The 111,666-nt window shown below is 59.8% G+C and carries 109 protein-coding genes, 1 tRNA gene, 1 pseudogene, 1 riboswitch and 1 other annotated feature (1 of these 113 running past the window's edge); of the genes and pseudogenes, 61 read left to right on the plus strand and 50 right to left on the minus strand.

Features of this window, described 5'->3' with window-relative positions:
• The 13 genes from leuS to lipA all read left to right on the plus strand — a co-directional run.
• A protein-coding gene (gene leuS, locus ACMGF7_RS02250) for a leucine--tRNA ligase (protein ID WP_031299996.1) crosses the window boundary here: on the plus strand, positions 1-1,065 show its final stretch. It extends 1,518 nt beyond the left edge of the window; 1,065 of the gene's 2,583 nt are visible here — the last part of the coding sequence; its start codon lies beyond the left edge, outside the window; it ends in the stop codon at positions 1,063-1,065.
• 14 nt (positions 1,066-1,079) lie between these two features.
• On the plus strand, positions 1,080-1,640 hold the full coding sequence (gene lptE / locus ACMGF7_RS02255) for an LPS assembly lipoprotein LptE (RefSeq protein ID WP_049242706.1): 561 nt from the start codon (positions 1,080-1,082) through the stop codon (positions 1,638-1,640).
• A complete protein-coding gene (gene holA / locus ACMGF7_RS02260; RefSeq protein WP_033633934.1) occupies positions 1,637-2,671 on the plus strand; it encodes a DNA polymerase III subunit delta in 1,035 nt (344 codons plus the stop codon). The genes lptE and holA overlap by 4 nt, the downstream gene beginning before the upstream one ends.
• Positions 2,661-3,323 (plus strand): nicotinate-nucleotide adenylyltransferase, encoded by a 663-nt coding sequence (nadD, locus tag ACMGF7_RS02265; protein WP_015376938.1) that lies wholly within the window; start codon positions 2,661-2,663, stop codon positions 3,321-3,323. Before holA ends, nadD begins: the two co-directional genes overlap by 11 nt.
• Positions 3,324-3,517: 194 nt before the next feature.
• A complete protein-coding gene (gene rsfS, locus ACMGF7_RS02270; protein WP_015376937.1) occupies positions 3,518-3,835 on the plus strand; it encodes a ribosome silencing factor in 318 nt (105 codons plus the stop codon).
• A gap of 3 nt (positions 3,836-3,838) precedes the next feature.
• A complete protein-coding gene (rlmH, locus tag ACMGF7_RS02275; RefSeq protein WP_004940002.1) occupies positions 3,839-4,309 on the plus strand; it encodes a 23S rRNA (pseudouridine(1915)-N(3))-methyltransferase RlmH in 471 nt (156 codons plus the stop codon).
• Positions 4,310-4,347: 38 nt separating this feature from the next.
• Positions 4,348-6,243: a peptidoglycan DD-transpeptidase MrdA gene (mrdA, locus tag ACMGF7_RS02280; protein ID WP_015376936.1), complete on the plus strand. Its 1,896-nt coding sequence runs from the start codon at positions 4,348-4,350 to the stop codon at positions 6,241-6,243.
• An 8-nt stretch (positions 6,244-6,251) separates the two neighbouring features.
• The gene (mrdB, locus tag ACMGF7_RS02285; protein WP_004940006.1) at positions 6,252-7,364 is read left to right on the plus strand and encodes a peptidoglycan glycosyltransferase MrdB; all 1,113 of its coding nucleotides are present in this window, start codon (positions 6,252-6,254) and stop codon (positions 7,362-7,364) included.
• 10 nt (positions 7,365-7,374) lie between these two features.
• Positions 7,375-8,457: an endolytic peptidoglycan transglycosylase RlpA gene (rlpA, locus tag ACMGF7_RS02290; protein ID WP_021504623.1), complete on the plus strand. Its 1,083-nt coding sequence runs from the start codon at positions 7,375-7,377 to the stop codon at positions 8,455-8,457.
• Positions 8,458-8,637: 180 nt separating this feature from the next.
• A complete protein-coding gene (dacA, locus tag ACMGF7_RS02295; RefSeq protein WP_004940010.1) occupies positions 8,638-9,849 on the plus strand; it encodes a D-alanyl-D-alanine carboxypeptidase DacA in 1,212 nt (403 codons plus the stop codon).
• 104 nt (positions 9,850-9,953) lie between these two features.
• The gene (gene ybeD, locus ACMGF7_RS02300; protein ID WP_004940012.1) at positions 9,954-10,220 is read left to right on the plus strand and encodes a DUF493 family protein YbeD; all 267 of its coding nucleotides are present in this window, start codon (positions 9,954-9,956) and stop codon (positions 10,218-10,220) included.
• 134 nt (positions 10,221-10,354) lie between these two features.
• Positions 10,355-11,023, plus strand: a complete 669-nt coding sequence (lipB, locus tag ACMGF7_RS02305; protein WP_049242710.1) for a lipoyl(octanoyl) transferase LipB — start codon at positions 10,355-10,357, stop codon at positions 11,021-11,023.
• Positions 11,016-11,981: a lipoyl synthase gene (gene lipA / locus ACMGF7_RS02310; RefSeq protein WP_004940018.1), complete on the plus strand. Its 966-nt coding sequence runs from the start codon at positions 11,016-11,018 to the stop codon at positions 11,979-11,981. The genes lipB and lipA overlap by 8 nt, the downstream gene beginning before the upstream one ends.
• 93 nt (positions 11,982-12,074) lie before the next feature.
• Here lipA and tatA read toward each other — a convergent pair whose 3' ends face one another.
• Positions 12,075-12,290, minus strand: coding sequence for a Sec-independent protein translocase subunit TatA (gene tatA / locus ACMGF7_RS02315; RefSeq protein ID WP_004940019.1), 216 nt, complete (start codon positions 12,288-12,290; stop codon positions 12,075-12,077).
• A gap of 152 nt (positions 12,291-12,442) precedes the next feature.
• Between tatA and ACMGF7_RS02320 the strand changes: the two are divergent.
• A pseudogene (locus ACMGF7_RS02320) lies at positions 12,443-13,060 on the plus strand (diguanylate cyclase); the annotation flags it as partial.
• 1 nt (position 13,061) lies between these two features.
• On the opposite strand, the gene ACMGF7_RS02325 reads toward ACMGF7_RS02320, so the two are convergent.
• Positions 13,062-13,490 carry a GNAT family N-acetyltransferase gene (locus tag ACMGF7_RS02325; RefSeq protein WP_164095843.1) on the minus strand — a complete coding sequence of 143 codons (429 nt, stop codon included), beginning with the start codon at positions 13,488-13,490 and terminating at the stop codon, positions 13,062-13,064.
• Between the two features lie 83 nt (positions 13,491-13,573).
• A riboswitch (Fluoride riboswitch) is annotated at positions 13,574-13,636 on the plus strand.
• Between the two features lie 79 nt (positions 13,637-13,715).
• On the opposite strand from ACMGF7_RS02325, the gene crcB reads away from it, so the two are divergent.
• The 3 genes from crcB (at position 13,716) to ACMGF7_RS02340 (ending at position 16,181) form a co-directional block, all read left to right on the plus strand.
• Positions 13,716-14,099 carry a fluoride efflux transporter CrcB gene (gene crcB, locus ACMGF7_RS02330; RefSeq protein ID WP_004940022.1) on the plus strand — a complete coding sequence of 128 codons (384 nt, stop codon included), beginning with the start codon at positions 13,716-13,718 and terminating at the stop codon, positions 14,097-14,099.
• Positions 14,100-14,387: 288 nt separating this feature from the next.
• Positions 14,388-14,984, plus strand: coding sequence for a TetR/AcrR family transcriptional regulator (locus tag ACMGF7_RS02335; RefSeq protein ID WP_004940026.1), 597 nt, complete (start codon positions 14,388-14,390; stop codon positions 14,982-14,984).
• Between the two features lie 6 nt (positions 14,985-14,990).
• On the plus strand, positions 14,991-16,181 hold the full coding sequence (locus tag ACMGF7_RS02340; RefSeq protein WP_021504628.1) for a multidrug effflux MFS transporter: 1,191 nt from the start codon (positions 14,991-14,993) through the stop codon (positions 16,179-16,181).
• A gap of 57 nt (positions 16,182-16,238) precedes the next feature.
• Here the strand turns inward: ACMGF7_RS02340 and cspE are convergent, their stop codons facing one another.
• Entirely contained in the window at positions 16,239-16,448 is a 210-nt protein-coding gene (gene cspE / locus ACMGF7_RS02345) for a transcription antiterminator/RNA stability regulator CspE (RefSeq protein WP_004940030.1), read from the minus strand.
• Between the two features lie 345 nt (positions 16,449-16,793).
• On the opposite strand from cspE, the gene ACMGF7_RS02350 reads away from it, so the two are divergent.
• The 6 genes from ACMGF7_RS02350 (at position 16,794) to ACMGF7_RS02375 (ending at position 22,712) form a co-directional block, all read left to right on the plus strand.
• Positions 16,794-17,957: a M20 peptidase aminoacylase family protein gene (locus ACMGF7_RS02350; RefSeq protein WP_197798648.1), complete on the plus strand. Its 1,164-nt coding sequence runs from the start codon at positions 16,794-16,796 to the stop codon at positions 17,955-17,957.
• Positions 17,958-18,146: 189 nt separating this feature from the next.
• Positions 18,147-19,472, plus strand: coding sequence for an LLM class flavin-dependent oxidoreductase (locus ACMGF7_RS02355; protein WP_197798649.1), 1,326 nt, complete (start codon positions 18,147-18,149; stop codon positions 19,470-19,472).
• A gap of 26 nt (positions 19,473-19,498) precedes the next feature.
• Positions 19,499-20,419, plus strand: coding sequence for an ABC transporter substrate-binding protein (locus tag ACMGF7_RS02360; protein WP_004940036.1), 921 nt, complete (start codon positions 19,499-19,501; stop codon positions 20,417-20,419).
• 9 nt (positions 20,420-20,428) lie between these two features.
• Positions 20,429-20,956 (plus strand): GNAT family N-acetyltransferase, encoded by a 528-nt coding sequence (locus ACMGF7_RS02365; RefSeq protein ID WP_004940037.1) that lies wholly within the window; start codon positions 20,429-20,431, stop codon positions 20,954-20,956.
• Positions 20,957-20,987: 31 nt separating this feature from the next.
• Complete coding sequence (locus ACMGF7_RS02370; RefSeq protein WP_004940038.1) at positions 20,988-21,875, plus strand: amino acid ABC transporter permease; 888 nt, start codon at positions 20,988-20,990, stop codon at positions 21,873-21,875.
• A gap of 9 nt (positions 21,876-21,884) precedes the next feature.
• Positions 21,885-22,712, plus strand: a complete 828-nt coding sequence (locus tag ACMGF7_RS02375; protein WP_015376924.1) for an amino acid ABC transporter ATP-binding protein — start codon at positions 21,885-21,887, stop codon at positions 22,710-22,712.
• A 36-nt stretch (positions 22,713-22,748) separates the two neighbouring features.
• Here the strand turns inward: ACMGF7_RS02375 and ACMGF7_RS02380 are convergent, their stop codons facing one another.
• On the minus strand, positions 22,749-23,258 hold the full coding sequence (locus ACMGF7_RS02380) for a VOC family protein (RefSeq protein WP_004940041.1): 510 nt from the start codon (positions 23,256-23,258) through the stop codon (positions 22,749-22,751).
• A gap of 166 nt (positions 23,259-23,424) precedes the next feature.
• On the opposite strand from ACMGF7_RS02380, the gene ACMGF7_RS02385 reads away from it, so the two are divergent.
• Both ACMGF7_RS02385 and ACMGF7_RS02390 read left to right on the plus strand, forming a co-directional pair.
• Positions 23,425-23,904 carry a cold-shock protein gene (locus tag ACMGF7_RS02385; protein WP_015376922.1) on the plus strand — a complete coding sequence of 160 codons (480 nt, stop codon included), beginning with the start codon at positions 23,425-23,427 and terminating at the stop codon, positions 23,902-23,904.
• An 81-nt stretch (positions 23,905-23,985) separates the two neighbouring features.
• On the plus strand, positions 23,986-24,147 hold the full coding sequence (locus tag ACMGF7_RS02390) for a YnfU family zinc-binding protein (RefSeq protein ID WP_015376921.1): 162 nt from the start codon (positions 23,986-23,988) through the stop codon (positions 24,145-24,147).
• A gap of 6 nt (positions 24,148-24,153) precedes the next feature.
• Here ACMGF7_RS02390 and ACMGF7_RS02395 read toward each other — a convergent pair whose 3' ends face one another.
• From ACMGF7_RS02395 to ACMGF7_RS02420, 6 genes are all read right to left on the minus strand, one after another.
• Positions 24,154-25,602, minus strand: a complete 1,449-nt coding sequence (locus ACMGF7_RS02395; protein WP_273875057.1) for a sensor domain-containing diguanylate cyclase — start codon at positions 25,600-25,602, stop codon at positions 24,154-24,156.
• A 629-nt stretch (positions 25,603-26,231) separates the two neighbouring features.
• Positions 26,232-26,783 carry a flavodoxin family protein gene (locus tag ACMGF7_RS02400; protein WP_004940045.1) on the minus strand — a complete coding sequence of 184 codons (552 nt, stop codon included), beginning with the start codon at positions 26,781-26,783 and terminating at the stop codon, positions 26,232-26,234.
• Positions 26,784-27,106: 323 nt separating this feature from the next.
• Positions 27,107-28,639 (minus strand): glycosyltransferase family 39 protein, encoded by a 1,533-nt coding sequence (locus ACMGF7_RS02405; protein ID WP_049242718.1) that lies wholly within the window; start codon positions 28,637-28,639, stop codon positions 27,107-27,109.
• Positions 28,640-28,764: 125 nt separating this feature from the next.
• Positions 28,765-28,908 carry a hypothetical protein gene (locus ACMGF7_RS02410; protein ID WP_015376917.1) on the minus strand — a complete coding sequence of 48 codons (144 nt, stop codon included), beginning with the start codon at positions 28,906-28,908 and terminating at the stop codon, positions 28,765-28,767.
• Between the two features lie 159 nt (positions 28,909-29,067).
• Positions 29,068-29,985 carry a LysR family transcriptional regulator gene (locus ACMGF7_RS02415; RefSeq protein WP_049242720.1) on the minus strand — a complete coding sequence of 306 codons (918 nt, stop codon included), beginning with the start codon at positions 29,983-29,985 and terminating at the stop codon, positions 29,068-29,070.
• A gap of 178 nt (positions 29,986-30,163) precedes the next feature.
• On the minus strand, positions 30,164-30,733 hold the full coding sequence (locus tag ACMGF7_RS02420) for an NADPH-dependent FMN reductase (RefSeq protein ID WP_033633947.1): 570 nt from the start codon (positions 30,731-30,733) through the stop codon (positions 30,164-30,166).
• Positions 30,734-31,153: 420 nt separating this feature from the next.
• On the opposite strand from ACMGF7_RS02420, the gene ACMGF7_RS02425 reads away from it, so the two are divergent.
• The 4 genes from ACMGF7_RS02425 (at position 31,154) to ACMGF7_RS02440 (ending at position 33,699) form a co-directional block, all read left to right on the plus strand.
• Positions 31,154-31,786 (plus strand): hydrolase, encoded by a 633-nt coding sequence (locus ACMGF7_RS02425; protein WP_033634142.1) that lies wholly within the window; start codon positions 31,154-31,156, stop codon positions 31,784-31,786.
• A 187-nt stretch (positions 31,787-31,973) separates the two neighbouring features.
• Positions 31,974-32,504 (plus strand): nuclear transport factor 2 family protein, encoded by a 531-nt coding sequence (locus ACMGF7_RS02430; protein ID WP_197763890.1) that lies wholly within the window; start codon positions 31,974-31,976, stop codon positions 32,502-32,504.
• 291 nt (positions 32,505-32,795) lie between these two features.
• Positions 32,796-33,206 carry a hypothetical protein gene (locus tag ACMGF7_RS02435; protein WP_144330238.1) on the plus strand — a complete coding sequence of 137 codons (411 nt, stop codon included), beginning with the start codon at positions 32,796-32,798 and terminating at the stop codon, positions 33,204-33,206.
• Positions 33,207-33,348: 142 nt separating this feature from the next.
• The gene (locus tag ACMGF7_RS02440; RefSeq protein WP_075201918.1) at positions 33,349-33,699 is read left to right on the plus strand and encodes a helix-turn-helix domain-containing protein; all 351 of its coding nucleotides are present in this window, start codon (positions 33,349-33,351) and stop codon (positions 33,697-33,699) included.
• Between the two features lie 337 nt (positions 33,700-34,036).
• Here the strand turns inward: ACMGF7_RS02440 and ACMGF7_RS02445 are convergent.
• The 3 genes from ACMGF7_RS02445 to ACMGF7_RS02455 form a co-directional block, all read right to left on the minus strand.
• A tRNA-Arg gene (locus tag ACMGF7_RS02445) sits at positions 34,037-34,113 on the minus strand.
• Positions 34,114-34,253: 140 nt separating this feature from the next.
• Entirely contained in the window at positions 34,254-34,529 is a 276-nt protein-coding gene (locus ACMGF7_RS02450) for a hypothetical protein (protein WP_273875055.1), read from the minus strand.
• Positions 34,526-34,735, minus strand: coding sequence for a hypothetical protein (locus ACMGF7_RS02455; protein ID WP_273875054.1), 210 nt, complete (start codon positions 34,733-34,735; stop codon positions 34,526-34,528). The genes ACMGF7_RS02450 and ACMGF7_RS02455 overlap by 4 nt, the downstream gene beginning before the upstream one ends.
• A gap of 205 nt (positions 34,736-34,940) precedes the next feature.
• Here ACMGF7_RS02455 and folD point away from each other — a divergent pair, with 205 nt between their 5' ends.
• Positions 34,941-35,807, plus strand: a complete 867-nt coding sequence (gene folD, locus ACMGF7_RS02460; protein WP_004940177.1) for a bifunctional methylenetetrahydrofolate dehydrogenase/methenyltetrahydrofolate cyclohydrolase FolD — start codon at positions 34,941-34,943, stop codon at positions 35,805-35,807.
• A gap of 10 nt (positions 35,808-35,817) precedes the next feature.
• Positions 35,818-36,030 (plus strand): ribosome-associated protein YbcJ, encoded by a 213-nt coding sequence (ybcJ, locus tag ACMGF7_RS02465; protein WP_015376914.1) that lies wholly within the window; start codon positions 35,818-35,820, stop codon positions 36,028-36,030.
• Between the two features lie 60 nt (positions 36,031-36,090).
• Here ybcJ and cysS read toward each other — a convergent pair whose 3' ends face one another.
• Positions 36,091-37,476 carry a cysteine--tRNA ligase gene (gene cysS / locus ACMGF7_RS02470; RefSeq protein ID WP_015376913.1) on the minus strand — a complete coding sequence of 462 codons (1,386 nt, stop codon included), beginning with the start codon at positions 37,474-37,476 and terminating at the stop codon, positions 36,091-36,093.
• A gap of 309 nt (positions 37,477-37,785) precedes the next feature.
• On the opposite strand from cysS, the gene ppiB reads away from it, so the two are divergent.
• The 5 genes from ppiB to ACMGF7_RS02495 all read left to right on the plus strand — a co-directional run bounded on the left by ppiB (position 37,786) and on the right by ACMGF7_RS02495 (position 42,573).
• The gene (gene ppiB / locus ACMGF7_RS02475; RefSeq protein ID WP_164095483.1) at positions 37,786-38,280 is read left to right on the plus strand and encodes a peptidylprolyl isomerase B; all 495 of its coding nucleotides are present in this window, start codon (positions 37,786-37,788) and stop codon (positions 38,278-38,280) included.
• A gap of 10 nt (positions 38,281-38,290) precedes the next feature.
• The gene (locus ACMGF7_RS02480; protein WP_015376912.1) at positions 38,291-39,013 is read left to right on the plus strand and encodes a UDP-2,3-diacylglucosamine diphosphatase; all 723 of its coding nucleotides are present in this window, start codon (positions 38,291-38,293) and stop codon (positions 39,011-39,013) included.
• Positions 39,014-39,162: 149 nt separating this feature from the next.
• Positions 39,163-39,687 carry a 5-(carboxyamino)imidazole ribonucleotide mutase gene (purE, locus tag ACMGF7_RS02485; protein ID WP_004940188.1) on the plus strand — a complete coding sequence of 175 codons (525 nt, stop codon included), beginning with the start codon at positions 39,163-39,165 and terminating at the stop codon, positions 39,685-39,687.
• Positions 39,684-40,751, plus strand: coding sequence for a 5-(carboxyamino)imidazole ribonucleotide synthase (gene purK / locus ACMGF7_RS02490; protein WP_049242728.1), 1,068 nt, complete (start codon positions 39,684-39,686; stop codon positions 40,749-40,751). Before purE ends, purK begins: the two co-directional genes overlap by 4 nt.
• A 427-nt stretch (positions 40,752-41,178) precedes the next feature.
• On the plus strand, positions 41,179-42,573 hold the full coding sequence (locus ACMGF7_RS02495) for a hypothetical protein (protein WP_197800141.1): 1,395 nt from the start codon (positions 41,179-41,181) through the stop codon (positions 42,571-42,573).
• Between the two features lie 94 nt (positions 42,574-42,667).
• Here the strand turns inward: ACMGF7_RS02495 and ybbP are convergent, their stop codons facing one another.
• Positions 42,668-45,100: a putative ABC transporter permease subunit YbbP gene (ybbP, locus tag ACMGF7_RS02500; RefSeq protein WP_420286348.1), complete on the minus strand. Its 2,433-nt coding sequence runs from the start codon at positions 45,098-45,100 to the stop codon at positions 42,668-42,670.
• Complete coding sequence (gene ybbA / locus ACMGF7_RS02505; protein ID WP_004940192.1) at positions 45,097-45,783, minus strand: putative ABC transporter ATP-binding protein YbbA; 687 nt, start codon at positions 45,781-45,783, stop codon at positions 45,097-45,099. Before ybbA ends, ybbP begins: the two co-directional genes overlap by 4 nt.
• On the opposite strand from ybbA, the gene tesA reads away from it, so the two are divergent.
• The 3 genes from tesA to ACMGF7_RS02520 all read left to right on the plus strand — a co-directional run bounded on the left by tesA (position 45,754) and on the right by ACMGF7_RS02520 (position 48,127).
• A complete protein-coding gene (gene tesA / locus ACMGF7_RS02510) occupies positions 45,754-46,392 on the plus strand; it encodes a multifunctional acyl-CoA thioesterase I/protease I/lysophospholipase L1 (protein WP_197800179.1) in 639 nt (212 codons plus the stop codon). The two genes, ybbA and tesA, sit on opposite strands and share 30 nt — an antisense overlap.
• Positions 46,393-46,418: 26 nt before the next feature.
• Positions 46,419-47,195, plus strand: a complete 777-nt coding sequence (locus ACMGF7_RS02515) for an SDR family oxidoreductase (protein WP_004940195.1) — start codon at positions 46,419-46,421, stop codon at positions 47,193-47,195.
• 77 nt (positions 47,196-47,272) lie between these two features.
• Positions 47,273-48,127: a co-chaperone YbbN gene (locus tag ACMGF7_RS02520; protein WP_076740492.1), complete on the plus strand. Its 855-nt coding sequence runs from the start codon at positions 47,273-47,275 to the stop codon at positions 48,125-48,127.
• Positions 48,128-48,252: 125 nt separating this feature from the next.
• On the opposite strand, the gene cfa is transcribed toward ACMGF7_RS02520, so the two are convergent.
• From cfa to ACMGF7_RS02545, 5 genes are all read right to left on the minus strand, one after another.
• Positions 48,253-49,404, minus strand: coding sequence for a cyclopropane fatty acyl phospholipid synthase (gene cfa, locus ACMGF7_RS02525; protein WP_015376906.1), 1,152 nt, complete (start codon positions 49,402-49,404; stop codon positions 48,253-48,255).
• A gap of 194 nt (positions 49,405-49,598) precedes the next feature.
• Positions 49,599-50,501 carry a carbamate kinase gene (locus ACMGF7_RS02530; protein WP_015376905.1) on the minus strand — a complete coding sequence of 301 codons (903 nt, stop codon included), beginning with the start codon at positions 50,499-50,501 and terminating at the stop codon, positions 49,599-49,601.
• 21 nt (positions 50,502-50,522) lie between these two features.
• Complete coding sequence (locus ACMGF7_RS02535) at positions 50,523-51,392, minus strand: DUF2877 domain-containing protein (RefSeq protein ID WP_060420323.1); 870 nt, start codon at positions 51,390-51,392, stop codon at positions 50,523-50,525.
• A gap of 16 nt (positions 51,393-51,408) precedes the next feature.
• Positions 51,409-52,674 carry a DUF1116 domain-containing protein gene (locus tag ACMGF7_RS02540; RefSeq protein WP_049242741.1) on the minus strand — a complete coding sequence of 422 codons (1,266 nt, stop codon included), beginning with the start codon at positions 52,672-52,674 and terminating at the stop codon, positions 51,409-51,411.
• A gap of 9 nt (positions 52,675-52,683) precedes the next feature.
• Complete coding sequence (locus ACMGF7_RS02545; protein ID WP_049242743.1) at positions 52,684-54,351, minus strand: acyl-CoA synthetase FdrA; 1,668 nt, start codon at positions 54,349-54,351, stop codon at positions 52,684-52,686.
• 358 nt (positions 54,352-54,709) lie between these two features.
• Between ACMGF7_RS02545 and allD the strand changes: the two genes are divergently transcribed.
• The 4 genes from allD (at position 54,710) to allE (ending at position 59,278) form a co-directional block, all read left to right on the plus strand.
• The gene (gene allD, locus ACMGF7_RS02550) at positions 54,710-55,759 is read left to right on the plus strand and encodes an ureidoglycolate dehydrogenase (RefSeq protein ID WP_015376901.1); all 1,050 of its coding nucleotides are present in this window, start codon (positions 54,710-54,712) and stop codon (positions 55,757-55,759) included.
• Positions 55,760-55,931: 172 nt separating this feature from the next.
• Positions 55,932-57,179 carry an allantoate deiminase gene (allC, locus tag ACMGF7_RS02555; RefSeq protein WP_019454127.1) on the plus strand — a complete coding sequence of 416 codons (1,248 nt, stop codon included), beginning with the start codon at positions 55,932-55,934 and terminating at the stop codon, positions 57,177-57,179.
• Positions 57,176-58,435 (plus strand): MFS transporter, encoded by a 1,260-nt coding sequence (locus tag ACMGF7_RS02560; protein ID WP_015376899.1) that lies wholly within the window; start codon positions 57,176-57,178, stop codon positions 58,433-58,435. The genes allC and ACMGF7_RS02560 overlap by 4 nt, the downstream gene beginning before the upstream one ends.
• 57 nt (positions 58,436-58,492) lie before the next feature.
• Complete coding sequence (gene allE / locus ACMGF7_RS02565) at positions 58,493-59,278, plus strand: (S)-ureidoglycine aminohydrolase (RefSeq protein ID WP_015376898.1); 786 nt, start codon at positions 58,493-58,495, stop codon at positions 59,276-59,278.
• 53 nt (positions 59,279-59,331) lie between these two features.
• Here allE and ACMGF7_RS02570 read toward each other — a convergent pair whose 3' ends face one another.
• The 7 genes from ACMGF7_RS02570 to ACMGF7_RS02600 all read right to left on the minus strand — a co-directional run bounded on the left by ACMGF7_RS02570 (position 59,332) and on the right by ACMGF7_RS02600 (position 67,067).
• The gene (locus tag ACMGF7_RS02570) at positions 59,332-60,474 is read right to left on the minus strand and encodes a glycerate kinase (protein ID WP_164095477.1); all 1,143 of its coding nucleotides are present in this window, start codon (positions 60,472-60,474) and stop codon (positions 59,332-59,334) included.
• Positions 60,475-60,602: 128 nt separating this feature from the next.
• On the minus strand, positions 60,603-61,856 hold the full coding sequence (locus ACMGF7_RS02575; RefSeq protein ID WP_226882941.1) for an MFS transporter: 1,254 nt from the start codon (positions 61,854-61,856) through the stop codon (positions 60,603-60,605).
• Positions 61,857-62,111: 255 nt separating this feature from the next.
• Positions 62,112-62,993, minus strand: a complete 882-nt coding sequence (glxR, locus tag ACMGF7_RS02580; RefSeq protein ID WP_049242749.1) for a 2-hydroxy-3-oxopropionate reductase — start codon at positions 62,991-62,993, stop codon at positions 62,112-62,114.
• A gap of 10 nt (positions 62,994-63,003) precedes the next feature.
• A complete protein-coding gene (hyi, locus tag ACMGF7_RS02585) occupies positions 63,004-63,783 on the minus strand; it encodes a hydroxypyruvate isomerase (protein WP_049242750.1) in 780 nt (259 codons plus the stop codon).
• 11 nt (positions 63,784-63,794) lie between these two features.
• A complete protein-coding gene (gcl, locus tag ACMGF7_RS02590) occupies positions 63,795-65,576 on the minus strand; it encodes a glyoxylate carboligase (RefSeq protein ID WP_197800136.1) in 1,782 nt (593 codons plus the stop codon).
• A 119-nt stretch (positions 65,577-65,695) separates the two neighbouring features.
• Complete coding sequence (allR, locus tag ACMGF7_RS02595; protein ID WP_015376892.1) at positions 65,696-66,511, minus strand: HTH-type transcriptional repressor AllR; 816 nt, start codon at positions 66,509-66,511, stop codon at positions 65,696-65,698.
• Between the two features lie 70 nt (positions 66,512-66,581).
• The gene (locus tag ACMGF7_RS02600) at positions 66,582-67,067 is read right to left on the minus strand and encodes an ureidoglycolate lyase (protein WP_015376891.1); all 486 of its coding nucleotides are present in this window, start codon (positions 67,065-67,067) and stop codon (positions 66,582-66,584) included.
• A 353-nt stretch (positions 67,068-67,420) separates the two neighbouring features.
• On the opposite strand from ACMGF7_RS02600, the gene allS reads away from it, so the two are divergent.
• From allS to ACMGF7_RS02615, 3 genes are all read left to right on the plus strand, one after another.
• On the plus strand, positions 67,421-68,335 hold the full coding sequence (allS, locus tag ACMGF7_RS02605) for an HTH-type transcriptional activator AllS (RefSeq protein ID WP_049242754.1): 915 nt from the start codon (positions 67,421-67,423) through the stop codon (positions 68,333-68,335).
• Positions 68,336-68,407: 72 nt separating this feature from the next.
• Entirely contained in the window at positions 68,408-69,313 is a 906-nt protein-coding gene (locus ACMGF7_RS02610; protein ID WP_004940203.1) for an SPFH domain-containing protein, read from the plus strand.
• A gap of 2 nt (positions 69,314-69,315) precedes the next feature.
• Positions 69,316-69,777 carry an NfeD family protein gene (locus tag ACMGF7_RS02615; protein WP_049242756.1) on the plus strand — a complete coding sequence of 154 codons (462 nt, stop codon included), beginning with the start codon at positions 69,316-69,318 and terminating at the stop codon, positions 69,775-69,777.
• Here ACMGF7_RS02615 and cueR read toward each other — a convergent pair.
• On the minus strand, positions 69,774-70,175 hold the full coding sequence (gene cueR, locus ACMGF7_RS02620) for a Cu(I)-responsive transcriptional regulator (protein WP_015376888.1): 402 nt from the start codon (positions 70,173-70,175) through the stop codon (positions 69,774-69,776). The two genes, ACMGF7_RS02615 and cueR, sit on opposite strands and share 4 nt — an antisense overlap.
• 107 nt (positions 70,176-70,282) lie before the next feature.
• Between cueR and copA the strand changes: the two genes are divergently transcribed.
• The 3 genes from copA to ybaK all read left to right on the plus strand — a co-directional run bounded on the left by copA (position 70,283) and on the right by ybaK (position 74,642).
• Complete coding sequence (gene copA, locus ACMGF7_RS02625) at positions 70,283-72,994, plus strand: copper-exporting P-type ATPase CopA (RefSeq protein ID WP_164095472.1); 2,712 nt, start codon at positions 70,283-70,285, stop codon at positions 72,992-72,994.
• A gap of 133 nt (positions 72,995-73,127) precedes the next feature.
• Entirely contained in the window at positions 73,128-73,934 is an 807-nt protein-coding gene (locus ACMGF7_RS02630) for a TraB/GumN family protein (RefSeq protein ID WP_049242761.1), read from the plus strand.
• Positions 73,935-74,162: 228 nt separating this feature from the next.
• A complete protein-coding gene (gene ybaK / locus ACMGF7_RS02635; RefSeq protein WP_004940240.1) occupies positions 74,163-74,642 on the plus strand; it encodes a Cys-tRNA(Pro)/Cys-tRNA(Cys) deacylase YbaK in 480 nt (159 codons plus the stop codon).
• A gap of 10 nt (positions 74,643-74,652) precedes the next feature.
• Here ybaK and dacB read toward each other — a convergent pair whose 3' ends face one another.
• Together dacB and ACMGF7_RS02645 are read right to left on the minus strand one after the other, a co-directional pair.
• The gene (gene dacB / locus ACMGF7_RS02640) at positions 74,653-76,119 is read right to left on the minus strand and encodes a D-alanyl-D-alanine carboxypeptidase/D-alanyl-D-alanine-endopeptidase (RefSeq protein ID WP_049242764.1); all 1,467 of its coding nucleotides are present in this window, start codon (positions 76,117-76,119) and stop codon (positions 74,653-74,655) included.
• 92 nt (positions 76,120-76,211) lie between these two features.
• Entirely contained in the window at positions 76,212-77,375 is a 1,164-nt protein-coding gene (locus ACMGF7_RS02645) for an MFS transporter (protein ID WP_197800131.1), read from the minus strand.
• Positions 77,376-77,474: 99 nt separating this feature from the next.
• On the opposite strand from ACMGF7_RS02645, the gene ACMGF7_RS02650 reads away from it, so the two are divergent.
• Positions 77,475-78,242: an AraC family transcriptional regulator gene (locus ACMGF7_RS02650; RefSeq protein WP_197798662.1), complete on the plus strand. Its 768-nt coding sequence runs from the start codon at positions 77,475-77,477 to the stop codon at positions 78,240-78,242.
• A gap of 107 nt (positions 78,243-78,349) precedes the next feature.
• Here ACMGF7_RS02650 and ushA read toward each other — a convergent pair whose 3' ends face one another.
• Entirely contained in the window at positions 78,350-80,002 is a 1,653-nt protein-coding gene (ushA, locus tag ACMGF7_RS02655) for a bifunctional UDP-sugar hydrolase/5'-nucleotidase UshA (RefSeq protein ID WP_049242769.1), read from the minus strand.
• 178 nt (positions 80,003-80,180) lie between these two features.
• On the opposite strand from ushA, the gene ACMGF7_RS02660 reads away from it, so the two are divergent.
• Both ACMGF7_RS02660 and ybaL read left to right on the plus strand, forming a co-directional pair.
• Positions 80,181-81,401 carry an MFS transporter gene (locus tag ACMGF7_RS02660; protein WP_049242770.1) on the plus strand — a complete coding sequence of 407 codons (1,221 nt, stop codon included), beginning with the start codon at positions 80,181-80,183 and terminating at the stop codon, positions 81,399-81,401.
• Between the two features lie 245 nt (positions 81,402-81,646).
• Entirely contained in the window at positions 81,647-83,338 is a 1,692-nt protein-coding gene (gene ybaL, locus ACMGF7_RS02665; protein ID WP_033633981.1) for a YbaL family putative K(+) efflux transporter, read from the plus strand.
• A gap of 52 nt (positions 83,339-83,390) precedes the next feature.
• Here the strand turns inward: ybaL and ACMGF7_RS02670 are convergent, their stop codons facing one another.
• The 12 genes from ACMGF7_RS02670 to ACMGF7_RS02725 all read right to left on the minus strand — a co-directional run bounded on the left by ACMGF7_RS02670 (position 83,391) and on the right by ACMGF7_RS02725 (position 96,694).
• On the minus strand, positions 83,391-84,695 hold the full coding sequence (locus tag ACMGF7_RS02670) for an inosine/guanosine kinase (protein WP_004940249.1): 1,305 nt from the start codon (positions 84,693-84,695) through the stop codon (positions 83,391-83,393).
• A gap of 90 nt (positions 84,696-84,785) precedes the next feature.
• Complete coding sequence (gene hemH / locus ACMGF7_RS02675; RefSeq protein WP_004940253.1) at positions 84,786-85,748, minus strand: ferrochelatase; 963 nt, start codon at positions 85,746-85,748, stop codon at positions 84,786-84,788.
• Between the two features lie 119 nt (positions 85,749-85,867).
• Entirely contained in the window at positions 85,868-87,031 is a 1,164-nt protein-coding gene (locus tag ACMGF7_RS02680) for a glycerate kinase (protein ID WP_197800125.1), read from the minus strand.
• A 9-nt stretch (positions 87,032-87,040) separates the two neighbouring features.
• Positions 87,041-88,306: a GntP family permease gene (locus ACMGF7_RS02685; RefSeq protein ID WP_016928831.1), complete on the minus strand. Its 1,266-nt coding sequence runs from the start codon at positions 88,304-88,306 to the stop codon at positions 87,041-87,043.
• 119 nt (positions 88,307-88,425) lie between these two features.
• Positions 88,426-89,559: a sugar diacid recognition domain-containing protein gene (locus ACMGF7_RS02690; protein ID WP_021504663.1), complete on the minus strand. Its 1,134-nt coding sequence runs from the start codon at positions 89,557-89,559 to the stop codon at positions 88,426-88,428.
• A 166-nt stretch (positions 89,560-89,725) separates the two neighbouring features.
• Positions 89,726-90,370 carry an adenylate kinase gene (gene adk / locus ACMGF7_RS02695; protein WP_004940261.1) on the minus strand — a complete coding sequence of 215 codons (645 nt, stop codon included), beginning with the start codon at positions 90,368-90,370 and terminating at the stop codon, positions 89,726-89,728.
• 202 nt (positions 90,371-90,572) lie between these two features.
• On the minus strand, positions 90,573-92,438 hold the full coding sequence (htpG, locus tag ACMGF7_RS02700; RefSeq protein WP_420286349.1) for a molecular chaperone HtpG: 1,866 nt from the start codon (positions 92,436-92,438) through the stop codon (positions 90,573-90,575).
• A 143-nt stretch (positions 92,439-92,581) separates the two neighbouring features.
• Positions 92,582-93,187 carry a recombination mediator RecR gene (gene recR / locus ACMGF7_RS02705; RefSeq protein ID WP_004940263.1) on the minus strand — a complete coding sequence of 202 codons (606 nt, stop codon included), beginning with the start codon at positions 93,185-93,187 and terminating at the stop codon, positions 92,582-92,584.
• Positions 93,187-93,516: a YbaB/EbfC family nucleoid-associated protein gene (locus ACMGF7_RS02710; RefSeq protein WP_004940264.1), complete on the minus strand. Its 330-nt coding sequence runs from the start codon at positions 93,514-93,516 to the stop codon at positions 93,187-93,189. The genes recR and ACMGF7_RS02710 overlap by 1 nt, the downstream gene beginning before the upstream one ends.
• A gap of 41 nt (positions 93,517-93,557) precedes the next feature.
• The gene (gene dnaX, locus ACMGF7_RS02715; RefSeq protein WP_164095467.1) at positions 93,558-95,516 is read right to left on the minus strand and encodes a DNA polymerase III subunit gamma/tau; all 1,959 of its coding nucleotides are present in this window, start codon (positions 95,514-95,516) and stop codon (positions 93,558-93,560) included.
• Positions 94,161-94,225, minus strand: a sequence feature (DnaX frameshifting element). It overlaps the preceding gene by 65 nt.
• A 92-nt stretch (positions 95,517-95,608) precedes the next feature.
• Entirely contained in the window at positions 95,609-96,160 is a 552-nt protein-coding gene (apt, locus tag ACMGF7_RS02720) for an adenine phosphoribosyltransferase (RefSeq protein WP_015376864.1), read from the minus strand.
• A 153-nt stretch (positions 96,161-96,313) separates the two neighbouring features.
• Positions 96,314-96,694 carry a DUF454 family protein gene (locus ACMGF7_RS02725; protein WP_004940275.1) on the minus strand — a complete coding sequence of 127 codons (381 nt, stop codon included), beginning with the start codon at positions 96,692-96,694 and terminating at the stop codon, positions 96,314-96,316.
• Positions 96,695-96,828: 134 nt separating this feature from the next.
• Here ACMGF7_RS02725 and priC point away from each other — a divergent pair, with 134 nt between their 5' ends.
• The gene (gene priC / locus ACMGF7_RS02730) at positions 96,829-97,365 is read left to right on the plus strand and encodes a primosomal replication protein PriC (protein ID WP_004940276.1); all 537 of its coding nucleotides are present in this window, start codon (positions 96,829-96,831) and stop codon (positions 97,363-97,365) included.
• A 106-nt stretch (positions 97,366-97,471) separates the two neighbouring features.
• Positions 97,472-97,651 (plus strand): pleiotropic regulatory protein RsmS, encoded by a 180-nt coding sequence (gene rsmS / locus ACMGF7_RS02735; RefSeq protein ID WP_004940278.1) that lies wholly within the window; start codon positions 97,472-97,474, stop codon positions 97,649-97,651.
• A gap of 41 nt (positions 97,652-97,692) precedes the next feature.
• Here the strand turns inward: rsmS and mscK are convergent, their stop codons facing one another.
• From mscK to acrR, 3 genes are all read right to left on the minus strand, one after another.
• Positions 97,693-101,076, minus strand: coding sequence for a mechanosensitive channel MscK (gene mscK / locus ACMGF7_RS02740; protein WP_164095466.1), 3,384 nt, complete (start codon positions 101,074-101,076; stop codon positions 97,693-97,695).
• Between the two features lie 101 nt (positions 101,077-101,177).
• Positions 101,178-101,531, minus strand: coding sequence for a DsrE/DsrF/TusD sulfur relay family protein (locus tag ACMGF7_RS02745; protein WP_004940282.1), 354 nt, complete (start codon positions 101,529-101,531; stop codon positions 101,178-101,180).
• 11 nt (positions 101,532-101,542) lie between these two features.
• Complete coding sequence (acrR, locus tag ACMGF7_RS02750; RefSeq protein ID WP_049188633.1) at positions 101,543-102,226, minus strand: multidrug efflux transporter transcriptional repressor AcrR; 684 nt, start codon at positions 102,224-102,226, stop codon at positions 101,543-101,545.
• A 142-nt stretch (positions 102,227-102,368) separates the two neighbouring features.
• Between acrR and sdeX the strand changes: the two genes are divergently transcribed.
• The 4 genes from sdeX to ykgO all read left to right on the plus strand — a co-directional run bounded on the left by sdeX (position 102,369) and on the right by ykgO (position 107,314).
• Positions 102,369-103,556 (plus strand): multidrug efflux RND transporter periplasmic adaptor subunit SdeX, encoded by a 1,188-nt coding sequence (gene sdeX / locus ACMGF7_RS02755; protein WP_015376861.1) that lies wholly within the window; start codon positions 102,369-102,371, stop codon positions 103,554-103,556.
• A gap of 17 nt (positions 103,557-103,573) precedes the next feature.
• The gene (gene sdeY, locus ACMGF7_RS02760) at positions 103,574-106,720 is read left to right on the plus strand and encodes a multidrug efflux RND transporter permease subunit SdeY (RefSeq protein WP_049242784.1); all 3,147 of its coding nucleotides are present in this window, start codon (positions 103,574-103,576) and stop codon (positions 106,718-106,720) included.
• A gap of 186 nt (positions 106,721-106,906) precedes the next feature.
• Positions 106,907-107,161 (plus strand): type B 50S ribosomal protein L31, encoded by a 255-nt coding sequence (locus ACMGF7_RS02765; RefSeq protein ID WP_004940303.1) that lies wholly within the window; start codon positions 106,907-106,909, stop codon positions 107,159-107,161.
• 12 nt (positions 107,162-107,173) lie between these two features.
• A complete protein-coding gene (ykgO, locus tag ACMGF7_RS02770; RefSeq protein WP_004940304.1) occupies positions 107,174-107,314 on the plus strand; it encodes a type B 50S ribosomal protein L36 in 141 nt (46 codons plus the stop codon).
• Positions 107,315-107,421: 107 nt separating this feature from the next.
• Here ykgO and ACMGF7_RS02775 read toward each other — a convergent pair whose 3' ends face one another.
• The 3 genes from ACMGF7_RS02775 to ACMGF7_RS02785 are packed head-to-tail and all read right to left on the minus strand — an operon-like array spanning position 107,422 to position 109,893.
• Positions 107,422-108,300, minus strand: a complete 879-nt coding sequence (locus ACMGF7_RS02775; RefSeq protein WP_049242786.1) for a metal ABC transporter substrate-binding protein — start codon at positions 108,298-108,300, stop codon at positions 107,422-107,424.
• 25 nt (positions 108,301-108,325) lie between these two features.
• Positions 108,326-109,183 carry a metal ABC transporter permease gene (locus ACMGF7_RS02780; protein ID WP_273890174.1) on the minus strand — a complete coding sequence of 286 codons (858 nt, stop codon included), beginning with the start codon at positions 109,181-109,183 and terminating at the stop codon, positions 108,326-108,328.
• Positions 109,180-109,893, minus strand: a complete 714-nt coding sequence (locus ACMGF7_RS02785) for a metal ABC transporter ATP-binding protein (protein ID WP_049242873.1) — start codon at positions 109,891-109,893, stop codon at positions 109,180-109,182. The genes ACMGF7_RS02780 and ACMGF7_RS02785 overlap by 4 nt, the downstream gene beginning before the upstream one ends.
• Before the next feature lie 408 nt (positions 109,894-110,301).
• Between ACMGF7_RS02785 and ACMGF7_RS02790 the strand changes: the two genes are divergently transcribed.
• The 3 genes from ACMGF7_RS02790 to ACMGF7_RS02800 all read left to right on the plus strand — a co-directional run bounded on the left by ACMGF7_RS02790 (position 110,302) and on the right by ACMGF7_RS02800 (position 111,435).
• Entirely contained in the window at positions 110,302-110,655 is a 354-nt protein-coding gene (locus ACMGF7_RS02790; protein ID WP_004940311.1) for a hypothetical protein, read from the plus strand.
• Positions 110,656-110,813: 158 nt separating this feature from the next.
• Positions 110,814-111,182, plus strand: coding sequence for an Hha toxicity modulator TomB (gene tomB / locus ACMGF7_RS02795; protein ID WP_004940312.1), 369 nt, complete (start codon positions 110,814-110,816; stop codon positions 111,180-111,182).
• A 49-nt stretch (positions 111,183-111,231) separates the two neighbouring features.
• The gene (locus ACMGF7_RS02800) at positions 111,232-111,435 is read left to right on the plus strand and encodes an HHA domain-containing protein (RefSeq protein WP_004940313.1); all 204 of its coding nucleotides are present in this window, start codon (positions 111,232-111,234) and stop codon (positions 111,433-111,435) included.
• Positions 111,436-111,666 lie beyond the last annotated feature (231 nt).

A 111,666-nucleotide genomic window follows, 5' to 3' on the forward strand; every position in this document is an offset into this window, starting at 1 on the left:
CAGTATGACCAGGGCATGCTGGATCCGGCCGCCGCCAACTACTGGCTGCCGGTCGATCAATATATCGGCGGCATCGAGCACGCCATCATGCACCTGATGTACTTCCGCTTCTTCCACAAGCTGATGCGCGATGCGGGCCTGGTGGATTCCGATGAGCCGGCCAAGCGCCTGCTGTGTCAGGGCATGGTGCTGGCCGACGCCTTCTACTACACCGGCAACAGCGGCGAGCGCGTCTGGGTATCCCCGGTTGACGCCACCGTCGAGCGCGACGACAAGGGCCGCATCATCAAGGCTACGGATCCGCAAGGCCGTGAACTGGTCTATGCTGGCATGAGCAAAATGTCGAAGTCGAAGAACAACGGCATCGACCCGCAGGAGATGGTGGAAAAATACGGCGCGGACACCGTGCGTCTGTTCATGATGTTCGCTTCACCGGCAGAAATGACGCTGGAGTGGCAGGAATCCGGCGTGGAAGGGGCTAACCGCTTCCTGAAACGCGTGTGGAAACTGGCCTATGATCACGTGGAAAAAGGCGCGGTGCAGCCGCTGAACGTGGCGTCGCTGAACGAAGATCAGAAAGCGCTGCGCCGCGATCTGCACAAAACCATCGCCAAGGTGACCGACGATATCGGCCGCCGTCAGACCTTCAACACCGCAATCGCCGCCGTGATGGAGCTGATGAACAAGCTGGCCCGCGCGCCGCAGGAGAGCGAGCAGGATCGCGCGCTGCTGCAAGAAGCGCTGCTGGCCGTGGTGCGCATGCTGTATCCGTTCACCCCTCACGTGTGCTTCACCCTGTGGCAGGCGCTGGGTGGCGAAGGCGACGTGGACACCGCGCCATGGCCGGTTGCCGACGAACAGGCGATGGTCGAGGACTCCAAGCTGGTGGTGGTGCAAGTGAACGGCAAGGTTCGCGCTAAAATCACCGTATCTGCCGATGCGACCGAAGAGCAAGTGCGCGCGCGCGCTGCCGAAGAGCATCTGGTGGCTAAATATCTGGACGGCGTCACGATTCGCAAAGTGATTTACGTTCCGGGCAAACTGCTTAACCTGGTTGTGGGTTAACACAAGGAGGAGTTGTGCGACAACGTATTCTGACGCTGTTGCTGGGGTTGGCGGTGTTGGTCACCGCCGGCTGCGGTTTTCACCTGCGTGGCACCACGCAGGTGCCTAATGAAATGAAAACGCTGATCCTGGACAGTTCGGATCCTTACGGGCCATTGACGCGCGCGGTGCGTGAGCAGCTGCGTTTGAACGCCGTGACCATCGTCAGCGATCCGAAGCGTAAAGACGTGCCTTCCCTGCGCATCGTCGGCGCGACGGAAAGCCAGGATACCGCCTCGATCTTCCAGGACGGTAAAACCGCCGAGTACCAGCTGGTGCTGACCGTGCAGGCGCAGGTGCTGCTCCCGGGCCACGACCTGTATCCGCTGTCGGTGAAAGTGTTCCGTTCGTTCTTCGACAACCCGCTGACCGCGCTGGCCAAGGACTCCGAGCAGGAGATCATTCGCCAGGAAATGCGTGAGCAGGCGGCGCAGCAACTGGTGCGTAAACTGCTGACCGTGCATGCGGCGGAAGAAGAGAACCGGCAGAAAGCCGCTGCCGTCGGCGAACGAGCGGCAAGCCAAACCGCACAATGATCCGCATTTATCCGGAACAACTTGCCGCGCAGCTCCGAGAGGGGCTGCGCGCTTGTTATTTATTGAGCGGCAATGAACCGCTGCTGCTGCAGGAAAGCCAGGATTTACTCCGGCAGGCCGCGCAACAGCAGCAGTTCAGCGAGCACTACAGCATTTCCCTCGACGCCCATACTGACTGGGACGCCATCTTCGGCATCTGCCAGGCGATGAGCCTGTTCGCCAGCCGCCAGACGCTGCTGCTGATCTTCCCGGAAAACGGCCCGACGGCGCCGATCGGCGAACAGCTGACCAAGCTCGCCACGCTGCTGCACGAGGATATTCTGCTGATCCTGCGCGGCCCGCGCCTCACCAAAGCGCAGGAAAACAGCGCCTGGTTCAAGGCGCTCAGCCCGCACGGCGCTCTCGTCAGTTGCCAGACGCCTGAACAGGCGCAGCTGCCGCGCTGGGTCGCCGCGCGCGCCAAGTCGATGAAACTGGAGTTGGACGACGCGGCCAATCAGCTGCTGTGCTACTGCTACGAAGGCAACCTGCTGGCGCTGTCGCAGGCGCTGGAGCGGCTGTCGCTGCTGCACCCGGACGGCAAGCTCACCCTGCCGCGCGTCGAGCAGGCGGTGAACGACGCCGCCCACTTCACGCCGTTCCACTGGCTGGATGCCCTGCTGGCCGGCAAGAGCAAGCGCGCCTGGCATATCTTGCAGCAGTTGCAGCAAGAGGACGTGGAGCCGGTGATCCTGCTGCGTACCCTGCAGCGCGAACTGCTGCTGCTGCTGACGCTGCAGCGCCGCATGGCGTCTGCGCCGCTGCGCTCGCTGTTCGATCAGCACAAGGTCTGGCAGAACCGCCGCCCGCTGGTGACCCAGGCGTTGCAACGCCTGTCCGGCCCCCAGCTTCAGCAGGCGGTACAGCTGCTGACGCAAATCGAGCTGACCCTCAAGCAGGACTATGGCCAGTCGGTCTGGCCGGAACTGGAAACCCTGTCGATGCTGCTGTGCGGCAAACCCCTGGCCACGAGTTTTAGCGATGCCCACTAACCCGGAACACCCCACCGTTTTGCACGCGCTGTTCGGCGGCACCTTTGATCCGATCCACTATGGCCACCTGCGGCCGGTGGAGGCGCTGGCCGCCGAAGTGGGTCTGAATCGCGTCACGCTGCTGCCTAACCATGTGCCGCCGCACCGCCCGCAGCCGGAGGCCAATGCGCAACAGCGCCTGAAGATGGTCGAGTTGGCGATCGCCGGCAACCCGCTGTTTGCGGTCGACGATCGCGAACTGCACCGCACCACGCCCTCCTACACCATCGAGACGTTGGAAACGATTCGTAAAGAGCGTGGCGCCGCCCAGCCGCTGGCGTTTATTATTGGCCAGGACTCGCTGCTGACGCTGCATAAGTGGCACCGCTGGCAGGCGCTGTTGGACGTCTGCCACCTGCTGGTGCTGGCGCGCCCGGGCTATAACGATCGCATGGACACGCCGGAACTGCAGCAGTGGCTGGAACGCCATCGCACCGCCGACCCGGCGCTGCTCAGCCGTCGCCCGCACGGCCATATCTATCTGGCCGATACGCCGGAGCTGGAAATTTCCGCCACCGAGATCCGCCAGCGCCGCCATCAGGGCCTCAACTGCGACGACCTGCTGCCGCGCCCGGTGCAGCGCTATATCGAGTTGCAGGGTTTATATCGCTAGTGAAAGGTGCGTGATATACTGCGCCGCTATTTTTCAGGTATCCGCTGAAAACCCCGGAAACCTTAGCTGGCCGGGCAGTCACCAGTTAGCTGGCTTTCAGCGGCAGCCTGCCGAAACCATTATCCGGTTACGCCGCGGCGCGCGCATTTTGCCCGCCGCAGCCGACTGAACAGAACACACCCGAGGGGGAACCTTTGCAAGGTAAAGCGCTCCAAGATTTCGTCATCGATAAAATCGATGATCTGAAAGGCCAAGACATTGTCGCTCTGGACGTCCAGGGCAAATCCAGCATCACCGATTGCATGATCATCTGCACCGGCACCTCAACGCGCCACGTGATGTCGATCGCCAGCCACGTGGTGCAGGAATCCCGCGCCGCGGGCATGGAGCTGTACGGCATGAAAGGCCAGGAAGCCTCCGACTGGATCGTGGTCGATCTGGGCGAAGTGATCGTGCACGTGATGCAGGAAGAGAGCCGTCGCCTGTACGAGCTGGAAAAACTCTGGAGCTAAGCGGTGAAACTGCAATTGGTGGCGGTCGGCACCAAAATGCCAGACTGGGTGCAAACCGGCTTTATGGATTACCTGCACCGCTTTCCCAAAGACATGCCGTTTGAGTTGACCGAGATCCCGGCCGGCAAACGCGGCAAAAACGCCGACATCAAGCGCATTCTGGACAAGGAAGGCGAACAGATGCTGGCGGCGGTGGGCAAAGGCAACCGCATCGTTACGCTGGATATCCCAGGCACGCCGTGGGAAACGCCGCAGCTGGCGCAGCAGCTTGAGCGCTGGAAGCAGGATGGCCGCAATGTCAGCTTGCTGATCGGCGGCCCGGAAGGGCTGGCGCCCGCCTGCAAAGCCGCTGCCGAGCAGAGCTGGTCGCTTTCTCCGTTGACGCTGCCGCATCCTTTGGTGCGCGTCCTGGTGGCCGAAAGCCTCTACCGCGCCTGGAGTATTACAACAAATCATCCTTACCACCGGGAATAGCCGGTGGTGACCGTGACAGAGTGAAATAAAGCAGCGGGATGAAAATAGAACGTAACCCTTTTCGCGACTATACGGCTGAATCCGCCCTGTTTGTACGCCGCGCCCTGGTGGCGTTCCTGGTCATCCTGGTGCTGTCCGGCATCCTGATCGCCAACCTGTATAATCTGCAAGTGGTCCGCGTCGAGGATTACCGCACCCGTTCCAACGAAAACCGCATCAAGCTGGTGCCCATCGCGCCCAGCCGCGGCATTATCTACGATCGCAACGGCACCCCGCTGGCGCTCAACCGCACCATTTATCAGCTGGAGCTGATGCCGGAGAAGGTCGACGATCTCAAGGCCACGCTGCAGGCGCTGCGCACGGTGGTCGATCTGACTGACGACGACATCGCCAATTTCGAAAAAGAGCGCAAGCGCTCGCGCCGTTTCGTCTCCATTCCGGTGAAAACCGCGCTGACCGAGGTGCAGGTCGCCCGCTTTGCGGTCAATCAGTTCCGCTTCCCCGGCGTGGAAGTGAAAGGCTACCAGCGCCGCTACTATCCTTACGGATCCGCCCTCACCCATGTCACCGGCTATGTGTCGAAGATCAACGATCGCGACGTTGAACGTCTGGATAAAGACGGCAAGCTGGCCAACTACGCCGCCACCCACGATATCGGCAAGCTGGGCATCGAACGCTATTACGAAGACACGCTGCACGGTAAAACCGGTTACGAAGAGGTTGAAGTCAACAACCGCGGCCGGGTGATCCGCCAATTGCACGAGCAGCCGCCTTCCGCCGGCCAGGACGTCTATCTGACGCTCGATCTTGATCTGCAGCGCTATATCGAACAGCTGCTGGTTGGCAGCCGCGCCGCGGTGGTGGTGAGCGATCCGCGCACCGGCGCCATCCTGGCGATGGTGTCCAATCCGAGCTACGATCCGAACCTGTTCGTGGACGGCATTTCCAGCAAGGACTATCAGGGTCTGCTGAACGATCCGAATCGCCCGCTGATCAACCGCGCCACGCAGGGGGTTTATCCGCCCGCGTCGACGGTGAAACCTTATATCGCCGTGTCGGCACTCAGCGCCGGCGTGATCACCAAGAACACCGTAGTGTTCGATCCCGGCTGGTGGCAACTGCCCGGCTCGGAAAAACGCTTTCGCGACTGGAAAAAATGGGGTCACGGCCGCCTGAACGTCACCAAAGCGCTGGAAGAATCCGCGGATACCTACTTCTATCAGGTCGCCTATGATATGGGGATCGATCGGCTGTCGAGCTGGCTGACCAAATTCGGTTACGGCCAGTACACCGGCATCGATCTGGCCGAAGAGCGCTCCGGCCTGATGCCGACGCGTGAATGGAAGCTGAAACGCTATAAAAAACCGTGGTATCAGGGCGACACCATTCCGGTGGGCATCGGCCAGGGTTACTGGACCGCCACGCCGATCCAGATGGCCAAGGCGCTGAACACCCTGATCAACGACGGTACCGTCAAAACGCCGCACCTGCTGCAGAGCACCCGCGTCAACGGCGCGCTGGTGCCGTTCAAACAGGAAGAGAACACGCAGATCGGCGATATTCACTCCGGCTTCTGGGAAATCGCCAAAGACGGCATGTACGGTGTGGCCAACCGTCCGAACGGGACGGCGCGCAAGTACTTTGCGGACGCATCTTACAAAGCCGCGGCGAAATCGGGCACCGCACAGGTCTTCGGTTACGAAACCTACAACGCCCATAAACTGGCGGAGCACCTGCGCGATCACAAGCTGATGACCGCCTTTGCGCCGTTCAATAACCCGACGGTGTCGGTCGCCATCATTCTGGAAAACGGCGGCTCCGGTCCGGCGGTGGGCACCATCACCCGCCAGATCCTCGACCATATTCTGCTGGGCGACAACAATACGCAATTGCCAAGCGAGGCCCCGCTGCCGCCTGGCGTAGAAGGTGACTAAGGTAGAACATGACTGAAAGCCAACAAAAAGGCTCGATCTGGACCAAAATCCACATTGATCCGACGTTCCTGCTGCTGATCCTGGCTCTGCTGGTCTACAGCGCCTTCGTGATGTGGAGCGCCAGCGGCCAGGACATCGGCATGATGGAGCGCAAGATCGGGCAGATCGTCATGGGGCTGATCGTGATGGCCGTCATGGCGCAGATCCCGCCGCGCGTGTACGAAAGCTGGGCGCCCTATCTGTATATTTTCTGCGTGATTTTGCTGATCCTGGTGGACGCCTTCGGGCAGATCAGTAAAGGCGCGCAGCGCTGGCTGGATCTCGGCGTGGTGCGCTTCCAGCCGTCGGAAATCGCCAAGATCGCCGTGCCGCTGATGGTGGCGCGCTTTATGAACCGCGATGTCTGCCCGCCTTCGCTGAAAAACACCGCCATCGCGCTGGTGCTGATCTTCCTGCCGACGCTGCTGGTGGCCGCGCAGCCGGATCTCGGCACGTCGATCCTGATCGCCGCCTCCGGCCTGTTCGTGCTGTTTCTGTCGGGCATGAGCTGGAAACTGATCGCCGTCGCCGCCGTCGCGCTGGCGGCCTTCATCCCGGTGCTGTGGTTCTTCCTGATGCACGGCTATCAGCGCGACCGCGTGATGATGTTGCTCGATCCGGAAAGCGACCCGCTCGGCGCCGGTTATCACATCATTCAATCCAAGATCGCCATCGGCTCCGGCGGCCTGTCCGGCAAGGGCTGGCTGCACGGCACCCAGTCGCAGCTGGAGTTCCTGCCGGAGCGCCATACCGACTTTATCTTCGCCGTGTTGGCCGAAGAGCTGGGGCTGATCGGGGTGTTGGTGCTGCTGGCGCTCTACCTGCTGGTGATCATTCGCGGGCTGATGATCGCCGCCAAGGCGCAAACCACCTTCGGCCGCGTGATGGTCGGCGGCTTGATGCTGATTTTGTTCGTTTATGTCTTTGTTAACATCGGTATGGTCAGTGGCATTTTGCCGGTAGTTGGCGTACCTTTGCCTCTGGTCAGTTACGGGGGTTCGGCGCTGATAGTGTTGATGGCCGGTTTCGGCATCATCATGTCGATCCACACGCATCGGAAAATGCTGTCTAAAAGTTTATAAGAGGTGAGTAATGCGTAAGGAATGGCTTTGGATCGGCGTCGCGGCGGTGTTGCTCTCCGCCTGTACCGCCCCGACCACGGAACAGCAAGCCCCTCCGCAGCCGTACAACGGCCCGGTGGTGGAAATCGGCGGCGTCGAGCCTCAATATGAACCCTATAACCCTAATAACATGCAGGATTATAAGGTTAATGGCGATACTTACCGCATCGTAAAAGATCCGCAGAACTTCTCGCAGACCGGCCTGGCGGCCTGGTATGGCGAAGAAGCCAACGGCAACACCACCGCGCTGGGCGAGCAGTTCGATCCTAATGGCCTGACTGCGGCCCACCCAACGCTGCCGATCCCAAGCTACGTGCGCGTCACCAACCTGGCCAACGGCCGTCAGTTGGTGGTGCGCGTCAACGATCGCGGGCCTTACACCAAGGGCCGTATCATCGATCTGTCGAAAGCCGCCGCCGATCGCCTCAACCTGTCCAACAACACCAAGGTCAAAGTCGATTTCATCAACGTGGCGCCGGACGGCACGCTGAGCGGCCCTGGCACCATCGGCACCATCGTGGCGAAACAGAGCTACGCATTGCCGGCGCGCCCGGATCTTGGCTCCAGCGGCATGGGCACCCCGATCCAACAGGAGGCGCCGATCGCCAGCGGCGCGGCGGTGCGCCCTATTGATAACAGCACCCTGCGCACCGATGACGACGCGCCTGCGAACGCCGGCAACGCCGCCAACGGCCGCAGTGGTTTCCTCGGCGCGCCAAGCGCATTACCGGCCGGCGTGCTGGAAAGTGCCGAGCCTGAAGCCGCCGCAGTAGCCGCACCGGTCGCGGCCGGCGCTGCCGCTGCCGGCATGGCTGCCGCTTCCTCCTCCGGCGGCTACGTGGTGCAGGTCGGTGCGTTGAGCAGCGCCGAGCGCGCCCAGAGCTGGCAGCAAAGCCTGAGCCAACAGTTTGGCGTACCGGGCAAAGTAGCGGCCAACGGCAACGTTTACCGCGTCCAGCTCGGCCCGTTCAGCAGCCGTCAACAGGCGGCCCAGCTGCAACAACGTCTGGCCAGCGAAGCGCAACAACAGTCTTTCGTTACTGCTGCACCCTGAGCGTTAAACCCGGCGGGCATTCACGGCTGTTAAGCGGTTATTTAGCTGAAACATTTTCTTGCAGCTAAAAGGGCACTAACCGCAATTAGTCAGATGAATGGATAATGCCTGCCGGGATCGCATCTGCTATAGTGTGGCTCGTTTTTTAACTTTACTTTCACGGATGTTGTAGTCCCGATCATGAAACAAGTAACTTCTTTTCGCTTAATCAAAAGCATCGCACTCGGCACCGTTATCGCAATGAGCGCAGCCTCCGTTGCACATGCCGATGACGTTAACATCAAAACCATGATCCCAGGTGTCCCGCAGATCGATGCGGAAGCGTACATCCTGATTGATTACAACTCCGGCAAGGTGCTGGCCGAGATGAACGCCGATGCGCGTCGCGATCCGGCCAGCCTGACCAAAATGATGACCAGCTACGTCATCGGCCAGGCGCTGAAAGCGGGTAAAATCGGCCAGGACGATCTGGTGACCGTCGGCCAGGACGCCTGGGCGACCGGCAACCCGGTGTTCAAAGGTTCCTCGCTGATGTTCCTGAAGCCGGGCGATCGCGTGCCGGTCTCCAAACTGACCCGCGGCATCAACCTGCAGTCCGGTAACGACGCCTGCGTGGCGATGGCCGACTACGTCGCCGGCAGCCAGGACGCGTTCGTCAACCTGATGAACACCTACGTCAGCAAGCTGGGTCTGCAGAATACCCACTTCCAGACGGTACACGGCCTGGATGCCCAGGGCCAGTACAGCTCGGCGCGCGACATGGCGCTGATCGGCCAGGCGCTGATCCGCGACGTGCCGGAAGAGTACGCGATTTACAAAGAAAAAGAGTTCACTTTCAACAATATCCGCCAGATGAACCGCAACGGTCTGCTGTGGGATAACAGCCTGAACGTCGACGGCATCAAAACCGGCCACACCGACGCGGCGGGTTACAACCTGGTGGCTTCGGCGACCGAAGGCCAGATGCGTCTGATCTCCGCCGTGATGGGCGGCCGCACCTACAAAGGCCGCGAAGCCGAGAGCAAGAAACTGCTGACCTGGGGCTTCCGCTTCTTCGAAACCGTGGCGCCGCTGAAAGTCGGTAAAGAGTTCGCCTCCGAGCCGGTCTGGTTCGGCGATGCCGATCGCGTTGAGCTGGGCGTGGATAAAGACGTCTACCTGACCATCCCGCGCGGCCGCATGAAAGATCTGAAGGCCAGCTATGTGCTGAACACGCCGGAAATTCACGCGCCGCTGGCGAAAAACCAGGTGGTGGGCAGCATCAACTTCCAGCTGGACGGCAAAACCATCGACCAGCGTCCGCTGGTGGTGATGAACGAAGTGAAAGAAGGTGGTTTCTTCAGCCGCATCGTGGACTACATCAAACTGATGTTCCACCACTGGTTCGGTTAACGGTTGAAACGGGCGAAATTGCCCCCATATACTGAATAACATTAACTCCCGCCCCGGCGGGAGTTATAATTTATAGATTAGCTAGCACTCTGGAGCGCACGCACATGCAAAAAACTAAACTGAACGAACTGCTCGAATTCCCTTGCTCGTTTACCTACAAGGTGATGGGCCTGGCGCAGCCTGAGCTGGTTGACCAGGTAGTTGAAGTGGTGCAGCGCCATGCGCCGGGCGATTACAACCCGCAGGTTAAGCCAAGCAGCAAAGGCAACTACCACTCGGTCTCCATCACCATCAACGCCACTCACATCGAGCAGGTCGAAACCCTGTACGAGGAGTTGGGCAACATTGAAATTGTTCGCATGGTGCTGTAATTCCAGCATAAAACCCTGCTGATCAACCCGGGATGGCGCAGTGTCTTCCCGGGTTGCGCATTTTTGGTCAGCGAAAGGCTGGCCGCCAGCCGGAGCGCCCGGTATAATGGCTTTACCACTTCTGTAACCTGACGATGACTCTTTTGCAACCAGACAAGATCATTTTGCGTCAGCTGGGGTTGCAGCCCTACGCGCCTGTATCCCAAGCCATGCATAACTTCACCGACAGTCGTACCGAGACTACGCCGGACGAGCTGTGGCTGGTGCAGCATCACCCGGTATTCACCCAGGGCCAGGCCGGCAAAGCCGAACACGTGCTGATGCCCGGCGATATCCCGGTTGTCCAGAGCGATCGCGGCGGCCAGGTGACCTACCACGGGCCGGGCCAGCAGGTGATGTACGTGATGGTCGATCTGAAGCGCAATAAGGTCGGCGTACGCCAATTGGTCACGGCGATAGAAGATACGGTTATCAACACCCTCGCCCACTTCCGCCTCGCATCGCGCGCTCGTCCGGATGCGCCCGGCGTGTACGTGGGGGAGCAGAAAATCTGTTCGTTGGGTTTGCGGATCCGCAAAGGCAGCTCATTCCACGGCCTGGCCCTGAATGTGGCGATGGATCTCAGCCCCTTCCAACGCATCAACCCTTGCGGTTACGCCGGCATGCAGATGACGCAGGTCAGCGCGCTGGCGCCCGCCGTTGGCATTGAAGACATACACCCAATCCTGGTACAGGAATTTGTTCATTTACTCGGCTACCAGACGGTCGAGCTTCGTAACTGGAACCTGCACGATTATGAGTAAACCAATTCAGATGGAACGCGGCGTCAAATACCGCGATGCTGACAAAATGGCGCTGATCCCGGTCAAAACGGTGGTCACCGAACGGCAGGAGCTGTTGCGTAAACCCGAGTGGATGAAGATCAAACTGCCTGCCGACTCTACGCGCATTCAGGGCATCAAGGCCGCCATGCGTAAAAACGGCCTGCACTCCGTCTGTGAGGAAGCCTCGTGCCCTAACCTGTCCGAGTGTTTCAACCACGGTACCGCCACCTTTATGATCCTCGGCGCCATCTGTACCCGTCGCTGCCCGTTCTGCGACGTGGCCCACGGCCGCCCGATCGCGCCGGACGCCAACGAGCCGGAAAAGCTGGCGCAAACCATCGCCGACATGGCGCTGCGTTATGTAGTGATCACCTCGGTTGACCGCGACGATCTGCGCGACGGCGGCGCCCAGCACTTTGCCGACTGCATCTCGGCCATCCGCGCCAAGAGCCCGAACATCAAAATTGAAACGCTGGTGCCGGACTTCCGCGGCCGTATGGATCGCGCGCTGGAGATCCTCACCGCCACGCCGCCGGACGTGTTCAACCACAACCTGGAAAACGTGCCGCGCGTCTACCGCCAGGTGCGCCCGGGCGCCAACTACGAGTGGTCGTTGAAGCTGCTGGAGCGCTTTAAAGAAGCGCACCCGGATATCCCGACCAAATCCGGCCTGATGGTTGGCCTGGGAGAAACCAACGCGGAAATCATTGAAGTGATGCGCGATCTGCGTCGCCACGGCGTGACCATGCTGACGCTGGGCCAGTACCTGCAGCCGAGCCGTCATCACCTGCCGGTGCAGCGCTACGTCAGCCCGGCCGAGTTTGACGAGATGAAAGAAGAAGCGATGGCGATGGGCTTCACCCATGCCGCCTGTGGCCCGTTCGTGCGTTCGTCTTACCATGCCGATCTGCAGGCCAAAGGGATGGAAGTGAAATAACGCGTAATAGTTTGTTACGCTAAAGACGGCGAAAACGCCAAAAAACGGATGTCCGCAAGGCATCCGTTTTTTATTGTGCGCCATCAGACGGGATTAAACGTCTTTCTTCTCGACGCTCTGCTGCGCGGACTGGCTTTCGGCGGCATTGTTGCCGGCGGCCGGCGGCGTACTGTCGTCGCCTACGGCTTTTTTAAAGCCTTTCAGCGCCGCGCCAAGATCGGCGCCGAGCGTGCGCAGTTTGCTGGTGCCGAACAGTAAAATCACCAACACCGCAATCACCAGAAGTTTGGTAATGCTGATACCTTCCATACTCACCTTCTTATCATAGAGCGCTGCGTGAACAGCGAGAAAAACTGACCTTGCCTGCGAATATTTAGCGACTTTCCTTCAGCTCGCACAACCGCAACATGTAACAGAGTGAGATCCGTCGCAGGAATGCCACGCGCCCCTGAGGCGTGAATCCCAGACTATTCTTACTGTGCCTGCCGATGATCTACCTTTATCCGACGCTGCTCGGGCTGGTGACCTACCGCACCGCCAAACGGTTGGCGGAAAAGAAACAGGAGTTGCAGCGCATCAGCACCCGCGATGGGCTGACCGGCTTATATAACCGCCGCCACTGGGAGCACCTGCTGCATCGCCAGTTCGACAGCTGCCGCCGCTACCAGGACAACGCCACGCTGATCCTGATGGATATCGATCGCTTCAAAACCATCAACGATACTTTCGGCCATGCGCTGGGGGATGAGGCCCTGGCGGCGCTGGCGGAAGAGCTGCTGATTGGCTTGCGCAACGTGGATATCGTTGGGCGCTACGGCGGCGACGAGTTTGGCGCAGTGCTGCCGAACACCAGTGCTGAGCAGGCGGAAATCGTTCTGCGCCGCATCCAGCAGCGGCTGGACGCGGTCAGCTTCAAGGAGGCGCCGCAGCTGCGGCTGCAGATCAGCGCCGGCATCGCTAACTACCACCCCGCGCTGGGCGGTTATCTGGACTGGCTGAAAGCGGCCGACGGCGCGCTCTATCGGGCGAAGCAGAATGGCCGCAACCGGCTGGAAACGGCGGCGCCGCCAGGGGAGTAACTTACTGACTTAATAACTTGGCAAAATACTTCGGCGCTTCGACAAAGCCTTCACGCCGGTAAAACGCATGCGCCCGCTCGCGGCGGCTGTGGCAATGGACTTCCAGCCGATCGCAGCCGCGACGGTGCGCCAGCGCCTCGCCTGCCGCCAGCAACCGCCGCCCTACGCCCGCGCCGCGCGCCCGATCGTCGACGCAAAAATAGCTGATGCGGCCAATGTCGCCGGCCAACGCCAACTGCGGCAGAAAATGCAACGACAACACGCCCAGCACCTGCGCCCCATCCACCGCCACCAGCAGCGCCTCGTCCGGGTGCGCCAACAGTTGCTGCATGCGCTGCGTCAGAAACGCCTCGGTGCCGGGATAACCCAACGCCGTCATCAATTCGGCGATAGCGTGCCGGTCGCCCAGACGTGCCGCTCTGATTTCCATCGGTTTTACCTCGCAGGGGGTCGATACTACAAAATAGACGGCGTTAGGTGTAACATCCATCGGGTACGGTGAAAAAGGCCGTGCGGCACGCTGGAGATGACATTCCTCCCTAACCGCCTTCACAGGCTGATGATGTCTACGTAACCTCTCGGAGAGAGGCGCGTAGCGTTACGCCTGTCCCTTTCCGAGCCTCGTGAATTTCTCTGATTGAAAGGGAGTTGCCCCATGTTGAGCTCTTTACTGGCCGTATTTATCGGCGGCGGCGTCGGCAGCGTTTTGCGCTGGGCGGTAAGTATGAAAATGAATCCGCTGAACGCCCACATTCCGCTCGGTACGCTGATGGTCAATCTGATCGGCGGTTTTATCATCGGCCTGGCGATGGCGATTTTCACCCGCATGACGCATCTGGATCCCACCTGGAAATTACTGATCACCACCGGATTCTGCGGCGGCCTGACCACCTTCTCCACCTTTTCGCTGGAGGTGGTGTATCTGATGCAGGATGGCCGCTTCGGCTGGGCGCTGGCCAACATGCTGCTCAACCTGGCCGGCTCGCTGGCGATGACGCTGCTGGCCTTTATGCTGGTGATGTGGGTCAACGGGCGATAAGGCCTTAATGTTTCCTTAATCTTGCATGCGCATAATCTCATCCAGTACCCCTGACTGGATGAGAAATCGCTATGTTTAGCCTGCCGAAAACCGCCGCCGAAGCGATCGCCGTTGCGCTGTGCGTGCTGATCGTCGCCGCCTTTATCAAATCCTACCTGTTCGCTTAAACGCCTTTTATCGCAGCGCGCGTTCATCTTGCGTCTTTCCGGTCGGTTACACTACAATTGAGAATGAACGTTCACACCCAAAAATGTGAACCCGGCTCACGCGTAGCAAAGGATCGGGCAGATGCTCCCCCCCAACGACAGTAAACAGGCCAAGGTGCAGGCGCGCCGCGATCAGATCGTCGAAGCGGCGAAAACCAGCTTTCGCCGCCACGGCTTCCACGCCGCCAGCATGGCGGAGATCGCCCAAGGCTCGCAGCTTAGCGTCGGGCAAATCTATCGCTATTTCGCCAATAAAGACGCGATCATCGAAGAGATCGTCAACCGCATCATCACCAACAAGATGCAGCGCCTGGAAAACCTTGGCGATCACATCAACCTGATCGCCGGCACGTTGGCGGCGCGCACGCTGTTTCAGCAGCCGGGCGAGAGCGAAACCGATCACATGCTGATGCTGGAAGTGACCGCCGAGGCCACGCGCAACCCGGTGGTGGCCAAAATGCTCAGCGATGCGGAAGCGCGGCTGTTTCGCCACGTCTGCCACAATCTGCAGCGGCTGTACCCCCATTTCAGCGCGGAAGAGATCGCCGCCCGGGTGGAGTTTATCGCCGTCATGAGCGAAGGCACCGGTTACCGTATCCTTACCACGCAAAAAGCCGATGCGTCCCTGCTGCGCGATCTGTATCAGCAGGCCATTTCTCACCTGTTCAGGAAACTCTAATCTCCCATGACCAAACACTTAGCCAGACAACGTCTGGTGTACGCCGTCGTGCTTGGCCTGCTGGCCGCGCTGGGGCCGCTGTGCACCGATCTCTATCTGCCCGCCCTGCCGGAAATGGCGGGCGAGCTGAATACCTCCACCGCCGCCGCGCAGCTCAGCCTGACCGCCGGGCTGCTCGGTCTGGGCGTCGGCCAGCTGATTTTCGGCCCTTACAGCGACAAGCTGGGCCGCATGCGCCCGCTGCTGCTGTCGCTGATCCTGCTGCTGGGCGCTTCGCTGTGGTGCGCGCTGGCGCCCACCATCGACCAGTTGCTGATCGCTCGCCTGCTGCAGGGCATCGCCGGCGCCGGCGGCGCGGTGATTTCCCGCGCCATTGCCCGCGATCTGTACGCCGGCCATGAGCTGACCCGTTTCTTCGCCTTGCTGATGCTGGTCAACGGCCTGGCGCCGATCGTCGCGCCGGTGCTGGGCGGCGTGATGCTGCAGGTGATGAACTGGCGCGGCATCTTCGGCGTGCTGGCGGCCATCGCCGTGCTGCTGTTCAGCCTGTCGGCGCTGAAGCTGCGCGAATCCCTGCCGGTAGAGCGCCGCAGCCAGGGCGGTATCCTGGCGATGCTGATGTCGCTCGGCGGGTTGCTGACCCAGCGCTATTTTATGGGGCTGTGCCTGACGCAGGGCTTCGTAATGGCCGGCATGTTCGCCTATATCGGCGCTTCGCCTTTCGTCTTGCAGCAGATCTACGGCCTCAGCCCGCAGATGTTCAGCCTGTGCTTCGCCATTAACGGCGTCGGGCTGATCATTGCGGCGCAGCTGGCCAGCCGTCTCAGTTCACGTTGGGGGGAACGCCGGGTGTTGAGGGGCGGGTTAACGCTGGCGGCCGTCGCGTCGCTGCTGCTGCTGTTGGCCGCCGCGCTACATGCGCCGTTGGTCGTGTTGCTGGTGCCGCTGTTCTTCTCGGTGGCGGTGATCGGCATCGTCGGCCCGACCGCCTCGTCGCTGGCGATGCAAAGCCAGGGGGACAAAGCCGGCAGCGCGTCGGCCTTGATCGGCGTGTGCATGTTCGCGCTCGGCGCCTGCGCCGTGCCGCTCACCGGGCTGGGCGGCACCTCAGGCCTGTCGATGGCGCTGACCATCGTCGGCTGCTACGCCGTCGCCATCCTGCTGTTCAGCCTGTTGGCCCGCCGCAGCGAAGCATAGCGCGCCCAATAAAAAACCCGCTCAATGAGCGGGTTTTAAGAAATTCAGCTACGCAGCTTAGATAGCAGTAACGTTAGCGGCAGATGGGCCTTTGGCACCGTTCGTGATTTCAAATTCTACACGCTGGCCTTCAGCAAGCGTTTTGAAACCGTTGCTAACGATGGCAGAGAAGTGAACGAAAACGTCCTTGCTACCATCTTCCGGAGTAATGAAACCGAAGCCCTTGGATTCATTAAACCACTTAACGCTACCTTTAATCTTAGACATCAAACTTACCTTTAACGTGAATGAAAGACACAAAACCTGTGTCGATTACAGTACAGCAAGCAGGCAGGATTTTGTCCACCACCGCGATCACAGAAATCCGATAAAGAGTGAAAAAATCCGTGTTGCCCGGTGTAAATGCATTGCACCGGTTGCGATACGTTACCGTTCCAGGCCAATCCTCTCCCTGCGCCGGCGAACAACGCGCGAACGCCTAAACCTGCCCCTTCCCCCCATCGTTGACGCGTCGTGCAGACACAATCGCTATGAAATATAACCAGATGGTCTTTTTGCTTCGGCGGCCCCTGCACTAGGGTTAGGGTTTATTTCCCACTGTGAGCCAAGCCTATGACCAGCCAGTTGGCAGACAAGATCATCGCCTATCGGCGTGAACTGCACCAAAACCCGGAGCTTTCCAATCACGAATTCGCCACCACCGCTCGGCTGACCCGCTGGCTGCAAGAGGCGGGCATTCGTATTCTGCCGTTGGCGCTGAAAACCGGCGTCGTGGCGGAGATCGGCAGTGGCAAGGGACCGATCATCGCCCTGCGCGGCGACATCGACGCCCTGCCAATCGACGAAATCGCCGACGTGCCCTTCAGCTCGCAAAACAGCGGCGTAATGCACGCCTGCGGCCACGACTTTCACACCTCGGTGATGCTCGGCGCCGCGCACCTGCTCAAAGCGCGTGAAGCCGAGCTGCCCGGCACGGTGCGCATCTTCTTCCAGCCGGCGGAAGAGACCTTCAACGGCGCCCGGCACCTGATCGACGCCGGCGCGCTGGATAACGTCGCGGCAGTATTTGGTCTGCATAACGCGCCGGAGCTGCCCACCGGCACCTTCGCTACCCGCGCCGGGCCGTTCTACGCCAACGTCGATCGCTTCCAGATCCGCATCACCGGCAAAGGCGCCCACGCCGCCAAACCGGAACAGGGCGTCGATACCATCGTCACCGCCAGCCAGATCGTCGGCGCGCTGCAGACGCTGCCCAGCCGCAGCTTCAGCTCGCTGGAATCGCTGGTGGTGAGCGTGACGCGCATCGAAGGCGGCAATACCTGGAACGTGCTGCCGCAAACCGTGGAGCTGGAAGGCACGGTGCGCACCCACAGCGACGCGGTGCGCCGCCAGGTGCCGGACAAGATTCGTCAGGTGATCGACGGCGTCGCCGCCGCGCTGGGCGCCCAGGCTAAACTGCACTGGCAGCCGGGGCCGCCGGCGGTGATCAACGACGCCCATTGGGCGGCATTCAGCAAAACCGTCGCCGCCGAGGCCGGCTACCGGGTCGAAGAGGCGGAGCTGCAGATGGGCGGCGAAGATTTCGCACTGTATCTGCATCACGTGCCGGGCGCGTTCGTCAGCATCGGCTCCGCCAGCGAATTCGGCCTGCACCATCCGCGTTTCAATCCCGATGAGCGCGCCCTCTTCCCTGCCGCCCACTATTTTTCGCTGCTGGCGGAGCGCACGCTGCAACAATTAACCACCGCAGCGAAAAAAGCCCTCAGCAACGCCTGAATAACGTGAAGTAGTATTTCCCCGACGCCGCTGATGCCGCGTCGGGGATTATTATTTTCGCTCGCCGTGATATTTGCAGTTTTCAACATTTGAATATGCTGTTTTGTTGTTTTACATCCCGTTGCCGCTCATCAATAGTGGACGCATCAGACACCGCGCGCCTTTGCGGCGCATGACAGGATAATCACGATGAGCGACAACGCGAATAATCAACGGCAATTACGGCTGGGCGCCATTCTGCATGGCGCATCGGGAAATATGTCCGCCTGGCGCCACCCGGATGCCACCGCCGACGCCAGCATTAACCTCGAATTTAATATCGCCTCGGCGAAAAAAGCCGAACAGGGGAAATTCGATTTCGTGTTTGTCGCCGATGGGTTATATATCAACGAAAAGTCCATTCCGCATTTTCTTAATCGTTTCGAACCGCTCACCCTGCTGGCCGCGCTGTCCGCCGCCACCGACAAAATAGGCCTGGTGGGCACGCTCTCCACCTCCTACAGCGATCCGTTCACCGTCGCCCGCCAGTTCGCCAGTCTCGATCACCTGAGCGGCGGGCGCGCGGGCTGGAACGTGGTGACATCGCCGCTGGAAGGTTCGGCAAAAAACTTCTCGCGCAAAGAACACCCGGAGCACAGCCTGCGTTACCGCATTGCCGGCGAGTTTCTCGACGTCGCCAAAGGGCTGTGGGACTCCTGGGAAGACGATGCCTTCGTGCGCAATAAGGCCAGCGGCGAATTTTTCAGGGCCGGGAAACTGCACCCCCTCAATCACCAGGGGGAGTTCTTCTCGGTGCAGGGGCCGTTGAACATCGGCCGCACGCCGCAGGGCCGCCCGATCCTGTTCCAGGCCGGCGCCTCTGAAGACGGCAAACGGCTGGCGGCCAAGCACGCCGATGCGATCTTCACCCATCACGACACGCTGGAGCAGGCGCAGGATTTCTACCAGGACGTGAAGCGGCAACTGGTGGAACAGGGGCGCGAGCCGGACGGTCTGCGCATCTTCCAGGGCGTCAGCGTGATCGTCGGCGACGACGATGCGGACGTCGAGCGTCAGTACCAGGAGACCGCCCGTCTGGTCAGCATCGAGAACGCCCTCAACTACCTTGGCCGCTACTTCGAACATTACGACTTTTCCCGCCATCCGTTGGACGCCCCCTTCCCGGACATCGGCGATCTGGGGCAAAACAGCTTCCGCAGCACCACCGACGCCATCAAGCGCAACGCCCGCGAGCGGAACCTCACGCTGCGCCAGGTGGCGCTGGAAGCCGCCTCGCCGCGCCCGGTGTTCAGCGGCACGCCGGAAGCGGTGGCGGACGGCCTGCAACGCTGGTTCGACGGCGAAGCCGCCGACGGCTTCATCATCAGCGGCGGTACGCCCAACGCCTTCGGGCACTTCGTCGATCGGGTGGTGCCCATCCTGCAACAACGTGGCCTGTTCCGCCGGGCGTACCACGGCGATACGCTGCGCGAACACCTGGGCCTCACGCGCCCGTTGAACAGATTCACCCAATAATAAGATCGTTTTCAGGGATACCCGCTATGCAGAAAACCGTTACCGCCGCTCTCGTGGCGGCCTTGCTGAGCCTGACCGGCGCCGCGCAGGCGGGCACCGGCATCGATTTACAGGCCAATGAAACCCCGATCCACGCGCCGAAAAACCCGCAGGCGATCGCCAAACTGCCGGCCGATTTCCACTTCGTGAAGCCGGGCCAATTCACCGTTGCAATCGCCGCGCTCAACACGCCGCCGCTGGCGCTGTTCGCTGCCGACAACCGGCGGCTTATCGGCAGCGAAGTGGATATCGCGCAGCTGGTGGCCGACAGCCTGGGCCTGGAGCTGAACGTAGTGCAAACGTCGTGGGAAGACTGGCCGCTGGGGGTGGTTTCCGGCAAGTATGACGCGGCCATCACCAACGTCACCGTGACCAAAGAGCGCAAAACCCGCTTCGACTTCGCCACCTACCGCATCGACTCGCTCGGCTTTTACGTCAAAACCGGCGGCAAGATCGCAACGATCAAACAGCCTGCCGATATCGCCGGATTAAAGATCATCGTCGGCTCCGGCACCAATCAGGAAGCCATCTTGCTGGCGTGGGACAAACAGAACCGGCAGCAGGGGCTCAAACCCTTCCAGCCGATCTACGTGACCGACGATGCGGCCGCCACGCTGGCGATCCAGTCCGGCCGGGCCGACGCCTATTTCGGGCCGAACGTGCTGGGCGCCTATAAAGCGGCGCTGAACGGCCGTACCCGGCTGGCGGGCACGGTGGAAGGCGGTTGGCCCAAGGCGGCGCACATCGCCGTCACCACCCGTAAAGGCAACGGACTGGTGCAGGCGGTGAATGAAGCGCTGAACGGCGCGATCCGCGGCGGACAGTACGATCAGGTGCTCAATCGCTGGGGCGAGAGCGTCGAACGCCTTGCGCAGTCGGAAATCAACCCGCCCGGCCTGGGCGATTAGGAGCGCGCAATGACGCAAGACACCTTCATTCAGACGTTGCCGACCGACCCGCTGATCGCCCCGGTGATCGAGGGGTTGTTCGGTGAATATCGCCAGCGTTACGGCGACTATTTTGGTGACCAGGAACCGGAACCGCTGGACCTGTATGCACCGCCGCAAGGGGCCTTCATCGTGCTGTTGCGCGCCGGTGCGCCGATCGCCATGGGCGCCTTCAAACGCTATGACGCGCAAACCGCCGAGCTGAAGCGCATCTGGACCCGGGGCGATCTGCGCCGCCAGGGCCTGGCGCAGCGGGTGTTGCAGCAGTTGGAAACGCTGGCGCTGGCGCAGGGGTATCGCCGGCTCTACCTGACCACCGGCTTTCGCCAGCCCGAAGCGGTAGGCCTGTACCTGAGCAACGGTTATCAGCCGCAGTTCGATCCCACCGTTGACAGCGAGGTTTACAGCCACCCGCCCTACGATGGCCGCCTGCCGTTCCGCAAAAGCCTGATTGCAGAGGACGCGTGTTGTTGCGCGTCGGAAAGGAAAATCGCCTAACCCCCCTTTATCTGTAGTCAGGAGACATGACATGTCCAAACAAGAAGTCTTGAAAGTGGTGCCCGCCCGCTATCCGCTGCGGCTGATCGGCGCCCTGTTCTCGCTGTTTATTCTGGCCGCCATCGTGCAATCGGTGGCGGGCAACGCGCGCTGGGAATGGGGCGTGTTCGCCGAGTGGTTCTTCGCCCCGGCGGTGCTGGCGGGTCTGGGGCAGACCCTGCTGCTGACGCTGCTCGGCACGTTGTTCAGCATCCTGTTCGGCACCCTGCTGGCGCTGGCGCGGCTGTCGCGCTCTTACCTGCTGGCGTCGCTGGCCTGGGGGTATATCTGGCTGTTTCGCTCGCTGCCGCTGATCCTGGTGCTGATCATCCTGTATAACTTTTCCTATCTGTACGACGCCATCTCGCTGGGCATTCCCTTTACCTCGGTGGTGTTCGCCAGCTACCCGACCATCGATATCCTCGGCCAGTTCGCCGTGGCGGTGCTGGGCCTGACGCTGGTGCAGTCAGCCTACACCGCCGAGATCATCCGCGGCGGCATTCTGGGCGTGGATTACGGCCAGCATGAGGCGGCGGCGGCGCTGGGCCTGCCGGGCTATCGCCGCACCTTCCGCATCATTCTGCCGCAGGCGCTGCGCTCCATTATTCCGACCGGCTTCAACGAGATCATCAGCCTGGCGAAAGGCACCTCGATCGTGTACGTGCTGGCGCTGCCGGAGCTGTTTTACACCATCCAGGTGATCTATAACCGCACCCAGCAGGTGATACCGCTGCTGATGGTGGCCACCGTCTGGTATCTGTTCATCACCACCGCCCTGTCGGTGATCCAATACTACATCGAGCGCTATTTCGCCCGGGGCGCGGTGCGCGAACTGCCGCCGACGCCCTGGCAGAAACTGGCCGGCTGGCTAAAACGTTAGGAGACCCGCATGTCTGAAGCCATTGATTATTACGCCTTGCCCGAACAGCCGGCACGCAACCTCACCCCGGTGCCGGCGCGCGGCCTGATCGAAATCAGCAACGTCAGCAAGTTTTTCGGTAAACACAAGGCGCTGGACGACGTCAGCCTGACGCTGCAGCCGGGCACCGTAACCGTGATCCTCGGCCCTTCCGGCTCGGGCAAATCGACGCTGCTGCGGGCGATCAACCACCTGGAGCGCGTGGACGAGGGCTTTATCCGCATCGACGGCGACTACGTCGGTTACCGCCGCAAGGGCAACCGGCTGTACGAGCTGAAGGAAAAGGCCATTCTCCGGCAGCGCATCAACGTCGGCTACGTGTTCCAAAACTTCAACCTGTTCCCGCACCTGACGGTGCTGGAAAACATCATCGAAGCGCCGGTGGTGCACAAAATTCACTCCCGCGAACGGGCGAAGGCGGTGGCTTATGAGCTGCTGGATACCGTCGGGCTGCGCCACAAGGCGGATGCCTATCCGCGCCACCTCTCCGGTGGCCAGCAGCAGCGCATCGCCATCGCGCGCGCGCTGGCGCTGAACCCCAAGGTGATCCTGTTCGATGAGCCGACCTCCGCGCTCGATCCCGAGCTGGTCGGCGAAGTGCTGGACGTGATTAAGGGATTGGCGGATCTGGGCGTCACGCTGGTGGTCGTCACGCATGAAATCGGCTTTGCGCGCGAAGCGGCGGATCGGGTGGTGTTTATGGTCGACGGGCAGATCGTCGAACAGGGCGACGCCAGGCAGGTACTGGCTCAGCCGCAGCACCCTCGCACCGTTAACTTCCTCAACAAAGTGCTGTGATCGTCGGGGCGCCGCGGCGCCCCACACCTGATCAGCTTACAGGCCGGCGAAACGCCGCTTCTCGGCGGCGAAATCCAGCGGACGGATCCCCTGCTGGTTTTTATCCTCTTCGGTCAGCAGCGCCGGCGGAATAAACCAGGTCACCTCAAACAGCAGCCCGTCCGGATCGTGGCCATAAATGCTTTTGTGCACACCGTGATCCTCTTCCAGCCCGAGAATGCCGCGTTCGGCCAGCTGGTGACGAATGCGCTCCAGCTCTTCCAGGCTGTCCACTTCCCAGGCCAGATGGTACAGCCCGGCCGGTGGCTCATGCTCTGCCGGCGGCTCGTTGTTGGCGCGAAACACCCCGGCGCGCTGCTGGCCCAGATTCTTGCTGAACAGCGCCAAATCGTGATCGTTGTCCGAATCGGCGGCCTGGGTAAATACCGCCCGGTCGGGGCTGTCGGACGGCTTCAGCTTGAAGCCCAATACCTGATGATAAAAGTCGGCGCTCTGCCGCACGTCGCTGACATACAGCACGGCGTGATTGAGACGTTTGATGCCCATCGATATTCCTTTTTCGCATTGAATGAAGTCAGCATGAACATAGCATGTGGGGGGAAAGCCGCTAAATGCCGTTATCGCATGACTAAATGCCGCCCGCGCAATCTGTCGCTGCAAGGCATTCCGCGCTATCATAAGCGCTGTATTGATCCCTTTTGTGAGAATAACGATGAACGGCAAGATAACGACTTTTTTTGAAGACAAAGGCTTCGGCTTTATTACCGACGAGAACGGAGAAAATCGTTATTTTCACGTGATTAAAGTGCAGAATCCGGAGCTGATTAAGAAAAACGCGGCGGTGACCTTCGAACCGACCAACAACACCAAAGGCCCGTCGGCTTATGCAGTCAAAGTGTTGGCGCCTAGCAAATACATCATCATCGCCAATGAAAGAATCAAGATCGCCAGCATCAAGTCTTTCAATACCTTCACCAAGGAAGTGCCGGTCAAAGCCGACGTGGATAAAGAGAACACCGTGCTGTCGGTCGGCCTGCTGATGAACCGCATTCGCCCGCAGTCCGAAGACCAGGCGCAGGCCATGCAAACGCTGCGCATGCTGACCATCACCACCTTCCAGAACACCACCCATACCTTCTCCGAGCACGAGATCGACATGGATGAAACCATCAAGGCGTTGAAAAGCCTGTAAGCCTCTGCGTACAGAAAATAACCAACGAAATTTGTCGTCGCCTGTGTTAGCGTGAGTTTTCACCTGACACAGGCTATTGATATGTCCGATTCCAGCAGCGTCAAAGGTTTTATCAACCGCTCCACCCAAATCGTCTGCCCTAAATGCGGCTATGTTACCCGGCAAAAATGCGCGGCAATGCTGCAAGACGTGATACTGATTTGCCCTAATTGCGAAACCCGCTTCGAGCCCAGGCAAGGCTGAAAGCGGTTAGCGAAACAGAATATGCTCGACGCTGTTGCCGTTCACCACGTTGAACGACTCCACCCGATTCCGCCCCTGCGATTTGGCGCGATACAGCGCGATATCCGCCATATTCATCAGCTGCTCCAGCGATTTCACTTCGTTCATCGCCAGGCTGGCGACGCCGACGCTGATGGTGATTTTCAGCGTCTGTTTGCCTTCCGCCTGCAGTTCCGCCTGCTCCACCAACCGGCGCAGATGCTCCCCCAGCGCCACGCCCTGCGCCGCCAGCGCGCGCGGCAGCATGATGGCGAACTCTTCCCCGCCCAGGCGGCCGAACAGCTGATCGTGCCGCAGCTCGCGCCGCACGATATGCGCGAACGACGCCAACACCTGATCGCCGGCGCTGTGGCCGTGCGTATCGTTGATCTGCTTGAAATGATCGATGTCGATCAGCAGTAGCGACACCGCCTCTTTCGAGCGGTGCTTGTGCTCAAGCAGCTCGCCCGCTTTGCGCGTCATCGCGCTGCGCGCCAGCACCCCGGTCAGGAAATCGTGGTTGGCGCTGTGCTCCAGACGCCGCATCAGCTTGCGATTGGCGGCGATAGAGCTGGCGAGGATCAGCGGCCCCATCACCAGCATGGCGATGCCCAAGCGGGCAGACATCAGGGTGTCGAGGAAGGCGTTGTGATTGTTCGGCGTTTCATACAGCACCAAGTTGGCTGAAATGTTGCTGATCTCGGTCATGCCGGTCAACAGCGTCAACAGCGTCACGGGGAACAACTGGTAGCGCACCGCGCACCACAGCAGCGCCGGGATCGGGAAGGCGATGGCGCCCGGCCCGCCGATATAGACGCTGAACGCCAGCGACAGCAGTAGCGCCAATAGCGGCAGGCAGCCTTTCAGGCGCCAACGCACCTGCATGCGAAACAGCTGTTTCAACCGCGGCGCCGCCATCAGCACCGGCAACAACAGCAAGGTCGTCGAGAACTGCTCACTGAACCAGGCCAACCAGGCGACCACCACCGTATTGTTGTACAGGCTGTCGTTACGCAGCACCGACAGCGTCGACGCCACCGCCGCACCGGCCAGGCTGGCGCTGAACATATAGAGTATCGCCTGGGGTTTGCCCATGCGCCGTTGAGATTGCGGCAACATCAGCATGATGCTGTAACCGACGACGATCAGCGACATGTTGCAGGCGTTCAGCCACAGCGCCAGGGACCAGCCCTCGCCGGTACCGAGATCGGCGGCAACCATGCCCAGGTAGGTCGTGAGCCAGCCGAGCGGCGTGGCGTAAGCGGGTTTGCGCAGCAGCAGGCCGAGCAAAATCGCATTCACCGGCCAAAATAAAGAAAGCGAGCCAATCGGCCGGCTAAGAATACCCACCAGGGAGAGTAAAAAGGCCAGCATGAAAAGATTGATCAGCTGCACCGTTAGCGGCAGGCCATGCCTGGCGTTTATTCTGGCGCTCATCGCCTCGCCCATATTTTGCTAATAACCAGAATAATAATATGCATACTCTCTCGCCCGGCCAGTGAGGGATAGTCAATCCGAATTTCAACCAAAAAAGCCAGACAAATCAATAATAAAAATCATTAACATTTAATTAACAGACTTTTCTTAGCCTGATGCGGCCGCGCCGTAATTCCCCGCACAGCGTCAGCAAATAATGCCCGCTCTGCTGTCAGCATAGCGCATAGCGTAATAGGCCGCCGAGAGCGTTAATTACATTAATAAACTTGTGGTTATTGGTCATTAAATGATGTTTGAATCACTGTGCGATTATTTTCCTGCAACTGGGCCGCCTGTGCAATAACAACCCAAAAAAAGCCCGCATGAAGCGGGCTTGCTTGAACAACAGCAAATCGACAGTTACGACACGGCCATGCATTGCATGACCGTGCTGACGCGCAGTATAGCGGTGAAAGCTTAAGCAGACCTTAGCAACAAAAAACCCGGCCTAGGAACCGGGAATATTTGTACGAAATGCAGTGTTAGCCCAAGCAGGCTAATAACATTTCGCAGATTACACGCCAATTGTGCAGAGAAAATGAACGCGGCATCCGTTCAACCGCACCGCCGTCCCATCTACACGATAGGTCTTACGCCAGTTTGGCGGCAAAGCCCGCTACGCGCTGACCATAGAGCTTGGCGGTCGCCAGATCGCCCGACAACATCTCATCCACGCCGGCATCCGCCGGGGTCTGCACCAGCAGCCCCACCGAACCGCCCAGGTTATTGACGTCGGTGCGCTGCGCCGATTTGGTGTTGGCCGGCAGCAGCCCCAGGCTGACCCACAGGCCGCCATGTTGCGAAGCCAGCGTCTGCAGCGCGATCAGCGTCACCTGTTTGTCGCCGTTCAGGCTGGCGCTGTTGGTAAAGCCGCCGAACACTTTATCCTGCCACTTGCGGCCGAACCAGGCTTTGGAGCTGGCGTCGGCGAATTTCTTGAACTGCCAGGATGGGCCGCCCATATAGGTCGGCGAACCAAAGATGATGGCGTCCGCCTCATCCAGCGTCTGCCAGGCTTCGTCGCTGATATCGCCGTTCTGATCGATAGCGATCAGTTCCGCCCCGGCGCCTTCCGCCACCACTTTCGCCAAACGCTCGGTATGGCCGTAGCCGGAATGAAACACCACTACTGTCTTCGCCATAGAAATTCTCCACTCATTGCACAAAGGCGCCGACGGCGCCCCTCTCGCGTTCAATCTAATCAAGCGCACAGCGACTGAATACCGAATAAAACTGACGGTGTTATTCAAAAAAATCGCGTTGCGCGCCAGGCATGCACAGATAAAAAAAATCCCGCACAAGGCGGGATAAACTTAACAGGGATGGGGTAATACACTACAGGGAATGGATAACACACAACATCATCGGGTAGAGCTACAGTACCAATCTCAATGTATAGAACTGTCATCCCCGCGTAAGTTTGCTCGGCCAGATGTAACGCCGAATGGGAAATATGACATTTTGCTCAACGCACCACGAACAGGCGCGACTCAAAGCCGCCGCTCTTGAAGGTGCCGGTATTGACCCACCCCGGCGGCGAACGGCCGAAGTCCTGATTGAAATCGCCGCCGCTGACCAGCCAGACCCGGCGATGGCCTTTCGATAAAACGCTGAGCTTATCGACGTAAGTCTGCGCCGCCCGATCGTGGAAAAAGGTGCCGAAGCCATAGGCGTTGGGCTTGCCTGAAATGCCGTTGGGCCTGGCCGGGGTATACAGCAAGGCGCGGTAGCCCTGCTTGTTGTAATACACATAGCTCAGGTAGTTGAACATGTTGCTGACCACCACCGCATCGTTAGGCTGATAGTGGCTGTTGATATAGTGCACCATCACCTTGAACTCATCTTTTTCGACCGGGTAGTCGTTACGTACGCCGTAGCCGAACAGCAGGCTGAAGAACAGTAGCAAAGAGATCCCGCGCACCCGGTTTTTCGTTCCGGCGATCAGCACGCCCAACACCAGCGGAATGCCGAGCGCGGCGGAATAAAGATAGCGATCGACAAACAGCGGCGAGCGCCAGGAAATGGCGAATACCAACGTTACCGGGATCAGAATGCCGCAGAGCAGCAGCAGAGAGAATTTTCTCGGCATCTGGCGCCGCCACAGCAGCAGTGAACATAAAGCGACAAACATCGCCGGCAACAGCCAGAGAATGATCGTGGGATAGTTGCTGCCATCATGGCCGGTGAGAAAACGCCAGAACATCGCCGGCAGATCGCTCCAGGAAACCTGAGGGATCCAACCGACGTCGCCGCCGACCCTCAGCTCGGCGATATGCGCCAGCAGATTGAACAACACCAGCAGCCAGGGAATGTAGGCCACCCCGATCGCCGCATTGGCCAGCCACCATGCCGGTTGCTTGATATAACACTCGCCTTCGCGGCGGCACGACAGCGCCAACACCACCAGCCAATGCGCGATCAGCGTGAAAATCGTGAAGTAATGGGTATAAAAGCTCAGCGTCATCAACAGCGCATACAGCGCCAGATAACGGCGGTTATCCGGCGTTTTCAGCCACTTCGCCAACGCCATCGCGCCGGCGATCGCCAGCAGCCCCATCAGCGCATACATGCGCGCCTCCTGGCTGTAGCGCACCGCCATCGGCATGATCGCCATCAGCCAGCCCGCGATCAGCGCCGCCCGTTCATTGGCCAGCCAACGGATAAAGCGCATCGCCAGCGCCACCGTCACCACACCGAACACCAGGCTCAACGAGCGGGCCGCCAGAATGCCGTCGCCGAACAGCGCCATCCAGCCATGCAGCAGCAGGTAATAAAGCGGCGGGTGAACATCGAAGGAAGCGTGATAGAGCAACGCGCCCACATCGTAACGGCTGGTCAGCACGCTGGAGGCTTCATCGCACCAAAAATACCTGTCGGTTAAGGATATAGACCGTACGAGCGCCGAAAACGCCACGATCGCCAACGCATAATGTTTGTAACCGATGCCCTTTAAGCCGTTGTTGCTCAAAGAAACATTCGATACCTGCTGCAGTGACATAACCGCATTCCGCCCAAGAGAACCACACAATGTGGAGACGCAGCGTCATCATTGCCGACGGCGGGTAAATGGCGGGTAAATCAGTGCGAAAAAGTCGGCGCAGTCCCCTTCAGGCCGCACGGCTCTCAGCGAATTTCAACGCTGATATCCGGGTAGGCCTTCTCGCCGTCACTGAGGTAATGCCCCAGCGCCCGATATGCCATCACGTACAGCACGGCAGCGGCGCACAGGCACAGCAAGGTCACGAGAAAGAATCTGGATTTGCGCACGATAGGCTCCATGGGGAAATTTTCACCTATTGTAACGCGACAAACTAAACGAAGGTTCAATTGGCGGCGGGTCGAGAGCCTCGCGCTCATTCAGAGAGACGGCAGCATAACGGCTAAAGTAATTCGACTTTCAAGCAAACGCCTTCTTTTCAAAGCGATTCATCTCTCATTGGTCAATATATCGCGATCCCAAAAAGGCTCATCACTGAAATTAGCAAGTAAAAAATCAATGAATGCGCGCATTTTCGCAGGCATGTTTTGTGATGAAGGAAAAACCGCATACATACCAATGGGAGGACGCATATACTCACGTAATACAACTTCGAGCTCACCTTTTCTGATCGCCTCATGCGCGATGAAAGTGGGCAACATAGCGATCCCCAAACCCGCGATGGCGGCCTCACGAACAGCATCACCGTTGGAAAAACAGAGCCGCGATTTCACCATTGGCGTATGACCGCCAGCAAAGCGCCAATAATAACTTTCTTCAACGTTGCTATAGCGAATGCCCGGCAATGCCGCCAAGTCTTCCACTCTATTTGGACGACCGTACCGATCTAGCAAAGACGGGCTCGCGCAACAGACATGGCGAATGGTTGTGATCCGCCTGGCTACCAAGGAAGAGTCGCGCAATTTAGAAATCCTGATGGCGAGATCAAATCCATCACGAATGATGTCAACCATCTTGTCGTCGGCATCAAACTCCAGTGCCAGATTCGGATTCGCCTCGATAAATTGACCAACCACCCGGCTAAGGCAATGTACGGTCAGCGAAACGGGAGCGGCGATTCGCAACCGCCCTTGTAAATCGTTATGTCGCCCTCCAACGGCATTTTCAGCCTCATTCAACTCAGTCAGTATGCGTTTGGCTTGCTCATAAAACTTCAGCCCTGTGTCCGTCAGATGGATCTGTCGGGTGCTCCGGTTCAGCAACGGGGCACCAAGCCGAATTTCCAAATCTCGTATGCGGCGACTGATCGCAGATTTAGCCAAGGCCAAGCGCTTTGAAGCCGCCGCAAAACCGCCAGCCTCAACAACAGCAATATAAGTTTTCAGTTCCTCAAAGCGATCGGCCATGCTTCCGCAACCTTTTCAATTCCAAATATGTCAATCACAATGATACGGCATCACTTAGCGACCGCTATTCCTCTCGAGGAACGGCATCGAGACGCACGCTTTCCGCCCCCCACGTCAGACGATGCCGAAAAATGTATTATGCGCAGGCGCTGCTGGATCCAGGGTAGCGCGATACTCTCTAACGGATGGAAGGCTCGTTCGAACGAATAAACTCCACGAACCCACTCAAGAATCCCTCCAAGCGAAGACGCGTCGACTCGTCGGTCAGATTGCCATCGACGTCGAATTGTTGGTTGGCGTGGGAAACGAGAAGCCGTCCGCCGAACCAAGGTCGGGTTCCAAGTGCTCGCAACACGGGTAGCCAAGCTTCCTGAGATAGGATTGTGCCAAATCCCCCCGGCGATGCACCAATCAAGGCGAAAGGTTTTCCGCCGAAAACGCGTCGTATATCGCTGTCTGGACGCGAAACCCAATCAATGGCGTTTTTGAATACCCCTGGAATACCATTATTGTACTCAGGGGTGGCAAGGAGCACGCCATCGGCTACCGCGATCGCCTCCTTCAATTCGACAACAGAAGCGGGAATGCCAGATTTAACTTCAACATCAGCATCATAAAGCGGTATCCCATTGATTCGACGAACATCCAGAGTCACGCTCTCGGGTGCCAATTGCACAGCAGCCTGAAGAAGTGAATGGTTAAAGGAAGCGCTGCGAAGACTTCCTGAAATTCCAATGATATGGGTCATGATCTACTCGCTTTTTGCAATGGAATGACTGTCGTTACTGCAGATGACAATGTTCGTTTGTGCTGACGGTTCTTTCTCCCCACAAAGGACAAACATTACCTCCTCTACAAAAATTAGAAAGCCTCAATAAAAGAACACTGTGTTCTCTTATTTAAGTACAGCGATAGGACTGGGTGAATGACGAGGACTTAAACCCACCCAACTAAAGTTACGATCTACTCTCACAGCCCAAAAATGAGAACAATATGTTCTCCGGAATTGGGATTGTCGGGTCCGCTGTATCGACTTAGCATGATATCTCACAATTACATGACCCCAATTAAGATTGCTTTCATTGAAGGCGATGTTGAGATCCCTTCTTTGGCCTATCGCGATTGCGATGAGTCTAACCTAATCTGTAACGTGAAAGAGAGTTATCTAATGACCAGTGAATCTATCCGTGATCCTAAGGCTGACCACCTCCTGACCCCTGAGAACTGCGTGTTCATCGTGATCGACTATCAACCCATTCAGGTGAGTTCGATCCGTTCGATGGACCAAAAGGAATTGGTTTTCAACATCACCCATAGCATTAAAGCTGTGAAGAATTATAACGTACCTATTATTCATTCGGCGGTAAATATTGCGACGGGCTTAAACAAACCGCCAATTAAAGAGATCATGGCGCTACTCCCTAATGACCCCGTTATTGATCGTACGACGGTTAATGCCTGGGAAGACGTCGAATTCAAGCAGGCAGTGCAGGCAACTGGACGGCGGAAGTTGATCATGACGGCACTCTGGACCGAAGTCTGCCTGGCCTTCCCCGCTCTGGATGCACTCAGGGAAGGGTACGAGGTCTATGTCGTCGCCGACGCCATCGGCGGAACTTCAGTAGCGGCTCATGAGTTGGCTCTACGCCGCGTCGAACAAGCGGGTGGCAAACTGATTTCCAAGACACAGCTCTGGTGCGAGCTGCAGCGAGACTGGGCTCGCCAAGAGACCGTTCCTGGTTTCATGGACGTATTCGAGAACTGGGACGGCTTTAATCCAGAGAAAGATTTCAAAGGCTAAAATGCGGTTGGCAAATTGCTGGTTGAAGAATCCTCTGGCCGTCGTGTCAACACTGTCCGGCCTGCCAACCATACTCGGCGATTCAGCGCACCATATTGGAAAAGACAAGAGAATTGTCTTAGCAGAAGATTGATTATTGAAGGGAACGGCACACTTCAGCGTGCCGTTCCCGGAATAAGGGGAGACCATGTCAAACGTCTACAAGAAAATCGCTAACATAAAAGAAGCGCAGGCTGCTAGCCTCGCGAAACCGGCCACGTTCAGCAGCCCTTTGTCTCTCCTGCTGGACCTTCTGAAAAAACCCGCGGATCTCGAGCATGTCCGCCAATTTACGGCGGACAATTTCATCTATGTTTCACTCAATTATGAACATCCGGAACTAAAAGCCATCATGCCTTGGGCAGGGACGACAGCAGGAACCGAAGGCTTGGTCCAGACCTTCAAGGATGTGAACGCCTACTGGTCTACACTGGCATTCGAATTACAGGACACTTTTGAGAATGCCGACGGTGCTGCCGTCTTCGGTTATTTTACTTATCGCTCTACTGTTTTGGGTAAGACTGTCACCTCCCCCCTCTCGATTTTGGCTCGCGCCAAGGGCGGTAAGTTAACTTTCGTACAGTTCATGGAAGATACCTTCGCCACAGTACGAAGTTTTCGCGAGAGTGGAACCTACCATATCAAAGCCGATCCCAGTGGTTCGACAGTGGAAATTTGATACAGGGAGAGCGATATAACGATTGAGGATATAACCTGATTAAAAACTATATCCTCAGTCACATCATTGCATCATCAAAAACAACCAGCGAACACAGGACGTTTTTCAATCGGATTGTTTTTGTCAGAAATAATTAGCCATACTTCCAGACTCATATAATACATTTAAAACACTAGCAACAAAAGAAAATATATTTATTACACTACCCAGCCAGAGTTTTAAAAAGCAGTGAGTGGTAAATAGGAATGCCGTCAACAGTTGATGATCGATAATTAACAAACTTGAGGTATCATGACAATGCAGAAAAAAGACTTATCTTCCTGGTTCGCCAAAGGGGGGGCTATTGCTTATTTCATCTGGGCTCTTCTACATTTTCAAGCTGCCTGGGGAGTTTATAAATTAGGCGATAGCATGCCACCAGGAATGGCAAGTGGGCGAGTAGAACAAGATGCATGGAATTTATTTTGCTTTGCACTTTGCGCTGCCTTGACGTCTATTTTCTTGAATTGGCGCAATGACATAAGAGGATGGTGGATAAATTTAGCCGTTGTCAGCGCCACTGATATTGGCTTTATTATTTACATTCTAATTCCTGGTTACACGCCTATTTGGCCAGGGATTTTAGGGCCTCTTTTTTGGGCGGTTGGATTTATTTTTTCAACCTGCGCACTTGTTTTATCATATAAAGAAACAATGCGCTAAGCATGATGACATCACAAAGGGCAGCATATGCTAAGCCCTTTAATCCAACTTCCTTAAAAAAAACTCAATTGCAATAATTAGATTTAAAATAAATTAATTAAAAAAAACGCATAATCAATTGAAAATATGACTCAGGCATATCATGAAAGAAAACACTTGCTTTCAAAAAAAAATCACCACAGAGATCATGAGTTGGATAGAAAACAACCTTGAACATCGCATCAGTCTTGCAGACATTTCCAAGGTATCAGGCTATTCAAACTGGCACTTTCAAAGGTTATTCAAGAAACATACGGGAAAAAACCTTGGTGACTATATTCTTGAAAGAAAATTAAAAAAATCTTATAACTTGCTTTCTACAACAAAATTATCCGTATTTGCTGTTTCTTGTGCTGTAGGATTCAAGACTCAACAATCCTTTATTAGGAGCTTCAAAAAATGCTATGGCATCTCTCCCGGAAAAATAAAAATGAAGCACAATGACAAAAAATAATATAACAAGTTAATCATCATGGAAAAATTCTTCCCATTCATATCGTGTACTGAGTTAATCCTTCTCTCGTCTAAATGATCGGGTGTCTAAGTAGAGTCAGGTCGAAAAATCACGAAATAAAATACTGACATTATTCTTGTCATATTTGAGATAAGAGTTAGGCCTCTCTACGCGTCGATTATTTAGGACATCTGTACGTCATATACCTGATAACAATATCCCAATACAATAAAATAAGAAGTGCTATCAATAAATGCGAGCAGACATAGGAATAATCGAGAACTTGCAGAAATACGGGGGATTTATGGACTGTAGTAGACATCAGGAGAAGTGTTAATGGCACGCCCTATAGGATTCGAACCTATGACCTACGGCTTAGAAGGCCGTTGCTCTATCCAACTGAGCTAAGGGCGCATTGAGATGCGGCAACCTGCGGCTGCGGGTTGCGATTATACGGTCAGAGGTTAGCGAGTCAATGCCTTTTCATGACGTTACGGCGGCGGCCGTGCTTTATGGCGTTTTTTCCACCAGCGCCCGCGCGGCGAGGGTTCTCGTCAACGGGCGCCGTTACGCTGAGCCAGCCCGGCGCCTACGTAAATCGGCGCGTGCTCACGCCCTTGCCGCCCGTTGTCCCGCCGCTGGCAGAGGCGAGCAGACATCACCACTGCGGCAATGTCCCCCCAATCGGCATGCTCAATCACCCGTGTGTTGCAAGTCGCCGCCACGTTTTCAACCCATGCGGCGTCAGCGCGTGCGCTGTTTAAAGAAGCCTGGCTCCACGGCGCCCAAGCCAGCAATAGCGCGCACCCTACCCATGCGCTGCCGTTCATGCGCACAGCTTCCGCCACAGGGCGCTCAGGCGCGCCCGCCACGACGGCGTCGCCTGGTGCTGACAAAGCTGATGCAGCGCGGTGAGTTGCTCACTGTCCACCGGATGCAGCGAAGAATCGAACACCGTCTCGCCCACATGTTTAGGCTGCGCCGGTTGCTCGCCAGGCTGGTGATGCAACGGATAAAGCCGGGTTATCGCTCTCATGATCCTGCCCTCTTTCGCCCTGTGTATGGCCCCAGCGTATGCAAATGCCGGTAAAAATGGCGTAGAGGTTCCTGAAGCCGGCATAAAAAAAGCGTAAATCGGCCTCGCCAACGGCGGCGAGGGTGATTCTGCGCCTGACAGCGCGCTCAGCTTCTGCCAGAATAGCGGCATCCCCGCTTTTCTTAATTGATGGATTTCCACACTGATGTCAGCAAAGATTATTGATGGTAAAACGATTGCGCAGCAGGTTAGAAACGAAGTGGCTGAGCAAGTGAAACAACGTCTGGCGGCCGGCAAACGCGCCCCAGGCCTGGCGGTTGTGCTGGTCGGCGAGAACCCGGCTTCGCAAATTTACGTCGCCAGCAAGCGCCGCGCCTGCGATGAAGTCGGCTTCCTTTCCCGCTCCTACGATCTGCCCGCTGCCACCAGTGAGGCCGAACTGCTGGCGCTGATCGACCAGCTGAACGCCGATGAGGAAATCGACGGCATTCTGGTGCAGCTGCCGCTGCCGGCCGGCATCGATAACGTCAAGGTGCTGGAACGCATCCATCCGGACAAAGACGTCGACGGCTTCCACCCGTACAACGTCGGCCGCCTGTGCCAGCGCGCGCCCAAGCTGCGCCCATGCACGCCGCGCGGCATCGTCACCCTGCTGGAGCGTTATAACATCGATACCTACGGCCTGAACGCCGTGGTGGTCGGCGCCTCCAACATCGTCGGCCGCCCGATGAGCATGGAGCTGCTGCTGGCCGGCTGCACCACCACCGTCACCCACCGTTTCACCAAAAATCTGCGTCACCACGTCGAGAACGCCGATCTGCTGGTGGTGGCGGTCGGTAAACCGGGCTTCATCCCGGGCGACTGGATCAAACCGGGCGCCATCGTGGTAGACGTCGGCATCAACCGTCTGGAAAGCGGTAAAGTGGTGGGCGATGTCGATTTCGACGCCGCCAGCGAGCGCGCCGCCTACATCACCCCGGTGCCGGGTGGCGTTGGCCCGATGACCGTGGCTACACTGATCCAAAATACCTTGCAGGCCTGCGAGGAATATCACGACGTTCAACCTAAATAAGTAAGGCAGTATGGAAATTTTCAATCTGGACAATCATCCCCACGTCGAACTGTGCGATCTGCTGAAGTTCCAGGGCTGGTGTGAAAGCGGCGGCGCCGCCAAAGAAGTCATCGCCGAAGGGCTGGTGAAAGTCGACGGCAAGGTCGAAACCCGCAAGCGCTGCAAGATCGTCGCCGATCAGGTGGTGGAGTTCAACGGCGGCAAGGTCATGGTTAAACCCTAACCTGCAGCCATAGAAAAAGGCGCTGAATTCAGCGCCTTTTTTGTTTTCACTTCGGCCGGCTTACTTACGGCGCCAGGTGGTGCCCTGCGGCCCGTCTTCCAGCACGATGTTCATCTCGTTCAAGCGATCGCGAGCGGCGTCCGCCAGCGCCCAGTCCTTGGCGGCACGCGCTTCGTTACGCTGTTTGATCAGCGCTTCGATCTCCGCCACTTCACCGTCGTCAACCTGTGCGCCCCCTTGCAGGAACTGCTCCGGCTCCTGCTGCAGCAGGCCGAGCACTTTCGCCAGCTTGCGCAGCTCCGCCGCCATGCCGTTGGCCGCCGCCATGTCTTCGCTCTTCAGGCGGTTAACTTCGCGCGCCAGATCGAACAGCGCCGAGTAGGCTTCCGGAGTGTTGAAGTCGTCGTCCATCGCTTCGCGGAAGCGGGCTTCGAACGCTTCACCGCCGGCCGGCGCGGCATCGGCGTCGGTGCCACGCAGCGCGGTATAGAGGCGCTCCAGCGCGGTGCGCGCCTGCTTAAGGTTCTCTTCGCTGTAGTTCAGCTGGCTGCGATAGTGCCCGGACATCAGGAAGTAACGCACCGTCTCCGCATCGTAATGGCCGAGCACATCGCGGATGGTGAAGAAGTTATCCAGCGATTTGGACATCTTCTCTTTGTCGATCATCACCATGCCGGAGTGCATCCAGTAATTGACGTACGGGCCGTCGTGGGCGCAGCTCGACTGCGCGATCTCGTTCTCGTGGTGCGGGAACATCAGATCGGAACCGCCGCCGTGGATGTCGAAGTGGGTGCCCAGCTGTTTGCAGTTCATGGCGGAGCATTCGATATGCCAGCCCGGACGACCCGGCCCCCACGGCGACTGCCAGCTCGGCTCGCCCGGCTTGGACATTTTCCACAGCACGAAGTCCATCGGGTTACGCTTCACGTCGTCGATCTCCACGCGCGCGCCGGCCTGCAGCTGATCCAGATCCTGACGCGACAGCAGGCCGTATTGCGGATCGCTGTCGATGGAGAACATCACGTCGCCGTTGCTGGCCACGTAAGCGTGATCGCGATCGATAAGACGCTGCGTGATCTCGATGATCTCGGCGATGTGCTGGGTTGCGCGCGGCTCTTGATCCGGGCGATCGATCAGCAGCGCGTCGAAGTCGGCATGCATTTCCGCCAGCATGCGTTCGGTCAGCTGGTCGCAGGTCTCATGATTTTCCGCCGCGCGGCGAATGATTTTGTCGTCTACGTCGGTGACGTTGCGCACGTAGTTCAGCGAATAGCCGAGATAGCGCAGATAACGCGCCACCACGTCGAAAGCGACAAAGGTACGACCGTGGCCGATGTGACACAGGTCATAGATGGTTACCCCGCACACGTACATGCCCACTTTCCCGGCATGAATGGGTTTGAATTCCTCTTTTTGACGACTCAGGGTATTAAAAATCTTTAGCATCGGGAGATTCCGTGGTGTGCGTGATAACAAAAAAGATAACCGGGCTTCAGGTTTTACGCCCGGTAGCGTATTGAAACCTGAAGCCTGATCTATTGCAAGGTTAAGGCCAAGCTTTGCTGACTTCACGCGAATAAAATGCGCGAAATTCGCCGGTTGGCACAATTGTTATAATATAACACAAATGCAATTACCACAGACAGTGCGCGGTTGAGCCGCTGCTGACTCGCTGGGGCGGATATGTTATAAGGGCGGTCTGAATGTTCACTCGCTTTACGTGACGTCTCACTTCACCTTGTTAGGATTAAAACTATGGTTACTTTCCACACCAATCACGGCGATATCGTTATCAGGACCTTTGCTGACAAAGCGCCGGTTACCGTTGAAAACTTCCTGAACTACTGCCGCGCCGGTTTCTACGACAACACCATCTTCCACCGTGTGATCAACGGCTTCATGATCCAGGGCGGCGGTTTCGAACCGGGCATGAACCAGAAAGCGACTAACGCGACCATCAAGAACGAAGCCAACAACGGTCTGAAAAACACCATCGGCACCCTGGCAATGGCGCGCACCAACGATCCGCACTCCGCCACCGCACAGTTCTTCATCAACGTGGCTGACAACGACTTCCTGAACTTCCGCGGCGAAAACGTGCAGGGCTGGGGCTACTGCGTGTTCGCTGAAGTGGTTGAAGGAATGGACGTGGTCAACAAGATCAAAGGCGTGAAAACCGGCCGCAGCGGCATGCACCAGGACGTACCGGTAGAAGACGTCGTCATCAACAGCGTGACCGTCAGCGAGTAATCGCGGCTGCATGAGTACGCTGTTCATCGCAGATCTGCACTTGTGCGCACAGGAACCGGCAATCACTGCCGGTTTTCTGCGTTTTTTACGGCGCGAAGCGGTGCACGCCGACGCGCTGTACATCCTCGGCGACCTGTTTGAAGCCTGGATCGGCGACGACGATCCCGAGCCGCTGCACGCGGAGATCGCCGCGGCGCTCAAAGCGCTGCAACAGGCCGGCGTGCCCTGCTATTTCATCCACGGCAACCGCGATTTTCTGCTCGGCAAGCGCTTCGCCCGCGCCAGCGGCATGCAGCTGCTGCCGGAAGAAAAAGTGCTGGAGCTGTACGGCCGCAGGATCCTGATCCTGCACGGCGACACCCTGTGCACCGACGATCAAGCCTATCAGCAATTCCGCCGTAAAGTGCACAACCCGCTGATTCAAAAATTGTTCCTCGCGCTGCCGCTGCGCTGGCGACTGAAGATCGCCGCCAACATGCGCGCCCGCAGCCAGCAATCCAACCAGTACAAGTCGGAAGCCATCATGGACGTCAACCCGCAGGCGGTCGAGCAAACGATGCTGCGCCACGACGTGCACTGGATGATCCACGGCCATACCCATCGCCCAGCGGTGCACCGGCTGGCGCTGAGCAACGGCGAAGCCCATCGCGCGGTGCTGGGCGCCTGGCACGTCGAAGGATCGATGATCAAAGTCAGCGCCGACGCCGTCGAGCTGATCCAATTCCCATTCTGAGTTCCGCGCAGGCGCGCGAGTGAAAATTCGCGCTTTCGCCGGTGAAAACCGGCGACGCAACCGTTTTCCTCGCCGTGCGCTCATGGTATGCTCTACGCCCTCATTCGGCCCTCAGCCGACGCCAGACAAATCACAGGAGCCTTACACCCATGGGAGCCAACGCCGCTTCAGCCGCCAATGCCGGGGCTAAAATCGCAATTGTAATGGGATCGAAAAGTGACTGGGCCACCATGCAGTTCGCCGCCGAAGTCCTGACCCAACTCGATGTCCCCTTCCATGTCGAAGTCGTTTCCGCTCACCGCACGCCGGACAAGCTGTTCAGCTTCGCCGAGCAGGCTGCCGCCAACGGCTTTGACGTGATCATCGCCGGCGCCGGCGGTGCGGCGCATCTGCCGGGCATGCTGGCGGCGAAAACCCTGGTGCCGGTGCTGGGTGTGCCGGTGCAAAGTGCCGCGCTGAGCGGCGTAGACAGCCTCTACTCCATCGTGCAGATGCCGCGCGGCATTCCGGTGGGGACGCTGGCGATCGGCAAAGCCGGCGCCGCCAACGCCGGGCTGCTGGCGATGCAGATCCTGGCGCTGCACGACGCCGCGCTGGCGCAGCGTTTGGCAGACTGGCGTCAGGCGCAGACTGAAGACGTTTTGAACCACCCCGATCCGCGGGAGGACGCATGAAGCCGGTTTGCGTACTGGGCAACGGCCAGCTGGGGCGCATGCTGCGCCAGGCCGGCGAACCACTGGGCATCGCCGTCTATCCTGTCGGCATCGATGCCGAACCCGAGGCAGTGCCGTATCAGAACAGCGTCATTACCGCCGAGATCGAACGCTGGCCGGAAACCGCGCTGACGCGCGAACTGGCGACCCACAGCGCCTTCGTCAACCGCGACATTTTCCCGCGTCTGGCCGATCGCCTGACGCAAAAACAGCTGCTCGATCAGCTCGGCCTGGCGACCTCGCCGTGGCAATTGCTGGCGGGCGCCGCCGAATGGCCGCAAGTGTTCGCTTCGCTGGGCGAACTGGCGATCGTCAAACGCCGGGTCGGTGGCTATGACGGCCGCGGCCAGTGGCGCTTGCGCCCGGGCCAGGAAGCCGAACTGCCGGCCGACGCCTATGGCGAGTGCATCGTCGAGCAAGGCATCAATTTCTCCGGCGAAGTGTCGCTGGTGGGCGCGCGCGGCCACGACGGCCGTTCGGTATTCTACCCGCTGACCCACAACCTGCATGAAGACGGCATCCTGCGCACCAGCGTGGCGCTGCCGCAGCCCAACCCGGCGCTGCAGCAACAGGCCGAGCAGATGCTGGCGGCGATCCTGAACGAGCTGAACTACGTCGGCGTGATGGCGATGGAGTGCTTTATCGTCGGCGATCGGCTGCTGATCAACGAACTGGCGCCGCGCGTGCACAACAGCGGCCACTGGACGCAAAACGGCGCGTCCATCAGCCAGTTCGAGCTGCACCTGCGCGCCATCCTCGGCCTGCCGCTGCCGCAGCCGGTAGTGAGCACGCCGTCGGTGATGGTCAACCTGATCGGCACCGCCGTCAACGAACAGTGGCTGTCGCTGCCGCTGGTGCACCTGCACTGGTATGAGAAAGAGGTGCGCCCGGGCCGCAAGGTCGGCCACCTCAATCTGAACGACCCGAACGCCGCCGATCTGCGCCAGGCGCTGCAGGCGCTGGCACCGCTGCTGCCGGGCGAATACCAAAGCGGGCTGGCCTGGGCACAGCAGAAGCTGGCCTAAGGCGCCGCCGCCGAAAGTAAAAGGGTTCAGCTTTGGCTGAACCCTTTTTTAGGCCTGGTACAATCAAAAAAACCGCCCGATAGCATCATTTATCAACAGCATAATATATATAAACAATGAGCAATATCGGCATGAGATATTGAATAAAACATCAAAAATAAGACGAACACCAACATTTAGTCATTGCACTATCAATCTGCATCATTCTAATTTGAAAAAATAAAATCAAGAGCTAAATTTACACTACACATGATAATTAAATAAAAGTATGAGGGGTCTGTAAACCTAAAATAATTAATGACATGAAATTATAAAAAATTGTCATTACTATATGCATTAAAATAGATACTGACCTATTCATTCTAAAAACAACCATCCAAAAGGTCTGAGCTACAACTGAAGCACTGATATCTTCCGGAGTGACAAAATGAAGCTTATATTTCTCACCCTCATTTTAATGCTAAGTGGATGTGTGGCCAATGCACCATTTCGTACTTCCGATGGGAAAAACTGCGACCACTGGAGAGGGTGTGGCAGTAACTATGAGACACACACCGGCTATGATTTGGGGTTTATCGAATTTAGTGAGCGCGGCCATGATTTTGCTCCACAGCAAACAGCGCAGCTTTTATCAAATATAGCGCGTATGGAAGAGAAAGAAGACGTTGGTGTCATCGTGTTTATCCATGGCTGGAAGCATAATGCATCCGTACTTGATAAAAATGTAAAAAATTTCCAAAAAACGCTCGCCTACGTTGCTGCCCCAAGGATAATAGGAAAAAGAAAGCTATTGGGGATCTACATTGGCTGGCGCGGAATGAGTTTTCATGGCGCAGAGCTTGAAAACCTCACTTTTTGGGATCGTAAATCCGTGGCAGAGGAGGTGGGCCGCAACGGAGTAAAAGATTTTCTCATCAAGCTGGAGTCAATCGTTGGTAAAAATAACAATAATTTTATGCTCACAGTGGGACACAGCTTTGGTGCCGATATTTTACTTTCCGCTTTGAACGATAACCTGCTGGAGAGAATGAGAACAGCTGAAAATAATAGTACATTGAAACCCTTTGGCGACGGCTTGATTCTTTTAAACCCTGCGGTAGAAGCAAACCAAGCCCTCCTTTTAAAAGAGAGCAGCATGAGACTGGGCGCTCAAGGAAAACCCATGCCGTCACTGATGTATGTCATCAGTTCTCGCGCTGATATCCCTACCAACGTGGCATTCCCGGTAGGTCAGTTTTTTGGCAAAAACATAAGATGGTCACAGGTAGAGATAGAAAGAGATTACTTCGGGGTAAAATATAAAATAAAAGAGCAGGATCTTGACGATATAACGGTAGGCAACTTTAAAATGTTTACCACGGGTTACATGTATAATAAAGAACACACCGTGAGCGACACCAGGACATCTCAGTACCATATTCCCGCGCAAATATCAAAAAAAGAAGACCTGTTAGACATTGAGCAATTGATACCGGAAGCTATCAATTCCGGCATTATCGGACCATGGAAATTTAATTCTTATTGTACCCGTACCCTGCACCAGAAAGAACAATATCACCATGATAGACTCCCTTGTTTCGACAACGATCCTATAGATTTCATTTCAGTACCTGATTCTTTTATCTCTAACCACAACGATATATTCAACCGAAACGTAATAACATTACTAATGACAATGACAAGCCAATCCCTCAGCAATAAAAAAGGTAGAATAACGAAATACTGTCAAAAAACAGGAGGGTTTTCATTCGAAGATTGTTTTAACTACTACTACTTAATAAATGAAGATTTCACAGTTAATAAGCATTCAAAACTCTATTAAGGTAAGCGGCGGGGAAAATGCCCGCCGCTTACTGAGTCCCCTGCCCGGATCAAAGAGATTCACCCTTTTCGGCCGCTACCTGCCTCGATATCAACTAGCCCTCATAACTGCGGAACAGCGCCCGGCCGCGCAGCAGGCGCACGCCCAGCCAGCCGCCGCACAGCGACAGCAGCAGCGCGCTGGCCAGCGGCAACGCCCACCACAGCACCGGCGTCGGCGTCCACGGGAAGTCGAATACCCGGCTCTGCAGCAGCCACAGCGCCGCCTCGGCGCCCACCGCCGCCGCGATGCCCGCCACCAGCCCCAACAGGGCGAACTCGCACCACAGTGTGCGGCGCAGCAGCCGTTTGCCGGCCCCCAGCGTGCGGTACACCACCAGCTCCTGGCGGCGCTGACGCATGCCGACCTGCACCTGCGCCAGCAGCAGCAGGCCACCGCACAACACCACCAGCACCACCATCACCTCCAGCGCGCGGCTGACCTGCTGCAGCACGCCGCCGACCTGTTTCAGGATCGCGCCGATGTCCAGCAGGCTGAGCGTCGGGAACTGACGGTTGAGCTGGGTCAGCATCTGGCCGTCGCCGTCGTAGCGGAAGCTGGTAAGCCAGGTCTGCGGCTGGCCGTCCAGCGCGCCCGGCGGGAAGATAAAGTAAAAGTTCGGCTTCAGGCTTTCCCAATCCACCTGGCGCAGGCTGGTGACTTTGGCGCTGAACGCCTGGGTATCGCCGCTGAAGGTCAGCGTGTCGCCCAGCTTGATCTTCAGCCGCCCGGCAATGCCTTCATCCATCGAGACTTCGCCGCTTTTCGGCGGCCAGCTGCCCGCCACCAGCGGATTATGATCCGGCAGATCGGCCAGCCAGGTCAGGTTCAGCTCGCGGTTCACCGCCTCGCCGCCCGGATCGTCTTCATGCACCCGCTCGGTCGCCACCTGCTGGTTTATCTCGGTCAGGCGCACCCGGACGATCGGGTAATAGGTTTCTGGCTTGATCTGGTGCTGCTGCAGGAAGGTTTTCACCTGCGGCACCTGCGCCTCGGTCATATTGAGCAGGAAATAGTTCGGGCTGTCCGGCGGCAGCTGTTGTTGCCAGCGTTCGAGCAGATCGCCGCGCAGCACCAGCAACAGCGCCAACAGCATGAACGACAGCGAGAACGCCGCCAGCTGGCTGATGGTCACCCACGGCTGGTGCAGCAGGCGGTTGACCGCCAGCCGCAGCGCCAGGCTCTTGAGCGTGATGCGGCGCAGCAACAGCAGGCTGCCCCAACCGATGCCGCCCAGCAGCAGCGCCAGCACCGCCATGCCAGCCAGGATCGCCCACAGCAGCGTGCTGGCCCCCATCAGCGCCACCAACAGCGCCACCACGATCGCCGCCGTCACCGGCAAGAAGTAGCGCAGCGGCCAGACGTTGGCCGTCACGTCGCGGCGCAGCACCCGCAGCGGCTGGGTAGCCAGCAGCTGGCGATACGGCCGCAGCCCGACCAGCAGCGAAATCAGCACCAGCGCGCCGAGCGCCCACAGCCACGGCCAGGCGCCGGCGGCAGGCAACGCAGCCGGTAATACCGGCTTCAGCAGGCGGATCAGCAATGCTTCAAACGCCAGCCCGATCGCTCCGCCGCACGCCGCCGCCAGCGCCATCACCGCCAGCCACTGGCCGACGATCAATTTACGCAGCGCGCCGCGCCCGGCGCCAAGGGTTTTCAGCACCGCGATCAGATCGTAACGGCTGCGGCAATAGTGGCTCATCGCCACCGCCACGGCGGCGATCGACAACAGCAGCGTCAGCAGCGCCGACAGCAGCAGGAACTGTTGGGAGCGCTGCAGCGACTTGCCGAGCGCGCTGCCGGATTCCTGCAGCCCGAACCAGCGCTGATCCGGCGTCAACTGCGGCGCCAGCCGTTCCTCGTAACGCTGAATATCCGGCTCGGCGCCGGCGAACATATAACGGTAGGTCAGGCGACTGCCCGGCTGCACCGCGCCGGTCTTATCGACGTCTGCCAGGTTGATCATGATGCGCGGCGCGGTCTGGAATGGATTGAAGCCGGCGTCCGGCTCCTGAATGATTTCACCGGCGATGCGCAGCGTAGTGTCGCCCACCTCCAGCGAATCCCCCACTTTCACGTTCAGCAGCGCCAGCAAGCGCGGCGCCACCAGCACGCTGCCCGGTTCGGGTTTGATGTTGGCCGGGCGCGTTTCCAGCTTGCCGTACAGCGGATAGACCAGATCGGTGGCTTTCACGTCCGCCAGCTGCGGCCGATCGCCGGCATAGGTCATGGTGGTGAACGACAGCTGACGGCTCACCTTCAGCCCCTGCTGCTGCGCGTCCAGCAGCCAGCCTTCCGGCACCGGATGCGCGCTGCGCAGCACCCGATCGCCGGCGATAAAATCGCGGCTCTGCTGGCTGAGCCCTTTGTCCATGCGATCGCTGATGCTGCCCAGCGCCAGCACGCAGGCGACGGAGAGCGTCAGCGCCAGCCACACGATCAGCAGCGACGGCGAGCGCCATTCGCGCCAGAACCAGCGCCAGATCATGCTTCCTCCCACAGTTTGCCTTCACGCAGCCGCAGCCGCCGCTGGCAGCGCGCCGCCAGGGTTTCGTCATGGGTCACCAGGATCAGGGTGGTGTCAAAATCGCGGTTGAGGGAAAACAGCAGATCGGCGATGCGATCGCCGGTCTGACGGTCGAGGTTGCCGGTCGGTTCATCGGCGAACAGCACCCGCGGCCGACCGCTGAAGGCGCGCGCCAGCGCCACGCGCTGCTGCTCGCCGCCGGACAGCTGCGCCGGCAGGTGATCGAGACGTTTGCCCAGCCCCAACTGTTCCAGTAACTGCACCGCCTGCTCGCGACTCTGCCTGTCGCTCTCGCCGCGCAGCAGCGCCGGCAGCTGCACGTTCTCCAGCGCGTTCAGCGTCGGCACCAACATGAACGACTGAAACACGAAGCCGACGTTCCTGGCGCGCAGCGCGGCGCGGCCTTCTTCGTCCAGCGCGGTCAGCGACTCGCCGAGCAAACGCACCTCGCCCTCGCTGCCGTCGTCCAGCCCGGCCAAAATGCCCAGCAAGGTCGATTTCCCCGATCCGGATTCGCCGATCAGGGCGATCGTCTGCGCGGGTTTGACAAGCAGCTCGACTCCGGTAAGGATGGTGAGCTGATGCTCACCTTGACCAACGTGTTTACTAAGATGATGAACTTCAAGAACGTTTTCCGCTGGCATCTTCCCTTCCTTTTGCTGTTGGGATTATTCAGTTTACGCGCTGCCGCCGCCGATACCTTATTGATTTTGGGCGACAGTTTAAGCGCCGGTTACCGCCTGCCGATCGAGCGGGCCTGGCCGACGCTGTTGGCCGAACAGTGGCAGAAAAAACCGGACGCGCCGCAGCTGGTCAACGCCAGCATCAGCGGCGACACCGCCGCACAGGGGCTGGCGCGTCTGCCCGCGCTGCTGAAACAGCATCAGCCGCGCTGGGTGCTGATCGAGCTGGGCGCCAACGACGGCCTGCGCGGCTTCCCGGCGCAGGACGTACAGCGCGATCTCGGCCAAATCATCACGCGGGTGCAGCAGGCCGACGCGCAGCCGCTGCTGATGCAGATCCGCATCCCGCCTAACTACGGCCGCCGCTACACCGAGGCGTTCAGCGCCGTCTACCCGGCGCTGGCCAAGCAGTTCAACATTCCGCTGCTGCCGTTCTATATGGAACAGGTGGTGGTGAAGCCGGAATGGATGCAGGATGACGGATTGCACCCCAATGGGGACGCTCAGCCGTTTATCGCCACCTGGATGGCGGAGCGCCTGGAACCGCTAGTAAAGCATGAGTCTCACTAAATTAGGGTCGTACACTAGGTAAAGTTATGCAAAAAGCGGTATTGATAACCGGCTGTTCCAGCGGGATTGGCTTGATTGCGGCGCAGGATCTGCGCAACCGCGGCTACCGGGTGCTGGCCGCCTGCCGTAAGCCGCAGGACGTGGAAAACATGCGCCAGCTCGGGCTGGAAGGCATCGAGCTGGATCTGGACGACAGCGCCAGCGTCGAGCGCGCCGCCGCCGAGGTGATCGCGCTGACCGACGGCCGCCTGTACGGCCTGTTCAATAACGGCGGTTTCGGCGTTTACGGCCCGCTCAGCCGCATTTCGCGCAGCCAGCTGGAGCGGCAGTTCGCCACCAACCTGTTCGGCACCCATCAGCTAACCCAGCTGCTGTTGCCGGCGATGTTGCCGCACGGCGAAGGGCGTATTATTCAGACCAGCTCGGTGATGGGCCTGGTCTCCAGCGCCGGGCGCGGCGCTTACGCCGCCAGCAAATTCGCGCTGGAAGCCTGGTCGGACGCGCTGCGCATGGAGCTGCACGGCAGCGGCATTCAGGTCAGCCTGATCGAACCGGGGCCGATCTCCACCCACTTTAGCCAGAACGTCAACCAGGCGCAGAGCGACAAGCCGGTGCACAACCCCGGCATCGCCAAGCGCCTGACGCTGCCGCCGGAGGCCATCCTGCCCAAACTGCGCCACGCGCTGGAAAGCCCACGCGCCAAACTGCGCTATCCGGTCACCCTGCTGGCGCACGCGATGAGCGTGCTGCGCCGCATTTTGCCGGGCCGCTGTCTGGATTGGCTGCTGCGCAGCAACGCTTAATTCGCCCGACGGGGTTGAAGAATGGCGGCGCGCCCCCATTTACACCCCATGGCTCCGCACGATCAGAGAGAAAAAAGATGCTAGCTCAAGCTGTTGTTGATATTAACGAAACTAACCTGCACCAGACGCTGGAACAATCGATGTCCACACCGGTGCTGTTCTACTTCTGGTCCGAGCGCAGCCAACACTGCCTGCAGCTCACGCCGGTGCTGGACAAGCTGGCGGCGGAATACGCCGGTCAGTTCATTCTGGCCAAGGTGGACTGCGACGCCGAGCAGATGATCGCTTCCCAGTTCGGGCTGCGTTCCATTCCGACGGTCTACCTGTTTAAAGATGGCCAGCCGGTCGACGGCTTCCAGGGCCCGCAGCCGGAAGAAGCGATCCGCGACCTGCTGCAGCGTTTCCTGCCGAAGGAAGAAGATCTGAAACTGGCGCAGGCGCAGGAATTGCTGGCCGCCGGCAACGCCGCCGAAGCGCTGCCGCTGCTGAAAGACGCCTGGCAGAGCAGCCAGCAGCGCAGCGACATCGGTCTGACGCTGGCCGAAACCCAGATCGCCCTCAGCCGCAGCGAAGATGCCGAAGCGGTGCTGGCGACCATCCCGCTGCAGGATCGCGATACCCGCTATCAAGGTCTGGTGGCGCAGATTGAACTGTTGAAGCAGGCAGCGGACACGCCGGAAATCCAACAGCTGCAACAGCAGGTGCAGCAAGAGCCGGACAACGTCGAGCTGGCGGTGCAGCTGGCGCTGCAACTGCATCAGGTCGGGCGTAACGAAGAAGCGCTGGAACTGCTGATGGGGCATCTGAAGAAAGATCTGGCCGCCGCCAACGGCAACGCGCGCAAGACCCTGATGGACATTCTGGCCGCACTCGGCACCGGCGATGCGCTGGCCGCTAAATATCGCCGCCAGCTGTACTCCCTGCTGTACTGATATCCGTCATACCTGAAGCTGCATCCAGGCGGCAAACGTGAGAAGCCCTGGGAGCTTAGATAACTAAGTGACCAGGGGATCGAACGTGCAGCCAACAACGATGCGGCGGAAAAGACGAAGGGATATCAACGATAGACCCGCACCCCGCCCTCCACGCCCGCCGGGCTGAACAACACCTGCCACAGCTGAATGTTGCGCGAACGGAACGCGCCGGCGCAGGCGTTCAGGTAATAAGTGAACATGCGCTCGAAGCGCTCGGAATAACCGCCCGCCAATTCCGGCCACGCCCGTTTGAAATTCTCCAGCCAGGCCATCAGCGTGCGATCGTAATCGGCGCCGAAGTTGTGCCAATCCTCCATCACGAAACGCCCTTCGCTGGCCTCGGCGATATGCCGCACCGAAGGCAGGCAGCCGTTGGGGAAGATGTATTTGTCTATCCAGGCGTCGACGTTAAGGTCGGTTTGATTGGAACCGATGGTGTGCAGCAAAAACAGGCCATCGGGCTTCAGGTTGCGCGCCGCGACGCTGAAATAGGTCTCGTAGTTTTTCGGCCCGACGTGCTCGAACATGCCGACCGACACGATGCGATCAAACTGACGATCCAGATCGCGGTAATCCTGCAGCAAGATCTCGACGTCCAGCCCGGCGCAGCGTGCCTGCGCCAGCTTCTGCTGCTCGGCTGAAATGGTCACGCCGTGCACCGAGACGCCGTAGTTTTGCGCCGCAAACTGCGCCAACCCGCCCCAGCCGCAGCCGATATCCAGCAGCGTCATGCCCGGTTTCAGCTGCAGCTTCTCGCAGATCATCCTGAGCTTGGCCTGCTGCGCCTGCTCCAACGTTTGCGCTTCTTTCCAGTAGCCGCAGGAGTATTGCATGTAAGGATCGAGCATCGCCCGGAACAGGTCGTTGCCGATGTCGTAATGCTCTTTGCCCACCTGCCAGGCGCGCTTGCGCGATTGGCGGTTGAACAGCCGGGCATAGGCGATGCGCGCGATGTCGCTCAGGCTTTTCGGCAACCGCTCATCGACGCCGGCCTGCAAAATGCGGGTAAACAGCATGTCCAGCCGTTCGCATTCCCACCAGCCGTCCATATAGCTCTCGCCGAAGCCGAGCGAGCCTTCCTGCAAAATGCGTTTGAACAGCGCCGGGTTATGCACCCGGATATCCCAGGCGCGCGGGCCGTTGATGGCGACGCCGGCTTCGGCCAGCATCTCCTCTACAATGCGATACCAGCGGTCTTTCTTCTGGGCGAGTTCATCAACACTGAGCGAATCCATAACAATCCTTGGCCGAAATGTCATTTCAAAAAGCATAGTCGCAAATAAAAATGACAAATTTTTGACGGTAAACACGGGGGTGTTTTTACTCTAGCCAAGGCGAGCAACATCATGAAATGAATAAAAATTATTGAAATCATGCCATTTAGGCATACTTATCCGCGCCAACGCGGGCGCGGATAAACCGAAGGCAGCTAAGGTAAAATAGAGGTGCCGGCCTGGCCCGCCAGCACCGCGTCGATATCCTGCAGGCCACCGATATGCGCCGTCCGCCCGGTGCGATCGACGAAGCGGCTGACCGCCATGATCTTCGGCCCCATGGCGCCGTCCGCCACCGCCATCGGCGCCAGCTCCTGCGTGGTGGCGCGACGAATGGCGCGCTGGCGCGGCGTGCCCCACTCCTGGTACACCGCGTCGGCGTCGGTGAGGATCACCAGATGATCGGCCCCCACCTGTTCCGCCAACAGCGCCGCCGCCAGATCTTTGTCGATCACCGCTTCGCTGCCCGTCAGCCCATGCTCGCCGGCGATCATCGGGATGCCGCCGCCGCCGTTGCAGATCACGATATGCCGCTGCGACAGCAGCAAGGTGATCGCCTCGATGTCGAGGATCTTTTGCGGCGCCGGCGAAGGCACCACCCGGCGGATATAGTTGCCGTCCGCCTTCAGCGTCCAGCCGAACTTGGCCTCCAGCGCCTGCCGCTGTTCCGGCGCATACACCGGCCCGATGAACTTGCTCGGCGCCTGATAATCCGCATCCTGTGCATCCACCAGCACCCGCGTCAGCAGCGTGGACACCGGCTGCTGCGGATGGCTGGCATTCAGCTGCTGCGCCAGCATATAGCCGATCATGCCCTGGCTTTCGGCCACCAGAATATCCAGCGGATAGGGCGGCACATCGCGGTACGCCAGATTTTGCAACGCCAGCAACCCCACCTGCGGGCCGTTGCCGTGCACGATGGCGATGCGGTATTTCTGCGCCAGCTTGCCGATGGCGTCGGCGATGAGGGCGATGCTCTTATACTGATTTTCCGCAGAGAGCACGGCTCCGCGTTGCAACAAGGCGTTGCCGCCCAACGCAATGACCAAGGTTTTCATGGTTTGCACCCGTAGTTGAAATCATACCGTCCCGGCCGGATCCGCGATCCGGCCCTCATGTTCACACCGCGCGCCGCACAGTGCGTTAATCGTCGTCACCCCCAGCCACACGCCCAGCAGCGTGTCCGCCCCCGAGAAATGCCCCAGGTTCAGCACCGCCGCCACCGCCGCCGATACGCCGTTAGGTACCTGCAGCCCCTGCGCCAGCATATGCAGCGGCGTGGCGAACACGCCCCGCTCGGCGTAATGCAGGTAGTGCGCGCTCACCAGCGTGGTCAACGCTTCCAGCGGTGGCGTCTGGGCGAAAAACGGCGTCAGCCCGGCGACCTGGATGCGGCTGTCGAGGTGCGCGCTCAGCAACAGACCGAGCAAGGTGTCGTCGTTGCTCGGCGTCAACCCCGGCCCTTTGCCCAGCGTATGGCGCCAGTCGACCGCGCCGCCCCGCAGCCAACGGGAGAAATCCCGCGCCAGCCTGGCCAGCTCCGGCGTTAACGGCCGCTTCACCAGCCGACCGATTTCGCCGTGCAACCCGCACTGCGCCGTGCAGCGCTGCAATACCGCCGCCAGCGGCCGATCGGCAATGGCCGCCCGCTGCGCCAGCGCCAGATCCCGCGCCATCGCGGCGGGCCGAACAAGGAGCGCATCCAACGTGATGCCTGCGGCGGAGAAAGTGCAGCGTCGTACAGACGGCACCGCACGCCGCACGCGATCGAAATCCCGCGCGCCGAGCTGCCACCCCATCGGGCTCAGGCCGCTGCCGGCGCGGTGCAGCGTCAGCAGCCGCGCGTTTTCCGTCAGGAAATTGATCGCGTTGGTGAAGCTGCCGACGCAGCGCAGCGCGCCATAGTCCCGCGTCACATGGCGGCTGCCGGCCAGCGCGACAATGTCCATACGCCCCTCCGTTCACTTACGCCGTGATGCCGAGCTTATCGGCCAGCGCTTCGATCGCCTTCTCGAAACAACCGAGCGGCGCACGCACCGTGCCTGCGCCGATCTGCCCGACCCCGGCTTCGCGGTGAGCAATGCCGGTGTTGATCAGCGGCGTGATGCCGGTTTCCACCACCCGCCGGGCATCCAGCCCCAGGCAGGCGCCCTGGAAGTCCCAGGTCGGGATCTGCAGCATCATGTTGCGCTCAAGATAGATCTCCGCCATTTCCTCGGAGATGTCGGTGGCGGCGCTCATGCCGCCGGAAGCCCCGACGAAACGCGTCACGCCCGGGGCCGCGACCATCGCCGCCCCACCGATGCCGAAGGTTTCGGTGATCGCGCTGTCGCCGATGTCCGGGTTGGCGTCCGCCTGGCTGAAGCCGGAGAAGAACAGCCCTTCCGGCGTATTGACCGGCGCGGTGAACCAACGATCGCCCATGCCGCTGATCTTGACGCCAAAGTTCTTGCCGTTGCGGGTCATTACCGTGACGATAGTGCCCTGCTCAATTTCTGCTCCCGCATCCATCGCCGCCTTGCAGTAAGCCATCGCCAGATTGAGGAAGAACTGATCGGTGATGCTGAGGAACTGCATCACCTGCGCCAGCTCCGCCTTATCGCGAGGCAGCAGGCTAATCTCCGGCGCCAATCTGCGCATCAATAGCGCTGAGGCTGCGATATTGCGCTGGTGGAATTCGTCCCCCATGCTGATCGCCTGCGCCATCAGCGCGGTCAGATCGATCCCCTCCTCCAGCGTCGCCAGCACCGCTTTCAGCACCGGAGCCAAAGAGTCGCGCATCCAGCGCAGACGCTGCTGCACATCCTCGCCATAGGCGCCGAAGCGCATCACCTTACCGATGCCTTCGTTCATGTTGCAGTAGGCGTAGTTGCCGTGGACGGTGTTCCTGACCACCACCATCGGCATGTGGGCCGAGGTGATGCCGCCCATCGGCCCCACCGCGCTCACGCTGTGGCATGGGATGAACTCGATTTCCCCTTGCTCCAGCAGCGCCAGCGCCTGCTGTTCATCCTGCGCCCAGCCTTCGAACAGGCAGGCGCCAATGCAGGCACCGCGCACCGGACCGCTCATCTCTTGCCAGGTGACCGGCGGCCCGGCGTGCAGCAGCTTGCGTCCTTCAGCCAGCTGCGGGATCAACCGATGCGCCAGATCCACATCCTGCCAGTGCGGGCGCGCCTCGCGGATACGGGCGATAACGGCGGCGTTTGCTTGCTCAATCGTTGCGTACATAGCGGTTCCTTACTTTAATTTTTTCAAGATGTTGGCTAATCGTTGATCGCCGCCGGCCACCGGCGCCCACTGGTAATGCACCACCGGGATGTCGCTGGTTTGCAGGTCATCGGCGAAGCTGCGCAGCCCGGCGTTGATCACCGCGACGCCGTCCAGCAAGGCCGGCCGTTCACGTTCAGGTGCGGGTAAGACGGGGGTAATCAGCTGATGCGCCAACGCGACCGCCGCCGGCAGCGACGGCATCACCGCGATGCCGGCCTCCTGCAGGGTGGCGATTTGCCGCGAGCGCTGCTGCGGATCCTGTTCGGTGCCGGTGACGGTAGCGATCGCCGCCAGCGGGTGGGCCGCGCCGCGCGCCGCGCGCACGTTGGCCACCTCGTCCGCCAGCGACGCCGCCGGATCGTCCTGGGCGCCAAAGCCGATAACCACGTCCAGCAGCAACACGCCGGTCTGCGGCTGCTGCGCCAGGCGGGCGATCTCTTGATTGCGGGCGGTCGGATCAATCATCGGGTGCGGGCGCCCCTGGGTATAAAAGTCATCGCCCATGTCGATGATGCGATGGCCGTCGGTCACCAGCATGGCGCCGCGCGGGTGTTCGCTATCCACCGGCAAGCGCAGTTTTTCCGCCAGCAACATCGCGCATTCGGCCGCCAGCGTGCCGCCGGCGTACAGTCCGGCGATTTTGCCGCCGGGCACCGCGGGCTGTTGCGCCGCCTGTTGCTGCACGCAGCCCAGCATCGCCGCCAGCCGCGCCGCTTCATCCAGCGTGGCGGCGAACGTGATGTTTCCATCCTGACGCACGGCGGACTGCGCGCCGAGGAACAGCGCCACCACCGGCTTGCCGAGCGCTTTCATTTCGTCGATCACCCGCTGACGCACCTCGGGCGCCGGCGGTTTGGACACGAACGCCAGCACCTGGCTCTGCGGATCCGCCGCCAGCATGCGCAGCGCGCTGATGGCGCTGATGCCGCCGATCTCCGCCGTCAGATCCCGCCCGCCCAGGCCGATAGCGTGCGAGATGCCCTGTCCCGCCAGGGTAATTTGCGAGATCAGCTCCTGAATGCCGGTACCGGAGGCGCCGACCACGCCGATGGATCCGGCGGGCGCCACGTTGGCGAACGCCAGCGGCGCGCCGGCGATGCAGGCAGTGCCGCAGTCCGGCCCCATCACGATCAGCCCACGCTCGCGCGCCTTGGTTTTCAGCGCCACTTCCTGCGCCGGGCTGACGTTGTCGGAGAACATCATCACGTTGCAGCCGTCTTCCAGCGCCCGATCCGCCAACTCCGCCGCGTATTCGCCGGCGATCGAGATCAGTGCCAGATTGGCGGCCGGCAGCTTCTGCCGGGCGGTGCGCCAGCTGCGCGCCCGCAGCAGTTTTTTACCGCCCTGGCCGCCCTGCGCAATCGCCTTGAGCGCCGCCTCCAGCGCCGCGCCGATCTCCTCGGCGATCGACTCGTCGGCGGACTCCGCTTTGATCGCCACGCAAATATCGTTCGGCGTCGCTTCGCTAAACTGCGGATGCCAGAAACCGGTCACCTCCAATAAGGATTTATTGGCCGGCGTCCCCATCATGACGGATATTTCCTCAACCTTGGGAGACTCACTGAGTTTGCGGGAGATCAACATCAGGCTGACGGAATCCTGAAAGCTCCCCTTTTTAATAAAAGCATGGATCATGGTGATATCCTTACGACAGCATTTAATAATATCGGCAATATTTCCCGCACCGGCGGCACGGCGATGCATTGAATCCAGCGAAAAGGTTAATTATCAAGCTACAAATTAAAATCACGCCCAGAGGTGAGTGCGGTCACACTTTATTCATTGTTAGAAAAAATAACTTAATCGTCTGAATATTAGTTAATCCAGACGCGAGAAAATCATTTATAAAAAACTTCTAACAATGACGATTTAATTCAACGAATTTTTAATTCAATAGAGTAAAACGCATCTGGATCACATTATTCCCCCCCGGTATTTATACATTACAACGCAGAGGCGAATTAAATAAACCGTAGTGATAAAAGGACTGTATATGAAGGTCTCTAAACAACAATTGCATCAGCTTATCCAGCAAAAAATTCACGCCGCCGGCCTGAGCCAGGAGCACGCCGGCATCGTCGCCGACGTGCTGGTTCATGCCGATGCGCGCGGCATCCACTCCCACGGCGCGGTCAGGGTCGAATACTATTCCGAACGCATCAGCAAGGGCGGCACCAACAATCATCCCCATTTCACCTTTGAAAAAACCGGCCCCTGCAGCGCCATTTTCGACGGCGACAACGGCGCCGGGCACGTGGCGGCCAAGCTGAGCATGGATCGCGCCATCGAGATGGCGAAAGAGAACGGCGTTGCGGTGGTGGGCGTTCGCCGCATCGGCCACAGCGGCGCGCTGTCGTACTTCGTGCAGCAGGCGGCGCGCGCCGGCATGGTCGGCATCTCGCTGTGCCAATCCGATCCGATGGTGGTGCCGTACGGCGGCGCCGAAGTCTACTACGGCACCAACCCTATCGCCTTCTCTGCGCCGGGCGAAGGCGACGAGCTGATTACCTTCGATATGGCCACCACCGTGCAGGCCTGGGGGAAAGTGCTGGACGCCCGCTCGCGCAACGCCGCCATTCCCGACACCTGGGCGGTGGACGCCGAGGGCAAGCACACCACCGATCCGTTCGCCGTCAGCGGGCTGCTGCCGATCGCCGGGCCGAAAGGCTACGGCCTGATGATGATGGTCGACGTGCTGTCGGGCATTTTGCTCGGCCTGCCGTTCGGCAAACACGTCAGCTCGATGTATCACGATCTTAGCGCCGGCCGGGAATTGGGCCAATTGCATATCGTCCTGAACCCAGGTTATTTCACCAACGAATCGGCGTTCCGTAAAAATATCAGCCAGGTCATGAAAGAGTTGAACGCCGTTAAACCGGCGCCGGGCGTCAGTAAAGTGCTTTACCCGGGACAGAACAGCCATGCGCGTGAAATGGAAAGCGAGAAAAACGGTATCGAAATCGTCGACGATATTTATCAATACTTAATTTCAAATGCTATTTACCAGCGTTCTTACGATCACAAAGACCCCTTCGCCAGTTAACGCAATCTTATTATCGTGGGCTTTTTACGCCGCGGCTCGCGGTTGATATTTCAGAGCCGGGGAGAAAAAAGAAAACCTTCATCAGCGCGCTCAGCGCAATAGGTCGGCCGGCGGCGAATATCATCCGCCCTGGCCGCATCGCCGCTGAGACATAACATGCGGGCAGGTAAACATGAAAGACTTCCAACAAGAAATCCGTGATATTTCCGGCTGGTTATCGAAAATCGGCGCCGACCCCAGCGGCGGCATGACGCGTCTGCTTTATACCCCGGAATGGATCGAGGCGCAGCACGCGTTGAAAAACGCCTTCGACGCCGCCGGTCTGAGCACCCATTTTGATGCGGTCGGCAACCTGTTCGGGCGGCTGGAGGGCAGCAAATACCCCGACCAGGTGATTCTCTCCGGTTCGCACATCGATACGGTGGTCAACGGCGGCAACCTCGACGGCCAGTTCGGCATTGAAGCCGCCTTTATGGCGATCAAATACCTCAAGGATACCTACGGCCCGCCGCTGCGCAGTCTGGAAGTCATCGCGCTGGCGGAAGAAGAAGGCAGCCGCTTCCCCTATGTGTTCTGGGGCAGCAAGAACATCGTCGGCCTGGCCCGGCGGGAGGACGTGCAACACATTACGGACGCCAAGGGCGTCGGCTTCGTCAACGCCATGCGCGACGCCGGTTTCGATTTCCCGCCGCCGCATCAGCCGCTGCGCAGTGATATCGCGGCCTTCGTCGAGATCCATATCGAGCAGGGCAAAGTGCTGGAAACCGAAGGAAAAACCCTCGGCGTGGTGACCAGCATCGTCGGCCAACGGCGCTATGACGTGCGGCTGCAGGGCGAAGCCAACCACGCCGGCACCACCCCGATGAGCTACCGCCGGGATACCGTGCACGCCTTCAGCCGCATCTGCTGCGAATCGATCGCCAAGGCGCGCGCCGAGGGCGATCCGCTGGTGCTGACCTTCGGCAAGGTGGAGCCGAAGCCGAACACCGTCAACGTGGTGCCGGGCTTCACCCACTTCACCCTCGACTGCCGCCATACCGATCAGGCCGCGCTGCTGCGCTTCACGCAGGAGATCGAGCAGGATATCCAGCGCATCTGCGCCGAGATGGGCATCGAGGCCGAGATCGATCTGTGGATGGACGAAGCGCCGATCCCGATGAACGAACAGCTGGTGGCCTGCGTCAGCCGCCTGTGTGAAACGCAGCGGCTGAATTACCGCATGATGCACAGTGGCGCCGGGCACGACTCGCAAATTTTCGCCCCGCGCGTGCCGACGGTGATGATGTTCGTGCCGAGCATCGCCGGCATCAGCCATAACCCGGCGGAAAAAACCGCCGTCGCCGATCTGAACGAAGGGGTGAAAATCCTGGCGCAGACGCTGTATCAACTGGCCTACACCGAACAGGGGGCCGAGGCATGAGCAACGACATCGACCCGCGCTACTGGAAAAAGATCGTCGTCGTGCTCTGCCTGGGCTGGGCGGTGATCTGGATCTACCGCACCGTTCTGACGCCGATCTTTCCCGAGATCCAACAGACCATCGGCGCGCACTCCAATGCGGAAATGGGGCTGATCGCCAGCTTCTACTTCTTCGCCTATACCGGCATGCAGATCCCGGCGGGCATCCTGGTGGACAAATTCGGCAAGAAGGTGGTGTTGATCCCGGGCTTCTGCCTGTTCATCATCGCCACCTTGCTGATCGGCAACGCCACCAGCCTGACCATGGTCTATGCCGGCAGCCTGCTGGCGGGCATGGGTTGCGGCTCTTATTACGGCTCGGCTTACTCCCTGTCGTCGGAGAATATCCCGCTGGAGCGCCGTGGCCTGGCGACCGCGGTGATCAACAGCGGCTCGGCGCTCGGCATGGCCATCGGCCTGATCGCCTCCAGCCTGCTGGTGAAAAGCTTCAACATGAACTGGCAGATCATGCTGTTCATCATCACCGGCCTGCTGGTGGTGATGACGCTGGTGTTCGCCGTGGTCATCAAAGGCTCGCAGCCTCAAACGCCGGCAGCCGTCAGCCAGACCGTTGCGCCGGCGGCGCTCGCGCCCGAAGAAGACGGTCAGGCCAGCGGCCTGTTCAGCCTGCGCATGATCTCCGCCTACGCGATGTACTTCGCCACCTGCTACGGCTACTACATGATAGTCACCTGGCTGCCCTCGTTCCTGCAGCAAGAGCGCGGCTTTGAAGGGGTAGCCATCGGCTTCTCCTCCGCCCTGGTGGCCTTCGCGTCGGTGCCGGGCGCGCTGTTCTTCAGCCGCATGTCCGACCGTTTCCGCAACAAGAAGGTGCAGTTGATCATCTTCCTCGAGCTGTGCGCGGCGGTAATGCTGGTCTGCACCGTCATTTCGCCGGACTCCACCATGCTGCTGATCAGCCTGATCCTGTACGGGCTGTTGGGTAAGCTGGCGGTCGATCCGATCATGATCTCCTTCGTCGCCGACAACGCGCCGAAGAAAGGCTATGGCACCAGCTTCGGCGTGTTCAACTTCTTCGGCATGTCCTCGTCGGTGATCGCCCCCTTCCTCACCGGCGTGATCTCCGACAGCACCGGCTCCAAGGTGATGGGCTTTTACATCTCCGCCGCCATCCTGCTGGTGGGCACCGCCATTTTCTTCACCGTCAATGTCTTGATGAAACGCACTACGCCAACCCGAACGGCCACCGAGGCCTGACGGCGCTTTTTTACCGGGCGCCGCCGCGGCGCCCTTTCAACGATCAGGAGAATCAACGTGGGTTACTTCAACAATCAAACCGGTTATCCAACCGACATTCTGTCAACGCGCGCCATCATCAAACGCGGCAACTATGCGCTGATCCCGCCGAACGGCCTGGTGCGCAACGTCATTCCCGGTTTTGAAAACTGCGACGTCACCATCTTGTCGACGCCGAAACTGGGCGCCACCTTCGTCGATTATCTGGTGACGCTGCACGACTGCGGCCGCAACACCAAAGGCTTTGGCGGCGAAGAGATCGAAACCTTCGTGTACGTCATCGACGGCGCCATCACCGCTTCCGCCGACGCCACCGATTACCCGCTGAGCGCCGGCGGCTACCTTTACTGCCCGGCGGGCGTCACGATGCGGCTGGAAAACGCCAACGGCGGCCAATCCAGCCGCCTGTTCCTCTACAAACGCCGCTACCAGCGCATCAAGGGCTACGAGGCGCACGTGGTCAGCAACAACGTCGCCAACCTGGAGCAGATCCACTACGAGGGCATGAGCGAGGTGATCCTGCAGGATCTGCTGCCGAAAGATCTGGGCTTCGACATGAATATGCACATCCTCTCCTTCGCCCCCGGCGCCAGCCACGGCTACATCGAGACCCACGTGCAGGAGCATGGTGCCTATATTCTCAGCGGCGCCGGCGTGTACAACCTGGACAATGAATGGATGCCGGTGAAGCAAGGCGACTACATCTTCATGGGCGCCTATGTGCAGCAGGCGGGCTATGCGGTGGGCCAGGAAACCTTCAGCTACATCTACTCCAAGGATTGCAACCGCGACGTCGAGCCATAAGCACTTCGCCGCCAAAACCCAGGCCACCTGCCCGCGCAGCGTGGCCTTCTTTTTTATCCCAATCGCTGGCCGACGCGCATCGCGCGGGCGACGTTGGCGGCGCTGAGCTGCAGGTTAAGCTCGCCTTGCGACAGCGCAACCTCCAGCGTACTCAGACGCGGCAAAATGCTGAACATCGCGTCGATCCCCTGCGCGTGCAGCGCCTCCGCCCCTTCCTCCACCACGCCGGCCAATGCGATAACCGGCAGGCCGCGCGCCCGCGCCAGACGGGCGACGCCGGACAGCGCCTTGCCGCCCAGCGTTTGGCTGTCGATGCGCCCTTCGCCGGTGACCAGCAGATCGGCCTCCGCCAACGCCAGCTCCAGCCCCAGCGCCGCCATCACGATCTCGATGCCCGGCTTCAGCGTTGCACCGAGAAACACCAGGCAGGCGATCCCCATGCCGCCCGCCGCACCGCCGCCGGCGACATGCTGCACGTCGCGGCCGGTGCTCTGACGGATCACCTCAGCGTACTGCGCCAGGCCCTGCTCCAACTGCGCCACCATCGCCGCCGTCGCGCCCTTCTGCGGGCCGAACACCGTCGCCGCGCCGCGCGGCCCCACCAGCGGGTTGTCTACGTCACAGGCGACCTCAATCCGACACTGCCGCAGGCGCACGTCCAGCCTGCTGAGATCGATACCGTTCAGCGTCGCCAGCTCGCCGCCGCCCCACGGCAGTGCCCTGCCGTCCGGACGATAAAAGCGGCCGCCCAACGCCTGCACCATGCCGACGCCGCCATCCACCGTGGCGCTGCCGCCGATGCCGAGGATCAGGTGGCGAATGCCCTGATCCAGCGCATGCAGGATCAGTTCGCCGGTGCCGTAGCTGGTGGCCAGCAGCGGGTTACGGCGTTCCGCCGGCGTCAGCATCAATCCGCTGGCCGCCGCCATCTCGATCACCGCCGTCTTGCCGTCGCCGCTGACGCCGTAAAACGCCGCCACCCGTTCCCCCTGAGGTCCCGTTGCAGTCACGCTCACCTTGCGCCCGCCGGTGGCGGCCACCAGCGCATCCACCGTGCCTTCGCCGCCGTCGGCGATCGGCAGGCAAACGCACTCGGCATCGGGATAAACCTCGTGAAAGCCGCGCGCGATCGCCCGCGCCGCCAATTCCGCGCTGACGCTTTCTTTAAATGAATCCGGTGCAATAACAATTTTCATGACGCATCCTTTATTCGAACGGAAATAAAAACGGCCATGCCTTCCCCCGCTGAATTAATCAGATGAAGAACGCATGGCGGAATAAAATAAAACTGTTGCCGATTATTTAATTAAGATGAAGAAAAGCGTTATTTATTGACCCATTTCGCCGGCACGCTGTAGGTCAATAATGCGCCCACGATCATCATCGCCGACAAAACGCACATCGCCGCCAAGTTACTGTGGGTCAGCTGTTTGAAATATCCGATAATGTAAGGTGAAATAAATCCGCCGATATTGGCGATGGAATTGATGAGCGCAATGCCCGCTGCGGCGCAGGTGCCGGTAAAGATGGCATTCGGCAGGCTCCAGAACAGCGGCGACGGCACCAGGCTCGACGCCACCGCCACGCACAGCGCCGCCATCACCACGTGCTTGTTGTCCGGGAACAGGCCGATAAAGATCAGCGACACCGCCGCGATGCAGAACGGCACGATAATGTGCCAGCGCCGCTCACGATGCTTGTCCGAACTGCGCGCGGCCACCAGCATCGCCACCACCGCCAGCATGTACGGCAGCATGGTCAGCAGCCCAATATCCATCACCGAGGTCACGCCGGTGTCGCGAATGATGGTGGGCACCCAAAACGCCAGCCCGCCTTGCCCCATCACGGTACAGAAGCAAATCAGCCACATTTTGGTGAACGCGGACGACCTCAGCATGCTTTTCATCGTCCACTCCTGCCCGCCGGCGGCGCCCTGACGCGGCGCGCTCTGCGCCATATCCTCTTTGATCAGCGCCTTCTCCTGCGGGCTGAGCCACTTGGCGCTCTGATAGGTATTATCCAGGAAGCAAAAAATGACGATGGCGATCAACAGCGCGCGTGGGCCGCTGATAAAGAACAGCCATTGCCAGCCGGAGAGGTTCATCAGGCCGTTCATGTGTTCGATGATCCAGCCGCATAGCGGGCCGCCGATGATGTTGCTGACCGGGATGCCGCACACGAACAGCGCCGTCATCTTGGCGCGCTGGCTGGAGGGGAACCACAGCGTCAGGTAGAGGATCACGCCGGGGTAAAAGCCGGCTTCCGCCAGCCCCAGCAGAAAACGCGCCAGGTAGAATTGCCAGGGGTTGGTGATGAAGATGCTCAGCATCGAAATCGCCCCCCACACCACCATCAGCAGCGCGATGATCTTTCTGGCGCCGTAGCGGCTCAGCAGAATATTGCTGGGCACCCCGGCGATGATATAGCCGATGAAAAATACCCCGGCCCCCAGCCCGTAAACGGCTTCGGCCATCGAGACATTGCCGTTCAGAATATCGGGCATCATTTGGAATTTCGAAAACGAAATCCCCACCCGATCGAGATAACCGACGATATAGCTCACTAATAGAATGGGCATAATACGCCAGGCGATTTTTCGATATAAACGATTTTTGTCAGGGGCGGTAAGAATATCTTTGTCAATAACAGCATTATCGGTTGCCATATTCAGTGTCTCCTTGGGTTGGCATCCTGCTTTTTACTTTTTATTGTGCTGAATCATTTTTTATTGGATTGGCGGGGGCCCTCTTTATTTATCATAAAGAGGGCGTTATTAATGTCGAACATCTCTGATTCTAATGATAAGCCGGCGAATGAAACGCCGGCGGGCGCCTTAGCCGGCTACCCGGTGGTTGCCCATGATTTCCAGCGCCCGCACCAGCGCGGAGTGATCCAGTTCGCCGTCGCCATTGGCGGCGCAGACGTTGAACAACTCCTGGCAGGTGGCGGTATTCGGCAGGCTGAGCGCCAGCGCCTTCGCGCCCTGCAGCGCCAGATTGAGATCCTTCTGGTGCAGCGAGATGCGGAACCCCGGCGCGAACGCCCGCTTGATCATCCGCTCGCCATGCACCTCGAGGATGCGCGACGAGGCGAAGCCGCCCATCAGGGCTTCACGCACCCGGGCCGGATCGGCGCCGGCGCGCGAGGCGAACACCAACGCTTCACTGACCGCTTCGATGGTCAACGCCACGATGATCTGATTGGCGACCTTGCAGGTTTGCCCGTCGCCGTTGCCGCCGATCAACGTGATGTTCTTGCCCATCAGCGCCAGCAGCGGTTGCACCCGTTCGAAGGTCGCTTGCTCGCCGCCCACCATGATGGTCAGCGTGCCCTGTTTGGCGCCCACTTCGCCGCCGGAAACCGGCGCGTCCAGGTACTGGGCGCCCAGCTGGTTGATGCGCTGCGCAAACGCTTTGGTCTCCAGCGGTGAAATGGAGCTCATGTCCACCACTACTTTGCCGTTCAGCTTGCCGGCGGCGCAGCCGCGTTCACCAAACAGCACCTCCTCCACCTGCGGCGTATCCGGCACCATGATGAAGATCACGTCCGCCTCATCCGCCACCTGCTGCGGATCGCTGCAGGCGATGGCCCCCTGTTGCAGTAACGTTGCCGGCACCTCATGTCGGGTGTGGGCGTAAAGCGTGTGCCCGCCCGCCAGCAGCTTTTCCGCCATCGGCGCGCCCATGATGCCCAGACCGATAAATCCCACTTTCATTTTCATCTCCTCAAGACAGGTATTTTTTAATCCATGACAGGCCGCTTTCCGTGGTGGTGAGCGGTTTGTATTCACAGCCGATCCAGCCGCGATACCCCATGCGATCCAGCTGCGCGAAGATAAACTCGCAGTTGATTTCGCCGGTGCCGGGCTCGTGCCGCCCCGGGTTATCGGCGACCTGGATGTGGTCGATCCTCGCCAGCAGGCGCTCGAGGGTCTGCGTCAGCTCTCCTTCCATGCGCTGCATGTGGTAGAGGTCGTACTGCAGATACAGGTTGGGGCTGCCGATCGCCTCGATCAGTTCGATCGCCTGCCGGGAGGTTTGCAGGTAGAACTGCGGCATGTCGTAGCGGTTGATCGGTTCGATCAGCAGGCGAATATTTTGCCGCGCCAGGGTGTCGGCGGCGTAGCTCAGGTTCTCCTTCACCCGTTCGTCGGTGGCGTGGCGGCCGACGGCGGGATCCGGATTGCCGATCAGACAGTTGATGCGATCGCAGCCCAGCGCCTGCGCATACTCGATCGCGCGCCCGACGCCGTCGCGGAACTCCGCTTCGCGCCCCGGCAAGCAGGCGATGCCCCGTTCGCCCGCTGCCCAGTCGCCGGCCGGCAGGTTGAACAGCACCTGGCTCAGACGGTGCGCCTCCAGTTCGCTGCGCAGCGCCGCGATCGGATAGTCGTAAGGGAACATGTATTCCACCGCGCTGAAGCCCTGCTCCTTCGCCCGGCGGAAACGCTGCATAAAATCGACTTCAGTGAACAGCATCGACAGGTTGGCTGAAAATTTCGGCATAGTAAGGCTCCTCAGCGGTAATCAAAGAAGTTGACCGAGGTCGGCGCGTCTTCCGGCGTTGCCGCCACCGGCTCGAACTCGTTGACGTTATCCAGCTCGGTGCCCATGGAAATATTGGTGACGCGCTCCAGGATGATTTCCACCACCACCGGCACCCGGTGCTGCCGCATCAGTTCCTGGGCCTGACGGAACGCCGGCGCGATCTCTTCCGGTTTGAACACCCGCAGCGCCTTGCAACCCAGGCCTTCCGCCACCTTGACGTGATCGACGCCGTACTCGCCAATTTCCGCGTTGTTGATGTTTTCAAACGACAGCTGCACGCAGTAATCCATATCGAACCCGCGCTGTGCCTGACGGATCAGCCCCAGATAGGCGTTGTTCACCAGCACATGGATATACGGCAGCTTGAACTGCGCGCCGACCGCCAGCTCTTCGATCATGAACTGGAAATCATAGTCGCCCGACAGCGCGACCACCTTGCGCTGCGGATCGGCGGCGCATACGCCCAGCGCCGCAGGCAGCGTCCAACCCAGTGGGCCGGCCTGACCGGCATTGATCCAGTGACGCGGTTCGAAAACGTGCAGCATTTGCGCGGCGGCGATCTGCGACAGCCCGATGGTGGTGACGTAGCAGGCGTCGCGGCCGAAGGCGCGGTTCATCTCTTCATACACCCGCTGCGGCTTGACCGGTACGTTGTCGAAATGGGTCTTGCGCAGCATCGTTTGCTTGCGCTGCAGGCAGGCGGCGCACCAGGCGTCGCGATTCGGCAACTCGCCGCGTTCGAAACGGCGCTGCGCCGTGTCCACCAGCATTTGCAGCGCGATGCGCGCGTCGGAAACGATGCCCAGGTCCGGGCAGATCACCCGGCCAATCTGCGTCGGCTCGATATCAATATGCACCACCTTGCGCCCGGCGGTGTACTTATCCACCGAACCGGTGTGGCGGTTGGCCCAGCGGTTGCCGATGCCGAACACCAGATCCGAGTCCAGCAGGTTGGCGTTGCCGTAGCGGTGCGAGGTTTGCAGGCCCGCCATGCCCGCCATCAGCGGGTGATCGTCCGGAATGGCGCCCCAGCCCATCAGCGTCGGGATCACCGGCACATTGCAGATCTCCGCCAGCCGTTGCAGCAGATCCGCCGCATCGGCGTTGTGAATGCCGCCGCCGGCGATGATCAACGGCTTTTTCGCCGCGCACAACAGATCCAGCGCTCTGTCGATCTGCGCCTGGGTGGCCGCCGGCTTATAGGCGGGCAGCGACGAGTAGGTGTCCGGATCGAACTCGATCTCCGCCATCTGCACGTCGAAAGGCAGGTCGATCAACACCGGGCCCGGCCGGCCGGAGCGCATCAGGTGAAACGCCTGCTGTAGCACCCGCGGCACCAGCGCCGGTTCCTGCACGGTGACCGCCATCTTGGTCACCGGCTTGGCGATCGACTCGATGTCCACCGCCTGAAAATCTTCCTTGTGCAAACGCGCGCGCGGCGCCTGGCCGGTAATGCACAGGATCGGAATCGAATCGGCGGAGGCGGAGTAAAGGCCGGTGATCATGTCAGTGCCCGCCGGGCCGGAGGTGCCAATACACACGCCGATATTGCCGGCGGCGGCGCGGGTATAACCTTCCGCCATGTGCGAGGCCCCTTCCACGTGCCGCGCCAGATAGTGTTTGATGCCGCCGTGTCGCCGCATCGCATCGTAGAACGGGTTAATCGCCGCGCCGGGCACGCCGAACGCGGTGGTGATCCCTTCTTTTTCCAGCACGTGCATTGCCGCGTCTACCGCTCGCATAATTGCCATGTGATGCTCTCCTTAATTTATTGGAAAATTTTTCCAACTTTGAAATGCCGTCAAAAAAACCCGTCTGCTCATCAAACGGGGAGTCTTGTTCCGCGCCGGCTCACCCCGGCACGCGACGATTACGCCTTGCTGCGCGATTCACCCAGCGCGGCGCTGATATCTCTGGCCACTTCCCCCACCAGTTCACCCAGCTCTTTGAACCGCTCCTTGCCGACCCGCGAACTGGGCCCGGAAATGGAAATAGCGGCGATCACGTTGTTGTTGCGATCGAAAATCGCCGAAGCCAGGCAGTTCAGGCCCAGCGCGTGCTCTTCATCGTCGATGGTGTAGCCCTGCTCCAGCGACTGATGCAGATCCTTGCGCAGCAGGTTCACGCTGGTCAGGGTTTTCGGCGTATAGGATTGCAGCCCCGAACGCACGATCAGATCCAGCATCTCTTCTTCCGCCAGCGGATACAGCAGCGCCTTGCCGGCGCCCGATGCGTGCAGCGGCAAGCGGCTGCCCAGCGGCGCGCACATGCGCACCATCGCCTGGCATTCGCATTGGCGAATCAGCACCGCATCGAAATTGTTGCGGATCGCCAGGTTGGCGGTCTCGCCGGACAACAGCATCAGCCGCCGCATGAACGGCCCGGCTACCGATACCACGTCGCGATCGTTCATGTAAGCGGAGCCGACGGTGAACGACTGAATGCCGATATGCCACCAGCCCAGCTGCGGATCCTGAAAGACGAATTCCGATTTCTCCAGCACTTTCAACAATCTGAAGGTGGTGGACAGCGGCAACTCCAGCTTTTCGGACAGCACGGAAACCGACGAGCTTCCCCCGGCGTTGGCCAGATACTGGAGGATCTCCAGCCCGCGATCCAACGCCTGCGCCCCTTTGGTCGCGCCGGCTTCGGTGGCGGGTCGTCCTTTCCTGCGTAATTCGGTCATTCAAGCTTCCTTTATCAGTGACGGCATGGGTGACGCTATGATAAACGCCCTGCGCGGCGTGCGGCCAGCGCTATGCCAAAACTATGCGATACGGCTCCGGCAAGCGGCTGACTACGCAGTTGTCGGCGCCTGCACGATCGATGGTGAAAAAGTCGGTGACTTTCGCATAGGCGAACAGCGGGTGATGCCAGACGTTACGATGATAGTTGATCCCCTGTTTGCCGTTGGTGATAAAGGCGCGCAACGTGCCAACGGGGATCGTTTCGCCCGGTTCGGCGACGATCACCACGAAGCGTTCGCCGTTCATCGGCACAAAGGCCTGCGACGAGAGCGGATGCTTTTCCAGCAGGGAAAAGGTCATCGGCAGCTCGCAGGGTTCCGCCCGGTTGATGCTGGCCAGCACCCGGTTGCCGTCCGACACCTCAATCTTGGCGAGATCGTGATAACGCTCGGTTTTTCCGTCATTGATATGAAAGAAACGCGAACCTTCTATCTGCAATACATCGCCATAAGGCGCAAAGGCCGCCGGCGTTAATTCTTCGATGACTAAATCCATGTGATTCTCCAAAGCGCATGACCCAGACGACGATTAAACGGCGATATTTCACCCAACGCCTTCACTCTAGACAGCGCATGGCAAATTTGACAGCAATTTTTTGGAAAATTTTTCCATAACAAGATCGTCCGCACATTTCACGATCGGAATCCCATATTAATTGCTTGAAATCAATGAATTAAAAAAACACCTGATCCACGATCGACAAGAATAGGGCTGCGTATGCTCATCGCTATCCGGTGATTCTGTGACCGGGATCGTGGGGTTGGGCTTTGCCGCTGCCTATCGTGTCGCAACATCAGTAGATTCTTCTCACCGATAACCGAAAAGGCGGTGTCAGCCAAGGACCCCACATGCTGGATCACGAAACCATTCGTTCGTTTATCAAAGTTGCCGAGTGCCAAAGCTTCTCGCGCGCGGCAGAGTTGCTGCATAAAACCACCGCCACCATCAGCTACCGCATTAAAACGCTGGAAGAGAGCATCGGCACGCAGCTGTTTATCCGCACCACCCGCACCGTCAACCTGACGCCGGCCGGGGAGTATTTGCTGGAGCGCTGCCGCCAGTGGCACACCTGGCTGGACGCCATGCCGGGCGAACTGCGGCAAATCAACGACGGCGTAGAGCATCAGGTGAATATCGTGATCAACAACTTGCTGTACGACGCCGCCGCCGTAGCCGGGCTGTTGACTCACCTGCACGACAAATACCCGTTCACCCAATTCCACATTTCCCGCCAGGTGTACATGGGCGTGTGGGACGCGCTGCTGAATGAGGATTGCCATCTGGCGATCGGCGCGGCGGGCAATGAATCGCTGGAAAACAGCATCAAGGTGCTGCCGCTCGGCAAGATCGATTGGGTGTTCGCCATTTCGCCGACGCATCCGCTGGCCGCTGCAGCCGATCCGTTGAACGAAACGCAGCTGCGCCCTTATGCCGCAATCAACGTCGAAGATACCGCACGCCATCTGGCCAAGCGTACCGCCTGGTTGCTGTCCGGCCAGCAGGAGATCAAGGTGCCGGACCTGCGCACCAAGCAGGAATGCCATCTGCGCGGTCTGGGGATCGGTTTCCTTCCGCGCCAGCTGTGCCAAACTTACCTTGATAGCGGCGAATTGGTGGCCAAGCAGCTCAGATATCCGCGCCAACCTTCACCCCTGTCGCTGGCCTGGTCCGATGCTCGCGGCGGCGAAGCAGTGCGCACCCTGATCAGCCTGTTCCAGACGCGGGACCCGTTAATCGCGGGTTTGGTCAGCGCCCTGGATTAAGTCGCGGTATCGGTAGGCATTTTTCCTGCGCTGGCGTAATATCTGTTTACATATGTCTGACAGGAGGTTTGCATGCTTACTTTTATTCCCATCGTGATCGTCGTCGCGCTGATTGTGGTGTTCGCCGGCGTCAAAATTGTGCCGCAGGGGTTCCAATGGACGGTAGAACGCTTCGGCCGCTACACCAAAACGCTGATGCCGGGCCTGAACCTGGTGGTGCCGTTCATGGACCGCATCGGCCGTAAAATCAATATGATGGAGCAGGTTCTGGACATCCCTTCGCAGGAAGTGATTTCCCGCGATAACGCCAACGTGGCCATCGATGCGGTGTGCTTTATCCAGGTGGTCGATCCGGCGCGCGCCGCTTACGAGGTCAGCAACCTCGAACAGGCGATCGTCAACCTCACCATGACCAACTTCCGCACCGTGCTCGGCTCGATGGAGCTGGACGAAATGCTGTCGCAGCGCGACAGCATCAACAGCCGCCTGCTGCACATCGTCGATGAAGCGACCAACCCTTGGGGGGTGAAGATCACCCGTATCGAGATCCGCGACGTGCGCCCACCGGCGGAACTGATCGCCTCGATGAACGCCCAGATGAAGGCCGAGCGAACCAAGCGCGCCGACATCCTGGAGGCGGAAGGGGTGCGCCAGGCGGCCATTCTGCGCGCCGAGGGTGAGAAACAATCGCAAATCCTGAAGGCCGAGGGCGAACGCCAGTCGGCGTTCCTGCAGGCGGAAGCGCGTGAGCGCGCCGCCGAGGCCGAGGCGCGCGCCACCCAGCTGGTGTCCGACGCCATCGCCAGCGGCAACATTCAGGCGGTGAACTACTTCGTGGCGCAGAAATACACCGACGCGCTGCAGAAGATCGGTTCCTCCAACAACAGCAAAGTGGTGATGATGCCGCTGGACGCCAGCAGCCTGCTCGGCTCGATCGGCGGCATTACCGAACTGCTGAAAGAAAGCAAAGGCAAATAATCATGCTCGAACTGATCGCGGCGAATCCGCTGTGGTTCTGGCTCTCCCTCGGGGGCGTGTTGCTGGCGGCGGAAATGCTCGGCGCCGGCGGCTACCTGCTGTGGAGCGGCGTGGCGGCGCTGTTGGTCGGCGCCTTGATCTGGCTGCTGCCGGCGCTCGCCTGGGAATGGCAAGGCGTGATCTTCGCCGTCCTGACCGTCGTCGTCGCCTATCTATGGTGGTACTGGCTGCGTCGCCGCCCGGCGGCAGCGTCCGGCGGTTCACCGGTGCTCAACCAGCGCAACCGTCAGCTGATCGGCACCCGCGCCACGCTGACGGAGCCGATGCACAACGGCATGGGGCGCATCAATATCGGCGACAGCAGCTGGCGCGCGCAGGCGGCGGAAGATCTGCCCGCCGGCACCGAAGTGGAAGTGGTGGCGGTGGAAGGGGTCACGCTGGTGATCCGCGCCATCAGCCGTTAATTCGAACGACAGCATCCCGCCAGATTATTGATGATGGGGCACTCGGCCCCCTCATCGCCCGGACATTGTTCCGCCAGCGTCAACAGGCGTTGGCGCATTTCGCCCAGTTCGCTGATGTGCCTTTCGATCTCCGCCACCTTCTGCAGCGTGCGCGCCTTCACGTCGGCGCTGTGGCGGGCCGGATCGTTGAACAACGCCACCAGCTCACGGCACTCGTCCAGGTTGAAGCCCACCTGCCGCGCCTGGCGCAGCAGCGTCAGCTCTTCGACATGCCTGGCGGAATAGTGGCGGTAACCGTTATCGCTGCGGATAGGGGCGGTAATCAGCGCTTTCTCTTCGTAAAAACGAATCGTCTTGCTGGTTAAACCGGTTTTTTTCGCGACGTCGCTAATATTCATTTTCCCTCCTTGACCTTACCCTTGCTGGAAGGTTTAAGCTCCATTCTTAGTGAAAACAGGTCAGGCGGTCAACCTTTAAACACCGCCCTTAAGCAAGGAGTCCAATCATGTCACACACTACTATGCTGGCATTACAGGGGTTGTCCTGCATGAACTGCGCGCAGCGGGTGAAAAAAGCCCTGGAAAGCCGCAGCGATGTCGAACAGGCCGAGGTTAACGTCCAATACGCCAAAGTGACCGGTGAAGCGCCGGACAGCGCGCTGATCGACAGCGTGATCGCCGCCGGTTATCAGGCCGAAGTCGCGCCGCACGCCGATACCGAACTGCAGCTGAGCGGCCTGAGCTGCATGCACTGCGTCGGCAGCACCCGCAAGGCGCTGGAAGCGGTACCGGGCGTGTTCGCCGCCGAGGTCGAGATCGACAGCGCGAAAGTGTACGGCGATGCCGATCCACAGGCGCTGATCGCCGCAGTAGAACACGCCGGTTATCACGCCAGCGTGGCGGGCGCCGTCGTCCCAAAAACTGAGCCGTTGACTGACGCAACACCTTCGTTGCCGGACGTTCAGCCAGCGGCGCAACCTTCCCTTCCGGCAACCGACAGCGCGGACGACAGCGTACAGCTGCTGCTCAGCGGCATGACCTGCGCCAGCTGCGTCAATAAAGTGCAGCAGGCGCTGCAAAGCGTCCCCGGCGTGGAGCACGCCCGCGTCAATCTGGCGGAGCGCAGCGCGCTGGTGACCGGCGCCGCCGATGCGCAGGCGCTGGTGGCGGCGGTGGAAAAAGCCGGCTACGGCGCCGAGATGATCCAGGACGAAACCGAACGTCGCGAACGGCAACAGCAGACCGCTCGCGCCAACATGAAGCGCTTTAGCTGGCAGGCGGCGCTCGGTCTGGCCCTGGGGATCCCGCTGATGGCCTGGGGGCTGTTCGGCGGCAGCATGACGCTGACGCCGGAAACCCAGCGCCCCTGGCTGCTGGTCGGCGTCATCACCCTGGCGGTGATGGTGTTCGCCGGCGGGCACTTCTACCGCAACGCCTGGCGCGCGCTGATGAACGGCAGCGCCACCATGGATACTCTGGTGGCGCTCGGCACCGGCGCCGCCTGGCTCTACTCGATCGCCGTCAACATTTGGCCCGATTTCTTCCCGATGGAAGCGCGCCACCTCTATTACGAGGCCAGCGCGATGATCATCGGTTTGATCAACCTCGGCCATGCGCTGGAGCAGCGCGCTCGCCAGCGTTCTTCGCAGGCGCTGGAGCGCTTGTTGGATCTAACGCCGCCCACCGCCCGGCTGGTAACTGACGACGGCGAGCGCGATATCCCGCTGGCGGAGGTGCAGCTCGGCATGACGCTGCGGCTGACTACCGGCGATCGCGTGCCGGTCGACGGCGAAATCGTACAGGGTGAAGTCTGGCTTGATGAAGCGATGCTGACCGGCGAAGCGGTGCCGCAGCAGAAAGGCGCCGGCGACACGGTGCATGCCGGGACGGTGGTCGACGACGGCAGCGTGCTGTTCCGCGCCGCCGCCATCGGCAGCCAAACCACGCTGGCGCGCATCATCAAACTGGTGCGTCAGGCGCAGAGCAGCAAACCGGCGATTGGCCAACTGGCTGACCGCGTCTCGGCGGTGTTCGTGCCGGCGGTAGTGGCGATCGCCCTGTTCAGCGCGGCGATATGGTACTTCTTTGGCCCGCAGCCGCAGCTGGTCTATACGCTGGTGATCGCCACCACGGTGCTGATCATCGCCTGCCCGTGCGCATTGGGTCTGGCGACGCCGATGTCGATCATCTCCGGCGTCGGCCGCGCGGCGGAGTTCGGCGTGCTGGTGCGCGACGCCGACGCCCTGCAGCAGGCCAGCCAGCTGGACACCCTGGTGTTCGACAAAACCGGCACCCTGACCGAAGGGAAACCGCAGGTGGTGGAGATCCTGACCTTCAATCAGGTCAGCGAACAGCATGCGATCGGCTGGGCAGCCGCGCTGGAACAAGGCTCCAACCACCCGCTGGCGCGCGCCATCATGGAACGCGCCACCGGGCAAACGCTGCCGCAGGTAGCGCAGTTCCGCACCCTGCGCGGCGCCGGCGTCAGCGGGGAGATCGACGGCGTACAGGTGCTGCTGGGCAACGCCGCGCTGCTGGAACAGCATCAGGTAGCGACCGCCGAACTGGATGCGCCGATGCGCGCCCAGGCCGAACGCGGCGTAACGCCGGTGCTGCTGGCCGTGGACGGTAAACCGGCCGCGCTGTTCGCCATTCGCGATCCGCTGCGCGAGGACAGCGTTGCGGCGCTGCAGCGCCTGCACCAGCAGGGGTATCAGCTGGTGATGCTGACCGGCGACAACCCGGTAACCGCCAACGCCATCGCCAAAGAGGCCGGTATCGATCGGGTGATTGCCGGCGTGCTGCCGGACGGCAAAGCGGCGGCGATCAAACAGTTGCAGGCGCAGGGCCAGCGCGTGGCGATGGTCGGCGACGGCATCAACGACGCCCCGGCGCTGGCGCAGGCCGACGTGGGCATCGCGATGGGCGGCGGCAGCGACATCGCCATCGAGACCGCCGCCATCACCCTGATGCGCCACAGCCTGCACGGCGTGGCGGATGCGGTAGCGCTGTCGAAGGCCACGCTGCGCAACATGAAGCAGAACCTGTTCGGCGCCTTTATCTACAATACGCTGGGCATTCCGATCGCCGCCGGCGTGCTCTACCCGCTGACCGGCACGCTGCTCAGCCCGGTGGTGGCGGGCGCGGCGATGGCGCTGTCGTCCATTACCGTGGTCAGCAACGCCAACCGGCTGCTGCGTTTTAAACCCAGGAAGTGATTGCCGGGGCGCCGTCATGGCGCCCCACTGTTTTCCGGGCTTTCCTGCGCGGCGGATAGCGTTTAGCATGAATAACGATTTCCCCTCGCCTTTCATGCTGAAACGCGCACCCGTTATTCAGGAGCCACGCCGTATGGGTCAACTGTTACGCCGCCTCGCCGCCTTTCTCGGCCTGATCTCGCCCAAGCGTTACGCTTATCCGGCGTTGGACATCACCCTGCCTGGCGATCGTCGGCTGCATCTGGTGGGCAGCATCCATATGGGCACCGTCGATATGTCGCCGTTGCCGCCCCGGTTGACCGCCCGGCTGCAGCAGGCCGACGCGCTGATCGTCGAAGCCGATATCACCGACTCCGCCTCCCCTTTCGACCACGCCGAGCTGCAGCCGGAGCTGGAACAGCGCCTGTCCGCCGAAGAATATCAACGGTTGCTGGCGCTGTGCCATGAGCTGGGCGCCGACCCGCACGCCTTCGCTACCCTGCCCGGCTGGCAGGTGGCGCTGATGATGCAGGCGCGCCAGGCTCAGCGTTTGGGGCTGCGCGCGGAATATGGCGTGGACTATCAGCTGCTGCAAGCCGCCCGGGCGCAGGACAAACCGGTGATCGAACTGGAAGGCGCGCAGCAGCAGCTGGCGATGCTGGAACAATTGCCGGAAGGCGGCATTGCGCTGCTGCGCGATACGCTGGAACACTGGCATACCAACGCGCGGCTGCTGCAAACCATGGTGAGCTGGTGGCTGGACGCCAAACCGCGCGGTACGCTGGACACGCTGCCCGCCACCTTCAGCGCCGGGCTGTATGACGTGCTGATGCATCAGCGCAATCGCGACTGGCGGCATCAGCTGGAGGCGCTGCCTGCCGGTGACTATGTGGTGGCGGTTGGCGCATTGCACCTGTACGGCGAGGATAACCTGCCGGCGATGCTGCAGCCGCAGGGGTAAAAAAGAGGCCAATATCGCTATTGGCCAGTCAAAGAGGAATTTCTTGTATTCTAGTTATACGCATAGCAACCGTGTTAACGGTTACAGTAAACAGGGTAGCAACCCGGTGAATATCTTGGCAACCCGCTTTATGTAACAGCCGCTCAGGTTGCCGGGCAGGTTGGATTTTTGTATTTTTAAGGCTGGTTATCACCCTTTCCCCGCCGGGGACATTTTGGACAACACATCATGACGCCCGCAGTCGTTCTGCTTGAGAAACAAAAGGTCGCCTTCACCCTCCATCCTTATCACCACGACAGCGACGAAACCAACTTCGGCGACGAGGCGGTGAGAAAGCTGGGGCTGGATGCCGATCGGGTTTACAAAACCTTGCTGGTGGCGCTGAACGGCGACGCCAAACACCTGGCGGTGGCGGTCACCCCGGTCGCGACCCAGTTGGATCTGAAGAAGGTCGCCCGCGCGCTCGGCGCCAAAAAGGCCGAGATGGCCGATCCGCAGTTGGCGCAGCGCGTCACCGGTTATCTGGTGGGCGGCATCAGCCCGCTGGGGCAGAAAAAACGGCTGCCGACGGTGATCGACAGCCCGGCGCAAGCGTTCGCCACCATCTACGTTTCCGGCGGCAAACGCGGGCTGGACATCGAACTGGCCGCCGCCGATCTGTGCCGCCTGCTGGCCGGCAGCTTCGCCGACATTGCCAAACGCGACTGACGCCGCGCGCTCAGCGGCACGCCACCGTGGCGTCACAGGCCGCCAGCGTCTCCACCAGGCGGTCCTCCAGCGCCTTCACCTGCGCGCCGGGCACCAGATAGTTATTGCTGATGATGGCGAATGCCAGCGGCCGCCCGGTCGCCGAATCGACATAGCCGCTGAGCGACGATACACCGGTCATGGAACCGCTCTTGGCGTGGGCGCGCCCCGCCGCCGCGCTGTTCACCATGCGGCTTTGCAGCGTGCCGCCCACCAGCAACCCCGGCTCGCCCGCGACGGGCAAGGCGTGATACCAGTCGGCGAACCACGGCTGTTTTCTGGCCGCCAGCAGCAGCGTCGTCAGCTGTTGCGGCGTGATCTGGTTCATGCGCGACAGCCCTGAGCCGTCCACCTGGCGATACGCGTCGGCCGCGACGCCCTGGCTTTGCACAAATCCGTTTATCGCCTGAAGGCCGGCGGCCCAATCCCCTTTACCCTGCGTCTTGCGGCCCATCGCCTTGGTCAATATCTCGCCGTAGCCGTTATTGGAGACTTTCAGGAAGGTGACGACCAGGCGGGAGAGCGGCGGCGAGGTTTTTTCCGCCAGCAGCTGTGCGCCGGCCGGCGTCACGCCCTCTTCAACCTTGCCGCGCAGGGTGATGCCGTGCGCGCGCAGAGCATGTTGCAATAAAGCGCCGACGACAAGGGACGGTTGATCGACGGTAATCAATCGCGAGCTGGCCTCCGCCTGCGCGGCGATGGTGCCGCTGACCACGATCCGGTTGCTGCCCGGCCGGCGCTCGTACGTCAGCGCGGTGTCACTACCGGTGGTGGTGCGGTTGACCAGCGTCACCGCGTCATTGGCGGGATAGAAGCTCACCCGTCCCGGCGCGCCGGCGCGGGCGCCCGGCCGCACCGCCACCTGCACCACGTTGATATCGCCGCCGGGAGTAAAGGCGTAGTTCAGCGCCGAGATCGGCGCAGCGAAGGCGAAAGGTTCATCGTCCCAGCTCCAACCGGCGCCGAATGGCGTCTGATCGAAGGCGCCGGCATCCAGCAACAACCGCCCCTGTATATGACGGATGCCGCGCTGCGCCAGCGCTGCGGCGAAGGTGTCGAGATCGTCCGGATGCAGCGTCGGGTCACCGCTGCCCTGTAGATAGAGATCCCCTCGCAAGGTGTCGCCGCGCTGCTCGCCGGCGGTCAACAGCCGGGTTTCAAAGCGGTAATCAGCCCCCAGCACGCCGAACGCCGCCAGAGAGGTGAACATCTTCATGTTGGAAGCCGGCGCCAAACGCTGATCCGCGTGCGCCTGATACAGCACGGCGCCGCTCTCGGCATCGCGCACCATCACGCCGCTCGACGCCCCAACCAGCGCCTTGTCTTGGCCGAGGGCCGCCAGCGCCTGGCTGAGGGTTTGTTCGTGACGTTGGCCGGATGACGAACACCCCGCCAGCGCCACGATGGCGGGCAGCAGCCAGCCTGCGGTTTTCAACATGTCATATTCCTGTTTGCGTTATCAAAACCAAATTGTCGCTCAGGCTATCATTGGAAGGCGGCGGTGGCGAGAATGTCCGGCCCGCTTATCATTCAGATACGCTCAGGCATCGCCAAACGACGCTCGTTGTACACTACCCGCCACGCCAACAGCAGCACGCAGAGGCTGCAGAGCGACAGCACGGCGCCCAGGTGCTGCGAAAGCCCAGCCAACACCAAGCCACCGCCGAGCATCAGGTAATACATCAGGCCAAGGATGGCGCCGGCGGTGCCCACGCAGTCTTTATAATGGCGCAGCGCGCGCGCCAGAATATTGGGAATGGCGATGCCGTACGCCATCACCACCAGCATCATCGGCAGAACGAACCACAAGGTCCCTTCCAGCAGCAGTACCAGTAGGCCGCCGATCAGCGATAATCCGCAGGCCAGCATCAACAGTGCGGGGAACAACCAGTGCTTGCCGATCAAAAACTTGTTGATCGCCGCGCCGATACCCACCCCGGCCGCCAACACCAAACCGGTATAACCGAACCACTGCGCCGGCAGCGCCAACGCCGAGAAGTGGAATGGCGCCAGCTGGTAATAGCTGAACATGCAAATATTGAACAACGCCACCAACAGCGCGCTGAGCCAAATATCCCCGTCCTTGACCATCCGTCCCAGCGTGCCGAAAAATGAATTCTTCACCACCTGTTGCGGACGCGTCTCCGGCAGTTGCCAACCGGCATAGCCCAGCAACAGCGCCGCCAACAGCGCCAAACCGCCGAACACCCCCTGATAGCCCCAATAGTGAGTCAGCACTGCGCCGCTCAACACGCCAATCGCCGGGCCGATCGCCATGGCGATCCCCATCACCGAGAACACCCGCGCCAATTCATAACCGTCGAAGCGATCGCGAATCGCCGTTTGCGTCCCGACCGAACCGACCGCCGCGCCAAAGGCGGCCAGCACTCGCGCGGCCAGCAGCACGCTGAAGCTGCCGCTGAACAGCGCAACGAGAGAAGCCAGCAGATAGAGCGTCAGCCCGGCCAAAATGGTGGGACGGCGTCCGATGACGTCGCACATCCGCCCCCATACCACCACGCCCAGCGCAAAGGCGAAAAAGTAGCAAGAGAGCGTTTGCGCCGCCATCTCCGCACTGACCCGGAAACCGTGCGCAATATGCGTCAATGCCGGACTGTAGATGGTCTCTACCACCTGGGGAAACATCATCATCGACGTCGCCAACGTCAGCGTCAGCGTCAGTTTACGTTGCATAACAGATCCTGTAGCCAAGAATAGGCTGCACAAGGTAGCATCTGGTCCCAGCGCCGATTACAATATAAAAGACAATAAATTTACAAAATCGGACAGGCTATGGCGTGGCTTCAGGCGCAGGACAGTTTTAATCCGGATACGCTCGACAACAGCGTACTCGGGATCGCCGCCGAACTGGCGCAGCACGACTCGGGCACGCATTGGCATGACAGGGGGCAGTTGCTGTTCTGTCAGCAAGGCAGCATGCGCATCACGCTCAACCAAAGCATCTGTATGCTGCCGCCGGGCAGAGTCGCCTGGATCCCGCCGCAGGTGGCTCACCGCGTTCAGGTCAACGGCGTCGTCGGTTACCGTTCGCTTTATCTCGACGCCGATCGCTATGCCTGTCTGCCAGCGCAGCTTGCCGTACTGACAGCCTCGCCGCTGCTGCGCGAGGTGTTGGAACGCATCGCGTTCGCCGCCTTCGACACCGACTGGCAGCATGGGCCTTACGCCAATATTCTGGCGGTCTGCCTGGACGAGATCGCCGCCGCGCCGCGCGAACTGACGCTGCTGCCGCTGCCCAGCGACCGCCGCCTGCGCCATCTGGCCAATCTGGACATGCTTCCGCCGCTGCACGAGCTATCGCGCTATAGCGGCGCTTCCGAGAAAACCATCAGCCGGATTTTCCGCCGTGAAACCGGTCTCGGTTATCAACAATGGCGCCAGCAATGGCGCCTGATCAAAGCGATAGAGATGCTGGCCGCAGGGCTGAGCCAATCCGACGTCGCCGGTCGGCTGGCGTTTTCCAGCGACAGCGCCTTCGCCACTTTTTTCAAGAATATGGCAGGCTGCCCGCCGAGGGCGTATATGGAGAGAAGAAAGTAAGACGCCGTTTAAAACGGCAACGCTGACAAAAGGCGTTGATTCAGAGGAGAAAAGCGACGGCGGGAACGGCGCCCCGCGACAAGCGAGAGCGCCGTTCCGCGACGCTTCTAGCGATACACGATTTCGCCCTTCGGTTCGTAAGCCGCCGCATCCAGCGGCGAGTGTTTCTCGATGTATTGCTTCAGCACCTCGGCGTCGATAAAGCCGGTGTTGACGTAGCTCGGCAGCCCGTCCAGCTTCGGATAGCCGTCGCCGCCCAGCGCGTTGAAGTTCAGCGTCGCCATGCGGTAAGTTTTATCCGCCTGCAGCGGCTGGCCATTGATCTTCACCTCGCTGACGCCCTTGCCGTCCGCCACCAGGCTGACGTTGGCGAACTGGGCGTAGGCGCCAGAATCCGGCTTCATGTTGGCCACCACCGCCAGGTACTGCTCAACCTCGCTGCCTTTCATATCGACATGCACCAGGGTGTTGCCGAACGGCTGCACCTTGAGCACATTCTTGTAGGTGATATCGCCGCTTTCAATCGAATCGCGCACCCCGCCGCCGCTCATCACGGCGAAGTCGGCGTCGGCGCGCTCCCTCTGCGCGGCCAGCATCACCCGCGCCAGGTTGGTCTGCACGAAGCGCACCTTGCTGCGGTCGCCTTCAAGCTTGCCGTTGACGCTGCCGATTTTCACTTCCAGCTGCGCCTTGCCCTTATCCTGGAACGGCGTCAGCAGCTTCATCATGGCCGGATCTTCCGCAATCTGCCGGGTGTAGTACACCCGCTCGCTGGTGCCGTCCGCTTTCTCCACTTTCTTCTTCAGGTTCACCGGGATCAGCTGATAATGCACCAGCCTCAGCTCGCCATTGCGGAATTCGAAATCGGCGCGCCCCACGTATTTTCCCCACTCGTGCGCCTGCACGATCCAGGTGCCGTTCTGGCGATCCGGCGAGCACGGCGTGCCCGGCACATAATCCGCCTGTTTGCGGTTGTCGCCGGCCATGCACACCGGATCCTGCGAGTGGCCGCCGACGATCATGTCGAGATATCCGGCCGGCAGGCTGCGCGCCATCTCTACGTCGCCCGGCGCGTTAGAGCCGTGTTCGCCGTTGTCATAGTGCCCCATGTGGGTGGCGGCGATAATCACGTCCGGCTTCTCGTCCTTACGCAGTTGCTCCACCACCTGCTTCGCCTCCTGCGCCGGCACGCGGAACTCCATGTCGGTGAAGTACTCCGGGTTGCCTATCTTGGCGGTATCGTCGGTCGTCAGGCCGATCACCGCGATCTTGATGCCCTGCTTGTCGAACAGGGCGTAAGGCTTGAACAGGCGCTGGCCGGTGCTTTTCTGATAAATGTTGGCGGACAGCAGCGGGAAGGTCGCCCACTTCTCCTGCTGGCGCAGCACGCTCAGCGGGTTGTCGAATTCGTGGTTACCGATCGCCATCGCGTCGTAACCCACCAGGTTCATGCCGCGGAAGTCCGGCTCGGCGTCCTGCAGATCCGATTCCGGCACGCCGGTATTGATATCGCCGCCGGACAACAACAGCAGGCTGCCACCCTGCGCCGCCACTTCCTGACGAATGCCGTCCACCAGCGTTTTCTGCGCGCCCAGGCCATATTCGCCGTGATCGTTCTGCCAGAAGTGACCGTGATGATCGTTGGTGTGCAGAATGGTGATGGCGTAGGTCTTATCCTTTTCCCAGGCGCTGGCGGCCCCCGACAGCAACGTCAGGGAAACGGCCAACGCGCATGCGGTGGTTTTCAGCGAAAAACGCATGGCGGATCTCCGTGTATTAAATGGCTTTTATGATGAGGCCGAAATTGTAGCGCGAATTAATAACAGCTGATTTCAATTTTTTGCGATGTGAGTCTGATTATTTCAGATATGGTAAAAATTGAACGTCCTGCCTAAGATGTCATCTCTGTGCTCAACAACTTATCAGGCTAATAATAATATGACCGACAGTAGCCAAAGCGCGATACCGCCCGCCAAAGGCAGTGCGGTGAAAGGCACCGCCTTCTCCATCCTTGGCGCCATCAGCGTGTCTCACCTGCTCAACGATATGATCCAGTCGCTGATCCTGGCGATTTACCCGATCCTGCAAGCCGATTTCCACCTCAGCTTCGTGCAGATCGGCATGATTACCCTGACCTATCAGCTAACGGCTTCGCTGCTGCAACCGCTGATCGGCTATTACACCGATAAACACCCGCAGCCTTACTCGCTGCCGATCGGCATGGGCTTTACCCTGTCCGGCCTGCTGCTGCTGTCGGTGGCGAGCACCTTCCCGCTGGTGCTGCTGGCGGCGGCGCTGGTGGGCACCGGCTCATCGGTCTTCCACCCGGAATCCTCGCGCGTGGCGCGCATGGCCTCCGGCGGGCGGCACGGCCTGGCGCAGTCGCTGTTCCAGGTCGGCGGCAACTTCGGCAGCTCGCTCGGCCCGCTGCTGGCGGCGCTGATCATCGCGCCTTACGGCAAGGGCAACGTCGCCTGGTTCTCGCTGGCGGCGCTGCTGGCGATCGTGGTGTTGCTGCAGGTCAGCAAGTGGTATCAACATCAGCATCGGGCAACTAAAGGGCAGCCGAAAAGCCCTTCGCTGCTGAAACCGCTGCCAAAACGTACCGTGGCCTACTCGCTGGGCATCCTGCTGGTGCTGATTTTCTCCAAATACTTCTATCTGGCCAGCATCAGCAGCTATTACACCTTTTATCTGATACATAAGTTCGGTGTTTCGGTGCAGAATGCCCAAATTCACCTGTTCGCCTTTCTGTTTGCGGTAGCAGCAGGCACCATTATCGGCGGGCCTATTGGCGACAAGATAGGGCGTAAATACGTAATTTGGGGCTCTATTCTCGGCGCTGCGCCGTTTACCCTTGTTTTACCCTATGCATCCCTCTATTGGACCGGCATTTTGACGGTGATCATCGGGGTTATTCTCGCCTCGGCGTTCTCCGCCATTCTGGTCTACGCTCAGGAGCTGATCCCCGGTAAAGTGGGCATGGTTTCCGGCTTATTCTTCGGTTTTGCTTTCGGTATGGGCGGGTTAGGTGCGGCAGTTCTTGGTTATGTCGCCGATTTGACCAGTATCGAACTGGTCTACCAAATCTGTGCTTTCCTGCCACTGATCGGCATTATTACCGCGCTACTGCCCAATATGGAGCATAAAGCGCAATAACCCCGCTGTCTGCCCGGATGAAATTATTTATTCATCCGGGTTATCCTACGGATAAATCAATGTTATTTGGTTTATCTGCCACAAAACCCCCTTATTGCCATGCCTTAAGTGAAATCCTCTGCTTTTTTACAAAAAAGGCCAAATTAGCCAAGCAAGCCGCGAACAAATGCAATAAACTAAATGTATCTTTTCGTAACTTTGTTGCGTTTCTCCCGTGCCGCGATGCATAGCCAGAAGGAGTATGGATGCATAATTCAACACCGCTCATCACCACCATCGTCGGAGGGTTAGTACTCGCCTTCCTCCTCGGCATGCTGGCGAACCGCCTGCGCATCTCCCCTCTGGTGGGGTATCTGGCCGCAGGGGTGCTCGCCGGCCCGTTCACCCCCGGTTTCGTCGCCGACACCTCACTGGCGCCGGAACTGGCGGAAATCGGCGTTATCCTGTTGATGTTCGGTGTTGGCCTGCACTTCTCTTTGAAAGACCTCCTCGCAGTAAAATCTATCGCCATTCCCGGCGCCGTGGCGCAGATAGCCGTCGCTACCCTGCTCGGCATGGGGCTGTCCAAGCTGCTCGGCTGGGATCTGATCTCCGGTCTGGTGTTCGGCCTCTGCCTCTCCACCGCCAGCACCGTGGTGCTGCTGCGCGCCCTGGAGGAACGGCAACTGATCGACAGCCAGCGCGGGCAAATCGCCATCGGCTGGCTGATCGTCGAAGATTTGGCGATGGTGCTGACTCTGGTATTGTTGCCGGCCTTCGGCAATATGCTGGGCAATGACAACGCCAGCAGCAGCCAGCTGCTGATGGAGCTGGCGCTGACCATCGGTAAAGTCATCGCCTTCATCGCGCTGATGATCGTGGTCGGCCGCCGCCTGGTGCCGTGGATCCTGTCGAAAACCGCCAGCACCGGCTCGCGCGAGCTGTTCACCCTGGCGGTATTGGCGCTGGCGCTCGGCATCGCCTACGGCGCGGTGAAGCTGTTCGACGTTTCCTTTGCGCTGGGCGCCTTCTTCGCCGGCATGGTGCTGAACGAGTCCGAGCTGAGCCACCGCGCAGCGCACGACACCCTGCCGCTGCGCGACGCGTTCGCGGTGCTGTTCTTCGTCTCGGTCGGCATGCTGTTCGATCCGATGATCGTGATTAACGAACCGCTGGCGGTGCTGGCGACGCTGGCGATCATCGTGTTCGGCAAATCCGCCGCCGCGTTCCTGCTGGTGAAAATGTTCGGTCACTCCAAGCGCACCGCGCTGACCATTTCCGCCAGCCTGGCACAGATCGGCGAGTTCGCCTTTATTTTGGCGGGCCTCGGCATCGCGCTCGGCATGATGTCGGAGCACGGCCGCAATCTGGTGCTGGCCGGCGCCATTCTGTCCATCATGCTCAACCCGCTGTTGTTCACCCTGCTGGAACGCTATCTGGCCAAAACCGAAACCATCGAAGAGCAAATCCTCGAAGAGGCGGTGGAAGAAGAGAAACAGATCCCGGTGGATATGTGCAATCACGCGCTGGTGGTCGGCTACGGCCGCGTCGGCAGCCTGCTGGGCGGCAAACTGGCCGAGGCGGGGATTCCGCTGGTGGTGATCGAGAATTCACGCCCGCGGGTGGAAGCGTTGCGCGAACAGGGTATCAAGACGGTGCTGGGCAATGCCGCTAATCCGGAAGTGATGGATCTGGCTAGGCTCGACTGCGCGCGCTGGCTGCTGCTGACCATCCCCAACGGCTATGAGGCCGGTGAGATCGTCGCCTCGGCGCGCACCAAGCGGCCGAACATCGAGATCATCGCCCGCGCCCACTACGACGATGAAGTGGCCTACATCACCGATCGCGGCGCCAATCAGGTGGTCATGGGCGAACGCGAGATCGCCAACAGCATGCTGAACATCCTGCAGCTGGACACCCTGAGCGAAGAAGAAAAAATGGGCGGCTGCCCGATCTGAGGCCCGCGCATAAAAAAAGGTCCGGCATGCCGGACCTTTTCTTTTCAATAGGTTAACGCTCCCAGTAGGACTCTTCCAGGCTGTCTTCCCGCTCCGGCAGGCCGCGCGTGAGGCGTGGCGAATGCTGGTTCAACACCTGGTAGCTGACGCGGTTGGCGTATTTGCACACCTGCGCCAGGGAGGAGTAGGTCAGGTAACTGCGCACATGCTTGCTGGAGTTCGGCACGTTGTGGCGGTGATAGCCGTTGGCGGCGATATCGTGCAGCAACGCCGACAGCGCGCCGTCGCCGGCGCCGTTGGTGTTCATGATCTTCTCCGGCCCGCCCATATACGGCGCGATATGCGAATAAACGCGCAGCGGATTTTCACAGTGCTCGCGGCGCATGGCGCGGCTGAACTCGTAGCGGTTGAACTCGGCGATATGCCCCGGCAGCAGCGGGTGCTGGGTCTGGCGCTTATTGGCTTCTTCGGTGTAGCCCGCCATATACAGGCCATTCGGCCCGGCGGTGCACAGCACCAGATCCACCCACTCCAGCGCCATGTCCGAGGCGGTCAGCGGATCGCTCAGCCCGGTCAGCTCCAGCGCTTCGTCTTCGTTCATCGCCAGAATCGTCACATTTTCCTTCAGGAAGTCGCGCCACCACTGCGGGTTGTCGGCAATGACGTACTTGGTACCCAGGGTCAGCACCACCGGCACATCGTGTTTTTTGGCGTACTCGATCGCCTGCAGGGTAGCGTCCTTTATCGGCTCCCCTTCCTTGCAGCGCACCAGGTAAGAACTCAGCACCAGCGCCGACGCGCCGGCGATCACCTCTTCAGGAATGCTTTCCGGGCGCAGCTGGTTCATCTGGCCGGGGTTGATGGCGAAGGTGCGCTCGCCGCTTTCGCCGATCAGCGTGAAACAGCGGCCGATGGCGCCATCAACGCCCTGCAAATAGTTAAGATCGGTGCGGCTGGAGGTATTGCACAGATAACGGTAGGCGTAGCTGCCGATTTTCACGTTGCTGCACATCACGCCGAGCAGTACCGAACGATCGTCCGCCAGCACCGAATAGTTGTGCATGGTATTGCCGATGGTGCCGCCGGCGAACTGATGGGTGACCAGGTTGTTTTCATTCAGTTCCTGATACAGCGCCTCGGCGACGTCGTCTTCGATCACCAAAGAGTGGCCCAGGCTCAGGCCGTAACGCTGGACAAAAGCATCGTCCACTTTTGCCTCGATATCCACCAGCGTCTGGTCGATGCCGACAATATACGAGGTGCTGATTTCACTTTCGGGCTGGGCCTGCTGCAGAAGCGGATCGCGGGCGCTCACCGGAAAATAGTGTTTGGACTTGCGTTTACCAGGAAATTTCATGTGATTGGCGGTGGTGACGGTTTAACAAGCGGAGAATGTTAACACATCCCCGCCCGATCACGATGCACCTAATAGACAGATTATGGATGATTACAGACGCTGCGCCACCAGCTGCTGCATCATGTCGATATGCGCCGGCTCGTCGTTCAGCGCCGAGATATATTCAAACTTCTCGCCGCCGGCCTTAAGGAAGATCTCGCGATTCTGCTCTTTGATCTCTTCCAGCGTTTCCAGGCAGTCTGCCGAGAAGCCGGGGCAAATCAGTTGAATGTGCTTCACGCCCTGCGCCGGCAACCCCTTCAGGGTTTCATCGGTGTACGGCGTCAGCCACGGCTCGCGGCCGAAGCGCGATTGGTACGTCATCATCACCCGCTCCGGCGCCAGCGGCAGCGTGGCGCTCAGCGCACGCAGCGTATCCTCGCAGCGCTGCGGGTAGTCGTCGCCGAGCCGCGCATAGCGCTTGGGGATGCCGTGGAACGACAACACCAGCCGGTCCGGCTGGCCGTGCTCGGCGAACGAGCGCTCCACGCTTTGCTGCAGCGCGGCGATATAGGCCGGGTGTTCGGCGTAATCGCGAATGAAGGCCACAGAAGGCAAGCGGCGATAGCCTTTCAGCACCCGCGCCACGCCATCCCATACCGCCGCGCTGGTGGAACAGGAATATTGCGGATAGAGCGGCAGCACCACCAGGTTGGTCACGCCCTGCGCCAGCAGCTTGTCGATGGCTTCCGCCAGGCTTGGCGAACCGTAGCTCATGCCCAGCTCCACCGGCGTATTCGGCATGCGCGCCGCCAGCGCCCGCTGTTGGCGGCGGCTGTACACCAGCAGTGGCGAGCCCTCTTCCATCCACACCGACTGATAGAGTTTCGCCACGCGCGGTGAGCGGATCGGCAGGATCGCGCCGTTGAGGATCGGCCACCAGATCAGCGGCGCCGTGTCGACCACGCGATCGTCACTGAGGAATTCCTTCAGATAGCGTTTGACCGCCGACGAGGTCGGCGCATCTGGCGTGCCCAGGTTCACCAGCAATACGCCGTGTTTCTCTTGCTTCATCTCAGTTCCCCTCATTTCCTTTCCGGCCGGCATTCCGTTCTGGGTCGGGATGTCAGCAGCCATTAATGCCGGCTATTGTAACGGAAAAGTCCTGCATCGAAACCGATAACAGCAACAGGCTATGCCTGTGGGCTTCCTCCCTGCGCCAGCTGCCATACCGCCGCCACGTTGCGCGCCGTCACCTGCAGATTGCGATCGGCGTCCGTCAGCGCTTCTTCCAGCGTCACAATGCGATCGAGCACCGAAAACGCCGCATCGATGCCGTGCTGATGCACCACCGAATAATCCGGCGTCAGGCTGCCGGCGATGGCGATCACCGGCACGCCGTGGCGCTTGGCCACCCGCGCCACGCCGATCGGCGTTTTGCCGTGAATCGACTGGCTGTCCAGCCGCCCTTCGCCGGTGATCACCAGATCGGCATCGCGCACCGCCTCATCCAGGCGCAGAGTTTCGGTGACAATCTCGATGCCCGGCCGCAAGCGCGCGCTGAGTATGCCGAGCAGCGCCGCCCCCATGCCACCCGCCGCCCCCGCGCCCGGCTGGGTGAGCACGGCGCGGCCGGTTTCCCGTTCCAGCAGCTCGCCGTAGTGGTGCAGCGCCGCATCGAGCTGCGCCACCATCTCCGGCGTCGCCCCCTTCTGCGGCCCGAACACCGCCGAGGCGCCCTTTTCGCCGCACAGCGGGTTATCGACGTCGCAGGCGGCGGTCACGCTCACCCGTTGCCAGCGCGCGTCCAGCCCGGCGAGATCGAGCTGCGCCAGCTGCGCCAGCGCCGCGCCGCCCACCGGCAGCGGGCGACGATCCTTATCCAGCAACTTCACGCCCAGCGCCTGCATCATCCCGGCGCCGCCGTCGTTAGTGGCGCTGCCGCCGATGCCGAGAATGATCGCCTTCACGCCGCGTTCCAGCGCCGCCAACATCAGTTCACCGGTGCCGTAGCTGGTGGTGATGCGCGGATCGCGCCGATTAGGCGGCGCCAGATGCAGCCCGGAGGCGGCGGCCATTTCAATCACCGCGGTTGCGCCGTCGCCCAGCAGGCCATAGAACCCCTGCACCGGCTCGCCCAGCGGCCCGGTGACCGTCACCTGGACGATCTCGCCGCCGGTGGCCGCCACCATCGACTCCACCGTCCCTTCACCGCCGTCCGCCATCGGCAACTTCACGTAGTGCGCCTGCGGGTAGATTTGGCGGAATCCCCGCTCGATAGCGTCAGCGACGCCGAGCGCGCTCAGGCTCTCTTTGAAAGAATCCGGGGCAATAACCACTTTTTTCAGCGTTTTCATCACTGTTCCTTATCCCGCCAGGTTAAATACGCCAAACATCAGCGCCGAGATTGCCGCGATGGTGAACCCCACCAGCGTCTCATACGGCAGCAGCTTCAGCCGCTCGTGCACCGCCATATTGACGCTGCCGCCGGTGGCGTGGAAGAAGCTGCCGTGCGGCAGGTGATCCAGCACCGTGGCGCCCGCGTGGATCATCGCCGCGCCGGCCAGCCCGCTCACCCCCAGTTCCAGCAGCGTGGAGCTGAATACCCCGGAAGCCACGGCGGTGCCGGCGGTGGTCGACGCGGTCGCCATCGACATCAGCGCGCCGGACAGCGGCGCCAGCAACCAGGCCGGCAGCCCGGTGTGCGTTAAGCCGTTAATCAGGACATCCTTCAGCGCCGAGTTGGCGATGATGCCCGCCAATGTGCCGGTGCCGAGCAGCATGATCGCCACCGGCGCCATGCGCGACAGGCCGGAGACCATGAACTGATTGCACTGGCGAATGCGCCCCATCAACAGCGCGCCCGCCAAACCGCCGGCCGGCAACGCGATCAGCGGATCGACGGCGATCCCGGCGATCGGCCGCAGCGACAGCAGCAGGATCGCCACCAACGGCGCGCTGATCGCCGCCGCGAAGCCAGGCCGCGCCCCTTCGGCATGCTGAGTCAGCTCTTCGGCCATCACCCTGCTGCCTTTATCGCTCAGGCGGCGCGCCAGCAGATAGGCCACTACCAGGCCGCACAGCCCCGGCACGATGCCGGCCATCATCACCGAGGTGAGCGGCACGTGGAAATTGTCCGCCGCCGCGATGGTGTTCGGGTTGGGCGACATCACGTTGCCGGCCTTGCCGCCGCCGATCATCGCCAGCAAGATCGCCGCGCGTGAAATACCGGCCTTCTGGGCGATCGACAGGGCGATCGGCGCGACGGTGATCACCGCCACGTCGATAAACACCCCCACCGCCGTCAGGATCAGTGTAGCCACCGCCAGCGCCAGCAGCGCGCGGGTTTCGCCCACCTTACGCACGATGGTTTCGGCGATGGTGTGCGCCGCGCCGGATTCGATCAGCACCCCGGCCAGCACCCCCGCCGCCAGAATGCGCATCACGGCGTTGGTGATGCCCTGCGCCCCACCGATCATCAGCGTCACGGTCTGCACCAGATCGGCGCCGCCGCACAGCCCGCCCGCCAGCGCGCCGGCAATCATGCCGTAAGCCGGCGGCACCTTGCGTAGAATCAGGACGATGGCGACGGCTAACGCCACCAGCGCCCCCAGAGTGGATACGGTTGTCATTGTTGTTTTCTCCGTGATTGATGTGCAGGCCAACATATCGCGCGCACCCGGTGTTGGCCTGAGGGGAAACAACAAAAAATCGCCGAAGGAACGGCGCGGTATTTGTGGGTTGGCACAATTCAGTCGTGCATCAGCATGCCGATATACAACCGCAGAGCATCGGTTAATTGATTGATTTTCATGCCGGTTATCGCTTCGATGCGCTGCAGGCGATAACGCAGGGTATTGACGTGAATATGCAGCTGCGCGGCGGTCTGCGTCTGATCACAATTCTGCGAAAAATAGTGGCGCAGCGTGCTGCGCAGCACGCCTTTTTCGTCCTGTTCGCCCAGCGTTCGCCAGGGACGCCCCAGCTCTTGCGCGCGCCAGTCCTCTCCCAGATCGCACAGCAGCGACGGCAGCGGATAGTCGTGGTAGAACAGCGTGGCGTGACGCAATTTCAGGCGTTGCGCCATCGCCTGGGTGGCGCGCGCCGTCAGGCTGGAGCGGTAGGCGCTTTGCGGATCGTCGTAGAAACCGCCGACGATCAGCCGCACCCGAAAGCGGTGCTTGAGCTGGTTTTGCAGACGCTGCGCCTGTTGGCGCTCCAGCTTCAAACTCCATTCGCCCTGAGCCATGCAGGCCGGGCGCAGCAGGGTCATTTCATTGAAGCCGGTAATGGCGATCAACGCGTCGCGCTGGGTGGCCTCCAGCTCCGCCAACAGCTCGCGCAGCAGGTGCGGCTGCGCCTCTTGCAGTTCGACGATCCACACGATGCGCGCCTGGCGCAGATCCAACCCCAGATACGCCGCCATCGCTTCCAGCGACGCCGTGTTCGGCTGTGGCTGCAGCAGCTGATTCGCCAGCTCTTCCCGGTAGCGTTTTTCCCACTGGTGCTGATCCAGCAGCGCCGCCTGCTCCACCATCATCTCCGCCGCCATCTTGACCAGCTCGGCGTAGGCGCGCACCTCGGCCGGCTCGCCGGAAATGCCGATCACCCCCACTCGCTGATTACGAAAGCTGAACGGCAGGTTGATGCCAGGCCGCACCCCTTTCAGATGCTCGGCGGTGGCGCGATCGATCTCCACCACCCGATTCTCCGCCAACGCCAGCACCGCGCCCTCATGGCGCTGAAACAGACGCTGCGGATTGCCGGAAGCGATGATCACGCCGTTGCTGTCCATCACGTTGACGGAATGGCTGATGATGCCCATCGCCCGCTGGACGATCTGGCGCGCGGTGGCTTCCGCCAGAAGAGTGGTTTGTCTGAGCATGCCCGGCTCCCTGCTGAGGGTGAAAACGCAGGCTTGTTATACGCCATTTGGCGCGGGCGATTAACGGGCACGGTTGCAACAAGCCGCCGCGATCACAATTTAACGGGAAAACGGCAAAAAAAAACGCCGGGCCACGGGCCCGGCGTCATGCACGATGCGCTTGCGATCAACCGAGGATGGTCGCCAGCTCTGCGCTCACTTCGGCCACCTTGCGGGTGCCGTCGATTTTGCGGTATTGGGTGTTGCCCGCCGCCGCTTCTTTGCTGTAGTAAGAGATCAGCGGCGCGGTCATCTGATGGTATTCCACCAAACGCTTGCGCACGGTCTCTTCCTGATCGTCCTTGCGCGTGGTCAGCTCTTCGCCGGTCACGTCGTCTTTGCCTTCCACCTGCGGCGGATTGAATTTCACGTGGTATACGCGGCCGGACGGCGCGTGCACGCGGCGACCAACGATGCGGTCAACGATCAGCTCGTCCGGCACGTCGAACTCCAGCACGAAGTCCACGTTGATGCCGGCTTCTTTCATCGCGTCAGCCTGCGGAATGGTGCGTGGGAAACCGTCCAGCAGGAAGCCCTTGCGGCAATCTTCCTGAGCGATGCGCTCCTTGACCAGCGCGATCACCAGCTCATCGGTCACCAGCTTGCCGGCGTCCATGATCTCTTTCGCCTGCTTGCCCAGTTCACTGCCGGCCTTCACGGCTGCGCGCAACATATCACCGGTGGAGATTTGCGGAATGCCGTATTTCTCCATGATGAATTGAGCCTGAGTACCTTTACCAGCGCCCGGAGCGCCCAGCAGAATGATACGCATTGCGTAAATCCCCTTGCTATGTAGTTTTTATAAAATTGCGAAAACGCTCAACGATACCATTTCAGGGGGGGCAGGCTCAAGGCGCGCGAAGGAAATCGATTGCGGAATGTGCAAAAAAGTGGGCAAGCAAAAGACGAGAAAAAGCGGGGAAAAACCGAAAATGCGCCCCTAACGGTGCCGTTAAGGGCGCATATCTTCAAATTTAGGCGGACAGCAACTTATTCATGCGACGGATGAACAGGTTCGGATCCTCCAGCGTGCCGCGTTCAGCCAGCAGCGCCTGATCCAATAACAGGTCGATCCATTCGGCGAAATGTTCGTTATCGCCCACGTCGGATGCGCGTTTGACCAGAGCATGTTCCGGATTAAGCTCGAAAATGTACTTCACTTCCGGCGCCTGCTGACCGGCGGCGGCGAACAGCTTGGCCATCTGAGTGCTCATTTCGTCGGCGTCGGTCACCACGATCGCCGGCGTATCGGTCAGGCGGTGCGTCAGGCGCACATCCTTCACGCGATCGCCCAGCAGGTTTTTCACGCGTTCGATGAACGGTTCCAGTTGCTTCTCGGCGGCCTTCTGCTCTTCGGTTTCATCCGCCAGTTTATCCAGCGCTTCATCCGCCTTGCTGACCGATTGGAACAGCTTGCCGTCGAACTCGGTCAGGTAGCTCATCATCCACTCGTCGATGCGATCGGACAGCAGCAGCACTTCGATGCCTTTCTTGCGGAACAGCTCCAGGTGCGGGCTGCTCTTGGCCGCGGCGTAGCTGTCGGCGGTGATGTAGTAAATCTTCTCCTGCCCTTCCGCCATGCGGCCGACGTATTCTTCCAGCGATACGGTCTGCGCCGAGCTGTCACCGTGGGTAGAGGCGAAGCGCAGCAGTTTGGCGATCGCTTCCTGGTTACCGTTGTCTTCCGCCGGGCCCTCTTTCAGCACCAGACCGAACTGCTGCCAGAATTTCTGGTAGCCTTCGGCGTCGTCTTTGGCCAGCTTATCCAGCATCTGCAACACGCGCTTGGTCAGCGCGCCGCGCAGGTTTTGCGTCACGCGGCTGTCTTGCAGGATCTCGCGCGATACGTTCAGCGGCAGATCGTTGGAGTCGATCAGGCCGCGCACGAAGCGCAGGTAGTTCGGCATGAACTGCTCGGCGTCGTCCATGATGAACACGCGCTGCACATACAGCTTCAGACCGTGCTTGTGATCGCGGTTCCACATGTCCCACGGCGCCTGCGCCGGGATGTACAGCAGGCTGGTGTATTCCTGCTTGCCCTCTACCCGGTTGTGGCTCCAGCTCAGCGGATCGGTGAAGTCGTGGGCGATGTGTTTGTAGAACTCTTTGTACTCTTCGTCGGTCACGTCAGCCTTACTGCGGGTCCACAGGGCCTGCGCCTTGTTGATCTTCTCCCAGGTGACGGTGTCGTCTTCTTCGTTTTTGCTTTCGATCTCCACCGGCAAGGCGATGTGATCGGAATATTTGCCGATCACCGAACGCAGGCGCCAGGCGTCGAGGTACTCATCTTCGCCTTCGCGCAGATGCAGGGTGATTTCGGTGCCGCGGGTCTCTTTGGTGATGTCGGCGATGGTGTAGTCGCCTTCACCGGCGGACTCCCAGAACACGCCTTCGTCATCGGCGGCGCCGGCGGCGCGGGTGCGCACGGTCACTTTGTCCGCCACGATGAACGCCGAGTAGAAACCGACGCCGAACTGGCCGATCAGCTGGCTGTCTTTCGCCTGATCGGAACCGATGGATTCCAGGAACGCTTTAGTGCCTGACTTGGCGATGGTGCCGAGGTTTTCAATCACTTCTTCGCGGCGCATGCCGATGCCGTTGTCGGCGATGGTCAGGGTGCGCTGCTCTTTATCGAAGGACAAACGTACGCGCAGCTCGCCGTCGCCGGCGTAGAGCTCTGGCGCGGACAGGGCGCGGAAGCGCAGCTTGTCGGCGGCGTCAGAGGCGTTGGAAATCAGCTCGCGCAGGAAAATTTCTTTGTTGGAGTACAGCGAATGGATCATCAAATGAAGCAGCTGTTTTACTTCAGACTGGAACCCGCGGGTTTCTTGACCTTTCATACTCATTGATTACCTCAAAAGACAATGGCTACCAAAATCGAACAATGAGGATCAGATGAGGGTCAGGGTGTTGTTTTTCAAGCGGACGGTGGGATTTTTTTGGCAAAAAACAATGGGGCCGGGCGGCCCCATCCGGGAAAACATCAGAACTTGATGGCGTGGCGCCCGGCCAGCGAATGCGACAGCGTGGTGCCATCGACCATCTCCAGCTCGCCGCCCACCGGCACGCCGTGGGCGATACGGCTGGCGAGCACGCCATACTGGCCGCACATCTCGGCGATGTAGTTGGCGGTCGCCTCCCCTTCCACCGTCGGGTTGGTGGCGAGGATCACTTCGGTGATGCTTTCCTTTTCCAGCCGTTGCTCCAGGCGATCCAGACCGATATCGCCCGGCCCGATGCCGTCCAGCGGCGACAGATGCCCCATCAGCACAAAGTAGCGCCCGGCGAACTGGCCGGTCTGCTCGATGGCGTGGATATCCGCCGGGCTTTCCACCACGCAAATCTGGCCGTTTTGCTGGCGGCGCGGATTGGCGCAGATGGTGCAGACGTCCTGTTCGGTGAAGGTGCGGCAGTCGGCGCAGTGGCCAATCTCCGACATCGCGCGCGTCAACGCCTGCGCCAGGCGCATGCCGCCGCTGCGATCGCGCTGCAGCAGTTGAAACGCCATGCGCTGCGCCGATTTCGGGCCGACGCCCGGCAAACAGCGCAGCGCCTCCATCAGGGATTCAAGGAGCGGGCTGGTTTGCATCAGAACGGCATCTTGAAGCCAGGCGGCAACTGCATGCCGCTGGAGACGGAAGCCATTTTCTCTTTCTGGGTCTCTTCGATGCGGCGCGCGGCGTCGTTAAACGCCGCGGCGATCAGATCTTCCAGCATCTCTTTGTCGTCTTCCATCAGGCTAGGATCGATCTCCACGCGGCGGCAGTTGTGCGCGCCGTTGATGGTGACTTTCACCAGGCCCGCGCCGGATTCGCCGGTCACTTCCAATTTGGCGACTTCTTCCTGCATCTGCTGCATTTTTTCTTGCATTTGCTGGGCTTGCTTCATCAGGTTGCCCAGACCGCCTTTACCAAACATAGTCGTCTCTCGTCGCTAGGGCCGCGCACCTCGCGCGGCGTTTAAAGGGGGCGAATACTCTCTTCATCCAGATCCGCGTCGAAGAATCGGCGCAGCGTCTGAATGTTGGTATCCGCTTCGATGGACTGGCGCGCCTGCGCCAGCTTTTCCTCATAGATGGCTTGTCGCCATTCCAGCGGGGTGCGCTCCGCCGGATTATCGTCCTCCACCACGGTCAGCTCGATCGGGCCGCCGTACAGCTCACCGAGCGCGTCGGCCAGCGTCTTCTGCGCCGAAGGCGAATTCAGATGGCGCTGCGAAGACCGCAGATGGAGGTTAATTTTGCCCGGCTCCGGCTGCTGCTTGAAGGCGTTCAACGCCAGCTGCTGCACCAATTTCGGGATCTTCAGCTTATCGATTTCCGCCGCCCAGGCGTCGCGCTCCAGCGACTCCACCACCAGCTTGGCGGCCAGCTCCGGCGTTTTCTCATGTTCCAACGCCGTGCGCAGCGCTTTCGGCGTCGCCAGCGGTTCCGGCGCCGCTTCCGGCTCGGTTTGCGCGCGCCAGCGATAGGCTTCCGGTTTCGCCGGTTTTTCCGGCACCTTCTTCTCCGCCAGGCGCTGCTGGCTGCGCTCGGTCACCGAAGCCAAACGCCCCAGCGCCGAGTTTGCCGGCCGCGCTATTCCTGGCGCCGCCGGCTCATTCTTTTTTGGTGTGGATGCTCCCTGCTGCCGTTGCAGCTGGGACCGCGCTTTCAACAGCTGGGCGGTGGCATCCGGTAAAGGGGCCGATGATTGTCGCTGCGGCGCGGCCGGCTGCCCTAGCGGCGGCGGCGCGTCCTGAAACTGCGGCGGCTGTGGCGATGCGGCCTGCTGCGGCTGCGCCATCGGCGCCGGCGCGGTCTGCACCAACGCCACCGGCTCCGGGATCACCGCTTTCGGGTGAAACGCCAGCGCGCGCAGCAGGGTCATCTCAACCCCCATGCGGCGATCCGGCGCATAGGCCAGCTCTTTGCGGCCCACCAACAGCGTCTGGTAATAAAGTTGCACATCGGCCGGCGGCAGGGTGCGCGCCAGCTCGCGCAGCCGTTGCTCCACGGCGGCGTATTGGTTGTCGAGCATCGAAGGCAACAGCTGCACCATCGCAATGCGATGCAGCAGCGCCAGCGTCTCCACCAGCAAGTTTTCCCAGTCCACGCCGCGCGAAGCGGCCTGCGCGACCTGCGCCATCACCTTTTCGCCGTCGGCGCTGACCAGCGCTTCGAGGATCGCCAGCGGCTGCTCGTCATCGAGCGTGCCGAGCATCTGGCTGACGGTGGCGGCGGTCACCTGCCCCTGCCCCATGGCGATCGCCTGATCGGTCAGGCTCAGCGCGTCGCGCATGCTGCCATCGGCGGCGCGCGCCAGCAGCTGCAGCGCGCGGGCGTCGCTGGTGATCTGCTCCGCCGTCAGCACCGTTTCCAGCTGCTGACGGATCTGATCGACGTCCAGCGCTTTGAGGTGGAACTGCAGACAGCGCGAGAGAATGGTCACCGGCAGCTTTTGCGGATCGGTGGTGGCCAACAGGAATTTGACGTGCGGCGGCGGCTCTTCCAGCGTCTTCAGCAACGCGTTGAAGCTGTGGCGCGAGAGCATATGCACTTCGTCGATCAGGTAGACCTTGAAGCGGCCGCGCGCCGGCGCGTACTGGACGTTGTCCAGCAGATCGCGGGTATCTTCCACCTTGGTTCGGGAAGCGGCGTCGATCTCGATCAGATCGACAAAGCGCCCCTGCTCGATCTCGCGGCAGTTGTCGCATTGGCCACATGGCGTGGCGGTGATGCCGGTTTCACAGTTCAGGCCTTTGGCCAGCAAGCGGGCGATGGTGGTTTTTCCCACGCCGCGCGTGCCCGAGAACAGATAGGCGTGATGGATCCGCCCCAGTGAGAGGCCGTTGGCCAGCGCGGTCAGGACATGTTCCTGGCCGACCACGTCTGCGAACGTTTGAGGGCGCCACTTACGGGCGAGAACCTGATAGCTCATTAATACCGGAGAAGTCGAGGAATCTGGAGGGTCATGCTAACACAGCCCCGCGGCGATCCGCGAGGCCGTTGTGCCCAAGGGGCAATGCCGCATCAATGGCCGGCGAAGTCCACCAGGCAGTAGCAATCGATGCCCAGCTTGTTCAGACGCGCTTCCCCGCCCAGATCCGGCAGGTTGATGATGAACGCGGCGTCGTTCACTTCACCGCCCAGACGGCGGATCAGTTTGGTGGTCGCTTCGATGGTGCCACCGGTCGCCAGCAGATCGTCCACCACCAGCACTTTGTCACCCGCGGTGATGGCATCGGTGTGGATCTCCAGCTTGTCGGTGCCGTACTCCAGCTCATAGCTTTCGCTGAGCGTGGCGCGCGGCAGTTTGCCCGGTTTGCGCACCGGCACGAAACCGACGCCCAGCGCCAGCGCGACGGGCGCGCCGAACAGGAAACCACGCGCTTCGGTACCCACCACCTTGGTCACGCCCGCTTCGCGATAGCGCTCAACCAGCAGCTCGATGCTGGCGGCATAGGCCAACGGGTTTTCCAGCAGGCTGGTCACGTCGCGGAACAGGATGCCCGGCTTCGGATAATCCGGGATGGTTTTGATACTGTCTTTAATAAACTGAAGCTGCTGCGCAGTAGCGGTCATAATTGTTGCCTGATAAAACTGCCTGAAAACCGGCGCGCCGCTCACCCGCCGCCCCCGGGAGAAACACACCGGAGAAGAAATGGCAGGCGATCCGCGCACGAAAACGCCCAAATCTATGCAAACTGGCGGACAAATGCAACCAGCGGCGCACAATCAGCGCTGTTTTTGTTGCGGCAGGTCAATAACCGGCAGACGCAGCATAAAGGTCAGCAAAATGGCCAGCATCAGCAGCAACAGCCCGCGCACCCACCAGATTTTCACCAGCCACAGCGAACAGGCGAAGGTCAGCACGATCACCAGCACCGCCTTCCACTTCGCCCCCGGCGGCAGCGCGCGATGCTGCTGCCAGTGGCGCAGGTAAGGGCCGAACCAGGAACGGTGCAGCAGCCAGTGATGAAAGCGCGGCGAAGAGCGGGCGAAACACCAGGCGGCCAACAGCAGGAACGGCGTGGTCGGCAGCAGCGGCAGCACCACGCCCAACGTCGCCAGCACCACCGCCAGCCAGCCCAAAATGATCAATAACCCACGCGTCATGCGGCTCTTCGCTCCTCAATCGATTGCGGCTTACTGTAGCATCGGCGCCGCGCCGGCGGAATATGCATGCGGCGCTTGTTTCACGGCAGCATCGCGGGCAAGCTTACGCCTGTTGAAATCAAGAGGGAGCTTATGTGAGCACTCAGCGTCTATTACAGGTGTTGGCACAGCAGATCGCGGCGCTGGCGGCCGAAGTGACCCCGCGCGGCGACGTTCCGATCCCGCAGGCGCGCTTCGACGCCGCCCTGTTCGCCAATCGCGGCACGCGGCTGCGCGACTACCTGGCCGAGGTGGAGAAGAATTTCGCCCAGCTGCAAAGCGCCGCCAACGACAACCGCACCAGCCAGGTGGCCTTTCTGGCCGAAAAACTGGTGGCTCAGATCGCCGCCCTGCAGCGCGAGCTGGCGACCCAGGCGCTGCGGCGCAAGAACCAGCCGAAAGAAGCCCCCGAGGCCGATCTGTACCACAAGCTGGCCGAACATCAGGACTACGAACGCCGGCTGATCGCCATGATTCAGGATCGGGAAAGCCTGCTCGGCCGCCAAACCACGCTGGCGGCGCAGCAAAAACTGCAGCACGAGCTGGCGGCGCTGGAGGGGCGGCTGATGCGCTGTCGTCAGGCGTTGGCGCGCATCGAGCGCAATATCGAGCGCAAAGAAAACGGTTTTTGAAGATTTATCACAATATTTTAATGATTATTCCCGGTTGCGCGCCGGGTTCACTATACTCTGCCGGTATGCGAGTTATTCATCCCATTAATTAATAAGCGCAGGTGCTATGTCTCTGGAAAACGCCTCACCCGAACTGCAGCTGGCGGTAGACTTGATTTACCTGCTGGAATGCAACGAGATCGATCCGGTCACCGCACTGGCGGCGCTGGATATCGTCAAACGGGATTATCAGGAAAAGCTGCAGCGCGCCGGCGTCACCTCGCCCTACCTGCCTGCCGGACAGTAACCGGGGACAGCGCCGCTGTCCCTTTCGTCTTTCAACGTTCATCAGCCCGCCGTCTGGCCGCCGTCGTCCGGTGACAGCGTTCTTTTCACTTCCTGCACTTCGTTGCCCTGCTGGTTATGCAGATACACCTCCAGCTGATTGAAGGCGATGTCGATGCCGTTTTCCCGGCACAGGCGATCGATTGAGCGGTTCAATTCGTCCACGGTATAGCTGCGATCGCGCAGTTCCCGCACATAGAGCCGCAGTTCGTGATCCAGCGTGCTGGCGCCGAAGTTGAGGAAAAACACCTGCGGTTCGGGATCGGTCATCACCCGCGGGTTGTCGTGCGCCGCCTGCAGCAACACCTTTTTCACCTTGTCGAGATCGGAGCCGTAGGCCACGCCGACCTTGATCAGCACGCGAGTGATGGTGTCGGACAGCGACCAGTTGATCAGCCGCTCGGTGACGAACGCCTTGTTCGGAATGATCACCTCTTTGCGATCGAAGTCGGTAATGGTGGTGGCGCGAATGCGGATCTTGCTGACCGAACCGGAGAAGGTGCCGATGGTGATGGTATCGCCGATGCGGATCGGGCGTTCGAACAGAATGATCAGGCCGGAGACGAAGTTGGCGAAGATCTCCTGCAACCCGAAGCCCAGCCCGACCGTCAGACCGGCGGCCAGCCATTGCAGTTTGTCCCAGGAAACGCCGAGCGATCCCAGCGCAACCACGGCGCCCACGGCGGTAATCAGGTAAGTGAGCACGGTGGTGATGGCGTAAGACGCCCCCTGCCGCAGCTGCAGCCGCGACAGCACCACCACCTCCAGCAGACCAGGCAAGTTGCGGGTGAGCACGTAGGCGACGATCACTGCGGCTATCGCCACCATCATGTTGCCCAGCGTCACCGCCTGCGCCACGCTGCTGCCCGCCACGGTGCTGGTGTAATGCCACAGCGTGATGCTGTCCAGATAAGCGATGACCGTCACCAGATCCGACCAAATGGCATAGAAGGCGCTGGCGAAGATGGCGAACAGCACCAGGGTGGTCAGGCGCAGCGACTGCTGGTTGATCTGATCGAGCGCCAGCGGCGGCTCTTCCACCACCGGTTCACCGCCTTCGGCTCCTTCTTTCGCCACGTTTTGCCGCCGCGCCAACGCGCGCCGGTAGGCCAGACGCCGCGCCGCCACGCTCAGGCCACGCAGCGCGGTCAGGTACACGATATTCCACAGGAAAAACAGATACAGGCTGTCTATCCAGCGGCTGGCCAGTCGCAGCGTGGTATAGAAGTAACCGGCGAACATCAGCCCCAGCAGGATCAGCGGCGTGGCGGCTATGGCAGTAACCACCATCAGCCGCACGGCGTGCGAGCCCTTTTCGCGCCAGCTGTCGCGGCACAGCGGGAACACCAGCACCGCGAGCAGCGCCAGCGTCAGCATCACCACGATCTGGCCGATAACGTCTTCCACCAGGCGCAGCGGCGCTTTTTCGCCCAATACCGACCAGAAGATCAGCGGCTGCAGCGCCAATCCCAGCCGCAGCGTCTGCCGGCGGTAATGCGCGCACAGATTGGCGCCGAAGTTGAAATGCCGCTCGGCAATGCCGCCCGGTTTCAGCATCCGATAGCTGAAGCCGAATACCAGCCACGACAGCGCCAGCTGCTGCGACAATGCCCAGATAAAGTCGCTGATGCCGAAATCGGCGCGATACATCCAGAAACCGACGCCGAGCAGCAGCGCGGCGCCGGGCAATACCTTCAGCAAGGTCAGCGCGATAGCCTTCGGCGTATGCAGTTGGCCGTCGCGCTTCAGTTGCCCCACATCGCTGGCCAGCTTTTGCAAATGGCCGTCGATCAGCCGGTAGCGCCAGCGCAATACCCCGATCGCCAACAGCATCGGGATCAGGAACACCAGCGCATTCAACCCGCCCTGCAATAGCTTGCCGCCGTCGAATTTGATATCTAGCCCGGCAAGCTGATCGCGCACCGCCTCCGGCATCGCCTTCAGCCACGCCAGATCGACCGGCTTGTTGCTGTTGACCCAGAAGATCTGCTGGGTCAGCGTATCCTGCAACGAACCGTAGACGCTGGTGAGCTGCTGCTGATTGATCTGCAGGTTGATCGACAGCGACAGCTGGTTGCTGAGCTGTTTGTTCAGCTGATCCAACAGCTCGCGGCGCATGTCGACGATCTCGTTCAACGCGTCGATCACTTCCGGGCCGGCCTTTTCCTTGCTTTCGGCCACCAGCTGGTTGATGTAATCCTCCCCCTTGAACAGATCGTCGCGTTGCTGATTGATATCGAACTGCTCCAGCCGCAAATCGGCGATGCGCGTGTCCATATCCGCCAACAGCGTGCCCTGCGGCAGGCTCTGCTGCTGCTGATACAGGATGCGCGACAGCACCAGGCTGCCCTTCAGCACCTGGATCTGCTCTTTCAGGTTACGCTCCGCCTGCAGCCCGCGATCGAGCCAGTTTTTGACCCGAATATTCTGCTGGAACAGGGTGTTGCTCTCTTCGGTGGCGGCGATCAGCCGCTGGCTCAGCTGGCGGTTGACGTCCAGCTGCTTGCTGACCAGCTGATCGTGCTGGATATCGGTGGCGTCTTCCGGGTTTTGCGCCTCTTTGGCGGTCTTTTCAGACAGCGTCAACCGCTTGCTGTTGACGATCTCCTGCAGCAACTGCACTGACCTATCCAGCGCGTCGATATGCGCGGTGGTGTAGTCGCGCTGCTTTTGCAACAGATCCTGCAGCGTGGTATTGGCTTCCAGGCTCTTGCGCTGCAGCTCCAGCTGCGCATTGAGCAGCGCCTGCTCGGTGCTCAGCATCACCTGTTGACTGTTGCGCAGCGAATCTTGCCCCGGCGTCTGGCCGCTGAGCTGGCTGCGGATCTCCTGCAGGCGCTGCGAGGCGGCGTACATGGTGCTTTGTACCCGCTCGGGCTGGGTTTGCAGCGACACCAGTTGGCTGTTGTAGGTGGAGAGGCTCTCCTGCGCGCTTTGCAGCTCGTCGAGCGTTTGATACAGCCGGCTTTCCAACTGGCGCAGCGACAGCGGCAACAGCGCAGCGCGCGCCGCCGCATTGTCTACCGGCTGCTTCAGCGCATCCAGTTCGGCAGTGACCTGACTGAGCTTCGCCGGCGCCTGCTGCACCTGCTGTTTAAGCTGTGCGGCGTCTTGCCGGTTGCGCTCGAGGGCGTCCAGCAGCTCCAGCGTGCGGGTCAAATCCTGTTGGGACAGCTTTTCGACCGGCGTCAGGGCTTTTTGCTTGCTCAGCGTTTCCAGCTGGCTTTGCACTTCGCTGCGCTGCGGCAGATCGCCGTTCAGCGCCGCCTGTGTCGGCAAGCTCAGCGCGCAAATCAGGAAAAGAAGTGTCGCGGCGGCGATGCGCCGCCGGCATGCGCCGACAAACGAGCGCGGCGCCAGAGAGGGCAGAGTCAACCAGCGATGCATGATTTAGCTTCGGAATCGGTTAAGAAGCCTGAAGATTATCACGACAGCCGGCAGGCAACGAACAACAAAAGCGTTGCCGGTGATGTCCCATTGTCGCGAAATCAGAAAGTCAGCACTTTCTCCGCCGCCAGCGTCCACTGCGCCAGCTCGACCAGCGTGCCGATCGCCACGCCGTCTGCCAGCGGCAAGCGGCTGACGCCGCGCGCGTCGGCGCAGGTCTTGCACAGCTTGACCGGCACCTGCTGCGCGGTGAGGATTTCCAGCATCTGCTGCAGGTGGTACCCCTCGTGCGGCTGCTGCCCGGCCAACCCGGCCACCACCGCATCGGACATCAGAAACAGCCGCAGATCGAGACTGCTCTGCTGCTCTTTCATGGCGATGGCCAACCGCAGCGCATTGAACAAGGATTCGTGGCCATAGGCGGCGCCATTGGCGATGAGAACGACTGATGACATGAAATCTCTCCTTATAAAGGCAGGGAGCCGGCGTTGGACGGTGCTGCCGTCGGCATATCGGATCTGAGGCGCAAGGTGGGGCAAAACTGCAGCATCTCCAAAAACGCATCCACCAGCGCTTCGGCTTCGGCCCGCAAATCGAAACTTTCCGGCATAAACAGCCAGTTTTCCAGCAGGCCGGTGATATAACCGCGCAGGATGATCGCCGCGCGACGAGTGTGCAGATCGGCCGGCAATTGCCCGTGGTGAATGCAGTTGTACAGCACCGCTTCGATGCGTTCGTAACCGGCGAGGTACAGCACCTTGCGCGAATCCAGCAGCGGCATCATTTCACCGACAAACTCGCATTTGTGGAATATAATTTCCATCAACGCCCGCCTGCGGCCGTCTTCAACCGTAGACGTCAGAACGTAAATCAGAATTTCCCGGATAACCCGCAGTGGATTATCGGGAAACTTTGCCTGATACTCTGTTTCGAGCTGGTCAATTTTCGGCTCGGTAGATTCCCAAACTTCATTAAACAGGTCTACCTTATTCTTGAAGTGCCAGTAAATGGCTCCACGCGTAACCCCAGCAGCGGTGGCAATATCTGTCAGTGACGTTGCAGCAACGCCACGTTCAGAGAACTCTCTCACCGCAGCATCGAGGATTTGCTGTCGGGTTTCTTGCGCCTGCTGTTTGGTTTTTCGTGCCATGGCATTGTTATTTAGGGGGAGTGTGATTTACATACATTCGCGAATGTATGTACCATAGCACGCACATATAATTAACGCAGCAATGGGTTTTAAAGCTTGTGATCCATTGATCATTTTGAAATCGGACACTTGAGGTTTTTCTATGAACAAAAACAGAGGGTTAACGCCTCTGGCGGCCGTTCTGATGCTTTCAGGCAGCTTAGTGCTAACAGGATGTAACGATAAAGAAACCCAACAGCAAGGTGCCCAACAACAGGCACCTGAAGTGGGCGTAGTCACCTTGAAGGCCGAGCCTCTCAACATCACTACCGATCTTCCTGGCCGCACCGCTGCGTATCGTATCGCCGAAGTTCGCCCTCAGGTCAGTGGCATCATCCTGAAGCGCAACTTCGTCGAAGGCAGCGATATCAAGGCCGGGACGTCTCTGTACCAAATCGATCCCGCAACCTATCAAGCCAGCTACGACAGCGCGAAAGGCGATTTGGCCAAAGCACAGGCCAGCGCTTCCATCGCACGCGTGACGGTAAACCGCTACAAGCCATTGCTGGGTACCAGCTATATCAGTAAGCAGGACTACGACAACGCCGTCTCCACACTGCAGCAAGCGGATGCCGCAGTGGTGGCCGCCAAGGCCGCCGTCGAAACCGCGCGCATTAATCTGGCGTACACCAAAGTGACCTCCCCGATCTCCGGCCGCATCGGCAAATCCGCCGTGACCGAAGGCGCGCTGGTCAGCAACGGCCAAGCGACCGCCCTGTCCACCGTGCAACAGTTGGATCCGATGTATGTCGACGTCACCCAGTCGAGCACCGACTTCCTGCGCCTGAAGCAAGAACTGGCCAGCGGCGCGCTGAAGCAGGAAAACGGCAAGGCCAAGGTGAAACTGATGCTGGAAAACGGCACCGAATACGCGCAGGAAGGCACGCTGGAATTCTCTGACGTCACCGTCGATGAGACCACCGGCTCCATTACCATTCGCGCCCTGTTCCCTAACCCGAACGATACGCTGTTGCCTGGCATGTTCGTGCGCGCCCGTCTGGACGAAGGCGTACGCAGCGATGCGTTGCTGGTGCCTCAACAGGGCGTCACCCGCAACCCGCGCGGCGACGCGACGGCGTTGGTGGTAGGGGCAGACAACAAAGTTGAGCTGCGCACGCTGAAGGCGGACCAGGCGATTGGCGACAAATGGCTGGTTACCGATGGCCTGAAAGCCGGCGATCGCGTGATCGTCTCCGGCCTGATGAAAGTGCATCCGGGCGCGCAGGTAAAAGTGCAGGAAGTTGACACTCAGGCGCAAAAACAGCCGCAGTCTGAAGCGCAGAAGTCATAAAAAGGAGCCTGTAATACATGGCTAAGTTCTTTATAGACCGCCCAATTTTCGCCTGGGTAATCGCCATCATCGTCATGTTGGCGGGGGTGCTTGCAATAATGAAACTGCCCATCGCGCAGTATCCCACTATTGCACCGCCGGCGGTGAGTATTTCCGCCAACTACCCGGGCGCAGATGCCAAAACGGTGCAGGATACCGTCACACAGATTATCGAACAGAACATGAACGGTATCGATAACCTGATGTACATGTCCTCCACCAGTGATTCCTCTGGTAGCGTCACCATTACCCTGACGTTTGAATCCGGCACCGATCCTGACATCGCGCAGGTTCAGGTTCAGAACAAACTGTCGTTGGCCACCCCGCTGCTGCCGCAAGAAGTTCAGCAACAGGGCCTGAAAGTAGAAAAATCCAGCAGCAGCTTCCTGATGGTGGCCGGCTTCGTTTCCGACGATCCGAACATGACGCAGGACGATATTGCGGACTACGTGGCGTCCAACATCAAGGATCCGATCAGCCGTTCGTCCGGCGTGGGTGAAGTGCAGCTGTTCGGTGCCCAGTACGCGATGCGTATCTGGCTGGATCCGAACAAGCTGAACAACTACCAGCTGACGACCACGGACGTGACCTCCGCCATCACCGAGCAGAACAACCAGATCGCCGCTGGCCAGCTGGGCGGCCTGCCGCCGGTGCCGGGGCAGCAGTTGAACGCCTCGATCATCGCGCAGACCCGTCTGACTTCGCCGGAAGAGTTCGGCAAGATCCTGCTGAAGGTGAATACCGACGGTTCCCAGGTGCGCCTGCGCGACGTCGCTCACATCGAGCGCGGCGCGGAAAGCTATGCCGTTACCGCACGTTATAACGGCAAGCCTGCCGCCGGCCTGGGTATCAAACTGGCAACCGGCGCCAACGCCTTGAACACCGCCAAAGGTGTGAAAGACGAGCTGGCCAAGATGGCGCCATTCTTCCCGCAAGGGATGAAAGTGGTTTATCCGTACGACACCACCCCGTTCGTTAAAATCTCCATCAACGAAGTGGTGAAAACGCTGATCGAAGCCATCATCCTGGTGTTCCTGGTGATGTATCTGTTCCTGCAGAACTTCCGCGCGACGCTGATCCCAACCATCGCGGTGCCGGTAGTACTGTTGGGGACCTTTGCGATACTCGCGGCGTTCGGCTTCTCGATAAACACCCTGACGATGTTCGGCATGGTGTTGGCGATCGGCCTGCTGGTAGATGACGCCATCGTGGTGGTGGAAAACGTCGAGCGCGTTATGTCCGAAGAGGGGCTGCCGCCGAAAGAAGCCACCCGTAAATCGATGGGCCAGATCCAGGGCGCGCTGGTGGGCATCGCCATGGTGCTGTCAGCGGTATTCGTGCCGATGGCGTTCTTTGGCGGCTCAACCGGCGCCATCTATCGCCAGTTCTCGATCACCATCGTGTCCGCGATGGCGCTGTCGGTGCTGGTGGCCTTGATCCTGACGCCGGCGCTGTGCGCCACCATGCTCAAACCGATCCCGAAAGGCGATCACGGGGTTAAAACAGGCTTCTTCGGCTGGTTTAACCGCATGTTCGAGAAAAGCACGCATCACTATACCGACAGCGTGGGCAACATCCTGCGCAGCACCGGCCGCTATCTGATCATCTACCTGCTGATCGTGGTTGGCATGGGCCTGCTGTTCCTGCGCCTGCCTTCCTCGTTCCTGCCGGACGAAGATCAGGGCATCCTGTTGACCATGGTGCAGTTGCCTGCCGGCGCCACCGAGTCCCGCACCAACAAAGTGCTGGAAGAAGTCTCTGACTACTTCCTGAACAAGGAAAAGGACAACGTGGTTTCGGTGTTTACCGTCGCGGGCTTCGGCTTCAACGGTAACGGCCAGAACAACGGCCTGGCATTCGTCAGCCTGAAAGACTGGGGCGAGCGTCCGGGGGCCGGGAACAAGGTAGAAGCGATCGCCGGTCGCGCCATGGGCGCCTTCTCGCAGATTAAAGAAGGCCTGGTGTTCCCGTTCAACCTGCCGGCGATTATCGAACTCGGTACCGCAACCGGCTTCGACTTCGAGCTGATTGACCAGGGCGGCCTGGGGCACGAAAAACTGACCGAAGCGCGTAACCAGCTGTTGGGCATGGTTGCTCAGCATCCGGATGTGCTGGTGGGCGTGCGCCCGAACGGCCTGGAAGATACGCCGCAGTTCAAACTGATCGTCGATCAGGAGAAAGCCAAGGCGTTGGGCGTCAGCATCACCACCATTAACAGCACGCTGAGCACCGCGCTGGGTGGCTCGTACGTCAACGACTTCATCGACCGCGGTCGTGTGAAGAAGGTGTACGTACAGGCCGAAGCGCCGTTCCGCATGCTGCCGGAAGACATCAACAAGTGGTACGTGCGCGGTACCAGCGGCCAGATGGTGCCATTCTCCGCCTTCTCTTCGGCGAAATGGGAATACGGCTCACCGCGTCTGGAACGCTATAACGGCTTGCCGTCGATGGAAATTCTGGGCCAGGCCGCACCGGGCAAGAGTACCGGTGAAGCGATGAACCTGATGGAGCAACTGGCGTCCAAACTGCCAAGCGGCATCGGTTACGACTGGACCGGCATGTCCTATCAGGAACGTCTGTCGGGCAACCAGGCGCCGGCGCTGTACGCCATCTCGATTCTGGTGGTGTTCCTGTGTCTGGCGGCGCTGTATGAAAGCTGGTCCGTGCCGTTCTCGGTCATGCTGGTATTGCCGCTGGGGGTTATCGGTGCGTTGTTGGCCGCGACGATGCGCGGCATGAACAACGACGTGTACTTCCAGGTAGGGTTGCTGACCACCATTGGTCTATCGGCGAAGAACGCCATCCTGATCGTGGAATTCGCCAAAGACCTGATGGAAAAAGAAGGCAAAGGCCTGGTCGAGGCGACATTGGAAGCAGTGCGTATGCGTCTGCGTCCAATCCTGATGACGTCCCTGGCCTTCATCCTCGGGGTTCTGCCGCTGGTTATCAGCAGCGGCGCAGGCTCCGGCGCACAGAACGCGGTAGGTACCGGCGTAATGGGCGGGATGATCACCGCGACCGTATTGGCGATCTTCTTCGTACCGGTGTTCTTCGTGGTGGTTCGCCGCCGCTTCAGCAAGAAGAACGAAGACCTGGAACACAGCCACCCGGTAGAGCACCACTGATCGCTCAGTGATGTGAGCTCCACCCGATAATCGAAAAGGCCGCGCATGCGGCCTTTTTCTTTTGCTTCAGTTGCTTAATGCAAACCGTTCTCATTAATTCGCTCGTGAGTGCAATTTACGCTTGATCATGATGCCAGGTCGGCGCATAATTATTGTTATAGTATAACATTACACGAGAGAGCCATTATGAAACCCGGCATCCATCCCGATTACCGCACCGTGGTGTTCCACGACGTCAGCGCCAATGCCTACTTCAAAGTGGGATCGACCATCAAAACCGATCGCACTATCGAACTGGACGGCGAAAGCTGGCCGTATGTCACCCTCGACGTCTCTTCCGCTTCGCATCCGTATTACACCGGTAAGCAGAAAGACTATTCCAAAGAAGGCAGCACGGCGCGCTTCCAGCAGCGCTTTGGCCGCTTTATCGGCAATAAGTAACAAGGAAACCCCATGCAGGTATTGAGTTCATTGCGTTCGGCGAAAAATCGCCATCCGGATTGCAAAGTCGTGCGTCGTCGTGGCCGCATCTATGTGATCTGTAAAAGCAATCCGCGTTTCAAAGCGGTACAGGGACGTAAGAAAAAGCGTTAACTCCCAAGTGTCATCTGTCGCAAAGCCCCGTTGCTGCTCAACGGGGCTTTTTTTATGGCGAGAAAGTGCCTGCAAGCTGTCCCCCACCCGCGGGCGGGGGGCAGAGATTACTTCATGCTGCTCAGCAACGTGTCGACATTGTGTTTGAACGCCTGCTCATAGGTGGCCGCCGGACCACCGGCGCGGGAGAGCGCTTCAGGGTACAGCTCGCCGCCCGCCTTGGCGCCGGTGGCGGCGGCAATCTGCTTCACCAGCCGCGGATCGGTCTGGTTTTCGATAAAGTAAGCGTTAACCTTCTCCTGTTTAATCTGCTTAATCAGGCTCGCCACGTCGCTGGCGCTGGCTTCCGCTTCGGTGGAAAATCCGACCGGGGCAAGGAAGGTGACGCCATACTCTTGTCCAAAGTAGCCAAAAGCATCATGGCTGGTCAGCACCTTACGTTTCTGCGGTGGCACTGCGGCGAACTGGGTTTTGGCCCACAGATCCAGCTTTTGCAGCTGCTGAATGTAGTCGGCGCCACGCTGGCGAAAATAGTTGGCATCTTCAGGATCGGCGGCGATCAGGGCGTTCATCACGTTGGTGGCGTACTGCACGCCGTTTTTCATGCTGTTCCAGGCGTGAGGATCGGTAATCGGTTTGCCATCCTCTTCCATCTGGCGGGTGTTGATGCCCTGTGAAGCGATGATCACCTGCCCTTTATAACCCGAAGCATTGACCAGGCGATCGATCCACCCTTCCAGCCCCAGGCCGCTGACGAATACCACATCAGCCTGAGCCAGCTTCTTGCCGTCCTGCGGTGAAGGCTCGAAACTGTGCGGATCGCCATCCGGCCCCACCAGCGTGCTGACCTTGACGTGATCGCCGCCCACCTGCTTGACGATATCTCCGAGAATGGAAAAGCTGGCGACGGCGTCGACGGTCTTCGCCATCGCCAATGGGCTGGCCAGCAGAGCAGCTACCGCCAGCGATATAGGTAAACGTTTCATATTTTCTCCTTGCAAATGGCACTTCTCAACGGCGCGCAAAGGCGTAAATGCCTCCGCGCGTTCCAAACAGGATCGAGACAAAAAAGAGGATGCTGGCGCTGAGCACGATCGCCGGGCCGGCGGGAAGCGAAGCGTGATAGGACCACACCAGCCCAATCAGACTGGAAAGCGCGCCGATGCCCATCGCCGTCGCCAGCGTCTGCGGCAGATTGCGCGCCCAGAAGCGCGCGCTGGCGGCGGGCAGCATCATCAGCCCAACCGACATCAGGGTGCCGAGGATCTGGAATCCCGCCACCAGATTGACCACCACCAGCGCCAAAAACAGGCCGTGGATCAGCGCCAACCGGCGCGGCGCGTTAACGCGCAGGAAAGTGACATCGAAGGATTCGATAACCAGCGCGCGGTACAGCGCCGCCAGCGCCAGCAGCGAAACCGAGGCGATCGCACCGACCATCAGCATCGCCTGCGCATCCACCGCCAGGATCGAACCGAACAACACGTGCAGCAGATCCACGCTGGAACCGCGCAGCGAGACCAGCGTGACCCCCAACGCCAGTGAGCCCAGATAGAATCCGGCGAAGCTGGCGTCCTCTTTCAGCGGCGTGCGGCGGCTCACCAGGCCGGATAGCATCGCTACCGCCAGCCCGGCAATAAAGCCACCCACGCCCATCGCCATCAGCGACATACCGGAGATCAGATAGCCGATCGCCGCGCCCGGCAACACCGCGTGTGACAAGGCATCCCCTACCAGGCTCATGCGGCGCAGCAGCAGAAACACGCCCAGCGGGGCGGCACTGAGCGACAACGCCAGGCACGCCATGAGCGCGCGGCGCATAAAACCGAAAGAGAGGAAAGGATCGATAAGCGCATGCCACAGCATCATGGCGCCACCGCCCGCAGATCCGGCTGCCGTTCGGCGGCGTGATACCTCGGCACCTGCTCCAGCACCCGCTCGGCCGCGCCCCAGTGGCAAGCCTGCGGCGTCAGCAACAGCGCCTGCGGAAAATGCTCGGCAACCATCGACATATCGTGCAGCACGGCGATCACCGTTCTCCCCTGCCGGTGCAGCTGCGCAATCACCTGCAGCAAAATTTGCGTGGTGGCGCTGTCGATGCCGGTAAAAGGTTCATCCAGCAGGATCAGCGGCGCCTGTTGGACCAGCAGGCGCGCAAACAACACCCGCTGCAGCTGGCCGCCGGAGAGCTCGCCCACCGGGCTGTGCGCCAGCGCACTCATGCCGACGCTCGCCAGCGCCTCATTAACCTGGCTCGCCGCATGCTTGTTCATACCGCCGAACATGCCGCTTTGCGGCCAACATCCCATCGCCACCAGATCGCTTACCGCGATCGGGAACTGCCGATCCAGCTCCGCCTGCTGCGGTAAGTAAGCTCTGCGCGGCGGCTTTCCGCCGCTGAAATTCAGGCTGCCGCCCATCGGCGGCAACAAACCGGCGAGCGTTTTCAGCAATGTCGATTTTCCGGCCCCATTGACGCCCACCACCGCGGTTAACGAGCCGGCGGTAAACTGCCCGCTCAGCGGTGGAAAAAGCGGCGTGGCGCCATAGCCTAGCACCAGCTGACGCAGGATGATCATGGCAGCGATACCGCCCAAAAGATGCCGAGCCACAGCAGAGCCAGCAGCACAACGGCCCCTGCACAACGCGCGGCGGCGGAGGTGGTGAACAACGAATTCAGTGACGGCGCGGCACCATGTCGTGAAGTGGGAATCAATGTGATGACCAAAATGATGGATAAGAGTTATAATATAACATCACAACAACTGCCGTAGCTCAAGCTATGGCGCGACAATAATGCAACGGAACGTAACAATCCCTCGCACAGCGGCCCCCTCCCCACGCCCTTACAAAACCCAGGGATATTTCCGTTCGGTTGGAATGTTGGCGTAAGGTTAAGGTAAAGAACAGCGGTAAATCGAAAAATTTACCGACGCGTGTGGAAAAGGAGTAAGATAAGCAGATAACATTGTTGTTGGCCGAGATTAATGCTTGTTACCCTTGCCTGTAACCTGGACGTCAACGCACTTTCTGTTAAAAAATTAAAGAAAGTGGTTCATGACAATATTGCGGAGTTAGTGCCGGCGCTGACCAGCGGACTCAGCTTTTATTCTGAAAGCGCACGCTATGCCGAAGATTCATTAGAAATACTTGATATAGTGCAACAAGGTGACAGCGATTATTCAATGAGTTATCGTTATAAGTGGGGCATTTTTAATGCCTGCCTGGATATCAACAGCGAAGATATCATCAACGACAGCGTCCGGTTTCGAGTGACGGCGCGGGGTTTAATCTTCGACATCATTGATAACTCACGACCATCAACTGCGGATGAATTGTAAGTTTAAGTAATAACTACAGGCCAAACGCGAAAAAATGATTTATATTCATTTTACGGGAAGTTTATTTAACCACCGTTAAGCTGCCTCCGTTCATGATGTAAATCAGCTTACTCACATAGTGTTATCACACCGCAATTAAGACTTACGGAGGGGATGATATGGATGAGTATTCGCCTAAGCGACACGACATTGCTCAGCTCAAATTCTTGTGCGAAAATTTGTATGATGAAGGTATCGCTACCCTGGGAGACAGTCATCATGGGTGGGTCAACGATCCGACGTCCTCCGTCAACCTGCAGCTTAATGAGTTGATCGAACATATCGCTTCGTTTGTGATGAGTTATAAAATTAAATACATGGACGAATCTGACCTGTCGGAGTTAGTCGAAGAATATCTCGACGATACCTATACGCTGTTCAGCAGCTATGGTATCAATGATTCCGACCTGCGCCGCTGGCAAAAAACCAAGGCGAGATTATTCAGAATGTTCTCAGGAGAGGACATCTGTACGACAATGAAAACTTAGGGGATAATTATTCCCAAGCTATTTTACGGTTATTAAACTAAAGGCCACCATGACTAAAACCGACTATCTGATGCGTTTACGTAAATGCACCACGATTGATACTCTCGAACGTGTTATTGAGAAAAATAAGTACGAGCTTTCCGATGATGAACTGGAGCTGTTTTACTCAGCGGCAGATCATCGTCTGGCAGAGCTGACCATGAACAAACTGTATGACAAAATCCCCACCTCCGTTTGGAAATATGTCAGATAATCAGCCCCCCCTAACGCGTTGAGCCGATGCTTTTATCGGCTTCAATGTTCAAGTTGAATACGTACTTTTCCTATTGACAGTAAAACTTCACTTGCGTTCCCTCTTCCGATAATAATATTGCGCGGAAACAATTTTCTTTTTTAATCGAGTCAGGTTATCTCATCGCCCGCCTCACTGTGCCCGCTCCCCAGAACCGCTAATTCATTATCCAAAAGAATTGAAGGCGGGAAG

It is taken from the genome of Serratia sp. BNK-17 (genome assembly GCF_048684935.1).
In the GTDB taxonomy this organism is placed as follows: Bacteria; Pseudomonadota; Gammaproteobacteria; order Enterobacterales; family Enterobacteriaceae; genus Serratia; species Serratia nematodiphila.

What these genes read in the sequence shown, in the direction of transcription:
- holA (WP_033633934.1), top strand. Translation starts at nt 1,637, where the DNA reads ATGATCCGCATTTATCCGGAACAACTTGCCGCGCAGCTCCGAGAGGGG.
- nadD (WP_015376938.1), top strand. Translation starts at nt 2,661, where the DNA reads ATGCCCACTAACCCGGAACACCCCACCGTTTTGCACGCGCTGTTCGGC.
- mrdA (WP_015376936.1), top strand. Translation starts at nt 4,348, where the DNA reads ATGAAAATAGAACGTAACCCTTTTCGCGACTATACGGCTGAATCCGCC.
- mrdB (WP_004940006.1), top strand. Translation starts at nt 6,252, where the DNA reads ATGACTGAAAGCCAACAAAAAGGCTCGATCTGGACCAAAATCCACATT.
- rlpA (WP_021504623.1), top strand. Translation starts at nt 7,375, where the DNA reads ATGCGTAAGGAATGGCTTTGGATCGGCGTCGCGGCGGTGTTGCTCTCC.
- dacA (WP_004940010.1), top strand. Translation starts at nt 8,638, where the DNA reads ATGAAACAAGTAACTTCTTTTCGCTTAATCAAAAGCATCGCACTCGGC.
- ybeD (WP_004940012.1), top strand. Translation starts at nt 9,954, where the DNA reads ATGCAAAAAACTAAACTGAACGAACTGCTCGAATTCCCTTGCTCGTTT.
- lipB (WP_049242710.1), top strand. Translation starts at nt 10,355, where the DNA reads ATGACTCTTTTGCAACCAGACAAGATCATTTTGCGTCAGCTGGGGTTG.
- lipA (WP_004940018.1), top strand. Translation starts at nt 11,016, where the DNA reads ATGAGTAAACCAATTCAGATGGAACGCGGCGTCAAATACCGCGATGCT.
- tatA (WP_004940019.1), bottom strand. Translation starts at nt 12,290, where the DNA reads ATGGAAGGTATCAGCATTACCAAACTTCTGGTGATTGCGGTGTTGGTG.
- ACMGF7_RS02325 (WP_164095843.1), bottom strand. Translation starts at nt 13,490, where the DNA reads ATGGAAATCAGAGCGGCACGTCTGGGCGACCGGCACGCTATCGCCGAA.
- crcB (WP_004940022.1), top strand. Translation starts at nt 13,716, where the DNA reads ATGTTGAGCTCTTTACTGGCCGTATTTATCGGCGGCGGCGTCGGCAGC.
- ACMGF7_RS02335 (WP_004940026.1), top strand. Translation starts at nt 14,388, where the DNA reads ATGCTCCCCCCCAACGACAGTAAACAGGCCAAGGTGCAGGCGCGCCGC.
- ACMGF7_RS02340 (WP_021504628.1), top strand. Translation starts at nt 14,991, where the DNA reads ATGACCAAACACTTAGCCAGACAACGTCTGGTGTACGCCGTCGTGCTT.
- cspE (WP_004940030.1), bottom strand. Translation starts at nt 16,448, where the DNA reads ATGTCTAAGATTAAAGGTAGCGTTAAGTGGTTTAATGAATCCAAGGGC.
- ACMGF7_RS02350 (WP_197798648.1), top strand. Translation starts at nt 16,794, where the DNA reads ATGACCAGCCAGTTGGCAGACAAGATCATCGCCTATCGGCGTGAACTG.
- ACMGF7_RS02355 (WP_197798649.1), top strand. Translation starts at nt 18,147, where the DNA reads ATGAGCGACAACGCGAATAATCAACGGCAATTACGGCTGGGCGCCATT.
- ACMGF7_RS02360 (WP_004940036.1), top strand. Translation starts at nt 19,499, where the DNA reads ATGCAGAAAACCGTTACCGCCGCTCTCGTGGCGGCCTTGCTGAGCCTG.
- ACMGF7_RS02365 (WP_004940037.1), top strand. Translation starts at nt 20,429, where the DNA reads ATGACGCAAGACACCTTCATTCAGACGTTGCCGACCGACCCGCTGATC.
- ACMGF7_RS02370 (WP_004940038.1), top strand. Translation starts at nt 20,988, where the DNA reads ATGTCCAAACAAGAAGTCTTGAAAGTGGTGCCCGCCCGCTATCCGCTG.
- ACMGF7_RS02375 (WP_015376924.1), top strand. Translation starts at nt 21,885, where the DNA reads ATGTCTGAAGCCATTGATTATTACGCCTTGCCCGAACAGCCGGCACGC.
- ACMGF7_RS02380 (WP_004940041.1), bottom strand. Translation starts at nt 23,258, where the DNA reads ATGGGCATCAAACGTCTCAATCACGCCGTGCTGTATGTCAGCGACGTG.
- ACMGF7_RS02385 (WP_015376922.1), top strand. Translation starts at nt 23,425, where the DNA reads ATGAACGGCAAGATAACGACTTTTTTTGAAGACAAAGGCTTCGGCTTT.
- ACMGF7_RS02390 (WP_015376921.1), top strand. Translation starts at nt 23,986, where the DNA reads ATGTCCGATTCCAGCAGCGTCAAAGGTTTTATCAACCGCTCCACCCAA.
- ACMGF7_RS02395 (WP_273875057.1), bottom strand. Translation starts at nt 25,602, where the DNA reads ATGAGCGCCAGAATAAACGCCAGGCATGGCCTGCCGCTAACGGTGCAG.
- ACMGF7_RS02400 (WP_004940045.1), bottom strand. Translation starts at nt 26,783, where the DNA reads ATGGCGAAGACAGTAGTGGTGTTTCATTCCGGCTACGGCCATACCGAG.
- ACMGF7_RS02405 (WP_049242718.1), bottom strand. Translation starts at nt 28,639, where the DNA reads ATGTCACTGCAGCAGGTATCGAATGTTTCTTTGAGCAACAACGGCTTA.
- ACMGF7_RS02415 (WP_049242720.1), bottom strand. Translation starts at nt 29,985, where the DNA reads ATGGCCGATCGCTTTGAGGAACTGAAAACTTATATTGCTGTTGTTGAG.
- ACMGF7_RS02420 (WP_033633947.1), bottom strand. Translation starts at nt 30,733, where the DNA reads ATGACCCATATCATTGGAATTTCAGGAAGTCTTCGCAGCGCTTCCTTT.
- ACMGF7_RS02425 (WP_033634142.1), top strand. Translation starts at nt 31,154, where the DNA reads ATGACCAGTGAATCTATCCGTGATCCTAAGGCTGACCACCTCCTGACC.
- ACMGF7_RS02430 (WP_197763890.1), top strand. Translation starts at nt 31,974, where the DNA reads ATGTCAAACGTCTACAAGAAAATCGCTAACATAAAAGAAGCGCAGGCT.
- ACMGF7_RS02435 (WP_144330238.1), top strand. Translation starts at nt 32,796, where the DNA reads ATGACAATGCAGAAAAAAGACTTATCTTCCTGGTTCGCCAAAGGGGGG.
- ACMGF7_RS02440 (WP_075201918.1), top strand. Translation starts at nt 33,349, where the DNA reads ATGAAAGAAAACACTTGCTTTCAAAAAAAAATCACCACAGAGATCATG.
- ACMGF7_RS02450 (WP_273875055.1), bottom strand. Translation starts at nt 34,529, where the DNA reads ATGAACGGCAGCGCATGGGTAGGGTGCGCGCTATTGCTGGCTTGGGCG.
- ACMGF7_RS02455 (WP_273875054.1), bottom strand. Translation starts at nt 34,735, where the DNA reads ATGAGAGCGATAACCCGGCTTTATCCGTTGCATCACCAGCCTGGCGAG.
- folD (WP_004940177.1), top strand. Translation starts at nt 34,941, where the DNA reads ATGTCAGCAAAGATTATTGATGGTAAAACGATTGCGCAGCAGGTTAGA.
- ybcJ (WP_015376914.1), top strand. Translation starts at nt 35,818, where the DNA reads ATGGAAATTTTCAATCTGGACAATCATCCCCACGTCGAACTGTGCGAT.
- cysS (WP_015376913.1), bottom strand. Translation starts at nt 37,476, where the DNA reads ATGCTAAAGATTTTTAATACCCTGAGTCGTCAAAAAGAGGAATTCAAA.
- ppiB (WP_164095483.1), top strand. Translation starts at nt 37,786, where the DNA reads ATGGTTACTTTCCACACCAATCACGGCGATATCGTTATCAGGACCTTT.
- ACMGF7_RS02480 (WP_015376912.1), top strand. Translation starts at nt 38,291, where the DNA reads ATGAGTACGCTGTTCATCGCAGATCTGCACTTGTGCGCACAGGAACCG.
- purE (WP_004940188.1), top strand. Translation starts at nt 39,163, where the DNA reads ATGGGAGCCAACGCCGCTTCAGCCGCCAATGCCGGGGCTAAAATCGCA.
- purK (WP_049242728.1), top strand. Translation starts at nt 39,684, where the DNA reads ATGAAGCCGGTTTGCGTACTGGGCAACGGCCAGCTGGGGCGCATGCTG.
- ACMGF7_RS02495 (WP_197800141.1), top strand. Translation starts at nt 41,179, where the DNA reads ATGAAGCTTATATTTCTCACCCTCATTTTAATGCTAAGTGGATGTGTG.
- ybbP (WP_420286348.1), bottom strand. Translation starts at nt 45,100, where the DNA reads ATGATCTGGCGCTGGTTCTGGCGCGAATGGCGCTCGCCGTCGCTGCTG.
- tesA (WP_197800179.1), top strand. Translation starts at nt 45,754, where the DNA reads ATGAACTTCAAGAACGTTTTCCGCTGGCATCTTCCCTTCCTTTTGCTG.
- ybbA (WP_004940192.1), bottom strand. Translation starts at nt 45,783, where the DNA reads ATGCCAGCGGAAAACGTTCTTGAAGTTCATCATCTTAGTAAACACGTT.
- ACMGF7_RS02515 (WP_004940195.1), top strand. Translation starts at nt 46,419, where the DNA reads ATGCAAAAAGCGGTATTGATAACCGGCTGTTCCAGCGGGATTGGCTTG.
- ACMGF7_RS02520 (WP_076740492.1), top strand. Translation starts at nt 47,273, where the DNA reads ATGCTAGCTCAAGCTGTTGTTGATATTAACGAAACTAACCTGCACCAG.
- cfa (WP_015376906.1), bottom strand. Translation starts at nt 49,404, where the DNA reads ATGGATTCGCTCAGTGTTGATGAACTCGCCCAGAAGAAAGACCGCTGG.
- ACMGF7_RS02530 (WP_015376905.1), bottom strand. Translation starts at nt 50,501, where the DNA reads ATGAAAACCTTGGTCATTGCGTTGGGCGGCAACGCCTTGTTGCAACGC.
- ACMGF7_RS02535 (WP_060420323.1), bottom strand. Translation starts at nt 51,392, where the DNA reads ATGGACATTGTCGCGCTGGCCGGCAGCCGCCATGTGACGCGGGACTAT.
- ACMGF7_RS02540 (WP_049242741.1), bottom strand. Translation starts at nt 52,674, where the DNA reads ATGTACGCAACGATTGAGCAAGCAAACGCCGCCGTTATCGCCCGTATC.
- ACMGF7_RS02545 (WP_049242743.1), bottom strand. Translation starts at nt 54,351, where the DNA reads ATGATCCATGCTTTTATTAAAAAGGGGAGCTTTCAGGATTCCGTCAGC.
- allD (WP_015376901.1), top strand. Translation starts at nt 54,710, where the DNA reads ATGAAGGTCTCTAAACAACAATTGCATCAGCTTATCCAGCAAAAAATT.
- allC (WP_019454127.1), top strand. Translation starts at nt 55,932, where the DNA reads ATGAAAGACTTCCAACAAGAAATCCGTGATATTTCCGGCTGGTTATCG.
- ACMGF7_RS02560 (WP_015376899.1), top strand. Translation starts at nt 57,176, where the DNA reads ATGAGCAACGACATCGACCCGCGCTACTGGAAAAAGATCGTCGTCGTG.
- ACMGF7_RS02570 (WP_164095477.1), bottom strand. Translation starts at nt 60,474, where the DNA reads ATGAAAATTGTTATTGCACCGGATTCATTTAAAGAAAGCGTCAGCGCG.
- ACMGF7_RS02575 (WP_226882941.1), bottom strand. Translation starts at nt 61,856, where the DNA reads ATGCCCATTCTATTAGTGAGCTATATCGTCGGTTATCTCGATCGGGTG.
- glxR (WP_049242749.1), bottom strand. Translation starts at nt 62,993, where the DNA reads ATGAAAGTGGGATTTATCGGTCTGGGCATCATGGGCGCGCCGATGGCG.
- hyi (WP_049242750.1), bottom strand. Translation starts at nt 63,783, where the DNA reads ATGCCGAAATTTTCAGCCAACCTGTCGATGCTGTTCACTGAAGTCGAT.
- gcl (WP_197800136.1), bottom strand. Translation starts at nt 65,576, where the DNA reads ATGGCAATTATGCGAGCGGTAGACGCGGCAATGCACGTGCTGGAAAAA.
- allR (WP_015376892.1), bottom strand. Translation starts at nt 66,511, where the DNA reads ATGACCGAATTACGCAGGAAAGGACGACCCGCCACCGAAGCCGGCGCG.
- ACMGF7_RS02600 (WP_015376891.1), bottom strand. Translation starts at nt 67,067, where the DNA reads ATGGATTTAGTCATCGAAGAATTAACGCCGGCGGCCTTTGCGCCTTAT.
- allS (WP_049242754.1), top strand. Translation starts at nt 67,421, where the DNA reads ATGCTGGATCACGAAACCATTCGTTCGTTTATCAAAGTTGCCGAGTGC.
- ACMGF7_RS02610 (WP_004940203.1), top strand. Translation starts at nt 68,408, where the DNA reads ATGCTTACTTTTATTCCCATCGTGATCGTCGTCGCGCTGATTGTGGTG.
- ACMGF7_RS02615 (WP_049242756.1), top strand. Translation starts at nt 69,316, where the DNA reads ATGCTCGAACTGATCGCGGCGAATCCGCTGTGGTTCTGGCTCTCCCTC.
- cueR (WP_015376888.1), bottom strand. Translation starts at nt 70,175, where the DNA reads ATGAATATTAGCGACGTCGCGAAAAAAACCGGTTTAACCAGCAAGACG.
- copA (WP_164095472.1), top strand. Translation starts at nt 70,283, where the DNA reads ATGTCACACACTACTATGCTGGCATTACAGGGGTTGTCCTGCATGAAC.
- ACMGF7_RS02630 (WP_049242761.1), top strand. Translation starts at nt 73,128, where the DNA reads ATGGGTCAACTGTTACGCCGCCTCGCCGCCTTTCTCGGCCTGATCTCG.
- ybaK (WP_004940240.1), top strand. Translation starts at nt 74,163, where the DNA reads ATGACGCCCGCAGTCGTTCTGCTTGAGAAACAAAAGGTCGCCTTCACC.
- dacB (WP_049242764.1), bottom strand. Translation starts at nt 76,119, where the DNA reads ATGTTGAAAACCGCAGGCTGGCTGCTGCCCGCCATCGTGGCGCTGGCG.
- ACMGF7_RS02645 (WP_197800131.1), bottom strand. Translation starts at nt 77,375, where the DNA reads ATGCAACGTAAACTGACGCTGACGCTGACGTTGGCGACGTCGATGATG.
- ACMGF7_RS02650 (WP_197798662.1), top strand. Translation starts at nt 77,475, where the DNA reads ATGGCGTGGCTTCAGGCGCAGGACAGTTTTAATCCGGATACGCTCGAC.
- ushA (WP_049242769.1), bottom strand. Translation starts at nt 80,002, where the DNA reads ATGCGTTTTTCGCTGAAAACCACCGCATGCGCGTTGGCCGTTTCCCTG.
- ACMGF7_RS02660 (WP_049242770.1), top strand. Translation starts at nt 80,181, where the DNA reads ATGACCGACAGTAGCCAAAGCGCGATACCGCCCGCCAAAGGCAGTGCG.
- ybaL (WP_033633981.1), top strand. Translation starts at nt 81,647, where the DNA reads ATGCATAATTCAACACCGCTCATCACCACCATCGTCGGAGGGTTAGTA.
- ACMGF7_RS02670 (WP_004940249.1), bottom strand. Translation starts at nt 84,695, where the DNA reads ATGAAATTTCCTGGTAAACGCAAGTCCAAACACTATTTTCCGGTGAGC.
- hemH (WP_004940253.1), bottom strand. Translation starts at nt 85,748, where the DNA reads ATGAAGCAAGAGAAACACGGCGTATTGCTGGTGAACCTGGGCACGCCA.
- ACMGF7_RS02680 (WP_197800125.1), bottom strand. Translation starts at nt 87,031, where the DNA reads ATGAAAACGCTGAAAAAAGTGGTTATTGCCCCGGATTCTTTCAAAGAG.
- ACMGF7_RS02685 (WP_016928831.1), bottom strand. Translation starts at nt 88,306, where the DNA reads ATGACAACCGTATCCACTCTGGGGGCGCTGGTGGCGTTAGCCGTCGCC.
- ACMGF7_RS02690 (WP_021504663.1), bottom strand. Translation starts at nt 89,559, where the DNA reads ATGCTCAGACAAACCACTCTTCTGGCGGAAGCCACCGCGCGCCAGATC.
- adk (WP_004940261.1), bottom strand. Translation starts at nt 90,370, where the DNA reads ATGCGTATCATTCTGCTGGGCGCTCCGGGCGCTGGTAAAGGTACTCAG.
- htpG (WP_420286349.1), bottom strand. Translation starts at nt 92,438, where the DNA reads ATGAAAGGTCAAGAAACCCGCGGGTTCCAGTCTGAAGTAAAACAGCTG.
- recR (WP_004940263.1), bottom strand. Translation starts at nt 93,187, where the DNA reads ATGCAAACCAGCCCGCTCCTTGAATCCCTGATGGAGGCGCTGCGCTGT.
- ACMGF7_RS02710 (WP_004940264.1), bottom strand. Translation starts at nt 93,516, where the DNA reads ATGTTTGGTAAAGGCGGTCTGGGCAACCTGATGAAGCAAGCCCAGCAA.
- dnaX (WP_164095467.1), bottom strand. Translation starts at nt 95,516, where the DNA reads ATGAGCTATCAGGTTCTCGCCCGTAAGTGGCGCCCTCAAACGTTCGCA.
- apt (WP_015376864.1), bottom strand. Translation starts at nt 96,160, where the DNA reads ATGACCGCTACTGCGCAGCAGCTTCAGTTTATTAAAGACAGTATCAAA.
- ACMGF7_RS02725 (WP_004940275.1), bottom strand. Translation starts at nt 96,694, where the DNA reads ATGACGCGTGGGTTATTGATCATTTTGGGCTGGCTGGCGGTGGTGCTG.
- rsmS (WP_004940278.1), top strand. Translation starts at nt 97,472, where the DNA reads ATGTCTCTGGAAAACGCCTCACCCGAACTGCAGCTGGCGGTAGACTTG.
- mscK (WP_164095466.1), bottom strand. Translation starts at nt 101,076, where the DNA reads ATGCATCGCTGGTTGACTCTGCCCTCTCTGGCGCCGCGCTCGTTTGTC.
- ACMGF7_RS02745 (WP_004940282.1), bottom strand. Translation starts at nt 101,531, where the DNA reads ATGTCATCAGTCGTTCTCATCGCCAATGGCGCCGCCTATGGCCACGAA.
- acrR (WP_049188633.1), bottom strand. Translation starts at nt 102,226, where the DNA reads ATGGCACGAAAAACCAAACAGCAGGCGCAAGAAACCCGACAGCAAATC.
- sdeX (WP_015376861.1), top strand. Translation starts at nt 102,369, where the DNA reads ATGAACAAAAACAGAGGGTTAACGCCTCTGGCGGCCGTTCTGATGCTT.
- sdeY (WP_049242784.1), top strand. Translation starts at nt 103,574, where the DNA reads ATGGCTAAGTTCTTTATAGACCGCCCAATTTTCGCCTGGGTAATCGCC.
- ACMGF7_RS02765 (WP_004940303.1), top strand. Translation starts at nt 106,907, where the DNA reads ATGAAACCCGGCATCCATCCCGATTACCGCACCGTGGTGTTCCACGAC.
- ykgO (WP_004940304.1), top strand. Translation starts at nt 107,174, where the DNA reads ATGCAGGTATTGAGTTCATTGCGTTCGGCGAAAAATCGCCATCCGGAT.
- ACMGF7_RS02775 (WP_049242786.1), bottom strand. Translation starts at nt 108,300, where the DNA reads ATGAAACGTTTACCTATATCGCTGGCGGTAGCTGCTCTGCTGGCCAGC.
- ACMGF7_RS02780 (WP_273890174.1), bottom strand. Translation starts at nt 109,183, where the DNA reads ATGATGCTGTGGCATGCGCTTATCGATCCTTTCCTCTCTTTCGGTTTT.
- ACMGF7_RS02785 (WP_049242873.1), bottom strand. Translation starts at nt 109,893, where the DNA reads ATGATCATCCTGCGTCAGCTGGTGCTAGGCTATGGCGCCACGCCGCTT.
- ACMGF7_RS02790 (WP_004940311.1), top strand. Translation starts at nt 110,302, where the DNA reads ATGCTTGTTACCCTTGCCTGTAACCTGGACGTCAACGCACTTTCTGTT.
- tomB (WP_004940312.1), top strand. Translation starts at nt 110,814, where the DNA reads ATGGATGAGTATTCGCCTAAGCGACACGACATTGCTCAGCTCAAATTC.
- ACMGF7_RS02800 (WP_004940313.1), top strand. Translation starts at nt 111,232, where the DNA reads ATGACTAAAACCGACTATCTGATGCGTTTACGTAAATGCACCACGATT.